The sequence below is a fragment of the Thiomonas sp. UBA7699 genome (assembly GCF_002482605.1).
Lineage (GTDB): Bacteria > Pseudomonadota > Gammaproteobacteria > Burkholderiales > Burkholderiaceae_C > Thiomonas > Thiomonas arsenitoxydans.
In genome coordinates, this window is the sequence record NZ_DLGH01000016.1 from 1 (window position 1) to 99,333 (window position 99,333).

Annotated in this window: 100 protein-coding genes and 1 tRNA gene; 38 read left to right on the top strand and 63 right to left on the bottom strand. The window is 65.3% G+C overall.

Annotated features, from left to right (window positions below; genetic code table 11):
* Positions 1-29 precede the first annotated feature (29 nt).
* From phnE to phnG, 10 genes are all read right to left on the bottom strand, one after another.
* The gene (gene phnE / locus B3H47_RS06230; protein WP_286986484.1) at positions 30-836 is read right to left on the bottom strand and encodes a phosphonate ABC transporter, permease protein PhnE; all 807 of its coding nucleotides are present in this window, start codon (positions 834-836) and stop codon (positions 30-32) included.
* A 97-nt stretch (positions 837-933) separates the two neighbouring features.
* Positions 934-1,875 (bottom strand): phosphonate ABC transporter substrate-binding protein, encoded by a 942-nt coding sequence (phnD, locus tag B3H47_RS06235; RefSeq protein ID WP_286986485.1) that lies wholly within the window; start codon positions 1,873-1,875, stop codon positions 934-936.
* Positions 1,876-1,919: 44 nt separating this feature from the next.
* Positions 1,920-2,780, bottom strand: coding sequence for a phosphonate ABC transporter ATP-binding protein (gene phnC, locus B3H47_RS06240; protein WP_286986486.1), 861 nt, complete (start codon positions 2,778-2,780; stop codon positions 1,920-1,922).
* A 120-nt stretch (positions 2,781-2,900) separates the two neighbouring features.
* Entirely contained in the window at positions 2,901-4,055 is a 1,155-nt protein-coding gene (locus B3H47_RS06245; RefSeq protein WP_286986487.1) for an alpha-D-ribose 1-methylphosphonate 5-triphosphate diphosphatase, read from the bottom strand.
* On the bottom strand, positions 4,052-4,768 hold the full coding sequence (gene phnL / locus B3H47_RS06250; RefSeq protein ID WP_286986488.1) for a phosphonate C-P lyase system protein PhnL: 717 nt from the start codon (positions 4,766-4,768) through the stop codon (positions 4,052-4,054). Before phnL ends, B3H47_RS06245 begins: the two co-directional genes overlap by 4 nt.
* Positions 4,765-5,568: a phosphonate C-P lyase system protein PhnK gene (phnK, locus tag B3H47_RS06255; RefSeq protein WP_286986489.1), complete on the bottom strand. Its 804-nt coding sequence runs from the start codon at positions 5,566-5,568 to the stop codon at positions 4,765-4,767. Before phnK ends, phnL begins: the two co-directional genes overlap by 4 nt.
* Positions 5,555-6,451 (bottom strand): alpha-D-ribose 1-methylphosphonate 5-phosphate C-P-lyase PhnJ, encoded by an 897-nt coding sequence (locus B3H47_RS06260; RefSeq protein WP_286986490.1) that lies wholly within the window; start codon positions 6,449-6,451, stop codon positions 5,555-5,557. The genes phnK and B3H47_RS06260 overlap by 14 nt, the downstream gene beginning before the upstream one ends.
* Positions 6,448-7,566: a carbon-phosphorus lyase complex subunit PhnI gene (locus B3H47_RS06265; RefSeq protein ID WP_286986491.1), complete on the bottom strand. Its 1,119-nt coding sequence runs from the start codon at positions 7,564-7,566 to the stop codon at positions 6,448-6,450. Before B3H47_RS06265 ends, B3H47_RS06260 begins: the two co-directional genes overlap by 4 nt.
* Positions 7,567-7,569: 3 nt before the next feature.
* The gene (gene phnH, locus B3H47_RS06270; protein WP_286986492.1) at positions 7,570-8,190 is read right to left on the bottom strand and encodes a phosphonate C-P lyase system protein PhnH; all 621 of its coding nucleotides are present in this window, start codon (positions 8,188-8,190) and stop codon (positions 7,570-7,572) included.
* Positions 8,187-8,699, bottom strand: a complete 513-nt coding sequence (gene phnG / locus B3H47_RS06275) for a phosphonate C-P lyase system protein PhnG (protein ID WP_286986493.1) — start codon at positions 8,697-8,699, stop codon at positions 8,187-8,189. Before phnG ends, phnH begins: the two co-directional genes overlap by 4 nt.
* Before the next feature lie 86 nt (positions 8,700-8,785).
* Here phnG and phnF point away from each other — a divergent pair, with 86 nt between their 5' ends.
* From phnF to phnN, 3 genes are read left to right on the top strand one after another with little or no spacing between them, the layout of a single operon-like run.
* Positions 8,786-9,538 (top strand): phosphonate metabolism transcriptional regulator PhnF, encoded by a 753-nt coding sequence (gene phnF, locus B3H47_RS06280; RefSeq protein WP_286986494.1) that lies wholly within the window; start codon positions 8,786-8,788, stop codon positions 9,536-9,538.
* Entirely contained in the window at positions 9,531-10,247 is a 717-nt protein-coding gene (locus B3H47_RS06285) for a DUF1045 domain-containing protein (protein ID WP_286986495.1), read from the top strand. Before phnF ends, B3H47_RS06285 begins: the two co-directional genes overlap by 8 nt.
* Positions 10,244-10,816, top strand: a complete 573-nt coding sequence (gene phnN, locus B3H47_RS06290; protein WP_286986496.1) for a phosphonate metabolism protein/1,5-bisphosphokinase (PRPP-forming) PhnN — start codon at positions 10,244-10,246, stop codon at positions 10,814-10,816. Before B3H47_RS06285 ends, phnN begins: the two co-directional genes overlap by 4 nt.
* 55 nt (positions 10,817-10,871) lie before the next feature.
* Here the strand turns inward: phnN and B3H47_RS06295 are convergent, their stop codons facing one another.
* Entirely contained in the window at positions 10,872-11,777 is a 906-nt protein-coding gene (locus B3H47_RS06295) for an alpha/beta hydrolase (protein ID WP_286986497.1), read from the bottom strand.
* A 77-nt stretch (positions 11,778-11,854) separates the two neighbouring features.
* Between B3H47_RS06295 and recJ the strand changes: the two genes are divergently transcribed.
* Positions 11,855-13,579, top strand: a complete 1,725-nt coding sequence (gene recJ, locus B3H47_RS06300; RefSeq protein ID WP_286986498.1) for a single-stranded-DNA-specific exonuclease RecJ — start codon at positions 11,855-11,857, stop codon at positions 13,577-13,579.
* 51 nt (positions 13,580-13,630) lie between these two features.
* On the opposite strand, the gene B3H47_RS06305 is transcribed toward recJ, so the two are convergent.
* Positions 13,631-14,059 carry a DUF1841 family protein gene (locus B3H47_RS06305; RefSeq protein WP_286986499.1) on the bottom strand — a complete coding sequence of 143 codons (429 nt, stop codon included), beginning with the start codon at positions 14,057-14,059 and terminating at the stop codon, positions 13,631-13,633.
* A 98-nt stretch (positions 14,060-14,157) separates the two neighbouring features.
* Between B3H47_RS06305 and B3H47_RS06310 the strand changes: the two genes are divergently transcribed.
* Together B3H47_RS06310 and B3H47_RS06315 are read left to right on the top strand one after the other, a co-directional pair.
* Positions 14,158-14,748, top strand: a complete 591-nt coding sequence (locus B3H47_RS06310) for a malonic semialdehyde reductase (protein WP_156053177.1) — start codon at positions 14,158-14,160, stop codon at positions 14,746-14,748.
* An 85-nt stretch (positions 14,749-14,833) separates the two neighbouring features.
* Entirely contained in the window at positions 14,834-15,466 is a 633-nt protein-coding gene (locus B3H47_RS06315; RefSeq protein ID WP_013105188.1) for a ParA family protein, read from the top strand.
* 121 nt (positions 15,467-15,587) lie between these two features.
* Here B3H47_RS06315 and B3H47_RS06320 read toward each other — a convergent pair whose 3' ends face one another.
* Positions 15,588-16,403 (bottom strand): Crp/Fnr family transcriptional regulator, encoded by an 816-nt coding sequence (locus tag B3H47_RS06320; protein WP_013122609.1) that lies wholly within the window; start codon positions 16,401-16,403, stop codon positions 15,588-15,590.
* A gap of 283 nt (positions 16,404-16,686) precedes the next feature.
* Between B3H47_RS06320 and nadC the strand changes: the two genes are divergently transcribed.
* Together nadC and nadA are read left to right on the top strand one after the other, a co-directional pair.
* Positions 16,687-17,526: a carboxylating nicotinate-nucleotide diphosphorylase gene (gene nadC / locus B3H47_RS06325; protein ID WP_276709861.1), complete on the top strand. Its 840-nt coding sequence runs from the start codon at positions 16,687-16,689 to the stop codon at positions 17,524-17,526.
* A 32-nt stretch (positions 17,527-17,558) separates the two neighbouring features.
* The gene (gene nadA / locus B3H47_RS06330; RefSeq protein ID WP_286986500.1) at positions 17,559-18,656 is read left to right on the top strand and encodes a quinolinate synthase NadA; all 1,098 of its coding nucleotides are present in this window, start codon (positions 17,559-17,561) and stop codon (positions 18,654-18,656) included.
* Positions 18,657-18,746: 90 nt separating this feature from the next.
* Here the strand turns inward: nadA and smpB are convergent, their stop codons facing one another.
* Positions 18,747-19,190 (bottom strand): SsrA-binding protein SmpB, encoded by a 444-nt coding sequence (gene smpB, locus B3H47_RS06335; protein WP_286986501.1) that lies wholly within the window; start codon positions 19,188-19,190, stop codon positions 18,747-18,749.
* 75 nt (positions 19,191-19,265) lie between these two features.
* On the opposite strand from smpB, the gene B3H47_RS06340 reads away from it, so the two are divergent.
* Complete coding sequence (locus tag B3H47_RS06340; protein WP_013105194.1) at positions 19,266-19,706, top strand: type II toxin-antitoxin system RatA family toxin; 441 nt, start codon at positions 19,266-19,268, stop codon at positions 19,704-19,706.
* Positions 19,707-19,724: 18 nt separating this feature from the next.
* Positions 19,725-20,012, top strand: a complete 288-nt coding sequence (locus tag B3H47_RS06345; protein ID WP_286986502.1) for an RnfH family protein — start codon at positions 19,725-19,727, stop codon at positions 20,010-20,012.
* On the opposite strand, the gene B3H47_RS06350 is transcribed toward B3H47_RS06345, so the two are convergent.
* From B3H47_RS06350 to B3H47_RS06375, 6 genes are all read right to left on the bottom strand, one after another.
* A complete protein-coding gene (locus tag B3H47_RS06350; RefSeq protein WP_286986503.1) occupies positions 19,995-20,717 on the bottom strand; it encodes an ABC transporter ATP-binding protein in 723 nt (240 codons plus the stop codon). The two genes, B3H47_RS06345 and B3H47_RS06350, sit on opposite strands and share 18 nt — an antisense overlap.
* A complete protein-coding gene (locus B3H47_RS06355) occupies positions 20,714-21,496 on the bottom strand; it encodes an ABC transporter ATP-binding protein (RefSeq protein WP_286986504.1) in 783 nt (260 codons plus the stop codon). Before B3H47_RS06355 ends, B3H47_RS06350 begins: the two co-directional genes overlap by 4 nt.
* A complete protein-coding gene (locus B3H47_RS06360; RefSeq protein WP_286986505.1) occupies positions 21,493-22,737 on the bottom strand; it encodes a branched-chain amino acid ABC transporter permease in 1,245 nt (414 codons plus the stop codon). Before B3H47_RS06360 ends, B3H47_RS06355 begins: the two co-directional genes overlap by 4 nt.
* Positions 22,734-23,708: a branched-chain amino acid ABC transporter permease gene (locus tag B3H47_RS06365; protein WP_286986506.1), complete on the bottom strand. Its 975-nt coding sequence runs from the start codon at positions 23,706-23,708 to the stop codon at positions 22,734-22,736. The genes B3H47_RS06360 and B3H47_RS06365 overlap by 4 nt, the downstream gene beginning before the upstream one ends.
* 34 nt (positions 23,709-23,742) lie before the next feature.
* On the bottom strand, positions 23,743-25,065 hold the full coding sequence (locus tag B3H47_RS06370) for a branched-chain amino acid ABC transporter substrate-binding protein (protein ID WP_286731287.1): 1,323 nt from the start codon (positions 25,063-25,065) through the stop codon (positions 23,743-23,745).
* Positions 25,066-25,331: 266 nt separating this feature from the next.
* Positions 25,332-27,644: a TonB-dependent receptor plug domain-containing protein gene (locus tag B3H47_RS06375; RefSeq protein WP_286986507.1), complete on the bottom strand. Its 2,313-nt coding sequence runs from the start codon at positions 27,642-27,644 to the stop codon at positions 25,332-25,334.
* Between the two features lie 142 nt (positions 27,645-27,786).
* Between B3H47_RS06375 and B3H47_RS06380 the strand changes: the two genes are divergently transcribed.
* From B3H47_RS06380 to B3H47_RS06405, 6 genes are all read left to right on the top strand, one after another.
* Positions 27,787-29,682 carry a chorismate-binding protein gene (locus B3H47_RS06380; protein WP_286986509.1) on the top strand — a complete coding sequence of 632 codons (1,896 nt, stop codon included), beginning with the start codon at positions 27,787-27,789 and terminating at the stop codon, positions 29,680-29,682.
* A gap of 82 nt (positions 29,683-29,764) precedes the next feature.
* Complete coding sequence (locus tag B3H47_RS06385; protein WP_414718231.1) at positions 29,765-31,246, top strand: cryptochrome/deoxyribodipyrimidine photo-lyase family protein; 1,482 nt, start codon at positions 29,765-29,767, stop codon at positions 31,244-31,246.
* A complete protein-coding gene (locus B3H47_RS06390; protein ID WP_276706110.1) occupies positions 31,243-31,440 on the top strand; it encodes a DUF2256 domain-containing protein in 198 nt (65 codons plus the stop codon). The genes B3H47_RS06385 and B3H47_RS06390 overlap by 4 nt, the downstream gene beginning before the upstream one ends.
* Entirely contained in the window at positions 31,427-32,986 is a 1,560-nt protein-coding gene (locus tag B3H47_RS06395) for a cryptochrome/photolyase family protein (protein ID WP_286986512.1), read from the top strand. The genes B3H47_RS06390 and B3H47_RS06395 overlap by 14 nt, the downstream gene beginning before the upstream one ends.
* Positions 32,983-34,173, top strand: coding sequence for an FAD-binding domain-containing protein (locus tag B3H47_RS06400; protein WP_286986514.1), 1,191 nt, complete (start codon positions 32,983-32,985; stop codon positions 34,171-34,173). Before B3H47_RS06395 ends, B3H47_RS06400 begins: the two co-directional genes overlap by 4 nt.
* Positions 34,166-34,909 (top strand): SDR family NAD(P)-dependent oxidoreductase, encoded by a 744-nt coding sequence (locus B3H47_RS06405; RefSeq protein ID WP_286986515.1) that lies wholly within the window; start codon positions 34,166-34,168, stop codon positions 34,907-34,909. Before B3H47_RS06400 ends, B3H47_RS06405 begins: the two co-directional genes overlap by 8 nt.
* 24 nt (positions 34,910-34,933) lie before the next feature.
* On the opposite strand, the gene B3H47_RS06410 is transcribed toward B3H47_RS06405, so the two are convergent.
* From B3H47_RS06410 to B3H47_RS06445, 8 genes are all read right to left on the bottom strand, one after another.
* Positions 34,934-37,084: a sensor domain-containing diguanylate cyclase gene (locus tag B3H47_RS06410; protein WP_286986516.1), complete on the bottom strand. Its 2,151-nt coding sequence runs from the start codon at positions 37,082-37,084 to the stop codon at positions 34,934-34,936.
* A gap of 102 nt (positions 37,085-37,186) precedes the next feature.
* Positions 37,187-38,293: a diguanylate cyclase gene (locus B3H47_RS06415; RefSeq protein ID WP_286986517.1), complete on the bottom strand. Its 1,107-nt coding sequence runs from the start codon at positions 38,291-38,293 to the stop codon at positions 37,187-37,189.
* A gap of 21 nt (positions 38,294-38,314) precedes the next feature.
* The gene (locus tag B3H47_RS06420) at positions 38,315-39,040 is read right to left on the bottom strand and encodes an ABC transporter ATP-binding protein (protein ID WP_286986518.1); all 726 of its coding nucleotides are present in this window, start codon (positions 39,038-39,040) and stop codon (positions 38,315-38,317) included.
* Positions 39,037-39,753 (bottom strand): ABC transporter ATP-binding protein, encoded by a 717-nt coding sequence (locus B3H47_RS06425; protein WP_286986519.1) that lies wholly within the window; start codon positions 39,751-39,753, stop codon positions 39,037-39,039. Before B3H47_RS06425 ends, B3H47_RS06420 begins: the two co-directional genes overlap by 4 nt.
* Positions 39,743-40,678, bottom strand: a complete 936-nt coding sequence (locus B3H47_RS06430; RefSeq protein WP_286986520.1) for a branched-chain amino acid ABC transporter permease — start codon at positions 40,676-40,678, stop codon at positions 39,743-39,745. The genes B3H47_RS06425 and B3H47_RS06430 overlap by 11 nt, the downstream gene beginning before the upstream one ends.
* Positions 40,671-41,552, bottom strand: coding sequence for a branched-chain amino acid ABC transporter permease (locus B3H47_RS06435; RefSeq protein WP_013105212.1), 882 nt, complete (start codon positions 41,550-41,552; stop codon positions 40,671-40,673). The genes B3H47_RS06430 and B3H47_RS06435 overlap by 8 nt, the downstream gene beginning before the upstream one ends.
* A gap of 93 nt (positions 41,553-41,645) precedes the next feature.
* Entirely contained in the window at positions 41,646-42,893 is a 1,248-nt protein-coding gene (locus tag B3H47_RS06440; RefSeq protein ID WP_286986522.1) for an amino acid ABC transporter substrate-binding protein, read from the bottom strand.
* Positions 42,894-43,092: 199 nt separating this feature from the next.
* Positions 43,093-44,370 (bottom strand): c-type cytochrome, encoded by a 1,278-nt coding sequence (locus B3H47_RS06445; RefSeq protein ID WP_286986523.1) that lies wholly within the window; start codon positions 44,368-44,370, stop codon positions 43,093-43,095.
* Positions 44,371-44,585: 215 nt separating this feature from the next.
* Between B3H47_RS06445 and upp the strand changes: the two genes are divergently transcribed.
* From upp to B3H47_RS06460, 3 genes are all read left to right on the top strand, one after another.
* On the top strand, positions 44,586-45,221 hold the full coding sequence (gene upp / locus B3H47_RS06450) for a uracil phosphoribosyltransferase (RefSeq protein ID WP_013105215.1): 636 nt from the start codon (positions 44,586-44,588) through the stop codon (positions 45,219-45,221).
* 76 nt (positions 45,222-45,297) lie between these two features.
* Positions 45,298-46,617 (top strand): solute carrier family 23 protein, encoded by a 1,320-nt coding sequence (locus B3H47_RS06455; RefSeq protein ID WP_286986524.1) that lies wholly within the window; start codon positions 45,298-45,300, stop codon positions 46,615-46,617.
* A gap of 86 nt (positions 46,618-46,703) precedes the next feature.
* Positions 46,704-47,144, top strand: a complete 441-nt coding sequence (locus B3H47_RS06460; protein ID WP_013105217.1) for a hypothetical protein — start codon at positions 46,704-46,706, stop codon at positions 47,142-47,144.
* Positions 47,145-47,162: 18 nt separating this feature from the next.
* Here B3H47_RS06460 and glp read toward each other — a convergent pair whose 3' ends face one another.
* The 5 genes from glp to murJ form a co-directional block, all read right to left on the bottom strand.
* Complete coding sequence (gene glp, locus B3H47_RS06465; protein WP_286986525.1) at positions 47,163-48,449, bottom strand: gephyrin-like molybdotransferase Glp; 1,287 nt, start codon at positions 48,447-48,449, stop codon at positions 47,163-47,165.
* On the bottom strand, positions 48,446-49,051 hold the full coding sequence (gene mobA / locus B3H47_RS06470; RefSeq protein WP_013105219.1) for a molybdenum cofactor guanylyltransferase MobA: 606 nt from the start codon (positions 49,049-49,051) through the stop codon (positions 48,446-48,448). Before mobA ends, glp begins: the two co-directional genes overlap by 4 nt.
* 1 nt (position 49,052) lies before the next feature.
* Positions 49,053-49,406: a hypothetical protein gene (locus B3H47_RS06475; protein ID WP_286986526.1), complete on the bottom strand. Its 354-nt coding sequence runs from the start codon at positions 49,404-49,406 to the stop codon at positions 49,053-49,055.
* Between the two features lie 10 nt (positions 49,407-49,416).
* Positions 49,417-49,803, bottom strand: a complete 387-nt coding sequence (locus B3H47_RS06480; RefSeq protein ID WP_276706143.1) for a TraR/DksA family transcriptional regulator — start codon at positions 49,801-49,803, stop codon at positions 49,417-49,419.
* An 87-nt stretch (positions 49,804-49,890) separates the two neighbouring features.
* Complete coding sequence (murJ, locus tag B3H47_RS06485) at positions 49,891-51,429, bottom strand: murein biosynthesis integral membrane protein MurJ (RefSeq protein ID WP_286986527.1); 1,539 nt, start codon at positions 51,427-51,429, stop codon at positions 49,891-49,893.
* 113 nt (positions 51,430-51,542) lie between these two features.
* Here murJ and rpsT point away from each other — a divergent pair, with 113 nt between their 5' ends.
* Complete coding sequence (gene rpsT / locus B3H47_RS06490) at positions 51,543-51,863, top strand: 30S ribosomal protein S20 (RefSeq protein ID WP_013105223.1); 321 nt, start codon at positions 51,543-51,545, stop codon at positions 51,861-51,863.
* Between the two features lie 122 nt (positions 51,864-51,985).
* Here rpsT and B3H47_RS06495 read toward each other — a convergent pair whose 3' ends face one another.
* The gene (locus B3H47_RS06495) at positions 51,986-52,399 is read right to left on the bottom strand and encodes a DUF3579 domain-containing protein (protein ID WP_013105224.1); all 414 of its coding nucleotides are present in this window, start codon (positions 52,397-52,399) and stop codon (positions 51,986-51,988) included.
* Positions 52,400-52,634: 235 nt separating this feature from the next.
* Here B3H47_RS06495 and B3H47_RS06500 point away from each other — a divergent pair, with 235 nt between their 5' ends.
* The 3 genes from B3H47_RS06500 to B3H47_RS06510 all read left to right on the top strand — a co-directional run bounded on the left by B3H47_RS06500 (position 52,635) and on the right by B3H47_RS06510 (position 55,953).
* Positions 52,635-53,822, top strand: a complete 1,188-nt coding sequence (locus B3H47_RS06500; protein ID WP_286986567.1) for an acetylornithine transaminase — start codon at positions 52,635-52,637, stop codon at positions 53,820-53,822.
* Positions 53,823-53,852: 30 nt separating this feature from the next.
* Complete coding sequence (gene argF / locus B3H47_RS06505; protein ID WP_013105226.1) at positions 53,853-54,788, top strand: ornithine carbamoyltransferase; 936 nt, start codon at positions 53,853-53,855, stop codon at positions 54,786-54,788.
* A gap of 121 nt (positions 54,789-54,909) precedes the next feature.
* A complete protein-coding gene (locus B3H47_RS06510; protein WP_286986528.1) occupies positions 54,910-55,953 on the top strand; it encodes a hypothetical protein in 1,044 nt (347 codons plus the stop codon).
* Here the strand turns inward: B3H47_RS06510 and B3H47_RS06515 are convergent, their stop codons facing one another.
* Genes B3H47_RS06515 through B3H47_RS06530 form a run of 4 tightly spaced genes read right to left on the bottom strand, consistent with a single transcriptional unit; the run spans position 55,954 to position 58,910 of the window.
* Positions 55,954-56,274 carry a putative signal transducing protein gene (locus B3H47_RS06515; RefSeq protein ID WP_286986529.1) on the bottom strand — a complete coding sequence of 107 codons (321 nt, stop codon included), beginning with the start codon at positions 56,272-56,274 and terminating at the stop codon, positions 55,954-55,956.
* Positions 56,271-57,236 (bottom strand): ribosome small subunit-dependent GTPase A, encoded by a 966-nt coding sequence (gene rsgA, locus B3H47_RS06520; RefSeq protein ID WP_276706154.1) that lies wholly within the window; start codon positions 57,234-57,236, stop codon positions 56,271-56,273. The genes B3H47_RS06515 and rsgA overlap by 4 nt, the downstream gene beginning before the upstream one ends.
* Before the next feature lie 9 nt (positions 57,237-57,245).
* Positions 57,246-57,590, bottom strand: a complete 345-nt coding sequence (locus tag B3H47_RS06525) for a 4a-hydroxytetrahydrobiopterin dehydratase (RefSeq protein WP_276706157.1) — start codon at positions 57,588-57,590, stop codon at positions 57,246-57,248.
* A 6-nt stretch (positions 57,591-57,596) separates the two neighbouring features.
* Positions 57,597-58,910, bottom strand: a complete 1,314-nt coding sequence (locus B3H47_RS06530; protein WP_276706159.1) for a M48 family metallopeptidase — start codon at positions 58,908-58,910, stop codon at positions 57,597-57,599.
* 95 nt (positions 58,911-59,005) lie between these two features.
* Here B3H47_RS06530 and orn point away from each other — a divergent pair, with 95 nt between their 5' ends.
* A complete protein-coding gene (gene orn, locus B3H47_RS06535) occupies positions 59,006-59,617 on the top strand; it encodes an oligoribonuclease (protein WP_276706160.1) in 612 nt (203 codons plus the stop codon).
* 1 nt (position 59,618) lies between these two features.
* Here the strand turns inward: orn and B3H47_RS06540 are convergent, their stop codons facing one another.
* The 3 genes from B3H47_RS06540 to B3H47_RS06550 all read right to left on the bottom strand — a co-directional run bounded on the left by B3H47_RS06540 (position 59,619) and on the right by B3H47_RS06550 (position 63,082).
* Complete coding sequence (locus tag B3H47_RS06540; RefSeq protein WP_276706161.1) at positions 59,619-60,317, bottom strand: class I SAM-dependent methyltransferase; 699 nt, start codon at positions 60,315-60,317, stop codon at positions 59,619-59,621.
* A gap of 55 nt (positions 60,318-60,372) precedes the next feature.
* A complete protein-coding gene (locus B3H47_RS06545; RefSeq protein ID WP_286986530.1) occupies positions 60,373-62,082 on the bottom strand; it encodes an AMP-binding protein in 1,710 nt (569 codons plus the stop codon).
* Between the two features lie 145 nt (positions 62,083-62,227).
* Entirely contained in the window at positions 62,228-63,082 is an 855-nt protein-coding gene (locus tag B3H47_RS06550) for a symmetrical bis(5'-nucleosyl)-tetraphosphatase (protein ID WP_156053136.1), read from the bottom strand.
* A 101-nt stretch (positions 63,083-63,183) separates the two neighbouring features.
* Between B3H47_RS06550 and B3H47_RS06555 the strand changes: the two genes are divergently transcribed.
* The 3 genes from B3H47_RS06555 to B3H47_RS06565 are packed head-to-tail and all read left to right on the top strand — an operon-like array spanning position 63,184 to position 66,913.
* Complete coding sequence (locus tag B3H47_RS06555; protein WP_286986533.1) at positions 63,184-64,560, top strand: phosphomannomutase/phosphoglucomutase; 1,377 nt, start codon at positions 63,184-63,186, stop codon at positions 64,558-64,560.
* The gene (gene waaC / locus B3H47_RS06560; protein WP_286986534.1) at positions 64,557-65,609 is read left to right on the top strand and encodes a lipopolysaccharide heptosyltransferase I; all 1,053 of its coding nucleotides are present in this window, start codon (positions 64,557-64,559) and stop codon (positions 65,607-65,609) included. The genes B3H47_RS06555 and waaC overlap by 4 nt, the downstream gene beginning before the upstream one ends.
* Complete coding sequence (locus B3H47_RS06565; RefSeq protein WP_286986535.1) at positions 65,606-66,913, top strand: 3-deoxy-D-manno-octulosonic acid transferase; 1,308 nt, start codon at positions 65,606-65,608, stop codon at positions 66,911-66,913. The genes waaC and B3H47_RS06565 overlap by 4 nt, the downstream gene beginning before the upstream one ends.
* On the opposite strand, the gene B3H47_RS06570 is transcribed toward B3H47_RS06565, so the two are convergent.
* Together B3H47_RS06570 and B3H47_RS06575 are read right to left on the bottom strand one after the other, a co-directional pair.
* Positions 66,907-67,251 carry a rhodanese-like domain-containing protein gene (locus B3H47_RS06570; RefSeq protein ID WP_013105241.1) on the bottom strand — a complete coding sequence of 115 codons (345 nt, stop codon included), beginning with the start codon at positions 67,249-67,251 and terminating at the stop codon, positions 66,907-66,909. The genes B3H47_RS06565 and B3H47_RS06570 overlap by 7 nt on opposite strands.
* A 185-nt stretch (positions 67,252-67,436) precedes the next feature.
* On the bottom strand, positions 67,437-68,087 hold the full coding sequence (locus tag B3H47_RS06575) for a protein-L-isoaspartate O-methyltransferase family protein (RefSeq protein WP_013105242.1): 651 nt from the start codon (positions 68,085-68,087) through the stop codon (positions 67,437-67,439).
* A gap of 200 nt (positions 68,088-68,287) precedes the next feature.
* On the opposite strand from B3H47_RS06575, the gene B3H47_RS06580 reads away from it, so the two are divergent.
* The 3 genes from B3H47_RS06580 (at position 68,288) to B3H47_RS06590 (ending at position 71,850) form a co-directional block, all read left to right on the top strand.
* Positions 68,288-69,568 carry an Nramp family divalent metal transporter gene (locus B3H47_RS06580; RefSeq protein WP_286986537.1) on the top strand — a complete coding sequence of 427 codons (1,281 nt, stop codon included), beginning with the start codon at positions 68,288-68,290 and terminating at the stop codon, positions 69,566-69,568.
* Between the two features lie 121 nt (positions 69,569-69,689).
* Positions 69,690-70,946, top strand: coding sequence for an NRAMP family divalent metal transporter (locus B3H47_RS06585; protein ID WP_286986538.1), 1,257 nt, complete (start codon positions 69,690-69,692; stop codon positions 70,944-70,946).
* 55 nt (positions 70,947-71,001) lie between these two features.
* Positions 71,002-71,850: an undecaprenyl-diphosphate phosphatase gene (locus B3H47_RS06590; protein ID WP_286986539.1), complete on the top strand. Its 849-nt coding sequence runs from the start codon at positions 71,002-71,004 to the stop codon at positions 71,848-71,850.
* A gap of 126 nt (positions 71,851-71,976) precedes the next feature.
* Here B3H47_RS06590 and trmB read toward each other — a convergent pair whose 3' ends face one another.
* Complete coding sequence (trmB, locus tag B3H47_RS06595; protein WP_286986540.1) at positions 71,977-72,687, bottom strand: tRNA (guanosine(46)-N7)-methyltransferase TrmB; 711 nt, start codon at positions 72,685-72,687, stop codon at positions 71,977-71,979.
* A 34-nt stretch (positions 72,688-72,721) separates the two neighbouring features.
* Positions 72,722-72,795 (bottom strand) — tRNA-Gly (locus B3H47_RS06600).
* A gap of 71 nt (positions 72,796-72,866) precedes the next feature.
* On the opposite strand from B3H47_RS06600, the gene B3H47_RS06605 reads away from it, so the two are divergent.
* Genes B3H47_RS06605 through B3H47_RS06620 form a run of 4 tightly spaced genes read left to right on the top strand, consistent with a single transcriptional unit; the run spans position 72,867 to position 76,916 of the window.
* A complete protein-coding gene (locus B3H47_RS06605) occupies positions 72,867-73,406 on the top strand; it encodes a DNA-deoxyinosine glycosylase (RefSeq protein WP_286986541.1) in 540 nt (179 codons plus the stop codon).
* A 1-nt stretch (position 73,407) separates the two neighbouring features.
* Positions 73,408-74,193, top strand: coding sequence for a spermidine synthase (locus B3H47_RS06610; RefSeq protein WP_276708442.1), 786 nt, complete (start codon positions 73,408-73,410; stop codon positions 74,191-74,193).
* 37 nt (positions 74,194-74,230) lie between these two features.
* Positions 74,231-76,066, top strand: coding sequence for a GspE/PulE family protein (locus B3H47_RS06615; protein WP_286986542.1), 1,836 nt, complete (start codon positions 74,231-74,233; stop codon positions 76,064-76,066).
* A 16-nt stretch (positions 76,067-76,082) separates the two neighbouring features.
* A complete protein-coding gene (locus tag B3H47_RS06620) occupies positions 76,083-76,916 on the top strand; it encodes a DUF4197 domain-containing protein (RefSeq protein WP_286986543.1) in 834 nt (277 codons plus the stop codon).
* A gap of 102 nt (positions 76,917-77,018) precedes the next feature.
* On the opposite strand, the gene B3H47_RS06625 is transcribed toward B3H47_RS06620, so the two are convergent.
* The 4 genes from B3H47_RS06625 to nadB all read right to left on the bottom strand — a co-directional run bounded on the left by B3H47_RS06625 (position 77,019) and on the right by nadB (position 80,949).
* On the bottom strand, positions 77,019-77,702 hold the full coding sequence (locus tag B3H47_RS06625; protein WP_286986544.1) for a hypothetical protein: 684 nt from the start codon (positions 77,700-77,702) through the stop codon (positions 77,019-77,021).
* A gap of 31 nt (positions 77,703-77,733) precedes the next feature.
* Positions 77,734-78,321 (bottom strand): DUF4145 domain-containing protein, encoded by a 588-nt coding sequence (locus B3H47_RS06630; protein ID WP_286986545.1) that lies wholly within the window; start codon positions 78,319-78,321, stop codon positions 77,734-77,736.
* Between the two features lie 219 nt (positions 78,322-78,540).
* Complete coding sequence (locus tag B3H47_RS06635) at positions 78,541-79,377, bottom strand: inositol monophosphatase family protein (protein WP_286986546.1); 837 nt, start codon at positions 79,375-79,377, stop codon at positions 78,541-78,543.
* Positions 79,378-79,383: 6 nt separating this feature from the next.
* A complete protein-coding gene (gene nadB, locus B3H47_RS06640; RefSeq protein WP_286986547.1) occupies positions 79,384-80,949 on the bottom strand; it encodes an L-aspartate oxidase in 1,566 nt (521 codons plus the stop codon).
* Between the two features lie 157 nt (positions 80,950-81,106).
* Here nadB and B3H47_RS06645 point away from each other — a divergent pair, with 157 nt between their 5' ends.
* On the top strand, positions 81,107-81,886 hold the full coding sequence (locus B3H47_RS06645) for a class II aldolase/adducin family protein (RefSeq protein WP_286986548.1): 780 nt from the start codon (positions 81,107-81,109) through the stop codon (positions 81,884-81,886).
* A 30-nt stretch (positions 81,887-81,916) separates the two neighbouring features.
* Here the strand turns inward: B3H47_RS06645 and panC are convergent, their stop codons facing one another.
* The 4 genes from panC to B3H47_RS06665 all read right to left on the bottom strand — a co-directional run bounded on the left by panC (position 81,917) and on the right by B3H47_RS06665 (position 84,817).
* Positions 81,917-82,762 carry a pantoate--beta-alanine ligase gene (gene panC / locus B3H47_RS06650; protein WP_286986549.1) on the bottom strand — a complete coding sequence of 282 codons (846 nt, stop codon included), beginning with the start codon at positions 82,760-82,762 and terminating at the stop codon, positions 81,917-81,919.
* A 21-nt stretch (positions 82,763-82,783) separates the two neighbouring features.
* Positions 82,784-83,644: a 3-methyl-2-oxobutanoate hydroxymethyltransferase gene (gene panB, locus B3H47_RS06655; RefSeq protein WP_286986550.1), complete on the bottom strand. Its 861-nt coding sequence runs from the start codon at positions 83,642-83,644 to the stop codon at positions 82,784-82,786.
* Positions 83,645-83,730: 86 nt separating this feature from the next.
* Positions 83,731-84,579: a segregation and condensation protein A gene (locus B3H47_RS06660; RefSeq protein WP_286986552.1), complete on the bottom strand. Its 849-nt coding sequence runs from the start codon at positions 84,577-84,579 to the stop codon at positions 83,731-83,733.
* A 40-nt stretch (positions 84,580-84,619) separates the two neighbouring features.
* Positions 84,620-84,817 carry a DUF3460 family protein gene (locus B3H47_RS06665; RefSeq protein ID WP_013105261.1) on the bottom strand — a complete coding sequence of 66 codons (198 nt, stop codon included), beginning with the start codon at positions 84,815-84,817 and terminating at the stop codon, positions 84,620-84,622.
* On the opposite strand from B3H47_RS06665, the gene B3H47_RS06670 reads away from it, so the two are divergent.
* Positions 84,816-84,968: a hypothetical protein gene (locus B3H47_RS06670; RefSeq protein WP_286986553.1), complete on the top strand. Its 153-nt coding sequence runs from the start codon at positions 84,816-84,818 to the stop codon at positions 84,966-84,968. The genes B3H47_RS06665 and B3H47_RS06670 overlap by 2 nt on opposite strands.
* A gap of 88 nt (positions 84,969-85,056) precedes the next feature.
* The gene (locus tag B3H47_RS06675) at positions 85,057-86,256 is read left to right on the top strand and encodes an ammonium transporter (protein ID WP_286986554.1); all 1,200 of its coding nucleotides are present in this window, start codon (positions 85,057-85,059) and stop codon (positions 86,254-86,256) included.
* 11 nt (positions 86,257-86,267) lie between these two features.
* Here B3H47_RS06675 and B3H47_RS06680 read toward each other — a convergent pair whose 3' ends face one another.
* The 3 genes from B3H47_RS06680 to B3H47_RS06690 all read right to left on the bottom strand — a co-directional run bounded on the left by B3H47_RS06680 (position 86,268) and on the right by B3H47_RS06690 (position 92,833).
* The gene (locus B3H47_RS06680) at positions 86,268-87,656 is read right to left on the bottom strand and encodes an alkaline phosphatase D family protein (RefSeq protein WP_286986556.1); all 1,389 of its coding nucleotides are present in this window, start codon (positions 87,654-87,656) and stop codon (positions 86,268-86,270) included.
* Between the two features lie 23 nt (positions 87,657-87,679).
* Positions 87,680-89,950, bottom strand: a complete 2,271-nt coding sequence (locus tag B3H47_RS06685) for a TonB-dependent receptor (protein WP_286986558.1) — start codon at positions 89,948-89,950, stop codon at positions 87,680-87,682.
* 180 nt (positions 89,951-90,130) lie between these two features.
* Positions 90,131-92,833 carry a bifunctional YncE family protein/alkaline phosphatase family protein gene (locus B3H47_RS06690; RefSeq protein WP_286986559.1) on the bottom strand — a complete coding sequence of 901 codons (2,703 nt, stop codon included), beginning with the start codon at positions 92,831-92,833 and terminating at the stop codon, positions 90,131-90,133.
* Between the two features lie 196 nt (positions 92,834-93,029).
* Here B3H47_RS06690 and B3H47_RS06695 point away from each other — a divergent pair, with 196 nt between their 5' ends.
* A complete protein-coding gene (locus B3H47_RS06695) occupies positions 93,030-93,527 on the top strand; it encodes a hypothetical protein (protein ID WP_286986561.1) in 498 nt (165 codons plus the stop codon).
* Positions 93,528-93,561: 34 nt separating this feature from the next.
* On the opposite strand, the gene B3H47_RS06700 is transcribed toward B3H47_RS06695, so the two are convergent.
* From B3H47_RS06700 to B3H47_RS06730, 7 genes are all read right to left on the bottom strand, one after another.
* The gene (locus tag B3H47_RS06700; protein WP_286986562.1) at positions 93,562-93,969 is read right to left on the bottom strand and encodes a hypothetical protein; all 408 of its coding nucleotides are present in this window, start codon (positions 93,967-93,969) and stop codon (positions 93,562-93,564) included.
* Between the two features lie 200 nt (positions 93,970-94,169).
* Positions 94,170-94,331 carry a hypothetical protein gene (locus B3H47_RS06705; RefSeq protein WP_013105268.1) on the bottom strand — a complete coding sequence of 54 codons (162 nt, stop codon included), beginning with the start codon at positions 94,329-94,331 and terminating at the stop codon, positions 94,170-94,172.
* Positions 94,328-95,071 (bottom strand): COG4280 domain-containing protein, encoded by a 744-nt coding sequence (locus tag B3H47_RS06710; protein ID WP_013122679.1) that lies wholly within the window; start codon positions 95,069-95,071, stop codon positions 94,328-94,330. Before B3H47_RS06710 ends, B3H47_RS06705 begins: the two co-directional genes overlap by 4 nt.
* The gene (locus B3H47_RS06715) at positions 95,071-96,171 is read right to left on the bottom strand and encodes an ABC transporter ATP-binding protein (RefSeq protein ID WP_286986563.1); all 1,101 of its coding nucleotides are present in this window, start codon (positions 96,169-96,171) and stop codon (positions 95,071-95,073) included. The genes B3H47_RS06710 and B3H47_RS06715 overlap by 1 nt, the downstream gene beginning before the upstream one ends.
* Before the next feature lie 3 nt (positions 96,172-96,174).
* Entirely contained in the window at positions 96,175-97,896 is a 1,722-nt protein-coding gene (locus B3H47_RS06720; protein WP_286986564.1) for an ABC transporter permease, read from the bottom strand.
* Positions 97,897-97,915: 19 nt separating this feature from the next.
* On the bottom strand, positions 97,916-98,947 hold the full coding sequence (locus B3H47_RS06725) for an ABC transporter substrate-binding protein (RefSeq protein WP_286986565.1): 1,032 nt from the start codon (positions 98,945-98,947) through the stop codon (positions 97,916-97,918).
* On the bottom strand, positions 98,947-99,333 hold a 387-nt coding region (locus tag B3H47_RS06730; RefSeq protein ID WP_286986566.1), incomplete at its 5' end, for an energy transducer TonB. The genes B3H47_RS06725 and B3H47_RS06730, both read right to left, overlap by 1 nt.

The window sequence follows — 99,333 nt, forward strand, 5'->3', positions numbered from 1 at the left end:
TCCACGATCACTGAAATGCGCACATGGATTCAGAAAAAGCGTTTGCGGATTTGCGAGGAGACCAGATCGATCACGCTCACCGTGACAATGATGATGAGCAGCACGGCCGCGGTCTGGCCGTACTGGAAGGCGCGGATAATTTCCCACAGAATCACGCCGATGCCCCCGGCGCCCACCATGCCCACGACCGAAGCCGAGCGTACATTGGCCTCGAATCGATACAAGGTGTAGGAAATCCACAGCGGAAGCACTTGCGGAATCACTCCGTAGATCACCTCGTGCAGCGCCGAAGCGCCAGTGGAGCGAATGCCTTCGACCGGCTGCGGGTCGACGGCCTCAACGGCCTCGGAGAACAGCTTGGACAGCGTGCCAGTGGTATGCACCCAAAGCGCCAGCACCCCGGCGAACGGCCCCAGGCCGACGGCCACCACGAACAGCATGGCGAAGACCATTTCATTGATGGCCCGAAAGGCGTCCATCAGGCGCCTGACCGGCTGATAGACCCAGGCGGGCACGATGTTCGATGCCGACAGCAGGCCCAGCGGAACGGAACACAGCACGGCCAGCGCTGTTCCCCACACTGCGATCTGCAGGGTGACGACCATTTCCTGAGCATAAACGCGCCAGTCGGTGAAGTCGGGCGGAAAGAAGCCGGCCGCATACGCGGCCATATTGCCCGAGTCGCGCAGTAGGTCGAGCGGGCGGATGTCCGCTCCTTGCCAGGAGGCGGCGAGGATGGCGAGGATCAGTCCCCAGCCGATCAGATGGCCCCAACGCTGCAAGCCGCGCGGTGCAAGATCGGCGGGCAGTGAGGCGGCTTGCGGAAGTGGAGACATGGCGGCAGACAAAAGGGGCAGTGAAGGGACAGTGAAGGCGCGCAGGCTGACCGGGCAGGCGAATGGATCGCCTGCCCGGTCAGCGCCGGTTTGCGGATTACTTCAGCGCAGCGAGCTGCTCATCGATCTTGGCGATCTGGGACTTCTTTTCATTCGCGCTCAGCCTGTCGTCTGCTGCGATCTTCGTGCGCTTGGTGAACAGGGCGAGCTGGCGAATGGGCACGAGCTGGGCATTGGTCGAGGGCTTGAAGCCCGCCAGTCCAAGGCGCTTGAGCGCCTCTTTTTGCTCAGGGGTCTTGCCGTAGTTGAAAAAGAAATCGCCGATCTTGGTCTTCTCGGCCTGCGGCAGATCCTTGCGGTACACCAGCGGATCAGAAGGAATCAGCGGCGACTTCCAGATCACCTTGATCTTGTCGAACTCGGCGGGGTGCACGGCCTTCAGGCGGTCCATGCTCTCGGTGTTGTTGGTCGCCACGTCCACCTGCCCGTTGGCCACCGCCATCGCATTGGTTTCATGGTTGGCCGTGCGCATCACCTTGAAAAAGGTTTTCGGGTCGATATTGTGCTTGGCGAACACGTAGTAGCTCGGCACCAGAAAACCGGAGGTGGAGTTGGGATCACCGTTGCCGAAACTCAACGACTTGCCATTTTTGAGCATGTCGTCGAGGGTGTTGATGGGGCTTTTTTTGTTGACGATGAGCAGCGAGTAGTAGCCTTCCGAGCCATCGGGGGCGATGGTCTGGGCAAAGATTTCGCCATCGGAGCGGTCCACCGCTTCCATGGCCGACTTGTTGCCGAACCACGCCGCCTGCACCTTGTTGAAGCGCATGGCCTCGATCACGCCGGCGTAGTCGGGGGCGAAGAAGGGCTTGACTTCGTAGCCGGTCTGTTTGGCCATCTCCGCCAGCACGGGCTCCCAGTCTTTTTTCAAATTGGTGCTCGCCTCGGTGGAGATGATGCCGAAGTTGAGGGTGGTGGCCTGCGCGGCGGCGCTCAGGCCCAAGACACAGATGGCGGAAATGAGTGCTTTTTTGAGCATGGTGAAACTCCCTGGGGTTGAAAAAAAGTGGGCTCAGGCTGAATTCAGGCCGCTTGGGCCAGGATCTGTCCGGCCTGCAGGTGCGGACCAAACGGCTTGGCCTCGGGGTTGGACTCGGCCTGCGCGGGCATGAGGAGCTCATCGGTCTGCACGCCATAAAGGTTGCGCAGCATGTCCGGGGTGAGCGCGGCCGACGGGCCGTCGTACACCACCCGGCCCGCGTTGAGGGCGATGGTGCGCGGGCAATAGCGCAGCGCCATTTCGACCTGATGCAAAGAGACCAGCACGGTCACGCCATCTTCGCGATTGATGCGGGTGAGAATTTCCATGACCCGGCGCGAAGACTCCGGATCGAGCGAGGCGATGGGCTCGTCGGCGAGCACGACCCGCGCCTGTTGCACTAGGGTGCGGGCAATGGCGGCGCGCTGCTGCTGCCCGCCCGACAGGGTGGAGGCGCGCTGATGTGCCTGCTGCGCAATGCCCACGCGATGCAGCGCTTCAAGGGCGCGTTCGCGCTCCTGGCGGGTGAACCAGCCCGTCCAGCCGCGCAGCCAGTGGGTGCGATGCAACTGCCCCACGAGCACATTGGTGATGACGGGCAGTCGCCCCACCAGATTGAACTGCTGGAACACCATGCCCACGCTGGCGCGCACGCGCCGCACGTCGCGGGCGATGCGGCCGCGGCTTTGCACTACGTCGCCATTGATGCGGATTTCAGAAACAGAGCTTTTGTCTGCAGCCACCAGACCGGCCAGGTGGCGCATGAGGGTGGACTTGCCCGAGCCGGAGGCGCCGATGAGCGCGACCATCTCGCCTTTGCCGATTTGCAAATTGATGTCGCACAGGGCATGGCGTCCGTTGTCAAAGTGCTTGTTCAATTGGGCGATGTGGATGGCGTGAGACATGGCGGCGCGAAATTTGTCTAGACAAGTCGGTAGTCTGCGGCCCTTGTGTGACGCTGGTTTGACGCTTTTTGGAATTTTTTGTTACAGGCGCGGCGAAGTGCTGCACCCAGTTGCGGTCGTTCAAAGCACCCGTCGCCCTTCGCGCCAGACCGCCCGCACCACGGGATGCACCGGGCCATCAGGCAGGCTGATGGGATGAACCTGCACCAGATCGGCGCGCAGGCCCAGGGCGATCTGGCCGCGGTCGGCGAGACCCAGCGCAGTAGCCGGGTGGTGCGTCACCATGCGCACGGCTTGGGGCAGATCAATGCCGTCTCGTTGGTGTAGCGTGAACGCGGCACTCAGCAGACTGCCGGGGACGTAATCGGAAGACAGAATGTCGAGCAGGCCCAGGCGTGCGAGTTCGGCAGCCGCTACATTCCCCGAATGCGAGCCGCCACGCACCACGTTGGGCCCGCCCATCACGGTGGACAGACCCATTTCGCGCGCCATCCGCGCAGCGGCGATGGTGGTGGGAAATTCCGAAATTCGGGCGCCTTCATCGGCCGCTTGCGCCACATGTTCAGGAGTGGTGTCGTCGTGGCTCGCCAGAGTGATGCAGTGGGCTTTGGCGTAGTCGACAAAATAGGCGCGGTGCGGCTTGGCGAAGCGCGTCTGCAATTCGGAGGCCTCGGCCACCTTGGTCTGGAACTTGGCTTCGCTCCAGCCTTTTTTGCCGGTGTAATAAATCCGGGCATGCTCGATGTTTTCCCATTGGCGCTGTCCGGGCGTGTGATCCATGAGCGAAATCAGTTTGAGCAGCGGGTGGTGGTGAAACGGGGTGAACAGGCTGATGGTGTTGGGCGCGGGCAGTTCGCAGCGCACATGCAGCAGATGGTCGGCGCGCAGCACGCCGCGCGCCCTGCAATCGCTCAGGCAGGCGAGCAGGGGGTTCCAGTCCTTGCCGCGCAGGCTGTCGGTGTCGGCCTCGCCCACGCCGATGGCGTCGAGCACAGTGGTGATGCCAGCGGCGGCGATTTCGCCATCGTGCGCCAGCAGCGCGGGCATGACGGCCCAGTGCACGCCGGGGCGCGGCATGAGATGGCGTTCCAGATTGTCGGTGTGCAGCTCGATGAGGCCGGGAATCAGCAGGTCGCCGCCCAGATCGATGGCTTGTGGCGAGGTGGCCGGTTCGGTGTCCAGGCCGCGGATCAGACCGTCCTCGGCGTAAAGGCTGCCGAGGACGATGTCGTCGGTGGTGACGAGGCGGGCATTGGTCAACAGCAGGTTGCTCATGCGGTGTTCCTGAAGGTATGCATCGAAACGCGGCGGGTGGCTACGGCGGCGGCTACGGCGGGGTCGTGGAACACGCCGACCATGGCCGCGCCGCGCGCGCGCGCTTCGCCGATCAACTCGATCACCGTCTGGGTGTTGGCCGCGTCAAGCGAGGCGGTGGGTTCGTCGAGCAGCAGCAAGGCGCGGGGCTTGATCAGGCTGCGGGCGATGTTGACTCGTTGCTGCTCGCCGCCGGAGAACGTGGCCGGGGGCAGCGCCCAAAGTGAGGCGGGAATGCGCAGACGCTCCAGCCATCGCCCCGCTTCCTCGCGGGCAGCCCGCACGGCGGCCTCGTCGGCAGTGCGGCCTTCGAGCAAAGGTTCGGCCACCACATCGATGGTGGGTACGCGCGGGATGACCCGCAGGAACTGGCTGACGTAGCCGATGGTCTGCTGGCGCAGGGCCAGCAGCTCGCGCGGCGAGGCGCGCGCGAGGTCGATGGCGTCTGGCGTGCCCGGATGCAGCAAGATCCGACCCTCATGCGCGCGGTAATTGGCGTAGATGAGTTTGAGCAGGGTGCTTTTCCCCATGCCCGAAGGGCCGTCGAGCACCACGCATTCACCGCGATGCACTTGCAGATCGACATGCTGCAGGACGTCGATCACGGCGCCGTGCTGTTGATGCAGGACGAAGCGCTTGCTCAGGTTTTCGATGTGCAGGAGAGGGGAAGTCATGACGGCAACACCGAGGAAACGAGGAGTTGGGTGTAGGCGTGTTCGGGGTCGTCGAGCACTTGATCCGTGAGGCCGGATTCGACGACCTGCCCGCGCCGCATGACCAGGGTGCGGTGGGCCAGCAGCCGCGCCACGGCGAGGTCGTGCGTGACCAGAATGGCCGCGAGCCCGAGCTGGCGGGTGAGGTGGCGCAGCAAATCGAGCAGCCGCGCCTGCACCGAGACATCCAGCCCCGAGGTGGGCTCGTCGAGGAACATCAGCCGGGGCAGGCTGATGAGGTTGCGGGCGATTTGCAGCCGCTGTTGCATGCCGCCGGAGAACTTGTCGGGCGTGTCGTCGATGCGCGCCGGGTCGATTTCCACCCGTTCCAGCCACATCAGCGCCTGGCTTCTGAGGTCGGCGTAATTGCGCTGGCCCAGCGCCATGAGCCGTTCGGCCACATTGGCTCCGGCGGACACGTTCATGCGCAGTCCGTCGGCGGCGCGCTGGTGCACGAAGCCCAGATCGGTGCGGGCCAGCGCGCGGCGTTCGCCTTCGGGCAGTGCGTATAGATCGCTGGGGCCGTGTCCGCGCCGATTGAACAGCATGCAGCCGTCATCGGGCGGCGCATGTCCGGCCAGGCTGTGCAGCAGAGTGCTTTTGCCCGAGCCGGATTCACCGACGATAGCCAGCACCTCGCCGGGCCAGAGATCGAAGGACACGTCATCGACCGCACGCAGGGCGCCGAAATGGCGCTGCAGGTGCTGCACTTGCAACAGCGGGGCGGATGCGTCGGCCGCCTGGGTTTCAGCGCGGGACATGGGGCGTTTCCTCTGAACGGGTTTGTTGCTGCGCGTTCTGGCGGCTGGCGCAGTAGTGCGTGTCGGAGCAGACGAACAGGCGTCCGCCCTGATCGTCGGTGATGATCTCGTCGAGATAGCTGTCGGTGGCGCCGCACAGTGCGCAGGGCTGCGACCAGCGCGGCACGGTGAAGGGATGGTCGTCGAACGCCAGACTCTCCACCGGGGTGTAGGGCGGCACGGCGTACAGGCGCTTTTCGCGGCCCGCGCCGAACAGATGCAGGGCCGGACTCATGTGCAGTTTGGGGTTGTCGAACTTGGGGATGGGCGAGGGCGCCATGACGTAACGACCATTGACGAGCACGGGATAGTCGTAGGTGGTGGCGATGTGGCCGTAGCGGGAAATATCCTCGAACAGCTTGACGTGCATGAGTCCGTACTCGGCCAGACCGTGCATCTTGCGGGTTTCGGTCTCGCGGGGTTCGAGGCGCTGCATCGGCTCGGGCACGGGCACCTGGTAGACCATGATCTGGCCTTCGCGCAGCGGGGTTTCGGGAATGCGGTGCCGGGTCTGGATGATGGTCGCGCGCGAGGTGTCCGTCGTCACTTCCACTCCGGCCGTGCGCTGGAAGAAGCGGCGGATGTTCACCGCGTTGACGGTATCGTCCGAGCCTTGGTCGATGACCTTGAGTACGTCGTGCGCGCCCAGCACGGAGGCCGTGACCTGAATGCCGCCCGTGCCCCAGCCATAGGGCAGGGGCATTTCGCGCGAGCCGAAGGCCACCTGGTAGCCGGGTATGCAAACGGCTTTGAGCAAGGCGCGGCGGATCATGCGCTTGGTGCGTTCGTCGAGGTAGGCGAAGTTGATCGGCGCGTCGTTCGATTTGGATGAGGAAGGCGTCATGGCGCGTCTGTCTCCGGGGTCTGCTGTGCCTGGGCGGCGCGCATCTTGCGCACCAGATCGAGTTCGGACTGGAAATCGACGTAATGCGGCAGCTTGAGGTGTTGCACAAAGCCCGAGGCTTCGAGGTTGTCGCTGTGCGAGAGCACAAACTCCTGCATCTGCGCGGGCGATTGCACGTCTTCGCCGAGTTCGGGGGCACGCAGCGCGCGATCGACCAGACTCATGGCCATCGCCTTGCGCTCGCTGTGGCCGAAGGCCAGACCGTAGCCGCGGGTGAACTGCGGCGGCGCGGTCTTGCTGCCCGCGAACTGGTTGACCATCTGGCATTCGGTGAGCTCGATCTCGCCGATGGACAGCGGGAAGTCGAGTTCTTCGGGGGCGAGCACCACATCCACCGTGCCGAAGCGGATCTCGCCGACAAAGGGGTGGCTGTGGGTATAGCCGCGCTGGGTGGAATAGCCCATCGCCAGCAGAAAACCCTCGTCGCCGCGCGCGAGATTCTGCAGCCGGGTGGCGCGGTCGGCGGGAAAGCGCAGCGGCTCGCGGGTGAGGTCGTGCGGCGCGGGGTCGCCCTCTGGAATGGGGTGGGTCTCCACCAGCCCTTCCTGATCGAGCAGATCGACCACGCTGCGGTGCGAGCCGATGTCTGCGTCTTGCGCAGTTTTCTCCGGCTCGGCGGCGGCGGGGCTGGGCGCTTGCCCCGCCCGATCGAAGGTCAGATCGAAGTCAAGCAGGCGCTGGGTGTAGTCGTAAGTTGGCCCCAGTATCTGGCCGCCGGGAAGGTCTTTGAAGGTGGCAGAAATGCGGCGCAACACGGTCATGCGCGCCGTGTCCAGCGGCACGCTGTAACCCAGCCGCGGCAGCGTGGTGCGATGCGCGCGCAACAAAAAGATGGCTTCCACTGTATCGCCGGCGGCCTGTTTGAGCGCCAACGCGGCCAGGTCAGGGTCGTAGAGCGAGCCCTCGGCAATGACGCGGGCCACGGCCAGCCGGAGTTGCTGGCGGATTTGCGCTAGGCTGAGTTCGGGCACGGCCGGGTCGCCCCGCCGTTCTTCGGCCAGCAGCTTCTGGCTGTTGAGAATGGCGGTCTCGCCTCCTTTGACGGCAACGTACATGAATCAACTCCCGATGCGGGTGGTGCGCGGCAGGCCGACCAGCTGGTCGCCTGCGCACAGCAGCAGATCGACGCCTTGTGGAAACCGGGCGTGGTTGTCGGCCCACTGCGCCAAAAAGTCAGCGGGAAGTCCATCGGCCTGCAGGGTTTGCGTACCCCGAATGCCGGGGCCGCTCAGCGTCCAGCCGGGGGTGTGGGCCAGCGCATCCACTTGCACCAGACAAGTCGCGCTGAGTTCCGGCTCGTATTCAGTGCCGCAGGCCAGCATGGACAGTGCGGGCAGTTCGGCGCCGCTGGCGGCCCAGATGAACTGCGCCTGCTGCGCGTTCTCAACGATCTGGCAGCCGGTGTGAAACCGCAGATTGGCGACGGCGGCGTCTTGCCGCAAGGCGGGCGAAAGCCAGAGCGTGCAGTCCTGGTCGAGCAGGGCCAGCAGCACATTGACTGCCGCTGGCTGCGCCTGAGCAATTGGCAGTCGCGCATCGCTGCGCACGGTTTGAATCTGGCCGGGACGCGCGAAGGCATCGAGCACGGCGCGAAAGACGGTCTGGCTGTCCTGCACCGGGTTGGAAAAGCCGGGAGCTAGGGCGCTGAGGGTCGAGGCTGAGGAGGGGGTAAGGTTCATGCGTCGTCCTCTTCGCTCTCAGCCGTCTGACCCTCTCGCGCCAGGGTGAAAAACTCCACCTTGGTGGCCTGGGTATGGGCCGTGCGAGCGCGGTGCGCTTCGGCCAGACTGGCCTCGATGCGGGTGAGCAAATCGGCGGGCACTTTGGCCTGGCAGGCCGGGTCTTGCAGCAGGGCGTCGGCGGTGGCGGCGAGTTCGGCGTGGCGCTTGCTGCGCCCCAGCACATAAGCCACGCCCACGGCCTCGCAGGCAACCACAGCGGGATCAGGCCGCAGCGCGCAGCGCGTGACCGAGGCTTCTCCCAGATTGAACCGCTCACCCGTGCCGCCCGCACGTGCCTGCAGCATGACTAACCCGGTTTCAGGGGCGCGCAACCATTGCGGGTGCGCGCCGCAAAATGGCGCCAGGGCCGACTCCAGCAGATCGAGCGGGGCCCGGGCGAGCAGTTCCATCCAGTGCTGGCGGGGCGGACCCGCAGGATGGGAGGGTATGCCATGAAAGTGCAACATCAGCGTGTTAGCCTCAAAGTTGTCTAGACAAATTGATGGCATGAAGCGTAAGCGCAGCGCATGTCTGTTTCGTGACAAAGGCCCTCATGCACACTGAAGAAAAAAACCAGCAAGATCCTCTCCTGCCCGAACGCGAAAGCCTGTGGGCCACCATTGCCGAGCAGCTCACGCAGGACATCGCCCGGGGCGAACATCCCCCGGGCGCGCGCTTGCCGACTGAGCACCGGCTGGCCCAGCAGTTCGGCGCCAACCGGCATACGGTGCGGCGGGCCTTGTCCAGTCTGGCCGCGCGTGGGCTGGTGCGCATGGTGCAGGGCAGCGGCACTTACGTCGAAGATTTCGCCGTGGACGTGGCGCTCGGACGACGCACCCGCCACAGCGAGAACATGCTGGCTGCGGGTCTCGAGGGCGAGCTGCAGGTGGTGCGATGGCTGCATCTGCGCGCCAACGCCGAGATTGCGCATGCGCTGGAATTGCCGCCGCGCAGCCGGGTGCTGCAGATCGACGTGCTCGGTTTGGCCAACTCGCGTCCGCTGCATTTCAGCCAGCGCTGGTTTCCGCTGCCGCGCTTCGAGGGGCTGGCCAGCGGCGTGGAGCAGACCGGCTCCATTACCCGGGCCTTCGCCATGCGGGGGGTTGCAGACTACCAACGGCGGGAAAGCCGTATCGCCGCCATCCTGCCCGACGCGCTGGTGGCGCAGTTTCTGCGTCAGCCCGCACAGCGGCCGGTGCTGCAGGTACACAGCGTCAACGTCGATCTGCAAGGCACGCCCATCGAATATGCGACGGCCTGGTTCGCGGGCGACCGCATCACTCTGAAGGTGCGGCACGATGTTTGAACAGGCGCGTTATGCGGTGTATTTTTCACCTCCACCTGGCTCAGCTTGGGCCGAGGCGGGAGCGCGTTGGTTGGGTCGGAGCTATTTCGAGACCAATGAAGCCCGCGCAACCGGCGGGCCAGCCTTGCCGCAAGGCTGGAACGAGGCCGCCTTCGCCGCCATCACCCGTGCGCCGCGCCGCTACGGCTGGCATGCCACGCTCAAAGCGCCTTTTCGTCTGGCGGCGGGGCGCACCGAGGCCGAGCTGTTGGCGGCGGTGCAGGCGCTCGCCGCGCAGAGTCCCCGGTTCAAGCTGCCGACACTGGCGGTGCAGCGCATGGGGCATTTTCTGGCGCTGGTTCCGCAGCAGCCCAGCGCCGAGTTGCAGGCGCTGGCCCAGCGCTGTGTGGTCGAGCTGCACGATTTTTCCGCCCCGCTCGATGAGGCCGACATCGCCGCGCGCATCGCGCAAGGGCGGCTGGACGATGAACAGCAGGCCCTGCTGGGCCGCTGGGGCTATCCGCATGTGATGCACCGCTTTCGTTTTCACATGACGCTGAGTGGCGATCTGTCCGGGCTGAGCGCGGCGCAACAGGCCACACTCGAAGCGCAGGCGCACGCGCTGTTCGACCGCCTGCCGCAGCCGCTTTGCCTGGATGCGCTTTCGCTGCTGATTGAACCTGCCAGGGGGGCGGATTTCCGCCTCATCGTGCAGGCGTCGCTGCGATGAGCACCGGTCGCCTGATCTACCTCATCGGCCCTTCAGGCGCAGGCAAAGACAGCGTACTGGCCTGGCTGATGCAGCACGCTGAACCGCAGGACAGGCTGTATTTGGCGCGACGCTGTATTTCCCGGCCCGGCCTTGATGCCAGCGAGGCGCATGAAGCCCTCACCCCGCAAACCTTCGCCACCTTGCGCGATGCCGGTGCATTCGCCATGCATTGGGTGGCCAACGGGCTTGCGTACGGCGTGCGTCATGCCGAGCTGGCGCCCCTGCAAGAGGGTCGCACTGTGCTGGTGAATGGCTCGCGCGGTTGGCTGGAAGAGGCGCGCCGCAATTTTCCGAACTTGATCGTGGTGCAGATCAAGGCATCGCCCGAGGTGCTCGCCCAGCGTCTGCAGCAACGCGGACGGGAGACTCCCGACCGCATTGCCGCCCGGCTGGATCGCGCGCGCAGGCTCGATCTTGCGCCGCGCGAAGTGGACATCAGCATCGTGAACGACACCACGCTCGATGCGGCTGGAGCGGAGCTGCTGCGCAGGCTCAGGCTCAGACGCAGCATCAGTCCGCTTGACTGAATTTGCACGACCTTGAGGTCGAAAACAAGCAGAAGGGCGTGTACTCGAAAGGTTCTTATGTTTGACGGGAGCAGGCCCGCTGCAAAAAAGCGGTGACCTGGGGCATCTCGAGCAGAAAAGCGTCCATCGAATCATGCCCGCCGGGGCCGATGTGCAGTTGCACGCTGTCGCGCGCTGCGGCGGCCAGCAGTCGGTGCGCATCTTCCACCGGCACCGTGGTGTCGTGCTCGCCGTGCATCAGCAGCACGGGGCAGCGCAGTTGCGGCAGGGTGGTGAGCGGGGCGATGGTGTCGAAGCGATAGCCGATGGTGCGCTGCACATACTGCAGGATGTAGGGGCCGATGACGGCATCTGGCAGGTTTTGTTCGGCCATCCAGCGCTGCATCATGTCGGCGGGGTGGGCGAAGGCGGCCAGGCTGACGACGGCGGCGATTTGCGGCCGCCAGGTGGCCGCCAAAAGCACCGCGCCCGCGCCGACGGAATGGCCGAGCAGGGCGATGCGGCTTGGGTCGATGTCGGGTTGGGCGGCCAGCCAGTCCACCGCGTGCACCGTGTCTTCGGCGAAGCGCGGCAGCGAGGTGAAGGGCTCGTCATCGCTGGCGCCGTGGCAGCGGGTGTCGATGAACAGCAGCGCAAGCCCGGCGGCATGCAGCGCCGGGGCCAGCGGCAGCATGAGGTCGGCATTGCTGCCCCAGCCATGCACGATGACGAGAGCGGGCGAGGGGCGAGCCACGGTTGGCAGCGCGGGCAGATGCCAGGCATGCAGGGTTTTGCCGTTGGCGGTGGGGATGCGCACCGTGGCAAACGCCAGGCCGAAGTCGGCCGGGCTGCGGGTGTGCGCTAGGCGCGGGGCGCGCAGGCTGCGGCGCAGCCCCCAATGGAGCAGCGGCCGCAGCGGCGGCGTGGTCATCCACGGCAGCACCGTGGGCAGCAGAGCAGAGACGAGTTTGGAGCGCGACATGGACTGCGCAGTGTAGGGGCGGGGGTGGGCCGCTGCGGCATCGGTTCCAATAGTGTTTTGACTCTCGACACGAACCCATGCAATTCGTTCTGCGCCAACCCGATCCCCGCGCTCAGCACCGGCTGCAAGAGGCCGGCACGCATCCTTTGCTGGCGCAGTTGTTCGCCGCGCGCGGGGTGAAAGAGGCGGACGAGCTGGAGCTGGCCTTGCCGCGTCTGCTGCCCCCCAAACAGCTCAAGGGCGCGGAGGACGCCGCGCGCGTGCTGGCCGATGCCATAGCGCGCGGCGAGCGCCTGCTCATCGTTGCAGATTACGACTGCGACGGCGCCACCGCCTGCGCCGTGGGGCTGCGCGGCTTGCGGGCGATGGGGGCGGCGGTTTCCTACCTCGTGCCCAACCGCTTCACCACGGGCTATGGCCTGTCGCCCGCGGTGGTGGAGTTGGCGCTGAAGCACGCCGATGGCAAGCCCGACTGGATCGTCACCGTGGACAACGGCATCGCCAGTGTCGAGGGCGTGGCGCGGGCGCGCGAGCAGGGCATTCGCGTGCTCGTCACCGACCACCACCTGCCGGGCGACACGCTGCCCGAGGCCGAGGTCATCGTCAACCCGAACCAGCCGGGCTGTGACTTTCCGAGCAAGTCCATTGCCGGGGTCGGTGTGATGTTTTATGTGCTGCTGGCGCTGCGGTCTGAATTGCGCCAGCGCGGGGTGTTCGACGCCACGACTCAACCGCGCCTCGACGCCTTGCTCGACCTCGTGGCCCTGGGCACTGTGGCCGACGTGGTGCGGCTGGATGCCAACAACCGGCTGCTGGTGGCGCAGGGGCTCAAGCGCATCCGCGACGGGCGCATGCAGCCGGGTGTTGCCGCGCTGCTGCAGGTGGCGGGGCGCGAGGCGGCGCGGGTGAACAGCGCCGATCTGGGCTTCGCGCTGGGGCCGCGCATCAACGCCGCGGGGCGCTTGGCGGATATGACCGTAGGCATCGAGTGCCTCGCCACAGACGACCCCGCCCGCGCGCTGCAACTCGCGCAACTGCTCGACACCTTCAACCGCGAGCGGCGCAGCATCGAAGACGGCATCAAGGCCGAGGCGCTGGCCATGCTGGAGGGGCTGGATCTCGGTGCGGAAGGCAGCGCCCCCGCCATCAGCCTGTTCGCGCCCAACTGGCACGAAGGCGTGATCGGCATCGTCGCCGGGCGCATCAAAGACCGTGAGCATCGTCCTACCTTTGTGTTCGCCCCGGCTGAAGACGGCACGCTGCGCGGCTCGGGCCGCTCGATTGCCGGGTTTCATCTGCGCGACGCGCTCGATCTCGTCTCCAAGCGCGAGCCGGGTCTGTTGCTGCGCTTCGGCGGCCACGCCATGGCGGCGGGTTGTTCCTTGGTGGACGATGGCTTCGAGCGCTTTCGCGCCGCGTTTGCGCAAGTGGCCGCCGAATGGCTGGCGCCGGCCCAGTTGCAGCGCTGCATCGAGGTGGACGGGCCGCTACCCGCGCAATGGCTGCTGCCCGAAATGGCGTCGCTGCTTGCTGCGCAGGTGTGGGGGCAGGGCTTCGCCGCGCCGCTGTTCAGCGCCCGGGTACAGGTGCGACAGCAGCGGCTGCTCGGCGAACGGCATCTCAAAGCCAAGGTGCGGCTGCTCGACGGCGAGGGCGCGCCCGGCAACGCGCAGTTCGACCTCGTGGCTTGGGGCCGCACCGATTTTCTGCCCGATGAGGCGCGCATCGCCTACCGGCTGGAGAGCAATACCTGGCAGGGCATCACCCAGGTGCAATTCGTGCTGGAGGCCATCGAAGGCTGAAGACGCGCGTCCGAAAACCTCGCTGCGCTCGGTTATCGCCCCAAAGGGCTATCAGCGCCGCGTTGCGCGGCGCTGCACGCAGTCCACATAGGCGGCGCCATCCGGGGGCAGACCGCTGTGCTGCGCCGTCCACAACATCTCGCCCAGGCATTCCATGATGGCGTGGTGCGCTTCGTGTTCGCCCCGCTTGCTGCGCAGCAGCTCGAAGGCCTGGCGGATGCCTGGCGGCTGGTCGATGGACACCTGCTCGGCGATCGACAGATGCATCGACAGATGCAGAAACGGGTTGGTGCGGCCCTGCTCCACGGCGTAGTCGCGGCTGGCGCTTTGCGGGTCGGAGAGTTCGGCGTGGTATTCGGGGTGCAGTTCCATCCAGTCTGCCGCGATGAGTTCCAGCGGCGTGAGCACGCCGCCAGCACGATGCCGCTGCCAGGCGGAAAGAAAAAACTGCCGAACCTCGTCTTTGCTGGGATTGAACATGGTGGGCGTATTGTCCTGCAGCCGATCCGCCCGTGATTCGCATGCACTTACAAATCGGTTTTGAGCGACCATTTCAGCTTGTTCTCAGGAGACTCACCATGCCCATGATCGACGCCAGCGCCCTGCGCCAACTGTTTGACCAAGCCCGCACGCACAACGCCTGGCTGGACCAGCCCGTGCCCGAGCACCTGCTGCACCAGCTCTACGACCTGATGAAATGGGGGCCAACCTCGGCCAACTGCTCCCCGGCGCGCATCGTGTTTGTGCAGTCGCAGGAGGCCAAGGCCCGCCTTGCGCCCTGCATGAGCGAGGGCAACCGGGCCAAGACGCTCAAAGCGCCGGTGACCGCCATCATCGGCATGGATATGGCGTTTTACGAACAGCTGCCGAAGCTGTTTCCGCACAATCTCGACGCGCGCAACTGGTTTGCGGGCAAGCCGGATTTCATCGCCTCCTCGGCGATGCGCAACTCCAGCCTGCAAGGCGGCTACTTTATTCTCGCGGCCCGCGCGCTGGGCCTGGACTGCGGCCCGATGAGCGGTTTCGATGCCGATGCGGTGAACGCCACATTTTTCGCGGGCACCGAAGTCAAGGTGAACTTTCTGTGCAATCTCGGCTATGGCGACGCCAGCGCGTTGTTCCCCCGCAGCCCGCGTCTGAGCTTCGAGCAGGCTTGTCGCATCGCATAGGGCGCGCGTGCGCGGCGTGGAGTTTGTGCGTAGGTTCTGGTAATTTCGTACCCATCGCCAGAACACAAAGCAGAAAGGACGCCTCATGCCGGTCATCGTTGTCGCCAATCCCAAGGGCGGGGTGGGTAAATCCACCCTGTCCACGCAGGTTGCCGGATTTTTCGCCAGTCAAGGCCATGGGGTCATGCTGGGCGACTCCGACCGGCAGGAATCGGCCCGCCTCTGGCTGTCGCTGCGCGATTCAGCGCTGCCGCGCATCGACACCTGGGAGATGAGCTTTGATTACATCGCCAAACCGCCCAAGGGCACGACCCACGCGGTGATCGACACCTCCGCCGGGCTGCATGGCTGGCGGCTGAACGATGTGATGAAACAGGCCGACAAGGTGCTGGTGCCGCTGTCGGCGTCGATTTTCGACATCTACGCCACGCAGGAATTCCTGGAAAAACTGCGCGAGGCGCGCGAAAAACACGGCTTCGATGTGGGCCTGGTGGGCGTGCGCATCGACCCGCGCACCCATGCCGCCGAGCAATTACAAGCCTTCGTGACGCAAAGCGGCCTGCCGATGCTGAGCAATCTGCGCCAGACTACGCTGTACCCGCAGATGGCCGCGCACGGCCTCACCCTGTGGGACCTGCCGCCTAGCCAGGCGGCCAAAGACCTGGAGCAATGGCAGCCCATCACTCGCTGGCTGCAGCAGCCGTCAGGGCGCGGGTAAAAAAATAGGCACATCCTGCAAACATTGCGTCGGATGTGCCCAAGCTGCAAGGAAGCTGGCGGCTGTGGTTTTTAGGGAGTTTCGCTCTGCCGTTTTGTCGAAGGGATGGTTTCGGCCCGCCTCAGGCGGCACGTTCGGGTTGCGCGACGAGACCGAGCGCCGGGCGGTTGACGCGGAACAAGCGCGGGCCGACATGCTCGAGCAGCTTGTCGCGCTCGAACTGGGCGATCACGCGGCTGGCCGTTTCGAGCGCCACCCCGAGCATGGCGCCGAGGTCGCTGCGCTTGGGCAGGGTGATGGTGTCGTTGAGTTCCGGGTCGGCCAGTTTGAGCAGCAGACGAGCCATGCGCGCGGGTATCGCGCCCGAGCCGAGCAGCAGCGCCCATTCGTCGGTATCGCGCAGCGCACGGTGCCAGCGCTCCAGAAACTCCTGGCGCAGATTGGGCACCTGCTCTTCCATTTTGCGAATCACTTCCACCGGAATGCGGCACACCCGCACCGCGCCGATGGCCGAAGCGTGATGCATATAGGGCTCTTGAATGAAGCATTCCAGCCCGATCAGATCGCCGCGCCGCGCCACGCGGGTGATGCGGCGGGTGCCGTCGGGCAGCACGCGTTCCAGCTTCACATAGCCGGTCTTGATGGTGTAGAGCCAGTCTCCCCGCTGCCCTTCGCTGAACAGCTGCTGTCCAGGGGCAAATTGCATGTCGTCGATGACCTGATGGAAGGTGTCGAAGTCTTCCATGCGCAGCGCGCCGAACAGCGCAATACGGCGCACGCCGCAGCTGCGACAGTCGGAAGCGCCGCGCCAGGCGTTGACCACCTCGGTATGCGCCAGGCGGTTGGCTTCCGGCTGCTTGCTGCGCGGCAAGGTTTTGCGCAGGGTCGCGAGCGGAATCGCCGTGGTTGTCTGCGGATTGGCAAAAGTGGTTTCCATAACTCGCTTTCATTGATTTAGCGCAATATTAGCGAGTACTGATATGGCCTTGTCAATATAGGGAATTCACCGTGATAACTAGGACTAACCCTGATTTTTGGCGCGCTTCATTGCGGAATGTCGATTTTTGCAGCGCACAAAACTGAGGCAATCTGTCGCGGGTGCGGTGGCTCTTTGTGCCCAATCCGCGACAACCTGACACACCCGCGCCGCCCGGGACGGTTTGCCGATCCGCCTACACTGCAACGCTTTTCAGCCTGTAAAGACGAAAGGCGCGATCACCATGATGGATGTGCACACTCTGGCCGCACGCGATGTGCGGCGGGCTTTGGAGGAGGATCTGGGCAGCGGCGACCTCACCGCTGCGCTCATCGACCCGCAGGCCGTGGCGCGTGCCACGGTGCGCAGCCGTGAGGCCGCGCGGTTGTGCGGCACGCCGTGGGCCAATGCCTGCGTGCGCGCGCTCGACCCGGCGGCGCATTTGGAGTGGTTAGCGCCTGAAGGCGCTACGTTGCAAGCAGATGCTGTGTTTTTGGAGATCAGAGGCAACGCACGTGCGCTGCTCAGCGCCGAGCGGACGATGCTCAATTTCCTGCAATTGCTCAGCGCAGTGGCCACGCGTACCGCGCAGTATGTGGACGCCGTGCGCGGCACACGGGCGCAAATTGTCGATACCCGAAAAACCCTGCCGGGCTTGCGTCTGGCGCAGAAATACGCGGTGCGTGTGGGCGGTGGAATGAATCACCGCATCGGCCTGTTCGACGCTGTGCTGATCAAGGAAAACCATATCGCCGCCGCAGGCGGGGTGGCACTGGCGCTGCAAAGGGCGCAGGCGGTGGCGGCGCAGGCGCAGTTCATCCAGATCGAGGTGGAAACCCTGGCCCAGCTCGACGAGGCTCTGCGCGCAGGCGCGCGTATGGTGCTGCTGGACAATATGTCGCTCGATCAACTGCGCGAGGCGGTCCGCCTCACCGGCCAGCGCGCCGTGCTGGAAGTGTCTGGCGGGGTGGATCTGCAAACCGTGCGTGCCATTGCAGAAACCGGCGTGGACCGCATCTCCGTTGGCAAGCTGACCAAGGATGTGCAGGCCGTCGATCTGTCGATGCGTTTTACGGCGCTTTGATTTGTTGCGCATTCATTCAAGAGGAAGTCTGCATGTCCGCCACTTTTTCGATCGCATTTGATAGCCCGGTCAGCGGCACCGCGCAGGCCTGGGCGCGCGTGCCCGTGGAGCCCAGCCCCGCCGAGCGTGACGCGCTGATGGCGCGCTGCGCCCAACTGCTGCGCACGCAGGACGCTGTCTTGGTGGCGCATTACTACACCCATCCCGATCTGCAGGATCTCGCGCAGGCCACGGGCGGGCTGGTGGCCGATTCGCTGGAAATGGCGCGCTTCGGCGCTCGTCATCCAGCGCGCACCCTGGTCGTCGCCGGGGTGCGTTTCATGGGCGAGACCGCCAAGATGTTGTCCATGGGCAAGCGCGTGCTCATGCCCGACCTCGACGCCAATTGCTCGCTCGATCTGGGTTGCCCCGCGCGGCAGTTCAGCGCCTTCTGCGATGCCCATCCCGACCGTACCGTGGTGGTTTACGCCAACACCAGCGCGGCGGTGAAGGCGCGCGCCGACTGGGTCGTGACGTCGAGCTGCGCGCTCGACATCGTGGCGCATCTGCATGCGCGCGGCGAAAAAATCCTGTGGGCGCCCGACCGCCATCTGGGCGGCTATATCGAGCAGCAAACCGGCGCCGACATGCTGCTGTGGCAGGGCTCCTGCATCGTGCACGACGAATTCAAGGCGCTGGAGCTCGAACTGCTCAAGGCCGAGCATCCCAAAGCGCGCGTGCTGGTGCATCCCGAAAGCCCGTCGGCGGTGGTCGCCCTGGCCGACGTGGTGGGCTCGACCTCGCAGATCCTCAAGGCGGCGCGCGAGCTCGACGCGCCTGAATTCATCGTCGCCACCGATGCCGGCATGTTCCATGCGCTTGAGCAGCAAAATCCCGGCAAGACCTTCATCGCCGCGCCCACCGCGGGCAATGCCGCCACCTGCAAGAGCTGCGCGCATTGCCCATGGATGGCGATGAACAGCCTGGCTGGCTTGGCGCGTGTGTTGGAGACCGGGGCGAATGCCATCGAACTCGACGCCGCCCTGGCCGCCCGCGCCCGTGTGCCGGTGCAGCGCATGCTCGACTTCACAGCAGCGCAAAAGACTGCAGCGATGGCGGGCAGTCTGGTTCCCGGCATCGGCGCGGCGTAGCTGGCGCCGACGCACCAAGCTGGCGCGCTACCGCGTTTTGTTGAAACGCTATCGCGTTTTGCTGAAACGCTACCGCGTTTTATTGAAACGCTATCGCGTTTTCATGATGCGCGCCTTTTCCCGTTGCCAGTCGCGCTTAGCTTCGGTGTCGCGTTTGTCGTGGTCTTTTTTGCCCTTGCCCAGCGCTAGATCGAGCTTGACCCGGCCGCCCTTGTAATGCAGGTTGATGGGCACCAGGGTGTAGCCGCGTTGCTCGACCTTGCCGATGAGCTTGCGGATTTCATCCTTGTGCATCAGGAGTTTGCGCGTACGCGACGCGTCCGGCCGCACATGGGTGGAGGCGCTGTTGAGTGCGGTGACGTTCATGCCGATCAGAAACAGCTCGCCGTTGCGGATGACCACATAGCCGTCGGTGAGTTGCACCTGCCCGGCGCGCACGGATTTGACCTCCCATCCTTCGAGCACGATGCCCGCTTCGAAACGGTCTTCGAGGAAGTAATTGAAATGGGCCTTGCGGTTTTCGGCGATGCTCATGCGGGGAATATGGGGCGTTCGGCCCTCAATACAATCATCTCATTCTAAGAAGCCTTGATCCGCCCACGTTCGCCCATGCCCCAGGTTCACAAATCCGTCCTCATCTGGTACAGCCCGCAAGAGATGTACGACCTGGTCACCGATGTGGCCGCCTATCCGCAGTTCCTGCCCTGGTGCGGGGGCGCCTCGGTGCAGTCGGAAGAGGGCGATACGGTGCGCGCCAGTGTGACCATCGACTTCAAGGGCATCCGCCAGAGCTTCACCACGCAAAACACCAACGTGCCCGGTCAGGAAGTGCGCATGCGGCTGGTGGACGGGCCGTTTTCCGCCCTGCACGGGCGCTGGGTGTTCAACCCCCTGGCCGACGGCAAGGCATGCAAGGTCGAGTTTTTGCTCGACTACAAGTTCTCCAACTTTCTGGTGGAGAAGGTCATCGGCCCGGTGTTCAACCATATCGCCAGCAGCTTTGTCGATGCCTTCGTGCAGCGCGCCAAGCAGGTTTATGGGCCGCGTTGAGGCCGCCGTGGTGACGCCGTGGTGAATATTGCGGTGTTCTATGCGCCCGAAAGAGGCGAACCCGACTTGAGGCGGTTGGCGCTGCCAGCAGGCGCCACGGTTGGCCAGGCGCTGCAGGCCAGCGGCATCCTCGACGACCATCCCGAATTGACCTGGATCGACATCCTCTACGGCATCGACGGCCAGCGCGTCACGCCGCAGCGGGTGCTTCAGGACGGCGACCGCATCGACCTTTGCCGTCCCTTGCAGGTCGATCCCATGACCGCGCGGCGCTTGCGGGCTGCCGCCTCAAAGCCACGCCGCTGAGACCTCGGGCGGTATTTCGGCGGGCGGACCTTCGAACTGCGTGAGGCCGTCACCGAGCACGATGACGCGACCCGCCAGCTCGCGCGCCCACGGCTTTTGCTCGACCAGGAGAACGCCCAGCCCCTGCTCCTGCAGTTGCTGGATGAGCTTGGCCGTCGCGGCCACGCGCTGCGGCGCCAGACCTTCGGTCGGCTCATCGAGCAGGAGCAGATCGGGGTTGCCCATCAGGGTGCGGGCGATGGCGAGCATTTGCTGTTCGCCGCCGGACAGCGCCTGGGCGGGCGCGTGCAGCCGTGGCGCCAGCGCCGGAAACAGGGCCAGCACCGCCGCCTCGTTCCAGCGCGACGGGCCCGTGCGCGCGGCTATTCGCGCGGGCTTGGCGCCCAAAAGCAGGTTCTGCCGCACGCTCAGACGCGGAAAAATCTCGCGCTGCTCCGGCACATAGCCCAGCCCCAGCCGGGCGCGGCGGTGCGCGGGCAGGCCGAGCAGTTCTTGTCCGGCAAGACTTGCGCGGCCCGTTGCGGGAATGAGGCCCATCAGCGACTTGAGCAAGGTGCTGCGCCCGCTGCCATTACGCCCGAGAACAAGCAGCAATTCCCCCGCTCGCAGTTGCAGATGCACGCCGCGCAGCACCTGCACCGGCCCGTAGCCCGCCTGCAGCGAGCGAACATCGAGCAGCGCGCCTTTCTCGGGCGGGAGCTTCATGGCGCCGTGCCCAGATAGACCGCCTGCACCTGTGCGTCGTGGCGAATGACCTCGGGCGCGCCGTCGGCCAGCACGCGGCCCTGATGCAGCACCACCACCCGCGTGGCTAGGCGGAACATGGCGTCTGGGTCGTGCTCGATCAGCAGCAGGGTGCGGTCGCCGCAGAGCTGCTCGATCAGGTCGAGCATGTGCGCGGCCTGCGCCCGGCTCATGCCGGCGGTGGGCTCGTCGAGCAGCAGCAAAGGCGCGCGGTTGATCAGCCCGAGGCCGAGTTCCAGCGCGCGCAGGCGGGCATAGTCGATGTTTTGCACCGGCATATCGGCGCAGTCTTGCAGTTGCAGCGCCCGCAGCCAGTGGGCGACCTGCTGCTGCAGTTCGGCATCGCGTCGGTACGGCAGCCACCAGCGCCGTGCCGGTTGTGCCGCAAGCAAGCAGGCGCGCAGATTGTCCGCCACGCTCAAGCGGGAAAAAACCTGCGGCGACTGGAAGCTGCGGCCGATGCCCGCCCGTGCGATCTGCGCGGGATTCAGGCGGTCGATCCGTCGGCCCGCCAGCCACACGCTCCCGGCGCGCAAGGGGCGCAGGCCGCTGATCAGCTGAAACAAGGTGGATTTGCCCGCACCGTTGGGGCCGATGAGGGCCACCCGTTCGCCAGCCTCGATCTGCAGATTCAGATCGGTGAGGATGGGCTGGCCGCCGAGTACGCAGTGCACGCCGCGCACGTCGAGCAGGGGCGGGCGCTCGGTGGCGTTGAATGCGGCGTTGAGTGTGGCGTTCATTCGCGGGCTCCGCCTTCGCGCAACTGCGGCGCCAGCGCCCGCCACACCAGGGCGCCCAGCCCCGCGCCTGTGGAGGCCAGCAGCGCCGCGCCGACCCAGACATCGGCGCTGCCGATCGGTAGCGGCACGCCATACAGCCGCAGAGTGCTGCCCACCAGCAGTTGTTGACGCACGGCGTAGAGCAGTTCGACCAAGCTGCTCGCGCCGATGATCGCGAGCGCGCCGCAGAGCAAAAGGGCGGCTAGGCCCCACAGCAGATCAGGATTGCGGCGGGCGCGAAGCCCTTGCGCCAAATCGCACAAGACCCCGCTCAAACCCTGCGGCGCCCAGATCACGATGGCGAGAAAGCCGAGCCCGACATACAGCGTCCAGGCCTGCGAAACCGAGGCCAGAACCGACTCGCTGCCCACCATCAAGCCCGCGCCCAGCAAGGCACCCCAAGCCGTGCCGCTGCCTGCGGCCAGGCTGAACAGCAGGGCCATGCTCGATTGCGGCAGCCCGAGCGATCCGGCGCTCACCTGTTCGAGCCGCAGGGTTTGCAAGGCGCCGGACAGGCCCGCGAGAAAGGCGCTCACCACCACCAGTTGCAGCCGAACCCGTCGCGGTGTGGCGCCGCTGACCGCAACGCGCAAGGGGTCGTCGCGCACCGCGCGCGCCAGCAGGTCGAGCCGGGTGCCGTCGAGCCCGCGCAGCAAGACCGCGCCCAGCAGCACATAAGCGGCGCTCACGCCATAGACTTGCCGCTGGGACAGCAGATCGAGCCCCAGCCAGACCGGCCCGGCGGTGCGGTCGGTGGAAACACCGCCTTCCCCGCCGAAAAACCCCTGCAGCATGGGTGCGGCCAGCGCTACCAGCAGGCCCAGACCCAGTGTGATCATGGCAAAGCTCAAACCGCCTCGCCGCACGCTGATCGGGCCGAGCACCAGCGCCACGGCCAAGGCAAACGCCCCGCCATACAAGGGCGCCAGGGCAAAGGGCAGCGGCCAGCCGGAGGCGGCTATCGTGTTCATCGCATGCGCGGCGGCATAGGCGGCCAGCCCCGCATACATCGCCTGCCCGAAGCTGAGCAGCCCGGCGCGGGTGACCAACAGCCCCACCGACAGCAGCAGTAGCCAGGCGCTGGCCAGTTGCGACAGCAGGCTGAAACCGGCGCTGCTCAGCGGCAAGGCCAGCGGCAGCGCGACCAGCAGCGAAAACATCGCAGCGCGGCCGCGCGCCGGGGCGGGCACGGCGGCGTTCACAGCGCCTCGTCCCGAGACAGCACGCGCGTCAGCCCCTGCGGGCGCAGCGCCAGCACCCCGACCAGCAGCACATAAGGCAGCAGCGGTGCGGCGCGGGCCAGGTCGAGGTGCAGCAGGCTGGGGAGAATGCCGTCGCTCGCAGGCCAGGCGGCCGGGGCGTTCCAGCCCAGACGTTGCAGGCCGTCAGCCAAGGAGCCGTTGACGGCCACGGCCAGGGTCTGCACCTCGCCCACCAGCAGCGCACCCAGCAGCGCGCCGCGCAACGACCCCAGACCGCCGATGATGATGACGGCAAACAGCAGCGCGCCCATTTGCGCGGCCATGTCCGGCTCGGTGACGAGCAGCGGCCCCCCCACCGCACCGGCCAGCCCGGCCAGTGCGCCGCCCACGGCAAACACCCCGGTCTGCACCGCGCGTACATCGTGCCCCAGAGCCGAAGTCATGGGCGCGTGCGTCAGCGCGGCCTGCACGATCAGCCCGGCGCGCGTGCGCCACAGCAGCAGCCAGGCCAGCGCCAGCGCGGCCAGCGCCGTCGCCATGACAAAGCCGCGGTACACCGGAAAATCCACCCCGCTCAAGGTGAACAGCGCGCCCTGCAGCGATGCGGGTATGGCATAGGGCACCGAGCCGCTGCCCCACAACAGCCGGGCCGCTTCCACCAGCACCACGCCGAAGGCGAAAGTGGCGAGCAACTCCGGCAGATGCCCCTGCGCGCGCAGACGCCGCAACACGCCGACTTCAAACCCGGTGGCCACCACGGCAACGCCCAGCGGCGCAAGCAGCAGTCCGCCCCAGAAGCCCAGCCACTGGCCGCTTTGCCAGGCCAGATAGGCGCCGAGCATGTAGAAACTGCCGTGGGCGAAATTGAGTACGCCCAGCAGCGAAAAGATCAGCGTCAGCCCTGAGGCGAGCAGGAACAGCAGCAGGCTGTAGCTCAGGCCATTGAGGGCGGAGAGTGCGAGCGCCTCCATGCAGCAGCCGTGGCCAGGGATCAGACTCCCGGCTTTAGCGCGACGGCGTGCCCTGGCTGGCGCCGGGCACCGCGCTGGCCGTCACCTTGGGCGGTTTGACCGGATAGACCTCGGTCATCAGCGGCCGCTGCATGGTGCATTGCGCAGGCAGGGTGGTTTGCGCGGGGCGGTAGGTGTGCTCCAGCGCAAAGGTGTAGCCGGTGTTTTCCACGTCGTAAGGGTTGGCGGGCGAGACCGGCTGCCAGTCGCTGACATAGATGGGCTGGAGCAACTGGTGATCGGCCGCGCGCAGGGTGACCTCGCCGTTGAAGGTGTGGAACTTGAGCCCTTCCATCGCGCTGGCGACCTTCAGCGGCTCGGTGCTGTGCGCCTTGGTCATGGCGGCGGTGAGCAGCGCCAGGCCGGTGTAGGTGGCGGGTACCGAGAAGTCTTGCTTGTACTTGTCGCGGAAACCTTTTTGCAGGCTTTGCAGCACGCCGGGCAGATTGGGGTTGCTGTAATAGACCAGCTTGACGCGCCCGGCGTCGTGCGGGCCGATCTCGCTGGGCGCGCCCAGGCTGCTGGCGTAGAAGGTGTAGAGATCGGCCTTGAGCCCGCCTTGCTGCGCCGCCTTGATGAGCAGGGTGAGGTCGGGGCCCCAGTTGGCGGTGATGATGCAGTCGGCCTTGGCGGCCTGCACCTTGGCGATATAGGGCGAAAAGTCTTTGACCTGCCCGAGGGGCACGAAATCTTCGCCCACGATCTGGATGTCGGGTCGTTTGAGCGCCAGCATTTCGCGGGCGTACTTCGCCACCTGATGGCCGAAGGAATAGTCTTGCTCGATGAGATAGACGCGCTTGATCTGCGGCCGGTTGCGGATGTCGTCGGTCATCGCCTGCAGGGTCATGGGCACGCTGGGCTGCAGCGCAAAGTGCCAGAAACTGCAGTCACTGCCCGTCAGTGCGGAATCGACCGCGGCGTAGTTGAGATAGAGCACTTCCTTGCCGGGATGGCGGGTGTTGTGACGGCTCACCGCTTTAGAGAGCGCAATCGCCGCGCCCGATCCGTCGCCCTGCAACACATAGCGGATGCCCTGATCCACCGCGGCCTGCAGTGCATTGACCGTATCTTGCACCGCGCCCTTGTTGTCGAACGGCACGATCTCGAAGCGCACCCCGGCGGTGTTGCCGCGGTTGACCCGGTCGGCCACGAACTGCCAACTCTGCAACTGGTTCTGCCCTACTGCGGCGAAGGGGCCGGTGAGCGGGTCGATGAAAGCGAGCTTGACGGTGGGAATCTGCCGCGCATGCACTGGCGCGGCGCCGAGCAATAAGCCACCGGCCAGGGTGGAGATAAAACTTCTGCGGGTGGTGTGCATGCGAGCAAAGCCTTGTGAGGGAACAGCCGCCCCGGTTTTCAGGGGCGGCGCAAAAAGGCAATGCTATTTCAACCCGGATTTCCCATTCGGCGGGGCTTTGCCCCTACACGGGCGCTGGCGGACGGCTTGAGGCGTCTTCGCCCCCGCGCTTCGCGCCCATAGCTCGGGCTATGGGCTTGTCGCGCAGGGCCGAATCCATCCCCAATCCGCCGCGCCATCATCCCGTGTCCTCATGGAAAATCCGGGTTCAACGCCATCCGGGCAGCTTAGAACTTCACCCCCACCCGCGCGTACACCGAGCGTCCCGGCCCCGGCACGGCAATGCCCCAGGGCAGGCCGTTGATCGACATGGTCGTGCCCTGGCCGACGTAGGCACCTCCGGTGGGCAGGGCGTAGAACTTGTCGAGCAGGTTGTCGATGCCGAAATCGACCCGCGCTTGCTTGAAGCTGTAGCTGGTGCGCAGGTTGAGCAGGCCGTAGCCGCCGGTCGGGATTTCATTGCGCACGGCGGAAACCTGTGTCTTGGCCTTGACCAGCACCCATTCCAGCGCGTTGTTCCATCCGCCCAACTGCTGGGTGAGACTGAGCCGGGCGTTGAGCGGCATGATGGCGTAGAGGTTGTCTCCCGTGGTGGTGTTTTCCCCGCGGGTGTAGTTCACCGCGCCTTGCAGCGCCAACCGGCCGAGCGGGCCATCGCCCAAAGGCATCTTGCCCGAGAGATTCAGCCCATACAGCCGCGCGGTCTGGTTGACGTATTTGAGGACGACGAACTGGTTTTTCAGCGGCGTGGCTTGCGGCGCGTTGGCCATTGCGTTCCACTGCACCGCGTCGATGTAATCGCTGACATGGGTGTAGAACGGTTGCGCGGTGAACTCCCAAGCGTGGTCGGTGCTGTGCAGATCGAAGCTGGCCGACAGGGTGGTGGCTTTTTCCGGCTTGAGATTGGGGTTGCCGATGTAGCCGTTGCCGTCGCCGACGAAGTTGTTCATCACCGCAGCCATCGACCAGGTGCTCCAGGGATCGCGCTGGTAGAGGTTGGGCGAGCGGGTGGTGTGGCTCAGGCCCACCGAGAGATCCTGCGTAGGAGAAAGCGTCCAGCGCGACAGCAGCGAGGCATCGACATTGGTGTCGGTGCGCGCGCGGTCGATGGTGTTGAACGCCGTGGCGTCGCGCAACTGGTAGTTCATCATCGTGCCCATGCCATTGCTGTTGGCATAGCCGTGCACCGGCCCGGCATCGGTGCGCACGCGCTCCACCCGCAGCCCCGCCAGGGTTTGCCACTCTGCGCTGAGCTGCTTTTGCCATTCGCCCCACACGCCGATGCGGTCGCGCTTGCCGTCGTTGACATTGAGGAAGGTGCCGGGCCACATCATCCCGCCCGAAGGCGTCCAGTAGTCGTCGAGGTGATAGCGCTGCAGCTCGACTCCGGTGCGCAACACGTCCTGCGCCGACAGATCGATGCTCGCCTGCAGCTTCGCCCCGGTGGTGCGGCTTTGGCTATACATCGGCATGCCGGCGGCGCAGGTGGGCGAGATCGGGCTGCAGGGATAGCCGCCTACGCCGCCCTGCATGGTCTGGCTGCCGTACCAGAAGCGTTTATCTGCGCTGAAGTCCATGAAGTGATCGACGGTTTCATGGTAGGCGCGCGCATCGAGCGAGCCCCAGCCGAACTGCTTGAGCCAGTGCAGATTGATGCGTTTTTCGGTATTGCCCAGCATGTCCATGCGCTGGTTGGGGTAGAGCTGATAGGGCACGTCCTGATAGCCCAGACCGATTTCGAATAATTGGTCGCTGCCCTTCCACGCCAGCCCCAGGGTGTGGTTGCGCACGTCGTAGGCGGTGGAGCCGACGACGTCGCGCGCGAGGCTCTGCCCCGGGCGGCCGGTGGCGGTAAAGGTTTTGAAGTCGCCCCCGGCGGAGTAGTCATCGGCCTTGGTCAGCGCGCCGTCATAGGCGATGGCGAACGACTGCGTGCCGTAGTAGGCGTTCAGCCCGAGGCTGCGCGCAGCGCCGTTGCTGGCATAGCCCGCGCTGACCTCGCCGCCGGAGATCGACGCCTGCCCCGCCGGGGCGAATTGTGGCGCGCGGGTTTTCACCTCGATGGCGCCGCCGATGGCGTCGCCACCGACCGACACCGGCACCATGCCCGCCGGATACACGGTGATGCTCTGCACCTGCGACGGCGAGGCGTAAGACAGCACCGGGTTCATATGGTTGGGGCAGCTGGCGATCAGCCCCATGCCGTCGAGCTGGATGTCGAGGTTGTCGTCCGACAGGCCGTTGTACTGCGGCAGCCCGGAGACGCCGCCCGCCGCGTTGACCGACAGGCCGGGAATGCCCAGCAGCAGGCTGGCGGTGTCATTCGTTGCGGCGCGGCGCTGGGCCAGATCGATGGCGCTTTGCCATTGCGCCCAGGACTGCGCGCCAGCGGCCGCGCCCGAGACGACGACTTCGGGCAGGGCGGTCTCGGCGGCCTGGACGTTGCTGGCGCACAGCGCCGCCAGTGCGGCACTCAGGGCGATTGAAAGAGCGGTGCGCGACAGACGCGAGCTTGACGGAGGACAGAAAGATGTTTGCATGGACAATTGAAAGCGATGGATTCAAACCGTTGCCAAAAACGACGGTCTCACTGTAGGAATGCCTGTTGCGCCCCGAGCGCGACAAAACGTCGCATTTGTCGCCCTCCTGTCACAGGGGTTTCCCCGAATTCGCCTCACCGCCATGCAAGACTTTGTGTTGTTCGACGACGCGCTGGAGCCGTCGCAGCCGCTGACCCGCCTGTACCGGCAGCCGCTGTCGCACTGGCAGGCGTGGCAGGCAGAGCAAGTCGAGAGTGCTTTTCAGCAGCTCGAACACGCATTGAACGCTGGGCGTCAGGTCGCCTTGTTCGTCCATTACGAAGCCGCGCAGGCGCTGGCTGGCTTGCCCGTGCATGCTCCCCTGGCCACCCCTCTGGTCGAGGCGCTGGCGTTCGATGCGGTCATGCGCATGACCGCCGCCGAGACGCAGCAGTGGCTCCAAGCGCAAAGCGCCAGCCTCGATGGTGGCCAGCCCTGCGGCGTGGCCGCTCTGCAGCCCGGCATCACGCAGGCGGACTACACCGCCGCCCTGGCGCGCATCGCTGCGCACCTGCGCGCGGGCGACAGCTACCAGATCAACTTCACCTGGCCGCTGCGCGGGCAGGCGTTCGGCCATCCGTTGGCGCTGTATGCCGCGCTGCGGCAGGCGCAGCCCACGCGTTATTCCTGCCTGGCCAAACTCGGCGGGCGCTGGGTGCTCAGTTTTTCGCCCGAACTGTTTTTCGCGCGTGACGGGGCCACGCTGCGCGCACGGCCCATGAAGGGCACCGCTGCGCGCTGCGCCGACGCAGAAGCCGACGCGCAGGCCTCGCTGGCGCTGGCTGCCGATCCCAAGAACCGCGCCGAGAACCTGATGATCCTCGATCTCTTACGCAACGATCTGGGGCGGCTGGCCGTGCCGGGTTCGGTGCGCGTGCCCGAGCGCTTCAGCGTCGAGCCCTATCCCACCGTGTGGCAGATGACCTCCAGCGTGCAGGCCGTGCTCGACGAGCGCGGCGGGCCACGGCGCTGGGCGGAGATTTTTGCCGCGCTGTTTCCCTGCGGCTCGGTGACGGGCGCGCCCAAGCGCAAAAGCATGGAGATCATTCGCGCGCTGGAGGGCGGGCCGCGCGGGCTTTATACCGGCGCGCTGGGCTTCATCGACCCGCGCGACGCCGGGCAAGGGCCGCTGGCGGTGTTCAGCGTGCCCATTCGCACCTTGCAGGTCGAAGATGGCGTGCAGACCACAGGGGAGGCTGCCGGAACCCGCGCTTTTCAACTGGGCGTGGGCAGCGGCGTGGTGATCGACTCCGACCCCGCCACCGAGTGGCAGGAATGCTGGGACAAGCTGCGCTTCGTCACCGCGCACGATCCGGGCTTCGGTCTGATCGAAACCTTCGCCGCCGTCTGGCCCGCGCATGCCGCGCGCATCGAGCGGCATTTGGCGCGGTTGGCGCGCTCGGCGGCGTTTTTCGGCTTTGCCTGCGACCTGCCTGCGCTGCGCCAAGCCTTGGCCGAAGCGCATTGCGGCCTCGTTGCGCCTTCGGCTGCCGCACTGGCCGATGGCTGCCCGGCGTGGCAAGCCGCTTGCGCGGCGCTGGCTCCCGCGCCCTGGCGCACTCGGTTGGTGCTGCGTAAATCGGGCGCGGTCGAGATCGACGTGCAGCCCATGCCGCCCGCGCCGCAGCAACCGGTGCGGCTGCTGCGGGCCGCCGAAGCGCTCGATTCGGCCGACCTGTTCCTGCGCCACAAGACCACCCATCGTGCGCGCTACGACGCCGCCTGGCGCGCCGCCGAGGCGCAGGGCGCGTTCGACCAGATCTTCTGCAACGAACGCGGCGAACTGTGCGAAGGCGGGCGCAGCTCATTGCTGCTGCGCTTAGGCGGCGCGTGGTGCACACCGGCGCTGGCAAGCGGCCTGTTGCCCGGAGTCGGGCGGCAATGGCTGATTGACCACGGCGGGGTGCGCGAGTGTGTGCTCCAAGCCGATGCCCTGCTGCGCGCGCAGCAAATCGCCGTGGTCAATGGTTTGCGTGGGGTTTTGGCGGCCACGTTGTGAAGCGGCGGAAATTTCCGTAGGCGCCGTCATGGCACTCGACGGCGCGCAGCGGTCTGCCACCGGGGCATGGCATCATCGAATCATGTCGACTCTGGCGCTCGTTTGGTTCAAACGCGACCTGCGTGTGCAGGATCACGCCGCGTTGCACGCCGCCGCGCAATGCGATGCGGCGCTGGCGCTTTTCGTGATGGAGCCGGAATGGATCGCCAGCCCGGAGTGCGATGCGCAGCATGTGCAGTTCGCGGCGGATTGCGTTTCCGCGCTGCGGGAGTCGCTGACGCAAGCCGGTCTCAGGCTGTTGGTGCGCGTGGGCGATGTGCCTCAGGTGTTCGAAGACATCCGCCGCGAGGTGCGTTTCACCCATCTGTTCAGCCACGAAGAAACCGGCCCAGGCTGGACCTATGCGCGCGACAAACGGGTGGCGCATTGGTGCCGAGAGCAAGGCGTGATCTGGCAGGAATGGCCGCAAAGCGGCGTGGTGCGCCGTCTGCGTGATCGTGCGGGCTGGGCGGCCCGCTGGCAAAGGCGCATGGATGCGCCGCAGCTGCCTGTGCCGCAAGGCCTGCGCGACGCATCCAAGCCGTTGGCAGCGGGCGACTTTCCGGCCCTGCGCGATCTGCGCTTGCCCGCGGCCCGCGCCACGCCCGCTGCGGGCACGGCGGCGGCGCTCTCCACTCTGCACAGCTTTCTGGATACGCGGGGCGCGCAGTACCGGCGCGATCTGTCCAGCCCGCTCACGGCAGCGCAGGGCTGCTCGCGCTTGAGCGCGCATCTGGCCTTCGGCACGCTCTCCATGCGGCAAGTGCATCAGGCCACCGAGCAACGCATTCGCGCGTTGCAGGCTAGTGGCGAGGCGCCGGCGCGCAGCATGGCGTATCACCTGCGCGGTCTTGCCGGGCGGCTGCGCTGGCATTGCCACTTCATGCAAAAGCTCGAAGATGAACCGGGCATCGAGTTCCACAACTTTGCGCGTGCCTACGACGGTTTGCGCGAGCCCGAATTCAACCCCGCGTATTTCGAGGCCTGGTGCAGTGGCAACACCGGCTTCCCGATGGTGGACGCCTGTATGCGCTGCCTCAACGCAACCGGCTGGATCAACTTTCGTATGCGCGCCATGCTGGTGAGTTTTGCCGCCTATCACCTGTGGTTGCATTGGCGCGAGCCGGGGCTGCATCTGGCGCGGCAGTTTCTCGATTTCGAGCCGGGCATTCATTGGAGCCAGATGCAAATGCAATCGGGCACCACCGGCATCAACACCCTGCGCGTGTATTCCCCGGCCAAGCAGCAGGCTGACCATGATCCGCAGGGCGCGTTCATCCGCCAGTGGGTGCCGGAGTGGGGGACTTCGGCTTATCCGCCGCCCATCGTCGATGAGCGCAACGCCGTCAAGCAGTCCAAAGACCGCATTTACGCCATCCGCCAAAGCCCGCAGGCGAGCGACGAGGCGCGGGCGGTGCAACAGCGGCACGGCTCGCGCAAGAGCGGTCTGCCGCCCAGCGGCTCCCGCGCGCGCAAGCCGGTTGCGCCACCCGCGCCACCGCGACAGCAGGAGTTGTTCGAATGAGCGCAGCGGCAAGCGGTCACAAGGGGAACAAGGCGGCTCTGGCCAGCAAACCCTGCGCGGTGTGCGGTCGCCCTATGAGCTGGCGTCGCGCCTGGGCGAAAAACTGGGAGACGGTGCGCTACTGCTCGCAAGCCTGCCGCAAAAATCGGAACAAGGCCAAGAGCCAGGTTGGAGCGTGGCATGACAAGCCCTGATCCTGCGAGGCCGCTGCGCCATTTGGTGCTGGTGCTGGGTGATCAGCTCGACCCGCAGGCCAGCGCGTTCGACAGGTTCGACCCGGCGCAGGATGCGGTGTGGATGGCCGAAGTGGCGGAAGAGTCCACCCATGTCTGGTCTTCCAAGCCGCGCATCGCCTTGTTTCTGGCGGCGATGCGCCACTTCGCTGCAGACCTGCGTGCCGCCGGCCTCACAGTGCATTACACCGAGCTTGACGACGCCGCTAACGCGGGCAGTTTGACTGCCGAATTGCAGCGCGCTGTGCAGCGCCTGCGCCCTACTCAGTTGGTCATGACCCAGCCCGGCGACTGGCGGGTGCTGCAGTCCATCGAGGCTGCCGCCGCTGCGCATGGCGTGCCGCTGGAACTGCGCGAAGACCGGCACTTCTTCGCTTCGCCCAGCGACTTTGCCGCGCACGCCCGGGGTCGCAAGCAGTTGCGCATGGAGTTTTTCTACCGCGCCATGCGCCAGCGACACGATGTGTTGATGGAGGGTAATCAGCCCGCTGGCGGACAGTGGAATTTCGATGCCGACAACCGCGAGGCGTTTCCCAAGTCCGGCCCCGGCCATGTGCCCAGCCCGGCGCAGTTTGTGCCAGACGCCATCACGCGCGAGGTCATCGCTGTGGTGAATCAGCGCTTCGCCAGCCACCCGGGCACGCTGGCCGATTTCGCCTGGCCGGTGACTCGCCCGCAGGCCTTGCAGGCGCTGGAGCGCTTCATGCGCGAGCGCCTGCCGCAGTTCGGCCAGTGGCAAGACGCACTCTGGCCCAACGAGCCCTGGCTCTGGCATGCCCACCTTTCTGCCGCGCTCAACCTCAAGCTCCTGAACCCGCGTGAAGTGGTCGAGGCGGCGCAGACCGCTTGGCGCCAGGGGCAAGCGCCGCTGCACAGCGCCGAAGGCTTCATCCGCCAGATTCTGGGCTGGCGCGAATATGTGCGCGGCATTTACTGGACGCAGATGCCCGGCTACGCCGAGCGCAACGCGCTGGGCGCGCAGGCGCCGTTGCCCGCCTGGTTCTGGACCGGGCAGACCGACATGGCCTGCCTGCGTGATGCCCTGTCGCAAACCCTGCGCTACGGCTACGCCCATCACATCCAGCGGCTGATGGTCATCGGGCTGTATGCCTTGCTGCACGGGGTGCAGCCGCAGCAGGTGCACCAGTGGTTTTTGGCCGTGTATGTCGATGCGGTGGAATGGGTGGAACTGCCCAACACCCTGGGGATGAGCCAGGCGGCAGACGACGGCCTGATGGCCAGCAAGCCCTACATCGCCAGCGGCAAATACATTCAGCGCATGAGCGGCGGCAGCCTGTGCGCGGCCTGCCGGTTCGATCCGGCGCAGCGTGTGGGTGCGAAGGCTTGTCCCTACACCACGCTGTACTGGGACTTTTTGCTACGGCACGAGGCGCGTCTTGCGGCCAATCCGCGTACCGTGATGCAGGTGCGCAATCTGGCGCGGTTGTCGGCCGACGAGCGCGCACGCATCCAGGCGCAGGCCCAGTCGATCCGGGACGCGGCATGACTCTGGCAACCGAACCAGCAACGCTTTTCGAGCCGACCCTTGCGGCAGCGCAGCGCAGCCTCGCTGCGGTGCGTCCTGCAGACTACGCCCGCAGCCGCAACCATTTGCAAGGGCACGTCACCCGGCTCTCACCGTATTTGACGCATGGCTTTCTCGGTCTGCGCGACGTGGTGCAGCACCTGACGATGCGCCACGGCCTCGGGCTGCAGGACAAGCTGTTGCAGGAACTCGGTTGGCGCGCTTTTTTTCAGCAGGTTTGGCGTCAAGAGGGCAAGGGCATTCTGCAATCGCAGCACCCCGGCCCGCTGCCAGACCGTGCTTACGCCTCCGCTTTGCCCGCGGACCTGCGCGAAGGCCGCACCGGCGTGCCGGTGATCGACCAAGCGGTGCGCACGCTCTATGCCACGGGCTATTTGCACAACCACGCGCGCATGTGGCTGGCTTCCTACACCGTGCATTTGCGCAAGGTGCACTGGCGCGCCGGGGCCGACTGGATGGTTGCACACCTGCTCGATGGCGATCTCGCCAGCAACCACCTGTCTTGGCAATGGGTGGCGGGCACGGGCAGCTCCAAGCCCTATTTGTTCAATGCCGACAACGTGGCGAAGTACGCGCCTGCCGCCTGGCATAGCCCGGGCACCGTGATCGATGCGTCTTACGAAAGGCTGGATGCGCTTGCGCGTCAACCACAAGACCTCGGCCCTGAACCCGGCGAGCTTGTCGGCGTGGCAGAGCCCGCCTTGTTCTCCGAGCCGCCCGCTGGCGGGTTTTCGCAAGCGGATGCGCGGGCCGTGGCAGCACAGGATGTCTGGCTGATTCACCCCTGGGCGCTGGGGCCGGTTCCAGAAGGCAGGCTGCCGGTCGCGGTTTGCGATACCGATTGGCACGCGCGCTGGCCCTGGTCTGCCGCGCGCTGGCAGTTTGTGGCTGCGCGCATGCAGGCGCTTGCGCCCGTGCGCTGGTTTGGAACGGCTGCCTCTGTGCTGGAGGCGCTCCAGGCGGCGCGCTCGGTGCAGGGCTGGCATAACCCGCATCTTTCCGCAGCCTGGAGCGATCTTGCTCTGGCCACGCCGCCGCCGGCTTTTTCCGAGCCGACGCCGCGTTGCCGGTCGTTTTCTGCGTATTGGTCGCGCGTGCAAATCCTTTCAGCGTCATCGTCTATCCAAGGAGACCTGTTTCATGAGTGAGCAACCCATTGTTTTGATTACCGGTGCGCGCGGCGGCATGGGCCGGGCGCTGAGTGCGCAGTTGCATGCGCAGGGCTGGCGCGTGGCCGCCGTTGGGCGCGACGCGACGGCGCTGGCCGATGTGCCGTCCAGCGTGCGCATTGCCGCGGATGTCACCACGCCCGAGGGTGCGGCGCAGGCCATCGCGCAGTGCGCGGAGCAACTGGGCCAGACGCCGTCGCATCTGGCGCATTGCGTGGGCAACACGCTGATCGCACCGTTGCACCGCACCAGTGCCCAGCAATGGCGCGAGGTGCTGCGCGTCAACCTCGACAGCGCCCTGTGCATGCTGGGTGCGTGGATCGAGGCGCGCCGCGCGGCGCAGCAACCGGGCGCGGCGGTGCTGGTGAGCTCGGTCGTTGCGCAGATCGGAGTGGCCAACCACGAAGCCATTGCCGCGGCCAAAGCGGGCGTGGAAGGACTGGTGCGCAGCGCGGCGGCGACCTACGCACCGATCGGTCTGCGGGTCAACGCCGTGGCGCCTGGCATGACCGATACGCCTTTGACCGCGGGCATGCTCAAAGTAGCCGCCATGCGCGAAGGCGCGGGCAAGCAATATCCGCTGGGCGGGGTGCAGACGGCCGAGCAAATCGCCGACGTCATGGCGTTTCTGCTGTCAGAGGCTGCCAGCCGCATCACCGGCCAGTGCATCGCGGTGGATGGGGGCTTCACCACCATCAGGCCGCTGGTGAAGTAGCGTACTTTTCAGGGCTCGCGCAATTCAGGGGGAATTCTCAGAGGTTCTGTTTTTCGGTTTGGCCGCGTACATGGCTTTGTCGGCCAGTCGCATCAGGGTGTCGGCGTCCTGCGCGTCGAGCGGGTAAGCGGAGATGCCGATGCTCATGTCGATGGGTAGTTGCACATTCGGCGCAATGTCGAACGGGGCGGCTACGGCTTGTCGCAGGCGCTGCACGCTGTTGGCATAGCCGGTCTGGACTTCGAGCGGGTTGAGGTCTTCCATCACCACGACGAATTCGTCTCCGCCCAGACGCACCAGAAAATCGGTCTGACGCTGCACGGCCTGCAGGCGGCGGGTGAGTTCGCGCAGCACCCGGTCGCCCGCGCTGTGGCCCCAGGTGTCGTTGATCAGCTTGAAGCCGTCGAGATCGATCATGCCCACGGCGAACAGGCTGCCTTGCCGACGCGCGCGGGCGATGACTTCGGGCAAGTATTGTTCGAGGGCATAGCGGTTGGGCAGGCCGGTAAGGGTGTCGTGGCGTGCGCGGTGCGCTTCGACGCGCTGCAGATGGCTCAGGCGCTCTTTCACGTCGAGTTCATCGAGCCCATAGCCCAGCAGGGCCGCGACCTGCTCGCACAGGGCGATGGTCTGCTCGTCGAAGGCCTGCGCCTGTGGCGAGGTGAACACCAGCACCCCCCACAGCGCGCCACCGCGCCATACGGGGGTGGCCAGGGCGGCATGCCAGCGATAGCGCGACAGTGTGGAGTTCCAGGGCTGCATGTCCGGGTCGCGGAGCAGATCGTTGCAGACCTGCAGGGTCTGGGTATCCCAGACGCGCAGCACCAGGGGCACGCGGTTGGTGTCGTTCAGATGCACGCGAAAGTGATCGAGCTGCAGGGCGCCTTCGCCTGCTCGCGCCAGCACGCGAAAGGCGCCGCTTTCGTCCGGCCGCGCCAGCCAGGCGGCATGAAACTGGGTGTCGGTGGCGAGGGTGTCGCAGGTGCGCTGCAGCATCTCTTCTGCGCTGCGCGACTGCAGCACCACTTCGCCTTCGCTGATCAGTGCGCGGTAGAGTTTTTGCAGCCGGTCGATGCGCTCGCGCTGGCTGATGGCTTGCAGCCCGCGATCCACGCTGGCGGCGAGGTTGAGCAGCCAGTCGCGCAGGCTGTCGTCCATCTCGCAAGGGAGCCGCTCAGCCGCGTTGGCGCAGACCACGCGCAGCAGGGCGCACACCTGCCCTTGCGCATGCAGCGGGATGCAGGCGTCCAGCGTGCGGCCATCGCCCTGGAACTGCGTGCGGTTCTGGCGCCAGGCGGTGTCGAGCAGGGAGGTGTCCAGCACGTCCAGCGGCGCCGGGCCGGACTGCGCAGCAATCTCGAAATCCCCTGTGACGGGGTCGCGCTGCACGATGCTTAGCGGCGCTTGGCCGTCCAGCGCTGCGTAGGTGCGGCAGATCGCGGCATAGAGCGCCGCGGCGTTGGTCGCACTGGCGCCAAGCTGGTTGGCCTCGGCCAGCAGGGCGTTGAGCTGGGCTTGCCGCGCGGTGCGTGCGCGCGCGGTTTCGGCCCGCGTGCGCCAATCGAGCAGTTGCAGGAACTGGAGCTGCCCGCGGCGTATCGCCACGCCGAGGTAGAGCAGATAGATGCAAACCATGGCCGCCATCGCCGTGGACAAAGAGGTCTGCACCCCCATCAGGCGCAGCGCCAGCGGCACGATGACCGAGACGACGAACAGCCCGGAAGCCCAGGCGTCGAACGCCAGACCCGCCACCGCAGCCCCGCTCACCCCAGCCAAGAAGAAGGCGACGAACGACTGCTCGATGGGGGTTGCGGGAAAGAGGGCGGCAGGAATCGCGCCCCAACTCATCCCCGTGGCCCAGGACGCGGCCCGCAGCACGCGTAGCCGCAGCGAGCGCTGCACCGGACGAAGGTTTTCCGCCGACGCACCGCGCCAGATCAGCCAGACCAACAGGCGAATCGCCTGCAGGCTGATCATCACGCCACCCCAGACCGCATAAAAGCCGACGGGTGCGCCGCCGTGCAGAAGCGCCATGGCGATGAGCGCCACGGAGGCGTTGGTCACGGCAGAGACCGGCACCGTGGCGAGCAACAGCCGCACGCGTGCCGCAGCAATGGCGTGCGGTGCAGTCGTGATCTGGGCGTCGTGCGGCATGGGGGCGGGGTCAGTGCGCATCAATGCCAAGAAATGTAAACGGACATCCCCCTCAATTGAAGGGGCGAAGGCGACCTGCAGCGGGCGAATTGCCAACTATTGCCGCCGTAGGTGGCCTTTGATTCAGGCGGGGCGAACCTGCGCCGCAGCGTAAGGAGCAGTCGGGTGACTCGCTACTTGGTTGCGCCCTTGGTGCTTGGCCGAGTAAAGCGCAGCGTCGGCGGCTTGCATCCAGGCTTGCAGGTTGCTGAATGCCGGGGCGGCAGCGGCTACGCCGATACTGCTGCTCAGCCGCACATTGGGGTGATGCGGCAGCCGCAGCGTCAGCAACTCGGTGCGGATGCGCTCGGCGATCCCCAGCGCGTCGGGCTGGCCGGTGTTCTGGCACAGCACCGCAAACTCGTCGCCGCCGTAGCGACCGGCGCAGTCTTCTTCGCGGATGCAGTCGCGGATGAGTTGGCCGACTGCGCGGATGGCGTCGTCTCCGGCCGTGTGGCCGTAGGTATCGTTCACCTGCTTGAAGTGATCCACATCGATCATCAGCAGACAGGCCGGTTGCCCCACGGCCTGAAAAAGCTGCAGCGCGGCGTCGGCCTGCTGCTGCCAGTGGTCGCGGGCGAACAGACCGGTTTGCGCATCGGTGCGGCGCAGTTGTTCCAGCAGCTTGTTCTGCCGCGACACGGTGCGGATGAGCCGGTAGCTGCCGATGCTGCTCGACAGGGTGTGCACCACCAGCAGCGGCAAGGTGCAGAGAACAACCAGCAGCGAGCTTTCCAGCTGAACCGGCGGGCGCACGATCAACGCGGTGAGCACTGCCGCGCCAAACAGCCCCGGCAGCGAGATCAGCCACAGGCGGCGCATGCCGCTGCTGAGTTTGTCGAAGGTGGTGACGGTGACCAGCACCACGCTGGGCAGCAGGTTGAAATGCATCAACGCCACCCACATGCCGGCGATGGCCGAGTCGATCAGCAGGTTGTGTTTTTCAGCGCGGTAGCTGTCGGCGCTCAGCCGCGCGCGCAGCAGGGCGATCTGCGGCCACAGCAGGCAGCTTGCGATCATCAGCGCCCAGCGCCACGGGTGCGCGTGCTGTTCGATCAGCACCCCGGCTATCGCCAGCCCGCCCAGCCCCATGCCGACCACGCGCAGCGGGTAGATGCGGCGATAGGTGCTCTGTTTGAAGGCGTCTTGTCGGGAGGTGGAGTAGGGCATGGCGGCAACACGCGACAACATGCCGCATCGTTGCCGCCGAGTTTACAGCCCGAAGTAAGTCTCGCGAACCGCCTCGCTGGCTTCGAGTTCGGCCCGCGTGCCCGAGAGTCGCACCTTGCCGTGATCGATCAGATAGCCGCGGTCGGCCAGTTCCAGGAAGGCCACGTTCTGCTCGGCGATGAGCAGGGCGGTGCCCGCGCCGATGCTGGTCTTGAGCACTTCGATGACCTGCTTGACGAACACCGGTGCCAAGCCCGACGACGGCTCGTCCATCAGCAGCAGCTTGGGCTCGGAGATCAGCACCTTGGCGATGCCCAACATCTTGCGCTGCCCGCCCGACAGCGTGCCCGCCGCGTCGCGTCGCTTGGCGGCCAGATCGGGGAACAACGCGAACAACTGCTCCTTGCGTTTGCGAATCTGCGCATCGCTCAGAAAGTAGCCGCCCAGGGCGATGTTCTCGTCGATCGACAGGGTGGGAAACACGCCGAGTTCCGACATATAGGCCATGCCGCGGCGAATGCGCTGATCGGGTGCGAGGCGGTCGATGCGTTCGCCCTCGAAGGCGATCTCGCCCCGCCAGCACGGCAGCAGCCCAATGAGGGTACGCAGCAGGGTGGACTTGCCCGCGCTATTGGCGCCGAGCAGCAGCACCGTCTCGCCGGGCATCACCTCCAGATCGACGCCCCAGAGCACTTGCAGCGCGCCATAGCCGGTCTGCACATCGCGTAGCGAGAGCAGGGCGGCGGCGTTCGTCTCTGCTGCGCTCATGCTTGTCCCCCGAAGAAGGCGGCCACGACTTCCGGGTGGCGCGAAGCGGCGTCGAGCGAGCCCTCGAACAACATGCGCCCGGCCCCGAGCACGATGACACGCTGGGTGATGCTGCCGAGAAACGCCATCAGATGTTCCACCACGATGAGGGCGATGCCGCGCTGCGACAGCTTGCGCAGCAGCTCGGCAATGCCGCCCAGCTCGGCCGGGTTGAGCCCGGCGCCGATTTCATCGACCAGCAGCAGCTTCGGCCCGGTGGCCAGCGCGCGCCCCAGATCGAGCAGCTTTTGCTGGTTGACGGTGAGCGAGCCCGCCAGCTTGTCGGCCTGCTTGTCCAACTCGATGTCGTGGAGGATGGCGTTGATGTCCACCGCGCCTGCGGCATGGCCGAAGTGCGCGGCCACTTCAATGTTCTCGCGCACCGTCATATCGCGAAAAGTCTTGGGCACCTGAAAAGTGCGGTTGATGCCGAGCTGCGCCAACTTGTGCATCGGCACCTTGTGCACCGGCTTGCCGTTGAACGCAATACTGCCGCTGTCGGCGCGGTACAGGCCCGAGATGACATTGATGGTCGTGGTCTTGCCTGAACCATTGGGGCCAACCAGGCCGACGATCTCGCCCGGCGCGAGGCTGAAGCTCACGTCGTTGAGCACCACATGGCCGCCGAAGCGCTTGTTCACGCCCTGAAGCTGAAGGAGGGTTTCAGAAGACACGCACGCCCCTCCGCGTCAACAGCGACAGCACGCCGCCGGGCATGAACAACACCAGCAGCACGATGAGCCCGCCGTAGATCAACTGGAAATACTGCGGCTCTGAAATGCCGATCGCCGAATACAAGCTGTAAAGCACTCCCGCGCCGATGATGGGGCCGATGACCGTGCCCACCCCGCCAAACAACGAGAACACGATGGCGAACACCGAAATCTGCAAGGTGAACACCGCTTCGGGATAGAACACCGACAGATTCCACGCATAGGCCCCGCCGGCCAAGCCGGCCACGCCAGCCGAGATCAGCCAGGTGATGAGCCGGGCGCGCACGATGTTGATGCCGGCCATGGACGCGCTCACCGGGTCTTGCCTCATGGCGCGCAACCCCATGCCGAAGGCCGAGACGCGAAAGTAGGCGGCCAGCGCGGTGGCCAGTACCAGCACCGCCAGCATGGTGTGATAACTCGCAGTGGGCGCATACACCTGTTCGATCTTCAGCCCGTAAGGCCCGCCGGTGATGTCGGCCAGATTGGTGTTGGAAACCACGAAATACAGGATTTGCGAAGCCGCCAGGCTGGCGATGGAAAAGTAAGCGCCCGAGAGCCGCAGCAGCGGCCCGAGAATCAGCCCCATCACCACCGCAGCGAGCCCGCCTCCCAGCACGCACAGCAGCACCGGCAGGCCGCTGTGCAGCACCAGCAGCGAGGTGGCATAAGCGCCGCAGCCGAAAAAGCCCACATAACCGAAGGGCAAGTAGCCGGTAAAGCCATAGAGCAGATTCAGGCCCTGCGCGAGCACGATGAAAGTCATCAGCGTGAACAGCAGCGATTCGTTGCCGTAGACATGCGGCAGAAACAGGAACACCGCAATCAGCAAGGCCAGCACGATGAGCCCCGGTCGCCAGCGTTGTAGCAAAGAATGTTCAGACACTGCGCACCGCCTTTCCGAGCAGGCCCGTGGGGCGGATGAGCACGATCACCAGCAAGAGCACATAAGGCACGAGGTTGGACCAGGAGGAGTAGTAGGTCTGCATCAACATCGTGCCCAGCCCGAACACCAGGCCGCCGATGATGGTGCCCAGCGGGTTGCCCAGCGAGCCGATGATGACAATGGCGAACGAGGTGGTGGTAAGGCTGTCGCCCAGATCGGGCGAAACCGAGCCGAGCAGGTAGGGCAGAAACACCCCGGCGACACCGGCGAGCGCCAGCCCGGCCACGAAGGCCAGCGCCGAAACCTTGTTCACGTTGATGCCGGTCGCCAGCGCTTCTTCGCGGCTGGCCATGATGGCGCGGGTGGCGTAGCCCAGCCGGGTGCGGGTGAAATACAGCCACAGCGCCACGATGGCGGCGATGCTCACTCCGGCAGCCCACCACCAACTATCCGGAAACTCCTGCCCAAATACCCCAAGATTGCCCGAGCCCAGCGCCTCGCTGGGCAGCGAACGCTGATCGGCGCCGAAGCCCAGCCCGGTGAGTGCTTCGAGCATCTGCCCCACGCCGAAAAAAAGAATGAACGACAGCATCTCCGGGTCGCCGCTGCGCTGCAGTCGGGGCACCACGGCGTAATAGAGCGGATAGCCGATGACGATGGCGGCCACGATCACCGTCGGCACGCCCCACAGCGGGTTGAAACCGAAGTGGCGCGACACCAGCCAGGCGGCATACGCGCCCAGCACGATGAACTGCCCATGCGCCAGATTGATGATGCGCATGACGCCAAAGATCAGGTTCAGCCCGATGCCGATCAGGCTGAAATAAATGCCATACAGAATGCCGCCGATGATGGCGTATTCAAGCAGTTCCACGCGCCCTCCCTGAGCTGCTTTTGGTGGATTAGTCGAATGAAACAGCGCACAGGCCGCACCTGCCGCGCCGCTTTGTCACCCGCCTTGTCGTGCTTACGGCTTGGGCGCGGGATACACCGCCTTGCCGGTCGCCTTGTCTTGCGGATAGACCACAACCACGTCGAGCTTGCCGTCCTTGGGCTGCAGTTGTGCCACCGGGAAGGGCTGGCCGAGCTGGGCGCCGTTGGCATTGACATCGAAGGGGCCAAGCAGTGTGGTGGTCTTGCCCGACATGTCCATGACGGCCTGATGGAAGGCGAGCTGGTCGAACTTGGGCGCCATGTCGAGCATGTGCTGCACGATCAGCCCGGTGTTGTAGCCCGAGCAATCGAGGAAGTTGGGCTCTTTTTTCATGGCCGCCTTGAAGGCATCGACGAACTGCTGGGTGTTCATGCCGTAGCTCACCTTGTCGTACTTCACCAGCGGCGGAGTCGGGTAGGTGTAGGTGTAGGCCAGCGCTTTTTCACCCACGTTCTTGGTCAGCAGCGACAGCAGCTGGCCCGGAAAGATGGTGAAGGTCATGGGGAAATGCAGTCCGCTCTGGTGCAGCGCCTTGAGGAAGGCGATGTCGTTGGGCGCATAGCCGAACTCCAGCACCGCATCAGGCTGGGTGGCGGCGATGGTGTGCAGCAGGATGGTGTAGTTCGATTCGCTGGTGGGCACGCCGTGGTCATACACCGGCTTGATACCGGCCTTGGCCAGCACGTCCTTGAGGGTGGCGGCCTGAGAGGCGTCGAAATCGTTGGCGCTATAGACGATGGCCACGCGCTTGATCTTCTGCTGCACCAGATAGTTGGCCAGCGGCACCGGCCACACCGTGCTCGACGGAATGCTCACATCGGCGAGATAGTTGGTGGGCTTGGTAAAGAAGTTGGCGCCCGAGCCGGTCGGGTCGATCAGCAGCATGTGGTGCTCGGCCGCCAGCGGCACGGCCACCGAGGTGAGCACCGAGCCGAAGTCGGCCACGAGCACATCCACCTTGTCTTGCGTGATGAGCTGGTTGTAGAGCGTGGTCGCGGTGGAGGTGGAGCTTTGGTCGTCGTAGGCGACGAGCTTGACGGGAATCTTTTTGTTGAACGCCTTGACGAACACGCCGCCCTCTTTGTTGATGGCGTCGGCCCAATACTTCAGGCCTTCATACTGGCCTTGCGAGGCGACGGCGAAGGGGCCGCTGCTGGCGTAGAGCGTGCCGATCTTGATCTGCGACGGAGCCGCCGCGGCGTGGGCGGCAACGGCCGTGGCACTCAAAGCCAGACCGGCTGCGAAGTGACGCAGAATTTTTTTGGATGCGCGAATGGACATGAGAGTCTCCAGAGGATGAAACTGAACCGACGCGTGCTTGGCGCGTCTTCGAAATGTCATGATTCATTCTCGGTCTGGACTTTGCGCAAAGCGGTGAACAAGTGCGTTGATTTGAAACGGAACGTGTCTTTGGCGCCCCGGCGTTTTCTTGAGGGCGAAAAAAAGCCCAGCTGGGCCGGGCCTGGAAGGGCTGCTTGGATTATTTCGCCGCGACGAGTTTGCGGATTTTCGCCACCTCGTCTGCGCTGACGTTCGGCGCGTCGTTGCCCCAGCTGCTGCGCACATAGCTGGCGATTTCGGCCACTTGCGTGTCGTTGAGCGTGGCGCCCAGATCGGGCATGGCCATGGGCGTGGGGTTGCCTTTGGTCTCGACCGTATGTCCGCCGTGCAGCATCATGCGAATGGTGTTGATCGGGTCGGGCGTATTGACCGTGGGGTTGAGCGCCAGGGCGGGGAAGACATTGGGAATGCCCTGGCCCTGCGCCTGATGGCACATGGCGCAATGCGCCGCGTACAGCGGATCGCCGGCCCGGGCAGCAGCGGTCATCACCGGGGTTTGCGGCTGGTTGATCGCGGCATTCGGGTGGATGGGCGACAACGATTTAAGGAACACGGCAATCGCTTCCAGATCGCCGTCATTCAGGTGCTGGGTGCTGTCGTGGATTACATCGGTCATGCTGCCGACAATGGTGAAGTTGGCGGTGCGCCCGGTTTTGAGCAGTTGCACCAGTTCGGCTGGGGTCCAGCGGCCCAGACCGTCGGACTGGTCGCCGCGCAGATTGGCCGCGTACCAGTTGTCGATGCGCGCGCCAGAGAGATACAGGCTGCCATCCGCCCCGCCGGGCGCCAGAGCTTTTTCTTGCAGAAACGGGCCGCGCGGGGTATGGCAGGCGCCGCAATGCCCCAGTCCTTCAACGAGATAAGCGCCGCGGTTCCATTGCGCGGTCTGCTTGGGGTCGGGTTTGTAAACGCCGTCGCGGGCGAACATCCAGTCCCACACCGCCAGCGGCCAGCGCATGTTCAGCGGCCAGGGAATGTCTTCGGGCTTGTTGGCCTGCGCCACCGGCTGCACGCCGTGCATGAAATAGGCGTAGAGCGCGCGCATGTCCTGCGGTTCGATGCGGGCATACGAAGGGTAAGGCATGGCCGGGTAGAGGTAGCCCAGGCGCGGCGACTTGCCGTGGCGCACGGCTTCGTCGAATTGCGCGAAGGTCCAGTTGCCGATGCCGTCCTTTTTATCCGGCGTGATGTTGGGCGAGTAAACCTTGCCGATGCCCATGGGCAGATTCATCGGCAGGCCGCCGGCAAAGGGCTTGCCTTTCGGCGCGGTGTGGCAGGCGATGCAATCGCCGGCGCGGGCCAGATAGGCGCCGCGCATCACTTCGGGGTCGTTCGGGGTGGGCTGCGCGGCAAATGCAGCTTGGGCCTGCAGGCCGAGCACGCAGCCCGCAAGCAGGGTCAAAAGGGGTAAACGCATTGAGAGTCTCCTGGTTGGAATGGGGGCGGTGCGAATCGCATCTCTTTTTTCTGTTGCACTGCAGTATGGTTCAACAATCGCCTCAGTGCAAACCCGTAGCATCCGATTCCCGGTAGTTTGCACACCAACGGTTGCGGCTGTAGCAGGTGGGTACAGCGGGATGACGCAAAATTGCCGTTCTTACTCCAACGTCACAATTCCAAAAAGAGCCCGCCATGAATGATTCCCAGGTCCACGTCGTCTCGCATCCGCTGGTGCAGCACAAGCTCACGCTGGCGCGCAGCCAGGACACCACCACCGACAACTTCCGCCGACTGGTGCGCGAAATCGCCGCCATGCTGGCGTATGAAGCCACCCGCGATCTGCCCACGGAATTGGTCGAGGTGACCACGCCGGTGGCGCAGTGCCGTATGCCCATCCTCGCGGGCAAGAAGCTGTGTCTGGTGTCCATCCTGCGGGCGGGCAACGGCATGCTCGACGGCATGATTGACCTGCTGCCCAACGCCCGCGTCGGCCACATCGGCCTGTACCGCGACCCGGCCACGCTGGAGCCGGTGGAGTATTACTTCAAGGTTCCCGAAGACATGGCCGAACGCCTGGTGATCGTGGTTGATCCCATGCTCGCCACCGGCAACTCGGCCGCCGCCGCGCTCACCCATCTCAAGCGCGCCGGAGCGACCTCGCTCAAGCTGGTGAACCTGCTGGCCGCGCCCGAAGGGGTGCGCACCGTGCGCACCGCCCACCCGGACGTGCCCATCACCCTGGCCGCCATCGACGAGCGGCTCAACGATCACGGCTACATCGTGCCGGGTCTGGGCGACGCGGGCGACCGCATTTTCGGCACCAAGTAAAAACCGGGGCAGCGGTCGGCATACGCCGGAGCTCAAGCCCGATCCCACCCACTCTCAATCCAAGGCGGAGCGCAATATGGCCGATGGCTACTTTCCTAAATGGCAACTCAAGACCAGCGGGGTGATCGCCCCGGATGAACGCCTGCCCGGGCCGCAGACCCTGGTGATGGGGCTGCAGCATGTGGTGGCCATGTTCGGCTCGACGGTGTTCGCGCCGCTGCTCATGGGTTTCAGTCCCAATATCGCCATTTTGATGAGCGGCATCGGCACGCTGATTTTCTTTCTGGTCGTCGGCGGCCGGGTGCCGAGTTATCTCGGCTCGTCGTTCTCGTTCATCGGCGTGGTCATTGCGGCCAGTGGCTATTCCGGTAGCGGGGCGAACCCGAATATCGGTGTTGCGCTGGGCGGCATCATCGCCTGCGGCGTGGTGTATGCGGTGATCGGCCTCATCGTCATGGGCGTGGGGGTGAAATGGATCGAGCGGCTCATGCCGCCGGTGGTGACCGGCTCGGTGGTCGCGGTGATCGGGCTGAATCTGGCGCCCATCGCCATCAAGAGTCACGGCGCGAGCAACTTCGACGACTGGATGGCGCTGATCTCCTTCGTCAGCATCGGCCTGGTGGCGGTTTACACCCGCGGCATGGTGCAGCGGCTGCTCATTCTGGTGGGTTTGTTGATCGCCAGCGTGATTTACGCCGTGCTCACCAATGGCCTGGGACTGGGCACGCCGATGGATTTCTCCGGCTTGGTCAACGCCGCCTGGTTCGGCATGCCGACGTTCGCGACGCCCGAGTTTCAGCCCAAGGCGATGACGCTGATCGTGCCCGTCGTGGTCATTCTGGTGGCGGAAAATCTCGGCCACGTCAAGGCCGTCACCGCCATGACCGGCCGCAATCTCGATCGCTACATGGGCCGCGCCTTTCTCGGCGACGGTCTCGCCACGATTGTTTCGGGCTCGGCCGGGGGCACGGGGGTGACCACCTATGCCGAGAACATCGGCGTGATGGCCGCGACCAAGATCTACTCCACGTTGATTTTCGCCACCGCCGCGGTGATTGCCATTGTGTTTGGCTTCAGCCCCAAATTCGGCGCGCTCATTCACCTCATTCCGCCGCCGGTGCTGCGCGGCGTGGCCATTGTCATTTTTGGCTTGATCGCGGTTTCCGGCGCGCGCATCTGGGTGGACAACAAGGTGGACTTCTCCGACAGCCGCAACCTCATCATCGTGGCCATCACCCTCATGCTGGGCACGGCAGACTTCACCCTCAAGTTCGGCGACTTCGCACTGGGCGGCATCGGCACGGCGACCTTCGGCGCCATCCTGCTCTACGCCTTGCTGGGCCGCGGGCAGCCGAAAAACGATGAGCAGGACAAACTGATGGACGCGCTTGAATGAATTGTTGCCACTTTGACATCCATTGACCCGCAGGGCGCTGGCGCTGCGGTGCAATAGAGGTCTTTGAACAACCCGGAGGCATCCGCATGGATATTCAGACCATCGATCAGCAGTATCAGCAATTGCAGAGCGAGGCGCAGCAGGTCGGGCAGCAGTTGCAGGCGCTGGCCGCCAAGCTGCAGACGGCGGCCCAGGGCGGCAACCAGGACGCGCGCGAATGGTTGCTCGATCTGCGCGAAGTCGCGCTGGGCGTGCAGGCCGAGCAGCAACAGATGGGGCAAGTGCTGCAGGCCATCCACGGCATGTGGCAAAACCAGGCGCAGCAGATGCAGGCGATGCCGGCCGCTATGCAGCCGGGCTATATGCCTCAGGGCATGATGGCGCAGAACGCGGCCATGCCCATGCAGCAGCAGGGCGGCGGCATCATGGGCGCGCTTGACGGTTTTCTCAACTCCGGCTTTGGGCGCGCGATGGAAATGGGCGCGGGTATGGGGCTGGGCGACGATCTGATCAACAAGATTTTCTGAGCGACCCAAACAGAACGCTCAAACCAGCCCGTCGAACAGCAGCACGTCCACCAGGTCGCCAGCCTTTGCGGTGCTCTGCTCATGGTGCAGCACGATCAGACCGTGCGCTTGCGACATGGAGCTGAGCACGCCCGATCCCTGATTGCCGATGGCGCTCACCTGCCAGCGACCATCGGGCAAAGGGGTGAGCAGGCCGCGCTGGTATTCGGTGCGGCCGGGTTTTTTGCGCAGGGTTTGCGCGCTGACGGCGCGCAGCATCGGCTGCGGCTGCGGGCTGGCGCCCATGCAGTGCAGCAGCGCTGGGCGGACGAAGGCGTAGAACGTCACCATCACCGCCACCGGATTGCCCGGCAAGCCGAACAGCCAGGCGCTGTGCGCACCCGCGCGCAACTGGCCGAAAGCCAGCGGACGGCCCGGCCGCATGGCGATGCGCCAGAACACCACTTCGCCCATATTCGCCAGGATGCTGCGCAGGTAGTCGGCCTCACCCACGCTCACGCCGCCCGAGGTGATGACCACATCGGCGCATTCGGTCGCGGTGCGCAGCGCGGCTTCCACTGCCTGCGGATTGTCGGCCACCACGCCGAGGTCGATGACTTCGCAGCCCAGACGTTCCAGCATGCCCCACAGGGTGTAGCGATTGCTGTCGTACACGCAGCCGGGATCGAGCGGCTGGCCGACCGAGCGCAGCTCGTCTCCGCTGGAGAAGAAGGCCACGCGCAGCTTGCGGCGCACCGAGACTTCGGCCATGCCCAGCGAGGCCATCAGGCCCAGATCGGCCGGGCGCAGCAGCTTGCCTGCGGGCAGGGCCGCCTTGCCGCGCGCCAGGTCTTCGCCTCGCAGGCGGCGGTTGTCGCCGGGCCGCACCAGGCCGGGCGGGAAAATGACCTGATCGCCTTCGACGCGGCAAAACTCCTGCGGCACCACGGTGTCGCAGCCCGCGGGCATCACCGCGCCGGTCATGATGCGCACGGCGCTGCCCGCGGGCGCTTCGCCGCTGAAGGCATGACCGGCGAGCCCGCGTCCGGCGATCGAAAGCACGGTGTCGCCTTGCGCTGCGAGATCGGCGCCGCGCAGGGCGTAGCCGTCCATCGCCGAGTTGTCGTGGGCGGGCACGTCGATGGGCGAAATGATGTCCTGCGCCAGCACCCGGCCGAGTGCCGCGCGCACCGCCAGGCGCTCGTTGGCCTGTACCGGCTGCATGCTGGCCTGAATGACCGCCAGCGCCGCGTCCACCCGAAGGGCGTTGGGGTCATAGCCGCTGACGCAGGAGATGATGTGCTGCAGATCGAATGAAGGGGTCATGGTGAAACGTCGGCGTCCAGCCGCTGCAGGTCGTCCGGGGTGTTGATGTTTTCGAAGGCGTGGGTGTCGTCGAAATCGACGATGGCCGTGGGGTGCTGCGCGGTCCAATGCTCGATCTTGCGCCCGCCGGATTGAAGGAAGGCTCCCAGATCGTCGCGCAGACTGGCCTCCATCAGGCAGAACACGGGCTGCAGCCGTCCTCCCGCGCGGGGCAGCGCGATGCGCGCAGAAGACTCCATCAGCGCGGCGCCCAGACGCGCGGCCAGATCGGTGGGCAACAGCGGCGAATCGCAGGGGGCGGTGAGCAGATACGGCGTGACACACGCTTGCAGTCCGGCAAGAAAGCCGGCCAGCGGCCCCGAAAACTCGTCCGGCGCGGCATCGGTCAACACCGGCAGGCCCCAGCCGCGATAGACCTCGACGTGGCGGTTCGCATTGAGCAACACCGTGCCCACCTGGGGCCTGAGCCGCTGCAACACTTGCCGTGCCAGCGGCTGGCCGCGCCAGGGCTGAAGGCCTTTGTCCACCCCGCCCATGCGGCTGCCGCGGCCCCCGGCGAGAATCAGGCCGGTGATGTCGGCGACAGCGATGGCGTGAGACATCTCAAAACCTCTCGCGCTCGCCCAGTTCGCGCACCTGTTGTGTGGCGTGAGAGGCATCGGCCCAGCGCACCGGGCCTTTCATGATGGACACCACCAGGCAGCCTATGCCCACGGTGAACACCAGCGTGGCGTCGAACAGGCTCATACCGATGCAAAAAATATCGATCAGATCGCGGGTGGGCTGCGGGTCGCCGTTCACCAGACCGGGCTGATAGCCGGTCTTGATCCACGCGCCAATGATCCAGGGCAGACTCACGCCGATGACGTAGGCCGGAATCAGCCAGCGGGTGAGCACCCGCTCAAGGCCGGGTGCGCCGAGCGGGGTGCGGGGAGGAGTGACGGGGCTTGCAGACATGCCCCGGATGCTACAGCCGCGCGCCGCCGGGCGTGTGATGCTGATGCTCGAAACGCTGCTGGCAGGCGGTGCAACGCAGCACGGTGGGCTCGGCCAGCAGGCGGGCGGGCTCGATGTCCGCGCCGCAGTCGATGCAGATGCCGAAGTCGGGCGTATCCAGACGCTGTAGCGCGCTGTCGATGGCGGCAAGCTCGGTGGCGTCGCGCGCGGTCGAGGCGATTTCCACCGCGTCCATTGATTCGACGACAGCCTCATCGTCGGTTTCGCCGCGGTGGCTGCGCACCGCCAGCGTGCCCTCGTCGCTGATGGACTCGTCCCTAAGGTCGGCCAGCATCTGGACGCGGCGTTGCTGCAGTTTGTCGCGCAGGGTGTTGCGCAGGTCAGTGGCGAGGCTCATGTCGTTCTCCTTGTTGTGCTGATGCAGCAGATGATGCGCCCATTGTGGAAGGTCTGAGCGGGCACCGGCTTGCGTTGGCGCAACACATCACTCACTGTGCATGAATTGCCGCAGACGGAAACCGAGCAGTCGCAGCGTAGCGAAATACAGCACGGCGGCCACGGCCAGCAGGCCCAGCCCCATGCCCAGCCGCAGCAGGTCGCCATGCGCCCGGTTCCACGGCAGGGAGATGGCGCCCCACAACATCACCCCGCCCAGCGGCAGTTGTGCCAGAGCCACCTTGAGCGCATACCGCCCCCAGCCCGGTTGCGGCTGAAACATGCCGCGTCGGCGCAGCCCGCGAAACAGCAGGCTGGCATTGAGCAGCGCGCCCACGGAGATGGCCAGCGCTAGTCCAGCGTGCCCCAGCCACGGCACGAACAGCAGATTCATCAGCTGGGTGCACACCAGCACCACCAGGGCGATTTTCACCGGGGTGCGCAAGTCTTGCCGGGCGTAGAAGCCGGGGGCGAGAATCTTGACGCCGATCAACGCGATCAGGCCGATGCCATAAGCCCGCAGTGCGCTGGTGGTTGCCATCACATCCGCATGGTCGAAGCGGCCGTAGTTGTAAAGCATCGATACCAGCGGCTGGGCGAAGATCAGCAGCGCGATGGCGCTGGGCAGCGCCAGCACCAGGGTGAGGCGCAGCCCCCAGTCGAGCAGGGTGCTGTACTTGGCCACGTCTTGCGTAGCGCTGGCGCGCGACAGGCTGGGCAACAGCACCGAGCCCAGCGCCACGCCGAGAATGGCGGTGGGGAATTCCATCAGCCGGTCTGCATACGCCAGCCAGGAGACGCTGCCCGCATGCAGGTGCGACGCGATCTGCGTGTTGATGACAATGGACACCTGCGCCACCGAAACCGACAGGCTCGCGGGCAGCATCTGCTTGACCACGCGGTGCACGCCCTCAGAGCGCCAGGCCTTGAGAAAGCTCAGCCGAAAGCGTGGCACCACGGCGTACTTGCGCAGCGCCGGCCATTGCACCGCCAACTGCGCCACCCCGCCGATCATCACCCCGATCGCCAGGGCGAAAATGGGCGGATGCACCAGTTTGTGAAACGCCACCGCGGCGCCGATGATGGCCAGGTTGAGCAGCGCCGGGGTGACCGCGGGCACCGCGAAGTGCTTCCAGGTATTGAGAATGCCTGCGCTGAGCGCCACCAGTGAAATCAGCCCCGCGTAGGGAAACATCAGCCGTGTCATCCAGACGGCCGCGTCAAACGCTTCGGGATGCAGGCCGGACGCTGTGAGCCACACCAGCACGGGCGCGAGTAGCACGCCGACAAGGCTGATCGCCGCGAGTATCCACAACAGCGCGGTGGACACCTGATCGATCAGCTCCTGCGTTTGTTCTTCCGTCTGGGTCTGCCGCGTCTGCGACAACAGCGGCACGAAGGCCTGCGAAAACGCGCCCTCGGCAAACATGCGGCGCAGCAGATTGGGCAGGCGAAACGCCACGTTGAACGCATCGGTCCAGGCGCTGGCGCCGAAATAAGTCGCCACCATGATTTCCCGCACCAGGCCGGTGATGCGCGAGGTCAGGGTGAGAAGCGAGATGGTGGAGGCGGCCTTGAGCAGATTCACCGGGCAGCATTATAGGAATGTGCAGGCCTCGGCCTCGAAAGAGGCTGGCGCCCCGCCATTTTTTGTCTATAATGGCCGGTTTCCCGAGCAGGCAATACAGAAGGATTTCAACTATGGCAACCAAAGCCGCAGCCAAAAAGAAGAGCGTTCGCACCCCGTCGGGTCGCAAACGCGCGCGTCAATCCGTCAAGGCCAACGCCGCCAACACCGCGCTGCGTTCGCGTTTTCGCACGGCTGTGAAGTCGGTTCGCAAGGCCATCGCCGCTGGCGATCACGCCAAGGCGATGGAAGTGTTCAAGGCCAACGCCCCGGTGCTGGACTCGATCGCCGACAAAAAGATTTTCCACAAGAACACCGCAGCGCGTCACAAGAGCCGCCTGAACGCGGCGATCAAGGCGCTGGCCTCCTCTGCCGCTACCGGCGCCGCGGCCTGATTTGCCTTGCCTGCTCTGGTCGGCCCTGGCTAAGTTCACGAGGTTGACCACAAAAAAGCCCGCAACTGCGGGCTTTTTTATTTGCGCCTATGTCTTCAAGTCAGCGCGGGGGCGGGAAGTTCTCAAGCGGTTTGAAACACGCGCTGCAGCGTTTCGCGCGCCGTTTGCAGGTCTTCTACCTCGGCATCCATTTCAGCGTCAATTGCGGCGGCTTGCGTCAGGCAGGCTTCAACCACATCGAGCTGGTTGTCGCGGGCGAAGTTGAGCAGGAAATCAAACGCCATGGGCTCGATATCACGCAGCGACTCGCTCACCACCAAGCAACGCACGCCGTCCACCAAGGTGGGCACGCAATAGGGCGAGTAACCGAGGTGGGCTTCTTTGCGGCACAGACCGACGGGACGAAAGCGGGCCATCAGGCCTGCCAGGCGTTCTGCCCAGTCGCTCGGGCGGAAGGTGCGTCCCTCGGTGGTGACGCCGCGAATGAAAATTTCTCTGGGTTTGACCAGTTCTAGGGAGTGTGGAAAGGCGCTCATGGCTGTGAATCCTTGAAGAGGCAGTTTTGCTGCGGTGCCGCAATTATGCTGCAATGCAGTATTACCGGGTAAACCCGAACGGTGATTCTGTGTTGCAGTTGCAACAAATGCTCCGGGCTGCCTGAGTTCAGCTGTCATGCGCCGCTCTCTATAATTTCACTTTGCCCCCGGAGGCGCAGTGCTTTTTTATGCCTTGCCCGCCGGGTTTGCTTTTTTTTGCAAAGGACAAATGACCATGCCCTCTCATGTGATGAACACCTACGCGCGGCTGCCCATTGCCCTGGCGCATGGCGAGGGGGCGTGGGTGTGGGATACGCAGGGCAATCGCTATCTGGACGCGCTGTCGGGCATCGCGGTCAACACGCTGGGCCATGCGCATCCGAGGCTGGTCGCCGCACTGACCGATCAGGTGGGCAAGCTGATCCACACGTCCAATCTGTATCAGATTCCCCTGCAGGAGCAGTTGGCCGACCGTTTATGCGCCTTGGGCGGCATGGACACGGCGTTTTTCTGCAACTCGGGGCTGGAAGCCAACGAAGCGGCGATCAAGCTGGCGCGCTTGCACGGTCATAACAAAGGGATCGACCGCCCGGAAATCGTGGTGTTCGAGCGGGCGTTTCATGGGCGCTCGCTGGCCACGCTCTCGGCCACAGGCAATCCCAAGGTGCAAAAAGGCTTCGAGCCGCTGGTCGAAGGTTTCGTGCGCGTGCCGCTGAACGACGCCTCGGCCTTGCAAAGCGTGGCCGAGACGCACCCCAATGTCGTGGCGGTATTCATCGAGGCGATTCAGGGCGAAGGCGGCATTCAACCGGCGCACGCTGATTTCTTGCGCGCTGCGCGCACGCTATGCGATCGTCACGGTTGGTTGCTGATGATCGACGAAGTGCAATGCGGCACGGGGCGGACCGGCAAATGGTTCGCCCATCAGTGGGCCGGGGTGAGCCCCGACGTGATCGCCATGGCCAAGGGGCTGGCTTCGGGCGTGCCCATCGGCGCCATTCTGGCGCGCGGGGCGGCCGCGACCACTTTCGGCCCCGGACAGCATGGCACCACGTTTGGCGGCAATCCGCTGGCCTGCCGTGCCGCGCTGGAAACCCTCGCCGTGATCGAAGACGATGGCCTTTTGGCCAACGCGCAGGCGCGCGGTGAGCAGATTCAGCATGCGCTGCGTCATGCGTTTGCCGGCCACGCTGGCGTGGTGGAGGTGCGTGGTCAGGGCTTGATGATCGGCATCGAGCTCGACCGGCCGGCCGGTGCGCTGGTGGGGCGGATGCTGGAGCGCGGGGTGTTGCTCAACGTCACGCAGGAGCGGGTTATCCGCCTGTTGCCACCGCTGATCTTCACCCAGGAGCAAGCCGACGCGCTGGTGCAGGCGCTGGTTCCCGCGGTGCTTGATTTTTTGCAGGACGCGCCCGCGAAATAAGACACACAAAAGACATCCAAGGAGGCTGTGATGAAAACCACGCTGCGGCACTATCTGCAATTTTCCGACCTGAACCGCGAGGAGTACGACTACGTTTTCGCGCGCGCCGCGCTGATCAAGGCCAAGTTCAAACGCTACGAGCCGCACCAGCCCCTGGTCGATCGCACCCTGGCGATGATTTTCGAGAAACACTCCACCCGCACCCGGTTGAGCTTCGAGGCCGGCATGCACCAGCTCGGCGGCGCGGCCATCTACATCAATACCCGCGATAGTCAGTTGGGCCGTGGTGAGCCCATCGAAGATGCGGCGCAGGTGTTTTCTCGCATGGTCGATCTGGTGATGATTCGCACCTATGGTCAGGAGATCGTCGAGCGTTTCGCCGCGTATTCGCGCGTGCCGGTGATCAACGGCCTGACCAACGAGTTTCATCCCTGCCAGATCCTCGCCGATGTCATGACCTATATCGAGCATCGCGGCCCGATCCAGGGCAAGACCGTGGCCTGGATCGGTGATGCCAACAATATGTTCTACACCTGGCTGCAGGCGGCGGAGGTGCTCGGTTTCACCCTGCACTTCGCTGGGCCGAAAGGCTATGGCGTCGAAAAGAACCGCCCGGGCTACCCCCTGAGCGCGGCGCAGATCGCGCACCTGCGCGAGTTCGACGATCCGCGGCAAGCCTGCGAGGGTGCGCACCTCATCACTACCGATGTGTGGACGAGCATGGGCTATGAGGCGGAAAAACTGGCGCGTGAGCAGGCGTTCAAGGGCTTCATGGTGGATGGCGAGATGATGGCCCGCGCCCATCCCGATGCGCTGTTCATGCACTGCCTACCGGCGCACCGCGGCGAGGAAGTGGCGGCCGAAGTCATCGACGGGCCGCAGAGCGTGGTGTGGGACGAGGCGGAAAATCGCCTGCACGGCCAGAAGGCGCTGATGGAATTCCTGCTGCTGGGGCGCCTGGACTGACACTGTTCTCCTAGGCGAGGTCGGGTGGCCGTAACGCCCGCCCTAAGTCGCATTTAAGTCGGCCTGAGCAAAATCTTGTTGCGGTGCATCGTCAGGCGATGCATCGTTCGGGAGTTCAGGCATGGCGTTCACACAACAAAATTCTTCTGCGCCGCAGCACGGCCATGGCGTTCCTCACGTCAGGCTGCCGCTTGTTCAGGCCGACGCCGAGAAGACTGGGCCGCCCGGTATGGCCGATCAGGCCGCGATGCGGGCGCTGCGTTGGCTGCGCCTCGTGTTCGGGGTGTGCTTCGCCATCAACCTCGGGCTGCACTTGCACCCGCAATATGCCGCACAGTTCGCGCGTCAGGCCGCTGATGCGGCCGCTCAGCCGCACTGGCTTGCCGTGTGGGATGGTGCGGTTTGGCGCGTTTTGTCTGCTTCCGGGGTGAGCAAGGGCCTGGCGCTGCTGTTTGGTGTCGAGGCCCTGCTCACCGTTGGGCTGTTGACGGGCTGGGGATTTCCGGCAATGGGATGGCGGGGGCTGGCCTACGAACTGCTGGTGTGGAGCGCGCTCGGCGGCGGCGCTGGCACGGTGGCTCTGGTCTATGCGCTGGGTTTTGCGCTATTGCTGTTGCTGCGGGCATGGCAGGGTTCGGCGTGGTCTGACGCGGCGCTGTGCAGGCCCGGTCTGTCGCAGGTGCGCTGGGCCTTCTGGCTGGTCGGACTGCTTTGGATTGCGATCGTCTGGACGGCCTGGCAGCCGGGCCTCGGGCTGCGCCTGTCGGACGCTTTGATTCAGGCGCAGGCCCACGCGCCAAACGGGCAGGCGGAGTGGATTGCGGCCTGGGCCGGTCTCGCACAAGCGCTCGGCATGGGTGCGTTCGCCGTGCTGATCGCGCTGGTCGACACCTTGATCGCTGCGGGTTTGCTGCTGGCGCCGTGGCTGCCGCGCCGGTCGCGCTGCTGGCTGCTGTGGAGCGGGCTGATTTTCAGCCTGCTGGCCTGGAGCCTGAGCGGGGCGCTGGGTATTTTTCCCCGCAGTCAGGCAGACACGCTCGGTGCCGCGGCGATAGGGGCGTGGCTTTTCGGGCTTCTTTTGGCGGCGCACCCTTGGCTCGACGCGGCGCCTACTGGGGTTGCGACTGCGCCGCCTGAAATGCGCCGGGATGGCGATGCGGCCTGATCAGAACGAGGACGAATCCGGGCGGCTGTGGCCGCATTTCCAGCATTGAGCGAATTGCGGACCGTGACGTTCGCCGCAGTCGGGGCAGGTCCACGGCGCGCCGCGCAGGGGGGTGCGCAATTCCTGCAGCAACTGTTTGGCGCGCGCCAGATCGCCGTCGTCGAGCACCCAGACCGCTGGGTTGCATTGATCGGGCGGAATCTCGCCCGCGATGCTGGTGAGGTAGCGCGAGAACACTTCGGCGCGCAGGCCTGCGGCGTTGAGCGCATCGGCCCAAAGCGTGGCGATGACCAGATTGGGCGCGATGTCCACCCGCTTCATCGCGGTGCAGCCGAGGTGAGTTCAGCATAGAGCGTGCGGTAGAGCGCCAGCCGCGACGCAGAGATGGCTTGCGGGTCGGTGGTGAACACGCAGCCCGGTTCGTCGCGATGGGTGCAGTTCTGAAACCGGCACTGCCCGTTGCGCGCGCGGATTTCTGGAAAGCCGTGCTGCAGCTGCGACACCGAGAGATGATGCAGACCGAAGGATTGAAAGCCCGGCGAATCCATCAGCACGCTTCCCGGCGGAAAGCCGGGTAGGTCGTATAGCCGTGTCGCGGTCGTGGTGTGCTTGCCGGCTGACAATGCCTCGGAAATTTCCCGCGTAGGCGCCTGCGCCTGCGGCGCCAGCAGATTCGTCAGGCTGGACTTGCCCACGCCGGAGGCGCCCAGCAGCAGCGTGGTCTGGCCGCTGAGCAAGGGGGTCAGCGCAGCCAGCGCGGCTTGCGGCTCGGTGCGCACCGAGAGTTCGAGCACTTCATAGCCCAAATCGCGATACAGCCGCATTTCGGCCCGCGCGGCGTCGGCTTGCGGCAGGTCGCATTTGTTCAGCAGCAGGGTTGCGGGAATGTCGGCCGCGTCTGCCGCGATGAGCGCGCGGCCGATCAGGCCGTGCTGGATGCCGGGATAGGTGGCGGTGACCAGCATCACGCGGTCGAGGTTGGCGGCAAACATCTTGCTGCGCCAGAGATCTTCGCGCCACAGCGCATTACGGCGCGCATGCACCTGTTCGATGGCCAGCGGCGCATCACCCGGTGCGAGGGTGACACGGTCGCCGCAGACCACCTCGGCGCGCTTGCCGCGGGGCACGCAGGCGAGCACCGTGCCATCGTCAAGCTGCGCCAGATAGTGCCGCCCAAATGCGCCGACGATGCGTGCGGTCAAACCCTTGGCGGTGGACGGTGCGGGTTTTGTGCTGCGCTTGCCCTTGGGGCGTTGGGGGTTGTGGCGCTCCAGGTCGTCCATGCCAGCCGCTTAGCGCGTGGCGCCCTGGGCATAGACCGCGTCTGCCTTGGCCGCGCAGACGAAGTCGTTGCGGGTGATGCCGCCGGCCGAATGGGTGTTGAACGCCACACTGCAGCGGTTGTATTGCACCAGCAAGTCGGGGTGATGGTCTTCGCGGTGAACCATCCAAGCCAGTGCGTTGACGAAGGCCAAGTTCTGGTAATAGTTGCCGAAGACGTAAGTCTTGCGGATGCTGCCGTCTTCAAACCGCCAGCCGTCCAGCAGTTGCAGGTAGGGCGTCATGGCCGCGGTGTCCAGGCGCTGGCTGGCGTCTAGCGGCATGCAGTGACTGTCGAGCAAATCCTGGAGTGTCATGGCTGTTCAGGCTGTCGCCGGAGTGTGGGCCGAAGAAGGCGCGATGGATGAGGGCAATGCGCCCAGCCGTTCCAGTCGCTGCAGGGCTGGCGGGTGGCTGTAATAAAAGCGCACATAAACGGGGTCGGGCGTTAGCGTGCTGGCATTGTCGCGGTAGAGGGTGACGAGGGCTTCGCCTAGCGCGCGGGCGTCGCTGTGCTGGGCCGCGTAGGCGTCGGCCTCGAATTCATGTTTGCGCGAAGTGGCCGCACCCAGTGGGCTGAAAAACACCGCAAACACCGGCAGCGCCAGACTGAACAGAATGAGCGCGAGTGCATGGTTGGGGGCGAACAGATTGGGCATGACGCCCAGGCCGACGTAGAACCACACTTGGTTCGACAGCCAGCCCAGCAGCGCAAAGCCCGCCAGACTGACCCCGAACATCACCACCATGCGCTTGAGAATGTGGCGCCGCTTGTAGTGCCCGACCTCGTGCGCCAGCACGCCTTCGATCTGCACCGGGCTGAGCTGGCCGAGCAGGGTGTCGAACAGCACCACGCGCCGCGCCGCGCCCATGCCGGTGAAGTAGGCGTTGGCGTGCGCGCTGCGGCGCGAACCGTCCATGACGAACAGGCCGGACAGCGCAAAGTCACAACGCTGCATGAGCGCCTGCGCGCGGGTTTTCACCTCGCCGTCGGGCAGCGGCTGAAACTTGTTGAACAACGGGGCGATCACTAGCGGATACGCCACCATCATCAGCAGGCTGAAAGCCGTAAGCCCCGCCCAGGCCCACAGCCACCACCAACCCCCGGCCACCTGCATGATCCAGAGCACCAGCAGGGCCAGCGGCAGCATGAGTACCGCGCCGACCAGCGCGTTTTTGAGCAGATCGACCACGAACATGCGCGGGGTGAGCCGGTTGAAACCGAAGCGCGATTCCAGCCCGAAAGTACGCGCCACTTCCCAGGGCAGATCGAGCAGCGAACCGATCACGGCGAAGGCCACCAGCAGCGCAAGCTGGCCTCCCAAAGCGGTGCCGAAAGTGGCGCTCACCCAGCCGTTGAGCAATTGCAGCCCGCCTTCGAGTGTCCACACCAGCACGATCATGGCGGAAAACAGTGTCGTCCACAGACCAAAGCGCAGTTTCGCCACGGTGTAGTCAGCGGCTTTCTGGTGGGCTTCGAGCGAAATGCTGGCGCGGAATGGCGCGGGGACGGCATCACGGTGCGCGAGCACATGGCGCTGCTGCCGCTGGGCCAGCCAGAGCTTCAGCGCCGTGCCGCCTATCAGCGCGGCGGCGAACAGCGCGCTCCAGGCGAGGGCAAGATGTTGCGGGCTCATGCGAAAATCCTTGTCAGTCTTCGGTTCAGTCAGATTATCCCACCCGGCCTGTCCTCGCGACCCGCCGCCGCCATTCCCCTACTTGAATGCATTTCATGTCCGATTCCGCCACGTCCGCCGCTTCCATCCTCGCCTGTCACGACGATAACCTCATCTGGGTCGACATGGAGATGACGGGGCTGAATCCCGACACCGATCGCATCATCGAAGTGGCCGTGGTCGTCACCGACCCGCAGCTCACCGTGCGTGTGGAAGGGCCGGTGCTGGCCATCCATCAAAGCGACGCGGTGCTGTCCGGCATGGACGCCTGGAACCAGAACACCCACGGCAAATCCGGCCTCACCGACCGGGTGCGCGCCAGCACCGTGGACGAAGCGCAGGCCAGCAAGGCGATCATCGCCTTCCTCAAAAAATACGTGCCCGCTGGCAAGTCGCCGATGTGCGGCAACACCATTTGCCAGGATCGCCGTTTCATGGCCCGGGGCATGCCCGAGCTGGAGACCTATTTCCACTACCGCAACCTCGACGTGAGCACCCTCAAGGAACTGGCGCGGCGCTGGCGCCCCGAGCTGGTGAGCGCCTTCAAAAAGCAGCAGGCCCACACCGCGCTGGCCGACATTCAGGAATCCATCGACGAGTTGCGCCACTACCGCGAGCACTTCCTGCGCGTGCCGGTGGCGGGTATCGATCCGGAAGTGGCGGGGTGAATCAAGCCGCTTGCTTTTGCAGTAGCCGCACGTGCATCGGGCGGGTGAAGTGCGCGCCGTCGGCGCCGCAATGCGGATCAAACGCAGCTTTCACGGACTGGCGCAGGCCTTCGGTGATCTGATGATCGGCGAAGCTGGGGTAGAGCATGCGCTGCTCGAAAGACTCCCAGTTGGGGAAGTGCGCGGGCATGTCGAAGCGGCGCTCGGCGGTCTGCTGCCATTGCCCGGTTGACAGGGCCCGGTCGAGCGCGGCCTGCGCTGCGGCGCGCACCGGGCCTTCGTCGTTGTAGAGCTTGACGATGTCGTTGAGCGCGCCTTCATAAACCGGCTCCGAGGCGTAGAGCCAGCCGCCCGGACGCAGCACGCGCCAGGTTTCCGCCAGTGCGGTCTGCATGGCGCCCTGCGGAATGTGGTGCAGCGACTTGAGCATGAGCGCCAAATCGAAGCCGCCGTCCGCGGCCGGTATGGCCGTGGCGCTGTCTCGCACGAAGCGCAGCCGCGGTGCAAGCATTTCGGGCAGACGCGCCAGATTCTTGGCGTGCTGCACCGCATCGACTTCCAGCGCCAGCGCTTCGCAGGCCGGGCAGCGCTGCAGCAGCTCGGTGAGCAGCCGGGCACTACCGCAACCCAGTTCGATGACCTTCAGGCCGTTACCCAGCGGGACCAGTTCGGTCAGGACGTCGAGTTCGTTGTGGATCATGGGGTGGCCTTGTGGGTGAGCAAGGCCGCGATTTTAGAGACGGAGCGCGGCGCTTTCAGCCCGGGAGATCGTCCTCGTAAAACTCCAGTTCGCCTCGCACCCCTGCCGCACGGTCGGTTTCGATTTTGCGCAACTCAACCCGGCGGATCTTGCCTGAGATGGTCTTGGGCAGGTCGAAGAACTCGATGCGGCGGATCCGCTTGTAGGGCGCGGCGCGTTCGCGCACGAACAGCAGAATGTCCCGGGCCAGTTCGGCGCTGGGCGTAAAGCCGACGCGGCATGACACGAAGGCCTTGGGGATGGTCAGGCGCAGCGCATCAGGGCAGGGCACCACGGCGGCCTCGGCCACGGCGGGGTGTTCGATCAGCAGGCTTTCCAGCTCGAACGGGCTGATGCGGTAGTCGGAGGACTTGAACACGTCGTCGGTGCGGCCGACGAAGGTGTAATAGCCGTCGGCGTCGCGTTGCGCCACGTCGCCGGTGTGGTAGAGGCCGTCGTGCAGCACCTGCGCGGTTTTCTCAGCATCGCCCGCATATTCGACCAGCAGACCGGTGGGGCGCGGCTCGGTCTCGACGCAGACTTCGCCTTCTTCCGCTGAGTTGCCGTCCACATCGACCAGGCGGATGCGGTAGCCCGGCATGGGGCGGCCCATGGCGCCGGGTTTGAGCGGCTGGCCGGGGCTGTTGCCGATGAGCGCACAGGTTTCCGTCTGGCCGTAGCCGTCGCGGATGGTGATGCCCCAGGCGGCGCGCACCCGCTCGATCACTTCCGGGTTGAGCGGCTCACCAGCGCCCACCAGTTCGCGCAGTTTGACCGGATAGTGCTTCAGGTCTTCCTGAATGAGCATGCGCCACACCGTGGGCGGCGCGCACAGGGTGGTGACGCCGCAGCGCGACAGGGTTTGCAGCGTGGCCGCGGCGTTGAAGCGGCTTTGGTTGAAGGCGAAGATCGCCGCGCCGGCGTTCCAGGGGGCGAAAAAACTGCTCCACGCGTGCTTGGCCCAACCGGGGGAACTGATGTTCCAGTGCACATCGCCGGGCTGCAGGCCGATCCAATACATCGTGGCCAGCGTACCCACGGGGTAGCTTTGATGGGTGTGCAGCACCAGCTTGGGCTTGGAGGTGGTGCCGGAGGTGAAGTAGAGCAGCAGCGGATCGGTGGCGCGGGTGTCGGCCTCGGGCGCGAAGTCGGCGGCCGCTGTTTTCGCCCCGGCAAGCGCTGTCCACCCGAAGGGCGCGCTGCCTGCGGTGAAACGGCCTTGTACCTGCGTCCAGACGGTTTGCGGCAGGTCGTGGAATTTGGCGGTGTCGGCCGGCAGGCAGATCACATGCCGCACGCCGCCGCGGACGATGCGGTCTTGGAGGTCGGTGGGGGTGAGCAGGGTGGTGGCGGGAATCATCACCGCGCCGAGTTTGATGCAGGCGAGCATGGCGTCCCACAGCTCGATGCAGTTGGGCAGCATGAGCAGCACGCGGTCGCCGCACGCCACGCCGCCCGCGCGCAGGAAGTTGGCCATGCGCGCCGAGCGCTGCGCCATGTCGGCAAAGCTGTAGCGCGCCTCGCTGCCGTCTTCTTCCACGATCCACAGCGCAATCGCGTTGTTGCCCTGGGCCATGGGATCGAAGTAGTCGAGCGCCCAGTTGAAGCGGTCGAGCGCGGGCCAGCGGAATTCGGCGTAGGCGCGGGCGTAATCGGTGCGATGGCGCTGCAGCAAGTCGCGCGCCTGCACGAAACCGGCATGGGCGCCGGGGTGGCTGATCTGCATCGAAGTCTCCTGATGTTGTTGTGCGCCCACTTTAGCCCGCACCGCTGAGGCGGGCCAGCGGGAAAGCACAGAGGTCGACAGTCAGGTCGATGTCAGTTATCCCCCTCGGGGGCGGCTTGCGCAGCAAGCCAGGGGGCCTTGCAGCTCAGTCCGGCATGGGCTCCAGGCTGCGGGTGCAGGGGATCTGGGTGAATTCCAGCCAAGGCTGACCCGCGGGCGGCAGCTTTAATGCGCTGAGCGCGCCGCCCCACAGGCAGCCGCTGTCCAGGCATAGCGCGTTGTGTTCCCAGCGCAGCCCGAGGGTGGACCAATGGCCGAAGGCGATGGGAGTCTGCGCGGTCTCGCGCTGCGGCAGGGCGAACCAGGGCAGGAGTTCGGAGGAGGCGCCGTTGGCGCTGGCCTGCTTGTTGTGAAAATCCAGCCGTCCCCGATTCGGGCCGCTGGCCTGCAGAAAACGGGCGCGGGTGAGGGTGTTGACCACGATGCGCAGACGGTCGAACCCCGCCAGACTCTCGCTCCATTCGTCGGGCTGGTTGCCGAACATCACACGCAGGAAATCGACGTAATCGGGCGCGCGCAGGCGGCGTTCCACCTCGGCGGCGAGTTGCAGGGTTTTGTCGGCCGACCATTGCGGCAGCACCCCGGCGTGCACCAGCAGCCAGCCACGCTCCATCAGCGCCAGCGGGCGGCGGCGCACCCAGTCGATCAGCTCAGTGCGCCGTGGTGATTGCAGGATGTCGTCGAGCGTGTCGCTGCGGTGTGCCTTGCGCACGCCATGCGCCACGGCCAGCAGATGCAGGTCGTGATTGCCCAGCAGACATTGCGCGCTGTCGCCCAGCGCCATCAGCCGCTCCATGCTGGCGAGCGACTGCGGGCCGCGATTGACCAGATCGCCCAGCACGATGAGCCGGTCGTGCGCCGGGTCGAACTGCAGCGCGTCGAGCAGGGCGTCAAAGGCGTCGGCGCAGCCTTGCACATCGCCGATCAGGTACGTTGCCAAAGCCTCTCCCTAAAATGCGTGGTTTACCAAACGCATCATCGTAATGACGCAAGTGGACGCTTGCGCGCTCTTCTCGACAATCCATCCCACCGGAGCCCCGCATGGCGCAGCTCGATCCCACGATTTTCAAGGCCTACGACATTCGCGGCATCGTTGGCAAAACGCTGACCGAAGACGCCTGCCGCGCGATCGGCCAAGCCTTCGCCACGCTGGCCCGCCGCAATGGCGAGACGGCGGTGAATATCAGCCGCGACGGGCGTCTGTCCGGCCCGGCGCTGGCGCAGGCGCTCAGCGACGGCTTGCGCGCCGGGGGCGTGGACGTGATTGATCTGGGCATGAACGCCACGCCCATGCTGTACTACGCCTGCGCCACCACGCCGGTGGTCAGCGGCATTCAGATCACTGGCAGCCACAATCCGCCCGAGTACAACGGCCTGAAAATGGTGCTCGGCGGCAATGCCCTGTTCGGCGAGCAGATTCAGGAATTGCTGGCGCTGACCCGCAGCGAAGCCTTCGCACAAGGACAGGGCAGCGCGCGGCAGGCCTCCATCGTCGAGGACTATCTGGGCCGCATCGAAGGCGACATCAAACTGGCGCGGCCGATGAAAGTGGTGGTCGATTGCGGCAACGGCGTGTCCGGCGCTTTTGCGCCGCGCTTGCTGCGCAGCCTGGGCTGCGAAGTGGTGGAGTTGTTCTGCGAAGTCGATGGCACCTTTCCCAACCATCATCCCGATCCCGCCGATCCGCACAACCTCGAAGATCTCATCCGCACCGTGCGCGAAACCGGCGCCGAGCTCGGTCTGGCTTTCGATGGCGACGGCGACCGTCTCGGCGTGGTCACGCCCAGCGGGGCCGTCATCTGGCCCGATCGCCAGCTCATGCTCTACGCCGCCGATGTGCTGGAGTGCCATCCCGGCGCGCCCATTCTGTTCGACGTGAAATGCACCGCGCAGCTGCCCGCCTGGGTGCGGCGTCACGGCGGCGAGCCGGTGATGGGACGCACCGGGCATTCGCTGGTCAAGGCCAAGATGAAAGAAATCGACGCGCCGCTGGCTGGCGAGATGAGCGGCCACATCTTTTTCAAGGATCGCTGGTACGGCTTCGACGACGCGCAGTATGGCGCGGCGCGGCTGCTGGAAATTCTTTCTCGGGCCGAGAATGCGGGGGGCGTGCTCGAAGCCTTGCCCGATTCCGTCTCCACCCCGGAGCTGAAGCTGGAGACCGCAGAGGGCGCCAACTTCACGCTGTGCGAGCGTTTGCAGCGCGAAGGCCGCTTTCCCGGCGCTTTGAATATTTCCACCATCGACGGCGTGCGTGCCGACTACGCCGATGGCTTCGGCCTGGCGCGGCCCTCCAACACCACGCCCTGCGTGGTGCTGCGATTCGAGGGCGCCGATGCAGCGGCGCTGGCGCGGGTGCAGGCCGAGTTTCGCGCCGCGTTGCTGGCGCTCGATGCTTCGTTGAAACTGCCATTTTGACCACGGTATTGAATCCGTCCACACCGCCCTTGCGCGTGCTGATCGTCAAGACCAGCTCGATGGGCGACGTGGTGCACGCGCTGCCGGTGGTGCACGACATCCTCGCCGCGCATCCGGGGGCGAGAATCGACTGGCTGGTCGAGGAGGCCTACGCCGACATCGTGCGCGCCCATCCCGGGGTCAGGCGAGTGATACCGCTGGCGCTGCGGCGCTGGCGCAAGCAGTTCTGGCGTGTAGAAACCCGGCAGGAATGGCGGGAGTGGAAGGCTGGTTTGCGCGCCGAGACCTATGACGCCGTGATCGATTTGCAAGGGCTGGTGAAAAGCGCCCTCATTGCCCGGCTGGCGCGCGGGCCGCTCTATGGCCTGTCGTGGGGCAACGCACGCGAGGCGCTCGCGCCCTTGTTCTACGGCCATCGTCAGAAGACCGACTTGCATCGCACTGAAGCTGCCGTGCCGCGCTACCGGGCGCTGGTCGCCTGGGCCTTGCGCTATGCCCCGCAGGGCAAGCCGCAATATGGTCTGAGCCTGCAGGCCGAGCGCCCCGCATGGCTGGCTGGCGATGCACCCTATGCCTTGCTGCTGAGCGCCACCGCCAAAGACCGCAAGCTGTGGGAGGAAGCGCGCTGGGTCGCTCTTGGTCAAGCGCTTGCAGCGCAAGGTCGGATCGGGGTGTTCGCCTGGGGCAATGCAGCCGAGCGTGCCCGCGCTGAGCGTCTGGCCGAGGCGGTGAATGCCGCAGCGTCGGACGTCACGATGACACGCGCTTGCGTTGCCCCCGCTGCCTTCGGCCTGGCCGAATGGATGCGGGTATTGCGTGCGGCCAGCGTGGTGGTTGGGGTCGATACCGGTCTGCTCTATCTCGCTGCCGCAGTGGGCACGCCCGCGGTGGTCCTCTACACCGGCTCGTCGCCGCACAGTGTGGATTTCGAGTCGGCGGGGCCCTGGCGCAGTCTGGGTGGCACCGGCCAGCAGCCTGCTGTGGCCGAGGTGCTGAATGCCACGCGGGACGTGCTGGCAGCGGCTGCGAATCGCCGCTCCCCGGCATGAAACTGACCTTGCGGGTTTATGGCCTACTCTGGCGGCTGGTTTTGCCCTTTGCCTTGCTGCGGCTATGGTGGCGCGGCCGCGCCGAGCCGCTGTATCGGCGGCATTGGGCAGAGCGGCTGGGGTGGTTCAGCAGCAAGTCGGCTTCTGCGACGACTACGGGGCCGCGGGTCTGGGTGCATGCGGTGTCTCTGGGCGAAACCCGCGCCGCTGCGCCGTTGATCGAGGCGCTGCGCGAGAAGTTGCCGCAGATGCGGCTTTTGCTGACGCATATGACCGCCACTGGCCGCGCCGCCGGGGTGGAGCTGCTGCAGCCCGGCGATGTGCAGGTCTGGCTGCCGTATGACTTGCCGGGGCCGATGCGGCGTTTTCTGCGCCGGTTTCAGCCGTGTGCGGCGGTGCTGATGGAAACCGAGGTGTGGCCGAATCTGGCCGAGCAATGTCGCGCAGCCGGGGTGCCGGTGCTGCTGGCCAATGCGCGGCTGAGCGCGCGCAGTGCGAGCCGCTGGCAACGCTGGCCGTCTTTGGCGCGCGTGGCCTGGGGCGGCTTGTTCGCTGCGGCGCAAACACCTGAAGATGCACGGCGCATTCAGGCGCTGGGAGCGGCGCAGGCGACGAGTCTGGGTAATCTGAAGTTCGACATGCGACCCGACCCCGCGCTGCTGCAACTCGGTGAGCAGTGGAAGGCGGCTGCTGCGCGCCCGGTGTTGCTGCTGGCGTCCACCCGCGAGCAGGGTGGGCAGAGCGAGGAGGCGTTGCTGCTGGCCACGCTGCCTTTGGCGCTGGCGCAGCGGGCACTACTGGTTTGGGTGCCGCGCCATCCGCAGCGCTTCGATGCGGTCGCGCAACTTCTCGCGGGTCAAGGCCACGCCATGCAGCGCCGCAGCATGGGGGGGCCGACGGCCGAGACTGCCGTATGGTTGGGCGACTCCCTGGGCGAGATGGCGGCTTACTACGCCATGGCCGATGCGGCGTTCATCGGCGGCAGCCTGCTGCCTTTAGGCGGGCAGAACCTGATCGAAGCCTGCGCTTGCGGCTGCCCCGTGGTGCTGGGGCCGTCGCAGTTCAACTTCGCTGCAGCGGCTCAGGCAGCGATCGACGGCGGGGCCGCAGTGCAGGCGGCGGATGCGGCGCAGGTGTGGGCGGCTTTTGCGCGTTGGCTCGACGACCCGCCTTTGCGGCAACAGGCGAGCCAGAGCGCCCGCGCCTTCGCCACGGCGCATCAGGGCGCGGCGCAGCGTCAGGCGGATTGGATTGTGGAGAACGCGGGGAAGGCACTTTCGCAGCGCCCGCAAGCGGATCAGTAAATTGGCACCGAGGGGTCGATTTCGCGCGACCAGGCGGTCATGCCGCCGTTGAGGTTGTACAACTCGCCGAAGCCGTTTTGCTCCAGAAAGCGGGCGATCATCATGCTGCGGTTGCCGCTGCGGCAGATGACGACCAGCGGCTTGCTCTGATCGAGCTCGTTTTGCCGCAGGGGTACGATGCTCATGGGGATGTGAGTGACGGGGCAGTGCGGATGCTTGATCGCCGCCATTTGAAATTCCCAGGGCTCGCGCACGTCGAGGAATTGCCAGTCGGTGATGGGGGCGGTGGCGGCTTCGATCTTGTCGGCCAGTTCGCGCACGCTGAGTTGCTTGATCATCAGGGAGTCCTTGTTTTGTCAGAGGGTGTGAATGAGTCCGGCGTGACAGAGCAGCGCACCCAGAGGGTTCCAATCAAGGCACAAAGCACAGCCGTGCCCGTCGGCACGGCGCGCATTTGCAACACCGAGTGGGACGCTTTGGGCGCGATGAGCGGGCATGGCGGAGTCATTCACACCCTCTCTGTTCAGAATTGGAAGCGCGAGGGCTCGGGGAAATGCTCCAGCCGCGTGGCCACGGTATCGAACAGATCGCGGGTGCGGAAGTCGGTGGCGGTGGCGCGGGTGACGATCTGCGCGCGCATCACGGGTTCGTCGCCGACGATGGCCGCCAGCCGCCCGCCCGGTTTGAGGCGTTGCAGCAGGTCTTGCGGAATTTGCGCGACCGAGCCGGAGAGCACGATCACATCGAATTCGGCGCTTTTGGCGTAGTGCGCGCCATCGGCCTGCTCGACGGTGACGTTGTTCATGCCGGCGCGCTGCAGGTTGGCGCGCGCCATGGTCACCAGTTCTTCATGAATTTCCAGGGTCTGCACCGCAGCGGCGCGGTGACCGAGCAGGGCGGCCATGAAGCCGCTGCCCGCGCCGATTTCGAGCACCCATTCATCCTTGCGCACCGCGAGTTCTTGCAGGATGCGCGCCTCTACCTTGGGGGCGAGCATGTTCTGGCCGCAGGGCAGGGGAATTTCGGTGTCCATGAAGGCCAGACCGCGATAGGCCGCGGGCACGAAGTCTTCGCGGCGCACGCTGCCCAGCAGTTCGAGGATGCCGGCGTCCAGCACATTCCAGGGACGGATCTGCTGCTCGATCATGTTGAAACGGGCTTGCTCGATGCTCATGGGTTCTCCGCAACGCAGGGTGAAAGTCCCACAGTTTAATTTGTGATGCAAAACCGGCGGGCGGTGCGGTGTCTGCCGAAGAGCAAATTTCGCGCCGGTTGCCGCATTGTTCCGCGCTAAGACTGCCATATTCAAATCCAATTAGAAAGTTATCGTAATTAGCATAAATTATCGACAAGACGTTCAGCATGGAGAAGGTCATGTCGTATGCCTCCACATTCGATCAGCGCACCGCTCAGGCCGCGCATATCGCCCTGAGCGGCGACCCAAAAGGCGTGCAGGGGCTGCGGCGAATCTTGCCTTTTATTGGCCCGGCGGTGGTGGCCTCGGTGGCGTATGTCGATCCGGGCAACTTCGCCACCAACATTCAGGCGGGTGCGCAGCATGGCTACACCCTGCTGTGGGTGGTGCTGTGGGCCAATCTGACGGCGATACTGGTGCAGGGGCTGTCGGCCAAGCTGGGCATCGCCACCGGACGCAATTTGCCCGAACTCATCCGCGAGCGTTTCCCGCGCAAGCTGGTGTGGTTTTACTGGGTGCAAGCCGAGATCGTGGCGATGATGACCGATCTGGCGGAGTTTCTCGGCGCGGCGCTGGCGCTGCATTTGCTGTTCGGCCTGCCCATGGGGGCGTCGGTGCTGGCGGCGTTTGTCATCGTCATGAGCATTCTGACGCTGGAGCGCAAGGGCTTTCGTCCGCTAGAACTGGTGGTGGCCGCGCTGGTGGGAGTGATTGCGCTGGGCTACGGCCTGCAACTGGCGCTGAGCCATCCGGCCTTGCTGCCCATCCTCCAAGGCACGCTAAGGCCGAGTTTCGGCGGCAGCTCCGATGCGGTGTATCTGGCTGTGGGCATTCTGGGGGCGACCGTCATGCCGCACGTCATCTATCTGCATTCCAGCCTGACGCAGCGGCGCATTCAGGTGCCGGTCCAGCGGCGGGCGCTGCTGATGCGCTTCGCCTGGAAGGACGTGATGCTGGCGATGGGGCTGGCCGGTCTGATCAATATGGCCATGCTGGCGGTGGCTGCTGCCACCTTTCATCAGCAGGGCCTCGCGGCGAATGATCTGAGCGAGGCCTATCGCACCCTCACGCCCATTCTCGGCGTAGGCGCGGCCACGGTGTTCGCCTTGGCGCTGCTGGCCAGCGGCATTTCGAGCAGTGTGGTGGGTACGATGGCGGGGCAGGTGGTGATGCAGGGGCTGGTGGGTTTCACCGTGCCGCTGTGGGTGCGCCGTCTGGTCACCAGCTTGCCGGCTGTCGGGGTGGTGATGTTGGGCATCGACCCGACGCGCACGCTGGTGTTTTCGCAGGTGGTGCTGTCGTTCGGCATTCCCTTCGCACTCGTGCCCTTGCTGCTGTTCACCTCCAACCGGGGCTTGATGGGCGAATTGGTCAATCGGCCGACGGTGCGCTGGGTTGGCTGGGCGGTGACGGCGCTGATCATCGCACTGAATGCGCTATTGCTGTGCAAGCTGATTTGATGGTTGGCGAAGAACGAAAGAAGTGTGAGCAGGAGTAAATGCGATTGAATTACAAATAAAAGTGAATAGCATTTGCTGCATAAGCCTACGCGCCAGCGTGGGCAGATGAGAGGCAAATGCCATGACCGCAAGTTCCACCCTGCCACAGCCCGGCCCGCGGGCGCTGTCCCGACTGGCCATTTTTCTGGCCGTGCTCGGCCCGGGGCTGGTGGTCATGCTGGCCGATACCGATGTCGGCAGCGTGATTACCGCGGCGCAAAGCGGGGCGCAATGGGGCTACCAGTTGCTCAGCTTGCAGCTGGTGCTCATCCCCATTCTGTATGTGGTGCAAGAGCTCACCGTGCGGCTGGGCATTTTCACCGGCAAGGGGCATGGCGAGCTGATTCGCGAAACCTTCGGTGCGCGCTGGGCCTGGGTATCGGTGGCGGGCCTGGCGGTGGCTTCGGTCGGGGCCATCATCACCGAATTTTCGGGGGTGGCCGGGGTCGGGGCGCTGTTCGGCGTGCCGCGCGGCTGGAGCCTCGGTCTGGCGGCGTTCTTTCTGCTGGCGGTGGTGTGGACGGGGTCTTACCGCCGGGTGGAGCGCATTGCTATCGCGCTCGGGTTGTTCGAACTGGTGTTCGTCTGGGTGGCGTTTCGCGCCCCCATCGATGGCGCACAGGTGTTGCAGGGGCTGGGCCATGTGCCGGTGCAGCATCCGGCGTACTGGTATTTGGTGGCGGCCAATATTGGCGCGGTCATCATGCCGTGGATGGTGTTCTATCAACAGTCCGCCGTGGCCGACAAAGGGCTCAAGCCGGAGCAATACACCGCCGCCCGCTGGGACACGGCGGTGGGCGCTGCGCTCACCCAGCTCATCATGGCGGCGGTGCTGATGGTGACCGCTGCGGTGCTTTGGAGCGGGCACAGCACCGCGCCGCTCAACACCGTGGGGCAAATAGCGCAGGCGCTCACCCCGACGCTGGGCGAGACGCTGGGGCGCACCGTCTTTGGCCTGGGCATTCTGGGCGCAGCCATGGTGGCTGCCATCGTGGTGGCGCTGGCGGCGGCCTGGGGGTTTGGCGAAGTCACCGGCTACAAGCACTCGCTGGAACTGCATCCGGCACAGGCGCCGTGGTTCTACACCGTGTTCAGCGCGGGGGTGATTGGCGGGGCGCTAGTGGTGGCCTTCGTGCCCGATCTGGTCGCCCTGTCCATCGGGGTGGAAGTGATGAACGCCTTGATGCTGCCGCTGGTGCTGGGGTTTCTGGTGGCGCTGGCCACCAAGGCGTTGCCCCCGGAACATCGCCTGCGCGGCGCGTACTTCTGGGTGGTCGTCGCCGTGGTGGTGCTGACCGCTGGTTTAGGGGTGTACGGGGGGCTGAGCAGCCTGGTGTGAGCCCTTTTGACGCAAAGTTTGCGCATAATCGCAACCTTTTGTCACAAGGGTCAGCATGGACGCGCATTCCGCCATCGTGGTGGTGATTCTCGGCTTGGTCGAGGGCATCACCGAATTTCTGCCGATTTCTTCCACCGGCCACCTCATTCTCGCCGCCAGCTTGCTGGGCTGGGTGAGCGACAAGGCCAAGGTGTTTGAAATCGCGATTCAAAGCGGCGCCATTCTGGCGGTGATGTGGCATTACCGCATGCGCATCGGCGAAGTACTCACCGGACTGGCCGCCGACGAACCCGCGCGGCGCAACACCGCCTGGCGCTTTGCCATCAATGTGCTCATCGGCTTCATTCCGGCGGCCATTCTGGGTTTGCTGTTTGCCAGCGCTATCAAACGCTGGCTGTTCGCACCCGTGCCGGTGGCGCTGGCTTTTATCGTTGGCGCCTTGGTGATCTTCTGGGCTGAAGCCTGGCAGAAGCGGTCGGCGCAGCATGTGCGCATCCACCATGTTGACGACATGAGCGCGGTTGACGCGCTGAAGGTCGGCATCGCGCAGGCGTTTGCGCTCATTCCCGGCACCAGCCGCTCGGGTGCTTCGATTATTGGCGGCATGTTGTTCGGCCTCAGCCGCGCGGCCGCCACCGAGTTCTCCTTTTTCCTCGCCATTCCCACTCTGCTGGCCGCCACGGTGTACGAGCTTTACAAAAATCGCGCTCTGCTCAGCCTGAGCGATGTGCCCACCTTCGGCCTCGGCATGGCGGTGGCATTTGTCTCGGCGCTGATGGTGGTGCGCTGGTTGCTGCGCTATGTGGGCGGGCACAGCTTCGTGCCCTTCGCCTGGTACCGGGTGGTATTCGGCGCGCTGGTGCTGGTCACCGCCTGGGGCGGCTGGGTGAACTGGTCGGGGTGAGTGGTCCCCCCCGATAGCCTCGCTGCGCTCGGCTCTCCCCCCAGGGGGCGAGAACCCCTTGGGGCGGCCCGGCGGGGTTCTCAGTCACTACCGGATATCGCGCAGCGTATAGGAAGTCCGGCGGGTTCACTGCGCGGTGAACACCAGATCCCAGACGCCGTGGCCTAGATTGAGGCCGCGGCGCTCGAATTTGCTCACCGGGCGCCAGTCCGGGCGCGGGGCGTAATCGGCGGCCGTGTTGACTAGTCCCGGCTCGGCGCGCAACACCTCCAGCATGTGCTCGGCGTAGGGCTGCCAGTCGGTGGCGCAGTGCAAATAGCCGCCCGGGCGCAGACGGCTGATGGCCAGCCGCACGAATTCCGGCTGGATCAGGCGCCGCTTGTGATGCCGCTTCTTCGGCCACGGATCGGGAAAGTAGATGTGCAGTCCGTCAAGGCTGTGCGGCGCGATCATGTGCCGCAGCACCTGCACCGCGTCATGCTGCACGATGCGCAGATTGCTGAGCTTGGCGGCGTCGATGCGCTGCAGCAGCGCGCCCACGCCGGGCGGGTGCACTTCCACGCCGATGAAATCGGTCTCGGGCTTTGCTGAGGCGATCTGCGCCGTGGCGTCGCCCATGCCGAAGCCGATTTCGAGCACCCGCGGCGCGGCGCGGCCGAATACGGCGGACCAATCGGTGACGGCGTCGGCATAAGGCACGATCCAGCGCGGCCCCAGTTCCGCCAGTGCGCGCGTCTGCGCCTCGGTGGTACGCCCGGCGCGCAGCACAAAGCTGCGGATGCCGCGTTGCCGGAGCGTGTCGGCGTCGTCTGTTGCGGGGTTTGGGTCAGCCGTCATGGCGAAAAAAATCCGGCTCAGGCCGGAGATGTTTTGGAGCGGGTGAAGGGAATCGAACCCTCGTATGCAGCTTGGGAAGCTGCCGTTCTGCCATTGAACTACACCCGCAGTGCGACAAAGCAGGCGATTATAGGCAGGTGCTTGGCCGCGGCCATGGCGGCAGCGGCGACAATGACGGCATGGCTCGTTCGTCCGCTTCCGCCCTTGCTCCTGTTGCGCCTTCCGCGCCGATGCTGCGGGGGCTGGCGCCCGCGGTGCGGGGCGATTGCTGCCTGCTGGTGCTGGGCAGCTTCCCGAGCGTCGCCTCGTTGCAGGCGCAGCAGTATTACGCACATCCGCGCAATCAGTTCTGGCCCATCGTGGGCGATTTGTTCGGGCTGGAACTGATGCAGCGGCCCTACGCGCAGCGCATCGAGGCGGTCTGCGAGCGCGGGCTGGGCATCTGGGACGTGTACGCCCACTGTCGCCGCGAGGGCAGTCTGGACAGTGCCATTGCGGATGCGCTGCCCAATGATCTGCCCGCCCTCGTGGCGCGTCTGCCTTCGCTGCAACTCATCGCGCACAACGGGGGCGAATCGGCCCGCGCTATGCGCATCACCCGCAGCCTCGGCCCCGAGGTGCGCCGTCTGCCCTCCACCAGCCCGGCGAATGCGAGCTGGAGTCTGGAGCGCAAGCGTGCCGCCTGGCGCGAGGCATTCATCGCTGCAAAACTCATTTGATATGGCCCGTAAACCCACCTTGCCCCAACCCACCCTTTCCGAAGAAGACGGCGTGCGCCATTTGCATCTGGGCACGCCCTGGATCCAGGGCAGCATGCGCATCGCCCGTCCCAACGATCTCGAACTGGAGTATGTGCAGCGCATGATGGCCTGGATGCTGCTGTTGCCCGACAAAGCCTGGCGCGGCGGCACGGCGGTGCAGTTGGGCCTGGGCGCCGCGGCGATCACCAAATTCATGCTCAAGCGCTTGCGGCTGCCCTGCGTGGCGGTGGAGCTGAACCCGGGCGTCATTCTGGCCGCGCATCGCTGGTTTGCGCTGCCAGAGCCTGGCGGCAAGTTGCAAGTGCTGTGCGCGGATGCCGGCGCGTATGCGGCCGACCCCGCCTATGCGGGCAGTGCGGCGGTGTTGCATGTGGATATGTACGACGAGCAAGCCGCGGCCCCCGCGCTGGAGTCTGCCGAGTTTTACGCCGCATGCCGCCAACTGCTGGGCGAGCAGGGGGTGATGGTGGTCAATCTGTTCAGCGGGCCGGGTCATGTGCGCGTGCTGGAGCGCAATCTGCAGCGCATCGTCGCGGCGTTCAACCAGCCGGGCGACAGCGTGTGGCAGCTACCGCCCAACCGCGACGGTAACCTCATCGCCATCGCCCTGCGCGACGCCACGCAGAGCCCGCTGCCGACGCGCGCGCAACTGCTGGAGCGCGCCGATGCCGTGGCGCAGCGCACCGGCGGCCTGCCGGCGCGGCGCTGGGCGCGCTTGCTCAAGCGCCTGCATCCGGCGCGTTAACACGGCGTCACAAGGGGCTGTCCTACACTTGGTTTTTATGGACGTTTCCCGCCCCCCCACTCGCTCGGCCGACCCTTCCGCCCCGCCCAAGGCGCGATCTGCGCCGGGTGCGCCACCTACGGCGCAGGGCCGACTCGATTGGCGCGAACTGCTGCAGTGGCTGGAGGCTGACGGCCTGATTGACGCGGCTGCTGGCCGCTACGGCTGGGAGCGCTGCGCCCACGCCAGCGGCAAGCTGCATGCGCTGCAGCGCGTGGCGCTGGCCGGGCTCAAGCGTCTGAACGACGGCCGCACGCTCGATCTGGATGTGCTGACCGAATGGCTGGCGCAGCGTGCCAATCTGCCCTATTTGCGCGTCGATCCGCTGAAGGTCGAGATCAGCAAGATCGGCGATCTCATGTCCACCAGCTACGCCGAGCGCCACCGCATTCTGCCCGTGGCGGCCTCCACCGAGGCGGTCACCATCGCCACCTGCGAGCCGTTCGACCGCGGCTGGGTGCCCGAGATGGAGCGCATGCTGCGCCGCCCCATCGAACTGCAGGTCTCCAGCCCGGCCGACATCACCCGCTACACGGTGGAGTTTTTCAACCTCGCGCGCTCGGTCAAACATGCGCAGAAAAACGGCAGCACCGGCGGGGTCAACCAGTTCGAGCAGTTGGTGGAACTGGGCCGCAGCGGCAAGGCGCTCGACGCCAACGACGCCGGCGTGGTGCAGGTGGTCGACTGGCTGTGGCAATACGCCTTCGAGCAGCGCGCCTCCGACATTCACCTCGAGCCGCGGCGCGACATGGGGGTGATCCGTTTTCGCATCGACGGCGTGCTGCACACGGTTTATCAGGTGCCCGGTTCGGTGATGGGCGCGATGACCAGCCGGGTCAAGCTGCTCGGCCGCATGGACGTGGTCGAAAAGCGCCGTCCGCAAGATGGCCGCATCAAGACCCGTCGGCCTTCGGGCGACGAGGTGGAGCTGCGCCTGGCCACCATGCCCACTGCGTTTGGCGAAAAACTCGTGATGCGCATCTTCGATCCCGACGTGGTCGTGCGCGATATGCCCGCCCTCGGCTTTCCGGCGCACGAAGCGCGCGACTGGCAGCGCCTGACCCATCAGCCCAACGGCGTCATCCTCGTCACCGGGCCCACGGGCAGCGGCAAGACCACCACGCTGTATTCCACCCTCAAGCGCCTAGCCACCGAGGAGGTGAACGTCTGCACCGTGGAAGACCCGATCGAGATGGTCGAACCCGCGTTCAACCAGATGCAGGTGCAGCCCGCCATCGACCTCAGCTTTGCCGAAGGCCTGCGCGCCTTGATGCGGCAAGATCCCGACATCATCATGGTCGGCGAAATCCGCGACCGCGAGACTGCCGACATGGCCGTGCAGGCGGCGCTCACCGGGCATCTGGTGCTGTCCACCCTGCACACCAACGACGCGCCGTCGAGCATCACCCGCCTGCTCGAACTCGGCGTGCCGTCCTACCTCGCTAGTGCCACCTTGCTCGGCGTGCTCGCGCAGCGCCTGGTGCGCACGCTATGCCCGCATTGCAAGCAGCCCGACGACGGCTTCGACCAAGAGGCCTTTCGCGCGGCCGTGGCGCCGTGGAAAACGCAATCTGAGGTGCGCCCCTACAAACCCGTGGGCTGCGTGGAATGCCGCAACACCGGCTATCTCGGCCGCATCGGCCTGTATGAGCTGCTAAGTTGCAGCGAGGCGCTGCGGGCGCTGCTGGTGCGCAGCCCGGAACTCGGGCCGCTGCGCGCGCAGGCCATCAAAGACGGCATGAAGCCGCTGCGCCTGGCTGGCGCCATCAAGGTGGCCGAAGGCCTCACCACCCTCGACGAAGTGCTGCGCGCCACCCCCGATCCACAACGCTGACCCCCCGGAGAGCACGATGAAAACACGTCCCCTTGCCTTGCCCGTTGCCCTTGCCGCCGTGCTGGCGCTTGCCGCGCCACTACCCGCCATGGCCTTCGATCTCGGCAACCTGACCAACCAGCTCAGCGGCGCGCTGGGCACGGCGCAAGCGCCTGCGCAGCGCGCCGCGCAGCCGAACTCGGCCGGGCAGAGCGGCGGGGCGTCTTCGGGCGCGGTGAATGCCGCGGTGGCGGCGCTGAGCAACGGCGAAGTCGATCAGGGGCTGAAGACCGCACTGTCGCGCGGCGCAGAGATCGCGGTGAAAGAACTGGGCCGCGAAAATGGCTTCTATGGCAACGCCAAGTGGCGCATTCCCCTTCCGCCCGCCATCGAGAAGGCCAGCGGCCTGATGCGCATGGCCGGCATGGGCGCACAAGCCGACCAGCTCGACCTTGCCATCAACCGTGCCGCGGAAGCCGCCGTGCCCGAAGCCAAAACCTTGCTGGTGGATGCAGTGAAAAGCATGTCAGTGCAAGACGCCAAGGGCATTCTCACCGGGGGCGACGAGGCCGCGACCGATTACTTCAAACGCAAGACCGAAGCACCCCTGACGCAAAAATTCCTGCCCATCGTCGCCAAGGCCACCGACAAGGTCGGCCTCGCCCAGACCTACAACCGCTTCGCCGGGCAGGCCGCGCAGTTCGGACTCGTCAAGGCCGATCAGGCCAGCATTCAGCAGTACGTCACCCAAGAGGCCCTCAACCGCCTGTACCAAGCCATCGGCGAGCAGGAAAAAGCCATCCGCACCGACCCCGTGGGCACCGGGAGCAAGCTGCTGGGCAAAGTCTTCGGCGCGGCGCTGGGGCGGTGAAGATCGGGCGCGTGAGTGCTCGGGTGCACGGAGCTAGACCTGATTCCACTTGTTCCGTGTTCCGCGAAGGGTTAGGCCCTCCTGCAGTAGCGAGGAAGGCGTTCATGCCTGTCGGTTACCCTCAGGTGGAATTGGCACACCAATGAACTGTGGCGGCCGGCCATCCGGATACTCGACCCGGGCCCATACGCCGCCACTGCGCATATGTTCGACAACGTCGTTGGCATCGGCTTGACCCGCAATGAAGCGATCTCGCAGCGCCAGTAAGGCAGGTTCGTGAAACATCAGCCAGCTCAGGCTGGCCGCGTGCCTTGAAAGGAGATCTGCGATTTCCACGAGGCCTGCGAAGGTGGTAGCTTGGAGTTCTTGAGCTGAAGACGCCAACGTCCAGCCGATATGGCAGACCTCACTGCAATCGTGCCAATGTCGCGATAGGGCGTTGATTTGTGGGGTTTGCATCGGGACATCGATTTGCAGCGCACCCAGGTAAATTCGACCGAACTCAAAGTGTCCGTCGATCTCACGCTGATGACCTGCCAGGTCGTAGATTTGATGCTCAACGAACTTGAACTGGCCAACACGGTCAAGCTCTTCGTTCGTTAAAGCGCGATTCAGCAAGATTCGCCAATAGTGAACTGCAAGACGCTCGATGGCATAGCGGAGTTCAAGTGCCGCATAGGAGAGAGCGACGGTATGAGTGCCCTGGTTTGCTTGGTCTAGCCATGTGCGCGCCTGGCGCACATGGTGTGCCAAGTCTGCCTGATGCTGCTGTGCGAGTTCGCCCATCGTGGGTGGAGGATCTACGTGGAGTTATGTTTCACACCCCCAGCTTCTTCTGAACTGAAGCCGGAAATTCGTAGATGACCTTCAAGAGCATTTGCACGAACGCCAGCAGTTCCTCAGCGTCGGCTTGTGCCATCAGAGTAATTTCGTGATTTGCTTCGTTACCTTTTTTTCGAATGTGATCGACCCAGCCCTTGGCTCCGGGAGGAACATAGTGGTTATCAGCCAAGAACTGCACGTAGGTAATGAATGGCTCCCCCGCTTTGGCACCGAGCGAGACTGCAAGATGCATCAATAGCTTTCGGCAAGATAGGACTGCTGTGGTGTAGCAACCAGAGCCTGTACATGCCCTTGCTTCGTTATAGAGAGTTTCAGTGTCGGAGTCGGGGATGTCTTGGACCGCTTCGCCAAAAACTACGCCAGGAGTTTGCTTTCCCCCTAGCGTGTGGTCGACGAAGGAAGGACGTGTGCACTGGTGACAGATGTAGAGGTGTGCGGCTGTTTGGCCTCCGGCAAGTTGCGCATGCCATCCCTTTTCCGATGCGACCGATGCGCCACAGTACCCACATGTATAGCTTCGCGAAGGAACCGCGCCAGCGCTTTGCCAATTAAGTCGTTGCATTCGTTAGTCCTCTGGCAGGGGAGACTTCTGAAACACAACGTAATGTATCCCGCAGATCATGCCGGATAAACCAAATATCGCCATAAAAAACAATCAAATCAATGACATGCCGTGGTTTTTCGAGGTTTTTCAAACGAATAAAATGTGGCTAAACCCGGCAATGGCTTTTCTCGCGTTGCAGGGCATTATGGCAAGAGTCGCATGGGATTTCGGGGACGTTCAACGAGGCGAAGCGTCGTTTGCGGCCAGCCAGTGAGTCCATTGGGCGAACAGTCCGACGTCACCTGCGCAGACGGCCGAGCGTTTTTCCAGGGTGTTGTTGAACACGGCTTCGCCGGCCAAGGTTTGTCCATGGCCGCCGGCCTCGCTGAGAATGAGGCTGCCTGCGGCGTAGTCCCATAGGCCCTGGCTGCCGTGCAGGTAGAGGTGGAACCGACCGGCGGCGACCCAGCACCAGTCGAGTGCTACTGAGCCGATGGAGCGTTGCGAGCTGTAGGGTGGGCGCATCGCCAACTGCGTGGCCAGCGGGGCTGAAAGCCGCTTGAAGTCGATGCAGGCGATGGATTTGGATAGCGGCACTTGTGTGGCGGGTACGCGCAAGGGCTGGCCGTTGAGAAATGCGCCGGCGCTCAGGGCGGCGCTGAAGACTTCGTCGCGCATCACATCGACGACGACGCCCAGCCGAACCCGGCCGCCCTGTATCCACGCCAGCGAGGGGCCGAACACCGGCAGGCCGGCGGAGAAGTTGCTGGTGCCGTCAAGCGGGTCGAGCACCCACAGGCCGGGGCCGTCTGGCGAGGCGGCTTCTTTTGCCATGAGTTGCTGTTGCGCCTCGGCGGTCATTTCTTCGCCCAGCAAGGGAATGTGCGGCCAGAGGGCGGCGAGCTCGTGCTGCACACGGGTTTGCATCGCCAGATCGGCGTCGGTGACCCAGGTGCCGTCGGCCTTCAGGCGTGGGTCGGGCGACTGCGCGCGGGGCAGAATTTCGGCGCGTGCGGCGTTGCGCAGCAAGGCGCTGACCAGGGCGAGATCGGGGAGGGCGTGCGGTGTGGGCATGGGCATTCAGGGCACGAGAATGGTGGGTGCGGCGGGCGCAGCGGTCTGGGGCCAGTCGAGGCTGTAGTGCAGGCCGCGGCTTTCGTGCCGCAACTGCGCCGAGCGCACGATGAGAGCGGCGACTTGCAGCAGGTTGCGCAGCTCCAGCAGGTCGCGGGTGACGCGGAAGTTGGCGTAGAACTCGTCCACCTCGGCTTGCAGCAGGGCGATGCGGTGCGCGGCGCGCTCCAGCCGCTTGTCGGTGCGCACGATGCCAACGTAGTTCCACATCAGGCGACGCAGCTCGTCCCAGTTGTGGCTGATGACCACGAGTTCGTCGGCGTCGCTCACGCGGCTTTCGTCCCAGCGGCGGGGCGTGGGCACGGCGGGGGGGGCGGCTTCCAGGATGGCGAGCGCGGCGGCCTTGCCGAACACCGCGCATTCCAGCAGGGAGTTGCTCGCCAGGCGATTGGCGCCGTGCAGGCCGGTGTAGGCCACTTCGCCCGCGGCGTAGAGGCCGGGCAGATCGGTGCGGCCCGACAGGTCGGTGAGCACGCCGCCGCAGGTGAAATGCACCGCGGGCACCACGGGTATGGGCTCGCGCGCCATGTCGATGCCCAGCTCCAGCAGGCGGGCGTGAATGGTGGGGAAGTGCTGGCGGATGAAGGCTTCGCCCTTGTGGGTGATGTCGAGATAGACGCAGTCGAGGCCGCGTTTTTTCATCTCGAAGTCGATGGCGCGGGCCACCACGTCGCGCGGGGCGAGTTCGGCGCGCGGGTCGTGCGCGGGCATGAAGCGAGTGCCGTCGGGCAAGAGCAAATGACCGCCTTCCCCGCGGACCGCTTCGGTGATGAGGAAGCTCTTGGCTTTGGGGTGATACAGGCAGGTGGGGTGGAACTGGATGAACTCCATATTCGCCACGCGGCAGCCCGCGCGCCAGGCCATCGCCAGGCCGTCGCCGCTGGCGGTGTCGGGGTTGGTGGTGTAGCGATACACCTTGCCGGCGCCGCCGGTGGCCAGCACGGTGTGTGCTGCGGCGAACGTCTCGACCCGGCCACTGGCGGTGTCGAGGGCGTAGGCGCCCCAGCAGCGCGGGCTGGCCTTGCCGTCCACATGACGGTCGGTGATGAGATCGACGGCGACATGGTTTTCCAGCAGGGTGATGTTGGGATGGGCCTTGGCGCGGGCGAGCAGGGTGGTCTGGATGGCCGCGCCCGTGGCGTCCACCACATGAGCGATGCGGCGTTGGCTGTGGCCGCCCTCGCGGGTGAGGTGCAGCGCGTCGCCTTCGGTGTCGAAGGGCACGCCCTGTTCGCGCAGCCAGGCGATGGCGTCGGGCCCGTGCTCGATGACAAAGCGCGTGGCCGGCAGATCGCCCAGCATCGCTCCGGCCACCAGGGTGTCGTGCACGTGCTCCTCGAAGCTGTCGCCCTCGGCCAGCACCGCGGCAATGCCGCCCTGCGCCCATTGGCTGGACGAGACGTCAAGCGTGCGCTTGGCCAGCACCGTCACCTTGAGGCGCTCGGCAAGATGCAGTGCGGTGGACAGGCCGGCCAGACCGGCGCCGAGGATCAGAACATCACTTTGGGGCATGGTGGGTCAACGCGTGGGTCAGCGCTTGGAGGAGGGGCGTCAGTGAAGGGGTGATGAAAAGGTGATTGTCCCTTGTTCGCGCGGCCAGCGCCTTGTTCGCTGACAAGGCGCGCAAATGGGCCGAAAATCTGCTTCCGTAAAAACGAAGGAGACAAACATGAACATACCGAACCTGGAACACGCGGTGGACCCGCAGGAATGGGCGCTGCGCTGCGATCTGGCGGCTTGTTATCGGCTGGTGGCCATGCACGGCTGGAGCGATCTGGTGTTCACTCACATCAGCGCCAAGCTGCCGCTTTCGCTGACCGGTGGCGACCACCAATTTCTCATCAATCCCTATGGCCTGATGTTCGAGGAGATCACGGCGTCGAGTCTGGTGAAGGTGGACGCCGAGTGCAACAAGTTGAGCGAGAGCCCTTATCTCGTCAATCCGGCGGGCTTTGTCATCCACAGTGCGGTGCACGAGGCGCGGCCGGATGCGGTCTGCGTGCTGCATACCCATACCCGCGCCGGTGTGGCGGTGAGCGCGCAGGAGCACGGCGTGTTGCCCATCAGTCAGCAGAGCACTTTCGTGCTGGCGTCGGTGGCCTATCACGACTATGAGGGCGTGGCGTTCCGTTCCGACGAAAAGCCGCGTCTGCAGGACGACCTGGGGGAGGCCAACTTCCTCATTCTGCGCAATCACGGCCTGCTGACCGTGGGCGCGAGCATCGCCGATGCCTTTCTGGGCATGTATGTGCTGGAGAGCGCCTGTCAGATCCAGATCGCCGCGCTGGCGGGTCAGCAGGGGGCGGAAGGGCTGCGCCAGGTGCATCCGCGCATTCTCAGCGGCGTGGCAGAGGCCATGCGAGTGCAGACCGGTGGCATGGGGGGCGCCTTTGTCTGGCCTGCGCTGCTGCGCAAGCTCGAACGCACCGATCCCGGATACCGGGCTTGAGGGCGCCGTCTCAAGGTTGCCGGGGGGCGTTCAGCACTCCAGGTTGTCGATCAGCCGGGTACGGCCCAGGCGGGCGGCGGCCAGCGCGACGCAGGGCGTGCCGCGGTGCAGGTCTTGTGCGGTAGGCGGCTGTAGGTCGGCGCGGCGGCGCAGGGTGAGGTAGTCGGGCGCCCAGCCGAGATGGTCGAGGCGGGTCATGGCCTGTTGTTCGAGCAGGTGAATCTGCTCGGGGCCGGTCGCGCTGCGGGCGGCTTCGGCCAGGGCGCGCAGCGCGGCCTGGAGTTGCGGCGCCTGCACGCGTTCTTCGGGCGTGAGGTAGCCGTTGCGCGAAGACAGTGCCAGTCCGTCGTCGGCACGCACCGTGTCGAGGCCGATGATGGTGATGGGCAGGGCGAACTGCTCGACCATGCGACGGATGAGAAGCAACTGCTGATAGTCCTTCTTGCCGAACACGGCATGGCGCGGCTGCACCATGTGGAACAGTTTCATCACCACGGTGGCCACGCCTTCGAAGTGACCAGGGCGGGCGGCGCCGTCGAGAATGCCGGCGATGGCCGGATCGGGCAGCACGCGAAAGGTCTGCGGCTGCGGGTACATCTCGGCTTCGTCAGGGGCGAACAGCAGGTCGCAGCCGGCGTCGGTCAGCAGCGCCGCGTCGTGCGGAAGGGTGCGCGGGTAGCGGTCGAAGTCTTCGTTCGGCCCGAACTGCAGGCGATTGACGAAAATGCTTGCCACCACCGGGACGTTTTCCTGCCGCGCGCGGGCGATCAGCCCCAGATGCCCGGCGTGGAGATTGCCCATGGTGGGCACCAGGGTCCAATCGGGGTGCGGTTTGAGCGCGGCGCGCAGGTCGGCGACGGTGTGGACGGTCAGCATGGGTAAGGGCGGGAGGAAGAATCAGGCGGTATAGCCGTGCAGGGCTTCGTCGGGAAAGGTGCCTTGTTTGACGGCGTCGACATAGCCGCGCACGGCATCGAGAAGGCTGGGCGCGCCCTGCATGAAGTTGCGCACAAAGCGCGGTTTGGGGCCGCGGGTGATGTCGAGCATGTCGTGGAGCACCAGCACCTGGCCGTGGGTGCGCGCACCCGCGCCGATGCCGATGGTGATGCCGGGATAGGCCGCGCTGATTTGCGCCGCCACATCGGAGGGCACGAGTTCGAGCACCAGCATGGCCGCGCCCGCAGCGCCAACTTCGGCCGCATGACGGCGCAGGGTGTCGGCCGATTGCGCGTCGCGGCCCTGAATGCGGTAGCCGCCGAGCGCGTGCACACTCTGCGGCGTGAGCCCGAGGTGCGCGCACACCGGAATGCCGCGCTCCACGAGGGCGGCGATGACGGGCGCGGTCCAGCCGCCGCCTTCGAGCTTGACCATCTGCGCACCGGCCTGCATCAGTGCCACGCTGCTGGCCACGGCTTGCTCGACTCCGCCCTGGTAGCTGCCGAAGGGCAGATCGGCAATGAGCCAGGCGCTGCGATTGCCGCGCGCCACGCACTGCGTGTGATAGACCATTTGTTCGAGCGTGACGGGCAGGGTGGAGCCGTGGCCCTGCATCACCATGCCCAGCGAGTCGCCCACCAGCAGGCAATCGACCCCGGCGGCGTCGAGCAGGCTGGCGCTGGCCGCGTCGTAAGCGGTGAGCATGGCGACTTTTTCACCGGCCTCACGCATGGCGCGCAGGCGCTGCAGGGTGAGCGGTTTGCGCGGGGCGCTATCACTGCGGGGTGGAGCGCCGTAGGGAGCGGGAGAGTCTGCTGACATGGCTTGAGCTCAGGTGGAAACCGGCGCATTATGCCCGCGCTACGCTTGTTTTTGCGAACGAGCGTTCGATTCCCAGCCTGTCGACATCAGCTCGGGGTGTAAGCCAGCCGCACATACAGCGGGGCGAAGGCTTCGGCCTGGGTGATGTCCACCAGCGCTTCCCGGGTGAGTTCGAGCAGCGCCACCAGCGTGACCACGGCGACGGGCACGCCCTGTGCGGGGTTGAACAGTTCGTGAAATTCGAGGAAGCGCGTGCCTTGCAACTGGCGCAGCACGCGGCTCATGTAATCGCGGACCGAAAGCTGCTCGCGGGTGATCTTGTGGTGGGTATGCAACTTGGCGCGCTTGAGAATGTCGCCCCATGCCTGTTGCAGTTCGTCGGCCGTCACGTCGGGCAGGCGCGGTGCGGCGTCGCGGTCGAACAGCACTTGCGCACGCCAGAAATCGCGTCCGAGCACGGGCAGGGCGTCGAGCTGCTGCGCGGCGAGCTTGAAGCGTTCGTATTCCAAGAGCCGGCGCACGAGTTCGGCACGGGGGTCTTCGGGCTCGGCGCCGGGCTCGGTGGGCGGGCGCGGCAGCAACATGCGCGACTTGATCTCGATGAGCATGGCCGCCATCAGCAGATATTCGGCGGCCAGCTCCAGATTGTGTCGGCGGATTTGCTCGACATAGCTCAGATACTGCGCCGTGACCTGCGCCAGCGGAATGTCGAGGATGTTGAAGTTCTGCTTGCGGATGAGGTAGAGCAGCAGATCCATCGGCCCTTCGAAGGCTTCGAGAAAGACTTCAAGCGCATCGGGCGGGATGTAGAGGTCTTGCGGCAGCTCGAACAGTGGCTCGCCGTACAGCCTCGCGACCGCCATGCCGTCGACCGTGGCCGGGGTGCTGTCCACCGCCGGAGACATCAGCGCGGCGTCGCCGGGCGCGGCGGTCATGGAATGGCCTGTAGCGAAGCTCGCCACGCTCGTGGCGACTTCAGTGACTGCCGTAAACGTAGGCTTTCTGCGGCACGCGGGCCGCCTGGAATTCCCGGGTCAGCTCGGGGTTCTGCGGTTTGTCCCAAAGCCGGGCACGCCCTTCTTTTTGTTTGGCCTCAAGCTGCGGATCGCTGTGCTTCAGATCCTGGATGAAATGCGTCACTTCAGAAACGTAAGGTTTGACTTTGAAAGGCATGGACGTTCTCGAATGGAAACCGCAGGAGGAACAACAAGCCAGTCATTCTAAGCAAGCGGCTGCTCTGATCGATGCGCCCGAATACGGTGCGCAACGCCTTGATATGGTGCGAACCGAGCTCTGTCATGCACCGAAAACGCGCAGTTTGTGAGCGGTTGTGAACCCAAAAGGGGCACCGTGCGCCATTTATGGGCACGAAGTTTGCTTTTTCTATCTCATTCTTATCAGGAACCCCAACCATGCAAGACGCCTCCAGTGGAAATGTGTTGTTCATCCTTCTCGGCGCCATTCTGGTGCTCGCCATGCACGCCGGGTTCGCCTTTCTTGAGCTGGGCACGGTGCGCAAGAAAAACCAGGTCAACGCGCTCTCCAAAATCATCACCGACTTTTCCGTCTCGGCGATTGCCTACTTTCTGCTCGGCTACGGCATCGCCTACGGTCATCATTTTCTCGTGGGCGATGACGTGCTCACCCGCGATCATGGCTATGAGCTGACCCGCTTTTTCTTTTTGCTGACCTTCGCCGCGGCCATTCCCGCCATCATTTCCGGCGGCATTGCCGAGCGCGCCAAGTTCTGGCCCCAACTCATCGCCACCTTCACCATCGTCGCCTTCGTCTACCCGTTTTTCGAGGGCATTGTGTGGCACGGCAATCTGGGCATTCAGGCATGGTTGCAGTCCACTTTCGGCGCGCCCTTTCACGACTTCGCCGGCTCGGTAGTGGTGCATGCGATGGGCGGCTGGATCGCGCTGCCCGCCGTGCTCTTGCTCGGGCCGCGTCGCGGCCGCTATCACGCCAACGGGCAGATGTCGGCGCATCCGCCCTCGTCCATCCCATTCCTGGCGCTGGGTTCGTGGATACTGATCGTGGGCTGGTTCGGCTTCAATGTGATGAGCGCGCAAAAGCTCGACCAGATCAGCGGTCTGGTGGCGGTGAACTCGCTCATGGCGATGGTGGGCGGCACCCTGGCGGCGCTGGCCGCGGGCAAAAACGACCCTGGCTTCCTGCACAACGGGCCGCTGGCCGGTTTGGTGGCGGTGTGCGCGGGTTCAGACGTGATGCACCCGCTGGGCGCGCTGGTGGTCGGCGCGGTGGCCGGGGCGCTGTTTGTCTGGATGTTCACCCTGACGCAAAACCGCTGGAAGATCGACGACGTGCTGGGGGTGTGGCCGCTGCACGGCCTGTGCGGCACCTGGGGCGGCATTGCCGCGGGCATTTTCGGCATGAAGGCGCTGGGCGGGCTGGGCGGGGTGTCGCTGGCCTCGCAGATCGCCGGCACGCTGATGGGCATCACAGTGGCCCTGATCGGCGGCTTCGTGGTCTATGGCGTGCTGAAAAAGACCCTCGGCATCCGCCTTGACGCCGAAGAGGAATTCAACGGCGCCGACCTCTCCATCCACCGCATCAGCGCCACCCCGGAGCGCGAGGCGTCGTGGTGAGGCGAAAGGTTCTAGCCCCAGCCCAGGTCGGCCAGCGCCAGGGTGTGCGACCACAGCAGCTTGCCGCCGACGTTCTTGGCTTGCAGCTCCAGCCGCCGCTCCTTGCCCTCGCCGCTGAATTTGAGCACGCCGTAGTTGCGCTCAGCGACTAGCGTGCCGGGTACGCGGTTGGGATTGCCGTCGCCTTTGGCCGGCCCGGAATTCAGCGGTGAGCAGGTGAACTCCACCAGCGGATAGTCGCGCTTGCCGCCGTAGGCCGGGCGCGGATACCGGATCAGCTCGGTGATGTGCCGGTCTCCCGAGAGAAACAACAAGCCGGGGATGCGGTATTGCTGCAGCCAGCCGAGAAATGCGGCGCGTTCTTCGGGAAACTGGTTCCAGCCCTCGTAAGCGTCGTCGTCGTTGAAAAACTGGCCGCCGGCGGCGACGATCTTGAAGCGGGCGCGCGAGAACAGCAGGGCGTTGCGCAGCCAGCGCATCTGCGCCGGGCCAAACATCACCTTGCCGCGGTCACCTGGGCTGGTGGCGTCTGCGCTGCGCCACCAACGATCATCGAGCAGAAAAATATCGGCATCGGCGATGCTGGTCTTGGTGAACACTCCGGCGACGTCGCCAACGCCATACGTCGGGTTGGCCCAGTAGGTTTTGAACAGATCGAGCGAGGCGTTCTTGAACTCGAAACTCGCATCGCTGTCGTTCGGGCCGTAATCATGGTCGTCCCAGATCGCCACTTGCGGGGTGGAGCGTAAAAACGCATCCAGCGGGGCGAAGCCGCGCTGTTGGCGCCAGCGTAGCGCCATGCCTTGCGGGCTCTGACAATCCACCTCGCGGTAATAGAGGTTGTCGCCCAGCCACACCATCAGATCGGCGCCTTCCTGCGTCATCGGCTCATAAATTTCGTAGCCGCCGCCATAGGGCTGGCCCGGCCGATCGAACAGCGGGTCGTTCAGATACGCGCAAGAACCCGTCAGGAGGGTGACATCGGGCGGCGGTGAACGAAACTGCCAGATGGGCTGCGTGCGCACGACAAGGGTGCGATTCGCAGCCGGTTTGCCATTGACCCAGGCCACAGCACGGTAGCGCGTGCCGGGAGAGAGATCGTCCATGACCAGATGAGCGCAGAACTGCCCTGCCGCATCGGTGCGAACCGACGCGGAGCGCTTTTTCTCGCCGGGCTGATTCTCTGGGGCATACTCCAACGCCACTTCGGCTGCGCCGGGCGTCTGCACCCAGACGAGGGCAGAGCGTGCAGCCACATAGCCCTGCATCGGCCCGGCGTAGAGCACGCCGGGGGCGGCTGGTTCAGCCCAGGCTGCAGGAAAGGGCCATTGCCCGGTGGCCAGCAGCGCGGAAGTCACCAGACCGCCCCGCAAGAATGCGCGGCGGGTCGGAGGGATCAACGCGGTCTTCGGCGCCGCGCCCATCAGAACTGCGCCTCCAGGCTGAGGTAGTAGCTGCGTGGCAGGTTGTATTTGATGAGCGGGTCTTTGGCGCTGCCCGGAAAGCCGGTGCTGTATTTAGTGATGTAGCGCTTGTCGAACAGATTGTTCACATTGAAGCCCACGCTGACTTTTTGCAGACCCAAGCCGCGAACCGTGTCGCCGCCCTTCCAGGTGTAGCGCAGCGAGGCATCGGCGATGGTGTGCGCCGGAATGGGGGACTTGAAGTCCGTCCAGTAGGCCTCGCTGGTGTGGCGCACGCCCAGTTTGGCTCGCCACGGGCCGACGGTGTAGATGCCGCCCAGCGCCATCGTGGAGTGCGGCGAATACGGCATGGGCACCTTGGCCGAGGTGAACTGCGCGTTGAGCAGCCCTAGGTTGGCGTAGGCCGACCAGTTTTTGTCGATCTGGAAATTGTTCTGCCAGGCGATGCCCTCATTCACAGCCTTGCCCACGTTGGCCAGAATGGAGATGGACTGGGTGGCGCCGGGCGGCGTGTAACTGAAACTCTGGATGTAGTCGTCGAAGTTGACGCGGAATACATCCACGCCGCCGCTCCACATGCCGAAGTCGTAGATCACGCCAGCGTCGTAGGTCGTGGCCTTCTGCGGGGCGAGATCGGGGTTGTAGGTGCCGGTGTAGTACTGGTTGTATTGCGGCGGATTGCTGTTGCGGGTGTAGTTGGCGTAGACGTTGATGCCCTGCGCCAGCTTGTAGTTCACGCCGAGAGAGGGCATGGTGGTCGAGAAGCTGGAGCTGTACTGCCCCGCAGTACCCTTGGATTTGGCGACTGCCGCATAGTCGATGAAGTCGCGCTCAGTTTTGAGGTATTTCAGTCCGGCCTGCAGGGTCAGGCGGTCGGTGGGCTTGAAGGTAAAGTTGAAATAGGGCTCGTAGAGTTTGGTCGAGACCGGTTCTTTGTACACCGAACCCAGATACTGACCCGTGGTGCTGCTGATGAACTGCTGGTCGTGCGTGGTGTCGTTCTTGTTGAACCAGATGCCAGCTTCCAGCCCCAGATTGTCGGTAATGGGCGTGGTCAGCTTGAAAATATTGCCCCAGCGCCGGGTGTCGTTGATGCCATGCGACATGAACAGGCCGCCCACTGGCGCCTTGACCGAGCCATACATCCCATTGGGCTGCAGCAGGTTGTAGGTGCTGTTGGTGTAAGCGCCGCCGCTGTAGCCGTTGCCCCGGTAGTAATAAAGCTGGTTGGAGACGGTGACCTTGCCGAAGGTGGCTTCGTATTTGGCATAGGTCAGCCAGTTTTGATATTGGTTGTAGTTGTAGGTGGGCGACAGACCGTTTTGTTTGCCATTGACGACCGGGTCGCCGCGGTAGACGTTGCAGGTGTCGCCATATTTGGCGTAGTCGGCCTTGGTGCAGCCGCCGTAGTAATTGAACTTCTGGTTGTTCTGGGTGTAGAACAAGGTCAGCACGCCGGTGCCGAGTTGGGTCACGCTCTTGAACAGGTATTGCTTCTGGTCGCTGGGCGTGTTGTCGAAATAGCCGTCGCTGTGGGTTTTGTTCGCGTAGAACCACAGCGAAGTCGGGGCGCCGCTATTGGCGCCGAGCAGCCCGGAGTTGACCAGGGTGCCGAAGTTGTATTTGCCGAAGGAGCCGTATCCGCCGAGCAGGGAAACGGAAGGTTTGGCGCTCGGGTTCAGCGAATAGGTCTCGACCGAGCCGCCAAATGCGGCCAGACCCGGAATGGCGGCTGAAGCGGCTCCCGGAAAATAACGCGTCCCCGCGATCAGGCGCGTGGGGATGAACTCGTTGGTGTAGAAGGCGTAGCTGTCGTTGTCGTTCAGCGGTATGCCGTCGAGTGTCCAGTTGATGAGATTCTGTCCGAACCCGTTGATGTACACCGTGTCGCCGTTCATGCTGTCGCCATCGCTAGTGACGACCACATTGGGCATGTTTTCCAGCCCGCGGGTGAACGAGTCGGTGGGGTCGAGCGACTGAAACTGGCCGGCAGTGATTTCGGTTTGGGCCTGTGTGGCCTCAGGGTTGAACTGCTGGATGGTGTTGAGCTGGCTTTCGGGGATGGAGGTTACCGTGCCCGATGGCGCTTTGAGGAAAAAGCTGTCCCCCGGCTTTGTGGCGCTGGTCTGTCCTTGCGCCTGCACTTCGCCCAGACTGGTTTGCGCGTGGGCTTGCGCTGCGGCGCCAAAAGCCAGCGCGAGGGCGACGGTGAGCTTGAGGTTTGATCGCTTGAGTGGGTTTTGTGATGGGCAATGCACAGCGGGTTTCATGGTGGTTGCAGGAGGGGGAAAGAACTCGTTATTTTTGAGACACGATGTGAAAATCTGTTGAATTCATGTGTCAGAACGATGACGTTGTTTTTCTGCAGACGCGGGATTTCTTGCCATGAAAAAGGCCCCTTTCGGGGCCTGGTGAGATGGGTTTGAAAGCCGTTTTGGGGTGAATCGATCTCAGTCGTCGTCTTGACCGGCAATCAGGCTGGAGACAGGTCGCCGCTGTACTTTGGCCAGGGCTTGCACATGCGCAAGCATGGCGGCGTAGGCCGCTGGGCCTCGGCTGGCCAGCCATTCCTGCCGCATCTGCTCGGGGCCGGAAACCTTGAGCAGTGCGGTCGGGGTATAGCGGTGAGCGGGGGGCGGTGCGCTCTGGGCCACCTGGCCGACACCCGGCACCACGACTTCAGGCAGTGCGCGAAAAGGGGCGTCGGCTGGGCAGACGCCGGGGTTGCGCTGCATCGGCACTTGAGGCGGCAGCACGGGGTAGGGCGCGGCATCGGGCGTGCTGCGCCAGATGCCGGAAAGCACATGGGCGTTGGCGTCCCATTGCGACATCGGCGGAATGTCGGCCACGGTTTCGATGGTGCGCAGCAGATCGACCTGCGAGAGATGCTGCGTGACCCGCACGCCAGGCTTGACCCACGGCCCGGCGGCGACGGCGAAGGTGCGGTGGGCGTCGATGTGATCGGCGCCCGACTGCGCGTCGTCCTCGGTCAGCAGCACCAGGGTGTGCTTCCAGCCTGGCAGTTTGGACAGGCTGTGGATGACCTGCGCGGTGGCTTCATCGTTGTTGGCCACATAGCTGTCCGGGCTGGGCAGGCAGGGGTGGCGGCCGGCGGTGTGGTCGTCGGGCAGCCAGATATAGAGCACGCGTGGCTGGGGGTGATGGCGCAGCCAGTTGTCCACGACTTTGGCGCGGTCGGTGTCGAGGATGAGGCGATCCCAGGCCGGGTAGTCCATGGCCAGATGGGCGCGCAGTGCAGGCGAGATGTCGCCGATTTTGTTGCGCGAGGCAAACTCCCCAAAGTCTTCGAAACTCACCTTGTGCGCGAGCAGATCGTTGAACAGGAACAGCCGGGCCGGGTAGGTGATCCAGGGGTTGCTCCAATGCCCGAGCGCGGAGAGATTTTTATAGATCGCATAAGGGTTGCGCGCATCGCTGGCGCCGGGTGCGAGCGACTGCGTCCAACCCGAATTGGCGATGTAGCCGCGGTCGGAGTAGTACAACGGCCAGGTGCGCTGAAGGAAGTCGGAGTCTGATCCGGCGGTCGTCCATTGATGACCTTGCGAGGTCACTTCGCCATCGGCGTAGAAATTGACGAACAGCGCACCCAGGTCGGCCATGCGGTAGAGGTTGGGCAGTTCGCGCGGGCCGTAGAGGTTGAGCGCGGGGTCGGCCCAATGACTCGCCGCAGCGTATTTGCCGAAGTCTTCATCAAAGGTCTTGTTCTCGCGCAGGATGAAAACGACATGCTGGATGTGGCCGTGCAACCAGGCTGCCGCTTTGGCGTTGTCGGACGCCAGTTGCCGACGCTGCTCAGCGCTGAAGCCGTTGTTCGACAAGGCAGCTTGCGTCCAGGCCGGGGCGTGTATGGGCAGCTCGCGCAGGTCGATGCGTTGCAGCACGCCCTGCATGAAATTGCCCACCCATTGATGGTGGATATTCGGCCCGCCACCCATGCCCTTGGCGCTGGCAACGTACAGGGCGTTGCCCTGTACCGTCACCGCTGTGGGATACCAAGCCGTCGGAATGAGGGCGATGCGTTTGCCACTGGCGAGGTCGTACACCGCGACATCGTTGTTGCCGGCGTTGGCCACGAACAACTTGCCTTGCGACACCGCCAGCGCGTCCGGGTAAGAGCCGGGCGGCGCGCCGGGGTAGGGGCTGTCGTCGATCACCCGCACGACTTTGAAGGTCTGTGTGTTCACCGCGACGAGGCGGTCGAGGTTGGCGTCGGCCACCCAAACCAACGGTGAGTCGGGTTGCGCCGCCAGCGCGGTGGGATGGGCGCCGGCCGCGCCGCTGCGCGGGCCGAGCACCGGGCCTGTGGGCACTGCGCCCAGCACCTTCCAGGCCGCGCGGTCGATGATGGTGACGCCATTGCCACCCCAGTTGCTCACCACCAGCCGTTTGCCGCCATCGGCCAGAGTGACGGCGAAGGGGTAGCTGCCCACATTGAGATAGTGGGTTACCCCAGTCTGCAGGTCGATGCGCGCCAGACTGTTGGCCAGCATCCCGGTCACATAGGCGTGCCGCCCGTGCGGGCCGATGACCACGCTGTCGGGGTAGAAGTGACGGGTCTGCTGCCAGTCGCCGGCATATTGATAGGGGTATTGATCCCGCGGGAAGGGCTGCCACTGCAAGCGATAACGGTGAAGCAGGTGCAGCGGGCCGTTGCCAGACGAGCCGAGGGCCAGAAGGTCGTCGCTATTGCCGCCCGTGGCGTAGAGCGTGCCGTCAGGCCCCGCGGCCAGCCCCTGAAACAGGCTTTGGCCCTTGATGATTTGCTCGCCGTCATCGGCTTTGCCGCCATTCTGATCGCCCTGTGCGACCGTCGCTCCGGGTGCTGCATGCTTTTTGTCCTTGGCAAAAAGGGCACCCACACGGCCTTCTGGCTGCAGGGTCTCGGCAGCGAAACGCAGCACGTTTTGTTGTTTGCTCGCCCCTCCCGTGAGCACGGCCACATGGCCCTCGCTGAGGGCGATCTGGGAGGGGAAGTTCGGGGTTTCAACGATTTGTCCTGCCGGGGTGAGCAGGCGGCCGCTGGGCAGGAGCGCGCTTGGCGCTTGAGCCGCGAGGACGCTCTGGGACAGGCTAAGGGCGCCGAACACAAGGAGGGATGGGTAAGGGGGATAAGGGCGATAAGGGCGAGTCATCGTGGAGACCTCTGGTCATTGAATTTGGCGTCGAACAAGTCGCTGTTGAACATAGGCAGGAACAGCGTCACGGGCATGTCAAGATCAAAAAAAGAGGTGACCATTTGTGTCAGACAAGAGGCATCGCTTGCGCGAAATTGCGGTGTTGGAAAAACGGTATAAACTGTTTATTCGATTTTCATTGAAGGAGGTCACCATGCCTGTTGCCAAATCCAACCCGTCCGCCAAAGTCACTAAATCCGCCGTCGTGCCCGCACGAGCGCCCGCTTCCGCGCCACGCAAAACCGCCAAGCCCGCTACGCCGCAAAAGACCGCAGCGAAGCGGGCGACCCCTCATGCGGTAGCCAAGGGCGCTGCCAAGGGCGCTGCCAAGGGGGCGACTAAACCCACCGTCAAGGCGCCCGCACGCAAGGCGGCAGTCGCCAAGGCAGAGAAATCAACGTCCGCGCCTGCCGCCTTGAGCAAGCCGCCCAAGATCAAACTGGTGCGCGACAGTTTCACCATTCCTCGCGCTGAGTACGAGATGCTCGATGCGATCAAGGATCGTCTGGTCAAGCTGACGCGTCCTGCGAAAAAAAGCGAAGTGCTGCGCGCCGGCATTGCCGTGCTGGCCGCGCTCAACGATGCCGCCTTGCTGGCCGCGCTGGAAGCCGTGCCCGCCATCAAGACCGGCAGGCCGAAAAAGGCGAAGTGAGCGTTGCATGACGAGGTGGCGCGGATCTGGCTTCTCAGCCCGCGGTGCGTTTGTATTTCAAGAACCGCAGCCACTGCCGCACAAATAAAGGCTGGACGGCAGCAAACAGCACCAGCGGCACGGCTCTCAGCAGGTCTGCTTGCAGGCCGTAGAAAAGCCCCAGGCCCAGACTCACCCCGCCCAGGAGCATCCACACGAAGACGCGCAATTTGAGGCCGCCGACCGACAGGCGCATGGCGATGCAGGTTTCAAAGTCGCTTTGCGTCAGGCGTTCGGCAATGCCTGGACAGTCTTTCAGCAGACGATCGCTGCGCCACTTCAGAACGGCCACGCCGATGATCACCAAAGTCAGCAGAACCAGCGCGAAGACCTTGCCTACGCGCTGCGGCAATGGGGTGTGAAACGCGCTCGGAACTAAGAAGAGGAGCAAGCCCAGCAGCAAGACGCGAAAACCTGATCGCAATGCGCGCCGCAACTCGGTTTCCTGTGCGGCGTCGTGCAGTAGCACCCCCGGTCCGCGCCACGCCCGTGAGTAATACACCCGCCGACCGTCGGGCAGGGAGCGGAACAGACATTCAAAACGGCTGGGCAAAAGCATGGCGGCTTCATTTCGACGGTCAGCGTGACCCGGCGCAGACGCGCTCAGACTGCCTGCCAGAACGCCGCAGCGATCAGCGCGGCTACTAGCACCCAGCCGCTGGCTGCAGGCTGCCATTGCGCGGCGCCCCAGGCCAGCGCCACGGCCACGGCCACCGAGGCCACATTGCGGGCGTCGCCGAAGATGAGTTGCAAGACTTTTTTCATGCGCGGGCTCCTTGGGGGGTGAGTTGCGGCACGCGCAGCTTGAATGCAGACAGGCGGCCCGCGACGACATAAACGGCGAACAGCAAGAGCAGCGTGGCATCGCCCAGCGGCCACACTTTGGCTTCGTCGAGCAGGCCGCCAAGGCTCCAGAAAGTGCCGAAGGCGAGCAGGGCGCAGGCCACGGTGAACTTGAGGGTGTTCTCAGGCACTTTGGTCAGCGGTGCGCGCAGCACCAGGCCCACCACGATGACGGCGAGCAAGGCAGCCACCGCGCTGCCCGCCGCCTGTCCGTAGCTGATGGAGCGGCCCAGCGCCACCACCAGCAGCCACACCTCCAGTCCTTCGAGCAGCACGCCCTTGAAGGCCACGGCCCAGGCGACGCGGGCTTCGGCGTGGTCGATTTTGTGGCGGGTTTCGGCAAATTCCTTGGCTTCGTCGTGCAGCTTGGTGCGCCCGGCGTAGCGGCGGATGGCCTTGACGTACCAGCGCAGACCGAACAGCAGCAGAAACAGGCCGATGGCGGCGCGGATGAGGTCGATGTCGGCCTGCACCACATTCAGCGCCGTGCCGGTGACGGCGATGAGCGCGGCCACCACCGCCAATGCGGCGGCGGCTGCTCCGGCGGCGCGGGCCCAGCCGATGGTCAGCGCCACGGCAAGCACGATGGTGAAGGCTTCCACCCACTCGACGGCGGAGGCCAGGAAAATGGCGGTCATACCGCCCCATTGGGTTGCGTTCATCAGGTGAGTTCCTCTGTCGTTGTTTTGCGTGTGGGATTCATGGTGGGGTAGAACAGGGTTTGCTCGGCGGCGATGCGCAAGGAGACGGTACTGCCCGCAGCAGGCGCAAGGTCATCGGGCACAGGCAGGCGCAGGGTCACGCCGTGCAGGTCGATGCGCAATTCGGTGTGCTCGCCCACGGTGAGGTGACTAAGCACCCGGGCCTGCACCGGCCAGAGCAGAGCGTCCTGGTTGACGCGGGCATGGGGGAGGTGCAGCGCCGTGGTGCGCAAATACAGGCAGAGCGGCCCATCGGCCAGCGCCTTGCATTGCGGCGGGGCACACACCTCACCCCAAGGCGCATGCAGGCGCCCAGCACGCAGCTGCGCCGGCCACGGCCCATGCGCTCCGGTGAAACGGGCGACGAACTCGGTTGACGGCTGGCGCAGCAGGGCGCGCGGGCTGCTGAGCTGCAGCAGGCGGCCTTGCGCCATCACGCCGACGCGGTCGGCCAAGGCCAGAGCCTCACGATGGTCGTGGGTGATGTAGAGCGCGCTGATGCCGTGCTCGCGCACCACGCTGCCGATGAGATCGCGCAGTTCTTCGCGCAGCCCGGCGTCGAGGTTGGACAGCGGCTCGTCGCACAACAGCAGCCGAGGCCGCACCGCGAGCGCGCGGGCCAGCGCCACGCGCTGCTGCTGCCCGCCGGAGAGCGCATGCGGATGGCGCTCGGCCAGATCGGCCAGGCCCACATCGGCCAGCATGGCGCGGGCTTGTTCGCGCGACTTGTCGCGGCCCAGGCGGTGCAGCGGCAGGGCGACGTTGTCGAGCGCGCTCAAGTGCGGCCACAGCGCATAGTCCTGGAACACCATGCCGAGCTGGCGCTGCTCTGGCGGCAGAAAGGGGCCGCCTGCGGCATCGATCACGGTGGCGCCCAGGCGCATGCTGCCGCCATCGAGCCGCTCCAGTCCGGCCACCAGGCGCAGCAGCGTGGTTTTGCCCGAGCCGGAGGGGCCGAGCAGACAAAGGATCTCGCCTTCCTGCAGTTGCAGGCTGAGGTCGTGCAGCGCGGTGGTGCCGCCGAAGCGCTTGCGCGCCGAATCGATGTGGAGCAGGGTCATGGTTCAGTGGGCGCCGAGTTGGCGCCAGGCCACGGGGGTGAAACGCTGATAGACCCAGCGCGCCAGCAAGGCGAAGGCCAGCAGCACGGCCATGCCGAGCACCTGCAGCCGCGCCTGCTGATGCAACTGGAAACCTCCGGCGTATTGCAGCAGCGCCACGGCCAGCGGCGGATGCCCGGCGGGATAGAGCAACTCAGAGGCCGGCAGCTCGAAGGCAATCGACAGCACCGCCAGCAGCCAGCCATAGAACAGCGCGCCGGACAGCAGCGGTAAATGAATATGGCGCAGGGTTTGCCAGCGCGACAGTCCATGCACCCGCGCCGCGTCGGCCAGGGAGCGGTGCAGTTGCGCCACCGGCCCCATGAGCACACGACTGGTGGCGGGCACGGCCAGCGCCACATAGGCCATGCCCAGCAGCAGACTGCCGCCATACAGCGGCGCGTAAGGCTGGTTGTAGGCCTGCAGATAGGCGGCGGCCAGCACGATGAGCGGCAACGCCATCATCGCCAGCAAGGCCACGTCGAGCAGGCGGCCCACGCGACCGGGGCGGGCAATCAGCCAGGCAATCGGCAGGGCGATGCCCACCGTCAGGCTGGCGGCCACCAGCGCCAGTTGCAGCGAATAGCCGATGGCGGCAAGCAGCGGCGGCAGTGACGCGGCAATCTGCATCCAGCCCGCCTTGGGCCAGGCCACGCCCAGTGCGGCGAAGCTGGGCAGCGCCAGGGCGAACAGGCCCAGCGCGATCAGCAAAACGCCGTGCAGCAACTGATGGCTGGCCCGCAGCCGCACCCGCGCGGCGGGGCGGTGCTTGGCGCCCAGGGTCTGGTGCTGGCTGGCGCGTTGCCCCACGCGGTGCTGCAGGATGAGCGCGGGAATCACCAGCCCGAGCAGCAGCCAGGACGTGGCCGCGGCCAGCGGAAAGTTCAGCGGCATGCCGTTGACCGCCTGATAGATGGCATACGTGCCCATGGTGAAGCCGCTGCTCGCGCCCAGTGTGGCCACCACCGCGAAGTTGCGCAGCGATTCGGCGTAGGCGATGGCAAACCCGGCAGCCAGCGCGGGCAGCAGGGCGTTGAGCCCGAGCCGCAGCCGCCACATCCTGGACAGGCCGTGCACGCGCGCCGCCTCCTGCTGCGCGGCGCTGGTGTGGCGCAGGCTGCCTTGCGCCACCAGAAACACATAGGGCACGACCTTGAGCGCCAGGGTGATGACGATGCCCACCGGCCCGAGCAGCAATTGCGCTGCGTGCAGCGCCGCAGGCCATGCGGCCAGCGGGCCAATCGGTGCGGCCAGAAGCATCCAACCCGAGGCGAGGAAGAAATCGGGGAAGATCAGCAGCAGCCACACCCCGGCTTCAATCCAGCCGCGCCCGTGCAGATCGGTACGTTCGCGCAGCCAGGCCAGCCACAGACCGAACGGCAGCGCCAGAGTGCCCACGGTGAGCGCCACCCACAGCGAGTTGAACAGGGCGTGGAGTTCATAGCCCTGCACGGCGTGCCGCAGCGGAGCAAGCGTCGGTCGCAGGTCACCCTGCAGCAGATGTGGCACCCAGGCTGAGAGCAGAAAGCCCAGCAGCGGATAGGCCCAGAGTGCGATGAATACGGCGGCGGCGAGCAGCAGACCGAGGCGCGATACCCAATGTCGCAGACCAGCCGCCCTGCGGCCAGCCGCTGTTGAGGCGTCGGCGCCGGGCAGCCAGTTCATGGCTTGAAGCAGGGCGATCATGGTGCGTCGCTGTTCAATCTCAGCGGGCGATGTGCGCAGTGAACCAGTCGATCACCTGCGGCTCTTTCGGCCCCCAGACCGCAGGGTCGATCACCAGCGGCTGCACCGTGCCCAGTTGCTTGAGGCTGGGCAGCGGGTCGACGCCCTCGACCAGGGGCAGGTAGTTGGAATCTGCATTGGCATCGCCCTGCTGCATCGCGGCCTGTCCCGCTGGCGACAGCACCCATTGCACGAAGCGCTGCGCCTGTTGCTGCATGGGGCCGGACACGTCCCTGCCGATGGCCAGATCGGACGGCAGCACCGTGGCCGGAGCTGGCGTGGCGATGCGCAGACCGGGCATTTCGTGCAGGAAGCCGATGGCCGCCGAACTCTGCACCACGGCGGCGTCGATCTGGCCGTATTGCAGCGCGCGCAGGGTCACGCTATTGGTGGGGAAGACCTTGAGGCCGTTGGCCTTGAGGCGTGCGAAAAACGCCTTTCCAGGCGCATCGCCCAGGTGTTGCAGCAGACCAGCGACCAGTGGATAAGTCGGCCCGGAGATGGCCGGGTTGTCCATGCCCACCTTGCCGCGCAGCGCGGGCTTGGCCAGATCGTTCCAGGTCTTGGGCCAGTCGGCCGCAGCGATGGCCTTGGGGTTGTAGAGGATGACGCCGGCATAGGTCACGCCCACCGGCTGCCAGCAATGGCTGGGCGGCACGAGTTGCTGGCCCAGCGCGGTGTAGCGCACCCCGGGCGTCCAGCCGCACTGCAGCAGGCCCTGCGCGGCAAAGGTCTGCATGGCCTGGTTGCCGTCGAGCCAGAGCACGTCCCACTGCGGGTTGCGGCTCTCGGCCTGCACCCGCGCCAGCAGCGGACCGGTGCTCAGGTGAATGAGGTTGACCGGAATGCCGGTGGCCTGGGTGAAGGCCTGCGCCACATGCTGGTCATAGCCCATGGCGCCATAAACGGTCAGGGTGGCGGCGTGTGCCGTGCCAAGGGCGGCGGCGCAAAGCGCGGTGCTGCCCAGCAGGCGCGCCAGCTTGTTGACGAAAGAACGGAAGGAGACTGGCATCAGGAATCGCTCAGGTGAAACCGCACCCAGATGGTGAAGGCCATGTTCTTGCCTTGCAGTTCCTTGGGTGTTGCGGGGTAGGGGGCGTTGCGCACGGCTTCCAGCGCGGCATGGTCAAGCAGGTCGGCGCCGCTGGAGGTGACGACGCGCAGATGGCTGACGGCGCCGTCGCGGAAGTCGAAGCCCACCAGCGTCTTGCCGGTGAGCTGCATCATGCGGGCGGCCTGCGGATAGCGCACCGCGGCCTGGATGGCGCTGCGCAACTCGGCCTCGAAAGTGGCCTTGATCGAGGCCACATCCGGCGCTGGGGGAGCAGGGGGCTGCGGCGGTGCGGGCGGCGTGGGCGCGGCCACCGGCATGGCGGGCCGGGTGTCGGGCGCGGGTGC

Bases quoted from the DNA above. Each gene is read 5' to 3' on its own strand.
- B3H47_RS06355 (WP_286986504.1), bottom strand. From the start codon at position 21,496: ATGAACGCCACACTCAACGCCGCATTCAACGCCACCGAGCGCCCGCCC.
- B3H47_RS06460 (WP_013105217.1), top strand. From the start codon at position 46,704: ATGGATATTCAGACCATCGATCAGCAGTATCAGCAATTGCAGAGCGAG.
- nadC (WP_276709861.1), top strand. From the start codon at position 16,687: ATGATGGATGTGCACACTCTGGCCGCACGCGATGTGCGGCGGGCTTTG.
- B3H47_RS06525 (WP_276706157.1), bottom strand. From the start codon at position 57,590: ATGACACTCCAGGATTTGCTCGACAGTCACTGCATGCCGCTAGACGCC.
- B3H47_RS06630 (WP_286986545.1), bottom strand. From the start codon at position 78,321: ATGCAACGACTTAATTGGCAAAGCGCTGGCGCGGTTCCTTCGCGAAGC.
- B3H47_RS06370 (WP_286731287.1), bottom strand. From the start codon at position 25,065: ATGCACACCACCCGCAGAAGTTTTATCTCCACCCTGGCCGGTGGCTTA.
- B3H47_RS06480 (WP_276706143.1), bottom strand. From the start codon at position 49,803: ATGAGCCTCGCCACTGACCTGCGCAACACCCTGCGCGACAAACTGCAG.
- B3H47_RS06500 (WP_286986567.1), top strand. From the start codon at position 52,635: ATGCCCTCTCATGTGATGAACACCTACGCGCGGCTGCCCATTGCCCTG.
- rpsT (WP_013105223.1), top strand. From the start codon at position 51,543: ATGGCAACCAAAGCCGCAGCCAAAAAGAAGAGCGTTCGCACCCCGTCG.
- phnD (WP_286986485.1), bottom strand. From the start codon at position 1,875: ATGCTCAAAAAAGCACTCATTTCCGCCATCTGTGTCTTGGGCCTGAGC.
- B3H47_RS06380 (WP_286986509.1), top strand. From the start codon at position 27,787: ATGCAAGACTTTGTGTTGTTCGACGACGCGCTGGAGCCGTCGCAGCCG.
- nadB (WP_286986547.1), bottom strand. From the start codon at position 80,949: ATGCCCCAAAGTGATGTTCTGATCCTCGGCGCCGGTCTGGCCGGCCTG.
- B3H47_RS06390 (WP_276706110.1), top strand. From the start codon at position 31,243: ATGAGCGCAGCGGCAAGCGGTCACAAGGGGAACAAGGCGGCTCTGGCC.
- B3H47_RS06295 (WP_286986497.1), bottom strand. From the start codon at position 11,777: ATGTCGCGCTCCAAACTCGTCTCTGCTCTGCTGCCCACGGTGCTGCCG.
- B3H47_RS06615 (WP_286986542.1), top strand. From the start codon at position 74,231: ATGGACGTTTCCCGCCCCCCCACTCGCTCGGCCGACCCTTCCGCCCCG.
- B3H47_RS06690 (WP_286986559.1), bottom strand. From the start codon at position 92,833: ATGACTCGCCCTTATCGCCCTTATCCCCCTTACCCATCCCTCCTTGTG.
- B3H47_RS06660 (WP_286986552.1), bottom strand. From the start codon at position 84,579: ATGACCGCCGCGCCCGGCGACGCCGCGCTGATGTCTCCGGCGGTGGAC.
- B3H47_RS06475 (WP_286986526.1), bottom strand. From the start codon at position 49,406: ATGTCTGCAAGCCCCGTCACTCCTCCCCGCACCCCGCTCGGCGCACCC.
- nadA (WP_286986500.1), top strand. From the start codon at position 17,559: ATGTCCGCCACTTTTTCGATCGCATTTGATAGCCCGGTCAGCGGCACC.
- B3H47_RS06645 (WP_286986548.1), top strand. From the start codon at position 81,107: ATGAACATACCGAACCTGGAACACGCGGTGGACCCGCAGGAATGGGCG.
- B3H47_RS06385 (WP_414718231.1), top strand. From the start codon at position 29,765: ATGTCGACTCTGGCGCTCGTTTGGTTCAAACGCGACCTGCGTGTGCAG.
- mobA (WP_013105219.1), bottom strand. From the start codon at position 49,051: ATGTCTCACGCCATCGCTGTCGCCGACATCACCGGCCTGATTCTCGCC.
- B3H47_RS06260 (WP_286986490.1), bottom strand. From the start codon at position 6,451: ATGACGCCTTCCTCATCCAAATCGAACGACGCGCCGATCAACTTCGCC.
- B3H47_RS06340 (WP_013105194.1), top strand. From the start codon at position 19,266: ATGCCCCAGGTTCACAAATCCGTCCTCATCTGGTACAGCCCGCAAGAG.
- B3H47_RS06530 (WP_276706159.1), bottom strand. From the start codon at position 58,910: ATGAGCCCGCAACATCTTGCCCTCGCCTGGAGCGCGCTGTTCGCCGCC.
- B3H47_RS06570 (WP_013105241.1), bottom strand. From the start codon at position 67,251: ATGATCAAGCAACTCAGCGTGCGCGAACTGGCCGACAAGATCGAAGCC.
- glp (WP_286986525.1), bottom strand. From the start codon at position 48,449: ATGACCCCTTCATTCGATCTGCAGCACATCATCTCCTGCGTCAGCGGC.
- rsgA (WP_276706154.1), bottom strand. From the start codon at position 57,236: ATGGACGACCTGGAGCGCCACAACCCCCAACGCCCCAAGGGCAAGCGC.
- phnG (WP_286986493.1), bottom strand. From the start codon at position 8,699: ATGTTGCACTTTCATGGCATACCCTCCCATCCTGCGGGTCCGCCCCGC.
- B3H47_RS06585 (WP_286986538.1), top strand. From the start codon at position 69,690: ATGACCGCAAGTTCCACCCTGCCACAGCCCGGCCCGCGGGCGCTGTCC.
- B3H47_RS06625 (WP_286986544.1), bottom strand. From the start codon at position 77,702: ATGGGCGAACTCGCACAGCAGCATCAGGCAGACTTGGCACACCATGTG.
- B3H47_RS06445 (WP_286986523.1), bottom strand. From the start codon at position 44,370: ATGCGTTTACCCCTTTTGACCCTGCTTGCGGGCTGCGTGCTCGGCCTG.
- B3H47_RS06415 (WP_286986517.1), bottom strand. From the start codon at position 38,293: ATGTTGTCGCGTGTTGCCGCCATGCCCTACTCCACCTCCCGACAAGAC.
- B3H47_RS06375 (WP_286986507.1), bottom strand. From the start codon at position 27,644: ATGCAAACATCTTTCTGTCCTCCGTCAAGCTCGCGTCTGTCGCGCACC.
- B3H47_RS06420 (WP_286986518.1), bottom strand. From the start codon at position 39,040: ATGAGCGCAGCAGAGACGAACGCCGCCGCCCTGCTCTCGCTACGCGAT.
- phnC (WP_286986486.1), bottom strand. From the start codon at position 2,780: ATGTCTCACGCCATCCACATCGCCCAATTGAACAAGCACTTTGACAAC.
- B3H47_RS06440 (WP_286986522.1), bottom strand. From the start codon at position 42,893: ATGTCCATTCGCGCATCCAAAAAAATTCTGCGTCACTTCGCAGCCGGT.
- B3H47_RS06665 (WP_013105261.1), bottom strand. From the start codon at position 84,817: ATGCCTTTCAAAGTCAAACCTTACGTTTCTGAAGTGACGCATTTCATC.
- B3H47_RS06245 (WP_286986487.1), bottom strand. From the start codon at position 4,055: ATGAGCAACCTGCTGTTGACCAATGCCCGCCTCGTCACCACCGACGAC.
- B3H47_RS06635 (WP_286986546.1), bottom strand. From the start codon at position 79,377: ATGCCCACACCGCACGCCCTCCCCGATCTCGCCCTGGTCAGCGCCTTG.
- B3H47_RS06610 (WP_276708442.1), top strand. From the start codon at position 73,408: ATGGCCCGTAAACCCACCTTGCCCCAACCCACCCTTTCCGAAGAAGAC.
- B3H47_RS06555 (WP_286986533.1), top strand. From the start codon at position 63,184: ATGGCGCAGCTCGATCCCACGATTTTCAAGGCCTACGACATTCGCGGC.
- phnF (WP_286986494.1), top strand. From the start codon at position 8,786: ATGCACACTGAAGAAAAAAACCAGCAAGATCCTCTCCTGCCCGAACGC.
- B3H47_RS06545 (WP_286986530.1), bottom strand. From the start codon at position 62,082: ATGCAGATCAGCCACCCCGGCGCCCATGCCGGTTTCGTGCAGGCGCGC.
- B3H47_RS06670 (WP_286986553.1), top strand. From the start codon at position 84,816: ATGGACGTTCTCGAATGGAAACCGCAGGAGGAACAACAAGCCAGTCAT.
- B3H47_RS06305 (WP_286986499.1), bottom strand. From the start codon at position 14,059: ATGTTCAATCCCAGCAAAGACGAGGTTCGGCAGTTTTTTCTTTCCGCC.
- B3H47_RS06400 (WP_286986514.1), top strand. From the start codon at position 32,983: ATGACTCTGGCAACCGAACCAGCAACGCTTTTCGAGCCGACCCTTGCG.
- panC (WP_286986549.1), bottom strand. From the start codon at position 82,762: ATGCTGACCGTCCACACCGTCGCCGACCTGCGCGCCGCGCTCAAACCG.
- B3H47_RS06590 (WP_286986539.1), top strand. From the start codon at position 71,002: ATGGACGCGCATTCCGCCATCGTGGTGGTGATTCTCGGCTTGGTCGAG.
- B3H47_RS06515 (WP_286986529.1), bottom strand. From the start codon at position 56,274: ATGAAGCGGGTGGACATCGCGCCCAATCTGGTCATCGCCACGCTTTGG.
- B3H47_RS06580 (WP_286986537.1), top strand. From the start codon at position 68,288: ATGTCGTATGCCTCCACATTCGATCAGCGCACCGCTCAGGCCGCGCAT.
- B3H47_RS06565 (WP_286986535.1), top strand. From the start codon at position 65,606: ATGAAACTGACCTTGCGGGTTTATGGCCTACTCTGGCGGCTGGTTTTG.
- phnL (WP_286986488.1), bottom strand. From the start codon at position 4,768: ATGACTTCCCCTCTCCTGCACATCGAAAACCTGAGCAAGCGCTTCGTC.
- B3H47_RS06510 (WP_286986528.1), top strand. From the start codon at position 54,910: ATGGCGTTCACACAACAAAATTCTTCTGCGCCGCAGCACGGCCATGGC.
- B3H47_RS06695 (WP_286986561.1), top strand. From the start codon at position 93,030: ATGCCTGTTGCCAAATCCAACCCGTCCGCCAAAGTCACTAAATCCGCC.
- upp (WP_013105215.1), top strand. From the start codon at position 44,586: ATGAATGATTCCCAGGTCCACGTCGTCTCGCATCCGCTGGTGCAGCAC.
- B3H47_RS06710 (WP_013122679.1), bottom strand. From the start codon at position 95,071: ATGAACGCAACCCAATGGGGCGGTATGACCGCCATTTTCCTGGCCTCC.
- recJ (WP_286986498.1), top strand. From the start codon at position 11,855: ATGCAATTCGTTCTGCGCCAACCCGATCCCCGCGCTCAGCACCGGCTG.
- B3H47_RS06715 (WP_286986563.1), bottom strand. From the start codon at position 96,171: ATGACCCTGCTCCACATCGATTCGGCGCGCAAGCGCTTCGGCGGCACC.
- phnN (WP_286986496.1), top strand. From the start codon at position 10,244: ATGAGCACCGGTCGCCTGATCTACCTCATCGGCCCTTCAGGCGCAGGC.
- B3H47_RS06410 (WP_286986516.1), bottom strand. From the start codon at position 37,084: ATGCGCACTGACCCCGCCCCCATGCCGCACGACGCCCAGATCACGACT.
- B3H47_RS06310 (WP_156053177.1), top strand. From the start codon at position 14,158: ATGCCCATGATCGACGCCAGCGCCCTGCGCCAACTGTTTGACCAAGCC.
- B3H47_RS06350 (WP_286986503.1), bottom strand. From the start codon at position 20,717: ATGAAGCTCCCGCCCGAGAAAGGCGCGCTGCTCGATGTTCGCTCGCTG.
- B3H47_RS06405 (WP_286986515.1), top strand. From the start codon at position 34,166: ATGAGTGAGCAACCCATTGTTTTGATTACCGGTGCGCGCGGCGGCATG.
- B3H47_RS06725 (WP_286986565.1), bottom strand. From the start codon at position 98,947: ATGCCAGTCTCCTTCCGTTCTTTCGTCAACAAGCTGGCGCGCCTGCTG.
- B3H47_RS06720 (WP_286986564.1), bottom strand. From the start codon at position 97,896: ATGATCGCCCTGCTTCAAGCCATGAACTGGCTGCCCGGCGCCGACGCC.
- B3H47_RS06575 (WP_013105242.1), bottom strand. From the start codon at position 68,087: ATGAGCATCGAGCAAGCCCGTTTCAACATGATCGAGCAGCAGATCCGT.
- B3H47_RS06365 (WP_286986506.1), bottom strand. From the start codon at position 23,708: ATGGAGGCGCTCGCACTCTCCGCCCTCAATGGCCTGAGCTACAGCCTG.
- B3H47_RS06395 (WP_286986512.1), top strand. From the start codon at position 31,427: ATGACAAGCCCTGATCCTGCGAGGCCGCTGCGCCATTTGGTGCTGGTG.
- B3H47_RS06315 (WP_013105188.1), top strand. From the start codon at position 14,834: ATGCCGGTCATCGTTGTCGCCAATCCCAAGGGCGGGGTGGGTAAATCC.
- B3H47_RS06455 (WP_286986524.1), top strand. From the start codon at position 45,298: ATGGCCGATGGCTACTTTCCTAAATGGCAACTCAAGACCAGCGGGGTG.
- orn (WP_276706160.1), top strand. From the start codon at position 59,006: ATGTCCGATTCCGCCACGTCCGCCGCTTCCATCCTCGCCTGTCACGAC.
- B3H47_RS06540 (WP_276706161.1), bottom strand. From the start codon at position 60,317: ATGATCCACAACGAACTCGACGTCCTGACCGAACTGGTCCCGCTGGGT.
- B3H47_RS06685 (WP_286986558.1), bottom strand. From the start codon at position 89,950: ATGAAACCCGCTGTGCATTGCCCATCACAAAACCCACTCAAGCGATCA.
- B3H47_RS06705 (WP_013105268.1), bottom strand. From the start codon at position 94,331: ATGAAAAAAGTCTTGCAACTCATCTTCGGCGACGCCCGCAATGTGGCC.
- phnE (WP_286986484.1), bottom strand. From the start codon at position 836: ATGTCTCCACTTCCGCAAGCCGCCTCACTGCCCGCCGATCTTGCACCG.
- phnK (WP_286986489.1), bottom strand. From the start codon at position 5,568: ATGTCCCGCGCTGAAACCCAGGCGGCCGACGCATCCGCCCCGCTGTTG.
- B3H47_RS06620 (WP_286986543.1), top strand. From the start codon at position 76,083: ATGAAAACACGTCCCCTTGCCTTGCCCGTTGCCCTTGCCGCCGTGCTG.
- B3H47_RS06320 (WP_013122609.1), bottom strand. From the start codon at position 16,403: ATGGAAACCACTTTTGCCAATCCGCAGACAACCACGGCGATTCCGCTC.
- panB (WP_286986550.1), bottom strand. From the start codon at position 83,644: ATGTCAGCAGACTCTCCCGCTCCCTACGGCGCTCCACCCCGCAGTGAT.
- argF (WP_013105226.1), top strand. From the start codon at position 53,853: ATGAAAACCACGCTGCGGCACTATCTGCAATTTTCCGACCTGAACCGC.
- phnH (WP_286986492.1), bottom strand. From the start codon at position 8,190: ATGAACCTTACCCCCTCCTCAGCCTCGACCCTCAGCGCCCTAGCTCCC.
- B3H47_RS06265 (WP_286986491.1), bottom strand. From the start codon at position 7,566: ATGTACGTTGCCGTCAAAGGAGGCGAGACCGCCATTCTCAACAGCCAG.
- B3H47_RS06675 (WP_286986554.1), top strand. From the start codon at position 85,057: ATGCAAGACGCCTCCAGTGGAAATGTGTTGTTCATCCTTCTCGGCGCC.
- B3H47_RS06285 (WP_286986495.1), top strand. From the start codon at position 9,531: ATGTTTGAACAGGCGCGTTATGCGGTGTATTTTTCACCTCCACCTGGC.
- trmB (WP_286986540.1), bottom strand. From the start codon at position 72,687: ATGACGGCTGACCCAAACCCCGCAACAGACGACGCCGACACGCTCCGG.
- B3H47_RS06605 (WP_286986541.1), top strand. From the start codon at position 72,867: ATGGCTCGTTCGTCCGCTTCCGCCCTTGCTCCTGTTGCGCCTTCCGCG.
- smpB (WP_286986501.1), bottom strand. From the start codon at position 19,190: ATGAGCATCGCCGAAAACCGCAAGGCCCATTTCAATTACTTCCTCGAA.
- B3H47_RS06495 (WP_013105224.1), bottom strand. From the start codon at position 52,399: ATGAGCGCCTTTCCACACTCCCTAGAACTGGTCAAACCCAGAGAAATT.